The organism is Sphingobium agri, assembly GCF_023051225.1.
GTDB classification, from domain to species: Bacteria; Pseudomonadota; Alphaproteobacteria; order Sphingomonadales; family Sphingomonadaceae; genus Sphingobium; species Sphingobium agri.
In genome coordinates, this window is sequence record NZ_JALKHS010000011.1 from 170,208 (window position 1) to 267,570 (window position 97,363).

General features: G+C 62.5%; 85 protein-coding genes (1 of these 85 running past the window's edge). 47 read left to right on the forward strand and 38 right to left on the reverse strand.

Annotated elements, in window-relative coordinates; genetic code table 11:
• The 5 genes from MU848_RS14510 to MU848_RS14530 form a co-directional block, all read left to right on the forward strand.
• Nucleotides 1-1,242: the 3' portion of an aldehyde dehydrogenase gene (locus MU848_RS14510; RefSeq protein WP_247233671.1), read on the forward strand. The gene continues 222 nt to the left of window position 1, outside the view; the window shows 1,242 of its 1,464 coding nt (coding positions 223-1,464); its start codon lies off the left edge, out of view; the stop codon is at nucleotides 1,240-1,242.
• 115 nt (nucleotides 1,243-1,357) lie between these two features.
• A complete protein-coding gene (locus MU848_RS14515; RefSeq protein ID WP_247233673.1) occupies nucleotides 1,358-2,218 on the forward strand; it encodes a p-hydroxycinnamoyl CoA hydratase/lyase in 861 nt (286 codons plus the stop codon).
• A 67-nt stretch (nucleotides 2,219-2,285) separates the two neighbouring features.
• The gene (locus MU848_RS14520) at nucleotides 2,286-4,442 is read left to right on the forward strand and encodes an acetate--CoA ligase family protein (RefSeq protein WP_247233675.1); all 2,157 of its coding nucleotides are present in this window, start codon (nucleotides 2,286-2,288) and stop codon (nucleotides 4,440-4,442) included.
• 46 nt (nucleotides 4,443-4,488) lie between these two features.
• Nucleotides 4,489-5,814: an MFS transporter gene (locus MU848_RS14525; protein WP_201516068.1), complete on the forward strand. Its 1,326-nt coding sequence runs from the start codon at nucleotides 4,489-4,491 to the stop codon at nucleotides 5,812-5,814.
• A gap of 150 nt (nucleotides 5,815-5,964) precedes the next feature.
• Nucleotides 5,965-7,212, forward strand: coding sequence for a YceI family protein (locus MU848_RS14530; RefSeq protein ID WP_247233677.1), 1,248 nt, complete (start codon nucleotides 5,965-5,967; stop codon nucleotides 7,210-7,212).
• Nucleotides 7,213-7,308: 96 nt separating this feature from the next.
• Here the strand turns inward: MU848_RS14530 and MU848_RS14535 are convergent, their stop codons facing one another.
• The 3 genes from MU848_RS14535 to MU848_RS14545 form a co-directional block, all read right to left on the reverse strand.
• Complete coding sequence (locus tag MU848_RS14535) at nucleotides 7,309-7,665, reverse strand: cupin domain-containing protein (RefSeq protein ID WP_201516070.1); 357 nt, start codon at nucleotides 7,663-7,665, stop codon at nucleotides 7,309-7,311.
• A gap of 26 nt (nucleotides 7,666-7,691) precedes the next feature.
• Nucleotides 7,692-9,002, reverse strand: a complete 1,311-nt coding sequence (locus MU848_RS14540) for an NAD(P)/FAD-dependent oxidoreductase (protein ID WP_247233679.1) — start codon at nucleotides 9,000-9,002, stop codon at nucleotides 7,692-7,694.
• 112 nt (nucleotides 9,003-9,114) lie between these two features.
• The gene (locus MU848_RS14545) at nucleotides 9,115-10,155 is read right to left on the reverse strand and encodes an AraC family transcriptional regulator (protein WP_247233681.1); all 1,041 of its coding nucleotides are present in this window, start codon (nucleotides 10,153-10,155) and stop codon (nucleotides 9,115-9,117) included.
• Nucleotides 10,156-10,308: 153 nt separating this feature from the next.
• Between MU848_RS14545 and MU848_RS14550 the strand changes: the two genes are divergently transcribed.
• Genes MU848_RS14550 through MU848_RS14560 form a run of 3 tightly spaced genes read left to right on the forward strand, consistent with a single transcriptional unit; the run spans nucleotide 10,309 to nucleotide 14,673 of the window.
• Nucleotides 10,309-11,715 (forward strand): aldehyde dehydrogenase family protein, encoded by a 1,407-nt coding sequence (locus MU848_RS14550; RefSeq protein WP_247233683.1) that lies wholly within the window; start codon nucleotides 10,309-10,311, stop codon nucleotides 11,713-11,715.
• 28 nt (nucleotides 11,716-11,743) lie between these two features.
• Nucleotides 11,744-13,249 (forward strand): 5-carboxymethyl-2-hydroxymuconate semialdehyde dehydrogenase, encoded by a 1,506-nt coding sequence (hpaE, locus tag MU848_RS14555; protein WP_247233686.1) that lies wholly within the window; start codon nucleotides 11,744-11,746, stop codon nucleotides 13,247-13,249.
• Nucleotides 13,246-14,673: an NAD-dependent succinate-semialdehyde dehydrogenase gene (locus tag MU848_RS14560; RefSeq protein ID WP_380800923.1), complete on the forward strand. Its 1,428-nt coding sequence runs from the start codon at nucleotides 13,246-13,248 to the stop codon at nucleotides 14,671-14,673. The genes hpaE and MU848_RS14560 overlap by 4 nt, the downstream gene beginning before the upstream one ends.
• Before the next feature lie 11 nt (nucleotides 14,674-14,684).
• Here MU848_RS14560 and MU848_RS14565 read toward each other — a convergent pair whose 3' ends face one another.
• Nucleotides 14,685-15,146, reverse strand: a complete 462-nt coding sequence (locus MU848_RS14565; RefSeq protein ID WP_247233690.1) for a MarR family transcriptional regulator — start codon at nucleotides 15,144-15,146, stop codon at nucleotides 14,685-14,687.
• A gap of 83 nt (nucleotides 15,147-15,229) precedes the next feature.
• Between MU848_RS14565 and MU848_RS14570 the strand changes: the two genes are divergently transcribed.
• Genes MU848_RS14570 through hpaD form a run of 6 tightly spaced genes read left to right on the forward strand, consistent with a single transcriptional unit; the run spans nucleotide 15,230 to nucleotide 19,466 of the window.
• Entirely contained in the window at nucleotides 15,230-15,850 is a 621-nt protein-coding gene (locus MU848_RS14570; protein ID WP_247233692.1) for a fumarylacetoacetate hydrolase family protein, read from the forward strand.
• Nucleotides 15,847-16,599: a fumarylacetoacetate hydrolase family protein gene (locus MU848_RS14575; RefSeq protein ID WP_247233694.1), complete on the forward strand. Its 753-nt coding sequence runs from the start codon at nucleotides 15,847-15,849 to the stop codon at nucleotides 16,597-16,599. The genes MU848_RS14570 and MU848_RS14575 overlap by 4 nt, the downstream gene beginning before the upstream one ends.
• 11 nt (nucleotides 16,600-16,610) lie before the next feature.
• Entirely contained in the window at nucleotides 16,611-17,000 is a 390-nt protein-coding gene (locus tag MU848_RS14580; RefSeq protein WP_247233696.1) for a 5-carboxymethyl-2-hydroxymuconate Delta-isomerase, read from the forward strand.
• The gene (gene hpaH / locus MU848_RS14585) at nucleotides 17,000-17,806 is read left to right on the forward strand and encodes a 2-oxo-hept-4-ene-1,7-dioate hydratase (protein WP_247233698.1); all 807 of its coding nucleotides are present in this window, start codon (nucleotides 17,000-17,002) and stop codon (nucleotides 17,804-17,806) included. The genes MU848_RS14580 and hpaH overlap by 1 nt, the downstream gene beginning before the upstream one ends.
• On the forward strand, nucleotides 17,803-18,567 hold the full coding sequence (locus MU848_RS14590; RefSeq protein WP_247233700.1) for an HpcH/HpaI aldolase family protein: 765 nt from the start codon (nucleotides 17,803-17,805) through the stop codon (nucleotides 18,565-18,567). The genes hpaH and MU848_RS14590 overlap by 4 nt, the downstream gene beginning before the upstream one ends.
• A gap of 50 nt (nucleotides 18,568-18,617) precedes the next feature.
• Nucleotides 18,618-19,466, forward strand: a complete 849-nt coding sequence (gene hpaD, locus MU848_RS14595; protein ID WP_247233702.1) for a 3,4-dihydroxyphenylacetate 2,3-dioxygenase — start codon at nucleotides 18,618-18,620, stop codon at nucleotides 19,464-19,466.
• A 54-nt stretch (nucleotides 19,467-19,520) separates the two neighbouring features.
• On the opposite strand, the gene MU848_RS14600 is transcribed toward hpaD, so the two are convergent.
• Both MU848_RS14600 and MU848_RS14605 read right to left on the reverse strand, forming a co-directional pair.
• Nucleotides 19,521-20,726, reverse strand: coding sequence for an MFS transporter (locus MU848_RS14600; RefSeq protein WP_247233704.1), 1,206 nt, complete (start codon nucleotides 20,724-20,726; stop codon nucleotides 19,521-19,523).
• Nucleotides 20,727-20,769: 43 nt separating this feature from the next.
• Complete coding sequence (locus MU848_RS14605) at nucleotides 20,770-23,151, reverse strand: TonB-dependent receptor (protein ID WP_247233706.1); 2,382 nt, start codon at nucleotides 23,149-23,151, stop codon at nucleotides 20,770-20,772.
• 175 nt (nucleotides 23,152-23,326) lie between these two features.
• Between MU848_RS14605 and MU848_RS14610 the strand changes: the two genes are divergently transcribed.
• A complete protein-coding gene (locus MU848_RS14610; RefSeq protein WP_201516083.1) occupies nucleotides 23,327-24,112 on the forward strand; it encodes an SDR family NAD(P)-dependent oxidoreductase in 786 nt (261 codons plus the stop codon).
• Nucleotides 24,113-24,115: 3 nt separating this feature from the next.
• Here MU848_RS14610 and MU848_RS14615 read toward each other — a convergent pair whose 3' ends face one another.
• From MU848_RS14615 to MU848_RS14625, 3 genes are all read right to left on the reverse strand, one after another.
• Nucleotides 24,116-25,171, reverse strand: a complete 1,056-nt coding sequence (locus tag MU848_RS14615) for a phosphotransferase enzyme family protein (protein WP_247233708.1) — start codon at nucleotides 25,169-25,171, stop codon at nucleotides 24,116-24,118.
• The gene (locus MU848_RS14620; RefSeq protein ID WP_201516085.1) at nucleotides 25,171-26,460 is read right to left on the reverse strand and encodes an aspartate aminotransferase family protein; all 1,290 of its coding nucleotides are present in this window, start codon (nucleotides 26,458-26,460) and stop codon (nucleotides 25,171-25,173) included. The genes MU848_RS14615 and MU848_RS14620 overlap by 1 nt, the downstream gene beginning before the upstream one ends.
• An 81-nt stretch (nucleotides 26,461-26,541) precedes the next feature.
• Entirely contained in the window at nucleotides 26,542-27,444 is a 903-nt protein-coding gene (locus MU848_RS14625) for an AraC family transcriptional regulator (RefSeq protein WP_247233709.1), read from the reverse strand.
• Nucleotides 27,445-27,554: 110 nt separating this feature from the next.
• Between MU848_RS14625 and MU848_RS14630 the strand changes: the two genes are divergently transcribed.
• Both MU848_RS14630 and MU848_RS14635 read left to right on the forward strand, forming a co-directional pair.
• Entirely contained in the window at nucleotides 27,555-28,598 is a 1,044-nt protein-coding gene (locus MU848_RS14630; RefSeq protein ID WP_247233711.1) for an aromatic ring-hydroxylating dioxygenase subunit alpha, read from the forward strand.
• Nucleotides 28,591-28,845 (forward strand): hypothetical protein, encoded by a 255-nt coding sequence (locus MU848_RS14635; protein ID WP_247233713.1) that lies wholly within the window; start codon nucleotides 28,591-28,593, stop codon nucleotides 28,843-28,845. Before MU848_RS14630 ends, MU848_RS14635 begins: the two co-directional genes overlap by 8 nt.
• A 57-nt stretch (nucleotides 28,846-28,902) precedes the next feature.
• Here the strand turns inward: MU848_RS14635 and MU848_RS14640 are convergent, their stop codons facing one another.
• The 4 genes from MU848_RS14640 to MU848_RS14655 all read right to left on the reverse strand — a co-directional run bounded on the left by MU848_RS14640 (nucleotide 28,903) and on the right by MU848_RS14655 (nucleotide 36,576).
• The gene (locus MU848_RS14640) at nucleotides 28,903-31,338 is read right to left on the reverse strand and encodes a TonB-dependent receptor (protein WP_247233715.1); all 2,436 of its coding nucleotides are present in this window, start codon (nucleotides 31,336-31,338) and stop codon (nucleotides 28,903-28,905) included.
• A gap of 173 nt (nucleotides 31,339-31,511) precedes the next feature.
• Nucleotides 31,512-32,411 (reverse strand): TIGR03619 family F420-dependent LLM class oxidoreductase, encoded by a 900-nt coding sequence (locus MU848_RS14645; RefSeq protein WP_247233717.1) that lies wholly within the window; start codon nucleotides 32,409-32,411, stop codon nucleotides 31,512-31,514.
• A gap of 106 nt (nucleotides 32,412-32,517) precedes the next feature.
• Nucleotides 32,518-34,671 (reverse strand): TonB-dependent receptor, encoded by a 2,154-nt coding sequence (locus MU848_RS14650; RefSeq protein ID WP_247233719.1) that lies wholly within the window; start codon nucleotides 34,669-34,671, stop codon nucleotides 32,518-32,520.
• A 60-nt stretch (nucleotides 34,672-34,731) separates the two neighbouring features.
• Nucleotides 34,732-36,576, reverse strand: a complete 1,845-nt coding sequence (locus tag MU848_RS14655) for an alkyl sulfatase dimerization domain-containing protein (protein ID WP_247233721.1) — start codon at nucleotides 36,574-36,576, stop codon at nucleotides 34,732-34,734.
• Between the two features lie 144 nt (nucleotides 36,577-36,720).
• Between MU848_RS14655 and MU848_RS14660 the strand changes: the two genes are divergently transcribed.
• From MU848_RS14660 to MU848_RS19030, 4 genes are all read left to right on the forward strand, one after another.
• A complete protein-coding gene (locus tag MU848_RS14660; protein WP_247233723.1) occupies nucleotides 36,721-39,024 on the forward strand; it encodes an arylsulfatase in 2,304 nt (767 codons plus the stop codon).
• 106 nt (nucleotides 39,025-39,130) lie between these two features.
• Nucleotides 39,131-40,396 carry a TetR/AcrR family transcriptional regulator gene (locus MU848_RS14665; protein ID WP_247233725.1) on the forward strand — a complete coding sequence of 422 codons (1,266 nt, stop codon included), beginning with the start codon at nucleotides 39,131-39,133 and terminating at the stop codon, nucleotides 40,394-40,396.
• 195 nt (nucleotides 40,397-40,591) lie between these two features.
• Complete coding sequence (locus MU848_RS14670) at nucleotides 40,592-42,346, forward strand: glycosyltransferase family 2 protein (protein WP_247233727.1); 1,755 nt, start codon at nucleotides 40,592-40,594, stop codon at nucleotides 42,344-42,346.
• 41 nt (nucleotides 42,347-42,387) lie between these two features.
• Nucleotides 42,388-42,513: a hypothetical protein gene (locus tag MU848_RS19030; protein WP_281494484.1), complete on the forward strand. Its 126-nt coding sequence runs from the start codon at nucleotides 42,388-42,390 to the stop codon at nucleotides 42,511-42,513.
• A 69-nt stretch (nucleotides 42,514-42,582) separates the two neighbouring features.
• Here the strand turns inward: MU848_RS19030 and MU848_RS14675 are convergent, their stop codons facing one another.
• Genes MU848_RS14675 through MU848_RS14685 form a run of 3 tightly spaced genes read right to left on the reverse strand, consistent with a single transcriptional unit; the run spans nucleotide 42,583 to nucleotide 44,536 of the window.
• Nucleotides 42,583-42,996 (reverse strand): ATP-binding protein, encoded by a 414-nt coding sequence (locus MU848_RS14675; protein ID WP_247233729.1) that lies wholly within the window; start codon nucleotides 42,994-42,996, stop codon nucleotides 42,583-42,585.
• Entirely contained in the window at nucleotides 42,989-43,327 is a 339-nt protein-coding gene (locus MU848_RS14680) for an STAS domain-containing protein (protein WP_247233731.1), read from the reverse strand. The genes MU848_RS14675 and MU848_RS14680 overlap by 8 nt, the downstream gene beginning before the upstream one ends.
• A gap of 18 nt (nucleotides 43,328-43,345) precedes the next feature.
• Nucleotides 43,346-44,536: a PP2C family protein-serine/threonine phosphatase gene (locus tag MU848_RS14685; protein ID WP_247233733.1), complete on the reverse strand. Its 1,191-nt coding sequence runs from the start codon at nucleotides 44,534-44,536 to the stop codon at nucleotides 43,346-43,348.
• Nucleotides 44,537-44,734: 198 nt separating this feature from the next.
• On the opposite strand from MU848_RS14685, the gene bcsS reads away from it, so the two are divergent.
• The 4 genes from bcsS to MU848_RS14705 are packed head-to-tail and all read left to right on the forward strand — an operon-like array spanning nucleotide 44,735 to nucleotide 48,571.
• Nucleotides 44,735-45,424: a cellulose biosynthesis protein BcsS gene (bcsS, locus tag MU848_RS14690; protein ID WP_176502332.1), complete on the forward strand. Its 690-nt coding sequence runs from the start codon at nucleotides 44,735-44,737 to the stop codon at nucleotides 45,422-45,424.
• Between the two features lie 26 nt (nucleotides 45,425-45,450).
• Entirely contained in the window at nucleotides 45,451-47,922 is a 2,472-nt protein-coding gene (locus MU848_RS14695; protein WP_247233735.1) for an ATP-binding protein, read from the forward strand.
• Between the two features lie 2 nt (nucleotides 47,923-47,924).
• Complete coding sequence (locus MU848_RS14700; protein ID WP_236575169.1) at nucleotides 47,925-48,290, forward strand: response regulator; 366 nt, start codon at nucleotides 47,925-47,927, stop codon at nucleotides 48,288-48,290.
• Nucleotides 48,287-48,571 (forward strand): Hpt domain-containing protein, encoded by a 285-nt coding sequence (locus tag MU848_RS14705; RefSeq protein ID WP_247233737.1) that lies wholly within the window; start codon nucleotides 48,287-48,289, stop codon nucleotides 48,569-48,571. Before MU848_RS14700 ends, MU848_RS14705 begins: the two co-directional genes overlap by 4 nt.
• 6 nt (nucleotides 48,572-48,577) lie before the next feature.
• Here MU848_RS14705 and MU848_RS14710 read toward each other — a convergent pair whose 3' ends face one another.
• Nucleotides 48,578-48,850, reverse strand: coding sequence for a hypothetical protein (locus MU848_RS14710; RefSeq protein ID WP_247233739.1), 273 nt, complete (start codon nucleotides 48,848-48,850; stop codon nucleotides 48,578-48,580).
• 536 nt (nucleotides 48,851-49,386) lie between these two features.
• Nucleotides 49,387-51,210, reverse strand: a complete 1,824-nt coding sequence (locus MU848_RS14715; RefSeq protein ID WP_247233741.1) for an acyclic terpene utilization AtuA family protein — start codon at nucleotides 51,208-51,210, stop codon at nucleotides 49,387-49,389.
• 249 nt (nucleotides 51,211-51,459) lie between these two features.
• Here MU848_RS14715 and MU848_RS14720 point away from each other — a divergent pair, with 249 nt between their 5' ends.
• Nucleotides 51,460-51,975 (forward strand): Crp/Fnr family transcriptional regulator, encoded by a 516-nt coding sequence (locus MU848_RS14720; protein ID WP_247233743.1) that lies wholly within the window; start codon nucleotides 51,460-51,462, stop codon nucleotides 51,973-51,975.
• A 15-nt stretch (nucleotides 51,976-51,990) separates the two neighbouring features.
• Here MU848_RS14720 and MU848_RS14725 read toward each other — a convergent pair whose 3' ends face one another.
• Entirely contained in the window at nucleotides 51,991-52,623 is a 633-nt protein-coding gene (locus tag MU848_RS14725; RefSeq protein WP_247233745.1) for a TetR/AcrR family transcriptional regulator, read from the reverse strand.
• Nucleotides 52,624-52,796: 173 nt separating this feature from the next.
• Between MU848_RS14725 and MU848_RS14730 the strand changes: the two genes are divergently transcribed.
• The 5 genes from MU848_RS14730 (at nucleotide 52,797) to MU848_RS14750 (ending at nucleotide 58,909) form a co-directional block, all read left to right on the forward strand.
• Nucleotides 52,797-54,956 (forward strand): TonB-dependent receptor, encoded by a 2,160-nt coding sequence (locus MU848_RS14730; protein WP_247233747.1) that lies wholly within the window; start codon nucleotides 52,797-52,799, stop codon nucleotides 54,954-54,956.
• A gap of 13 nt (nucleotides 54,957-54,969) precedes the next feature.
• The gene (locus MU848_RS14735) at nucleotides 54,970-55,977 is read left to right on the forward strand and encodes a metallophosphoesterase family protein (protein ID WP_247233749.1); all 1,008 of its coding nucleotides are present in this window, start codon (nucleotides 54,970-54,972) and stop codon (nucleotides 55,975-55,977) included.
• Between the two features lie 14 nt (nucleotides 55,978-55,991).
• Nucleotides 55,992-56,768: an SDR family NAD(P)-dependent oxidoreductase gene (locus tag MU848_RS14740; protein WP_247233751.1), complete on the forward strand. Its 777-nt coding sequence runs from the start codon at nucleotides 55,992-55,994 to the stop codon at nucleotides 56,766-56,768.
• 7 nt (nucleotides 56,769-56,775) lie between these two features.
• On the forward strand, nucleotides 56,776-57,891 hold the full coding sequence (locus MU848_RS14745) for a tyrosine-protein phosphatase (RefSeq protein ID WP_247233754.1): 1,116 nt from the start codon (nucleotides 56,776-56,778) through the stop codon (nucleotides 57,889-57,891).
• Between the two features lie 139 nt (nucleotides 57,892-58,030).
• Nucleotides 58,031-58,909, forward strand: coding sequence for a VOC family protein (locus MU848_RS14750; protein ID WP_281494486.1), 879 nt, complete (start codon nucleotides 58,031-58,033; stop codon nucleotides 58,907-58,909).
• 1 nt (nucleotide 58,910) lies between these two features.
• Here the strand turns inward: MU848_RS14750 and MU848_RS14755 are convergent, their stop codons facing one another.
• Nucleotides 58,911-59,171: a hypothetical protein gene (locus MU848_RS14755; RefSeq protein ID WP_247233758.1), complete on the reverse strand. Its 261-nt coding sequence runs from the start codon at nucleotides 59,169-59,171 to the stop codon at nucleotides 58,911-58,913.
• Nucleotides 59,172-59,220: 49 nt separating this feature from the next.
• Here MU848_RS14755 and MU848_RS14760 point away from each other — a divergent pair, with 49 nt between their 5' ends.
• On the forward strand, nucleotides 59,221-59,658 hold the full coding sequence (locus MU848_RS14760) for a nuclear transport factor 2 family protein (protein WP_247233760.1): 438 nt from the start codon (nucleotides 59,221-59,223) through the stop codon (nucleotides 59,656-59,658).
• Nucleotides 59,659-59,709: 51 nt separating this feature from the next.
• Here the strand turns inward: MU848_RS14760 and MU848_RS14765 are convergent, their stop codons facing one another.
• Both MU848_RS14765 and MU848_RS14770 read right to left on the reverse strand, forming a co-directional pair.
• A complete protein-coding gene (locus tag MU848_RS14765) occupies nucleotides 59,710-60,798 on the reverse strand; it encodes a hypothetical protein (RefSeq protein ID WP_247233762.1) in 1,089 nt (362 codons plus the stop codon).
• Between the two features lie 261 nt (nucleotides 60,799-61,059).
• Nucleotides 61,060-61,545 carry a nuclear transport factor 2 family protein gene (locus MU848_RS14770; RefSeq protein ID WP_247233764.1) on the reverse strand — a complete coding sequence of 162 codons (486 nt, stop codon included), beginning with the start codon at nucleotides 61,543-61,545 and terminating at the stop codon, nucleotides 61,060-61,062.
• Nucleotides 61,546-61,954: 409 nt separating this feature from the next.
• Between MU848_RS14770 and MU848_RS14775 the strand changes: the two genes are divergently transcribed.
• A complete protein-coding gene (locus tag MU848_RS14775) occupies nucleotides 61,955-62,833 on the forward strand; it encodes an OmpA family protein (protein WP_247233766.1) in 879 nt (292 codons plus the stop codon).
• A gap of 33 nt (nucleotides 62,834-62,866) precedes the next feature.
• Here MU848_RS14775 and MU848_RS14780 read toward each other — a convergent pair whose 3' ends face one another.
• The 3 genes from MU848_RS14780 to MU848_RS14790 all read right to left on the reverse strand — a co-directional run bounded on the left by MU848_RS14780 (nucleotide 62,867) and on the right by MU848_RS14790 (nucleotide 68,829).
• Complete coding sequence (locus MU848_RS14780; protein WP_380800943.1) at nucleotides 62,867-64,312, reverse strand: efflux transporter outer membrane subunit; 1,446 nt, start codon at nucleotides 64,310-64,312, stop codon at nucleotides 62,867-62,869.
• Between the two features lie 5 nt (nucleotides 64,313-64,317).
• Nucleotides 64,318-67,500 (reverse strand): efflux RND transporter permease subunit, encoded by a 3,183-nt coding sequence (locus MU848_RS14785; RefSeq protein ID WP_247233770.1) that lies wholly within the window; start codon nucleotides 67,498-67,500, stop codon nucleotides 64,318-64,320.
• Nucleotides 67,501-67,581: 81 nt separating this feature from the next.
• A complete protein-coding gene (locus MU848_RS14790) occupies nucleotides 67,582-68,829 on the reverse strand; it encodes an efflux RND transporter periplasmic adaptor subunit (RefSeq protein ID WP_247233772.1) in 1,248 nt (415 codons plus the stop codon).
• A 111-nt stretch (nucleotides 68,830-68,940) separates the two neighbouring features.
• On the opposite strand from MU848_RS14790, the gene MU848_RS14795 reads away from it, so the two are divergent.
• Both MU848_RS14795 and MU848_RS14800 read left to right on the forward strand, forming a co-directional pair.
• Nucleotides 68,941-69,567, forward strand: a complete 627-nt coding sequence (locus MU848_RS14795) for a TetR/AcrR family transcriptional regulator (protein ID WP_097093684.1) — start codon at nucleotides 68,941-68,943, stop codon at nucleotides 69,565-69,567.
• 89 nt (nucleotides 69,568-69,656) lie between these two features.
• Nucleotides 69,657-70,394 (forward strand): dienelactone hydrolase family protein, encoded by a 738-nt coding sequence (locus MU848_RS14800; protein WP_247233774.1) that lies wholly within the window; start codon nucleotides 69,657-69,659, stop codon nucleotides 70,392-70,394.
• A gap of 19 nt (nucleotides 70,395-70,413) precedes the next feature.
• Here MU848_RS14800 and MU848_RS14805 read toward each other — a convergent pair whose 3' ends face one another.
• Nucleotides 70,414-70,614: a hypothetical protein gene (locus MU848_RS14805; RefSeq protein ID WP_141397896.1), complete on the reverse strand. Its 201-nt coding sequence runs from the start codon at nucleotides 70,612-70,614 to the stop codon at nucleotides 70,414-70,416.
• Between the two features lie 243 nt (nucleotides 70,615-70,857).
• On the opposite strand from MU848_RS14805, the gene MU848_RS14810 reads away from it, so the two are divergent.
• Nucleotides 70,858-72,471, forward strand: coding sequence for a GMC family oxidoreductase (locus tag MU848_RS14810; RefSeq protein WP_247233776.1), 1,614 nt, complete (start codon nucleotides 70,858-70,860; stop codon nucleotides 72,469-72,471).
• A gap of 24 nt (nucleotides 72,472-72,495) precedes the next feature.
• Here MU848_RS14810 and MU848_RS14815 read toward each other — a convergent pair whose 3' ends face one another.
• From MU848_RS14815 to MU848_RS14840, 6 genes are all read right to left on the reverse strand, one after another.
• Complete coding sequence (locus tag MU848_RS14815) at nucleotides 72,496-73,182, reverse strand: MgtC/SapB family protein (protein ID WP_247233778.1); 687 nt, start codon at nucleotides 73,180-73,182, stop codon at nucleotides 72,496-72,498.
• A gap of 66 nt (nucleotides 73,183-73,248) precedes the next feature.
• Entirely contained in the window at nucleotides 73,249-73,857 is a 609-nt protein-coding gene (locus MU848_RS14820; protein WP_247233779.1) for a DUF4142 domain-containing protein, read from the reverse strand.
• A 113-nt stretch (nucleotides 73,858-73,970) separates the two neighbouring features.
• Nucleotides 73,971-74,852 (reverse strand): helix-turn-helix transcriptional regulator, encoded by an 882-nt coding sequence (locus MU848_RS14825; RefSeq protein WP_247233781.1) that lies wholly within the window; start codon nucleotides 74,850-74,852, stop codon nucleotides 73,971-73,973.
• A 91-nt stretch (nucleotides 74,853-74,943) separates the two neighbouring features.
• On the reverse strand, nucleotides 74,944-77,007 hold the full coding sequence (locus MU848_RS14830) for a pyrroloquinoline quinone-dependent dehydrogenase (RefSeq protein ID WP_247233783.1): 2,064 nt from the start codon (nucleotides 77,005-77,007) through the stop codon (nucleotides 74,944-74,946).
• Between the two features lie 76 nt (nucleotides 77,008-77,083).
• Nucleotides 77,084-79,213 carry an oxidoreductase gene (locus MU848_RS14835; protein WP_247233785.1) on the reverse strand — a complete coding sequence of 710 codons (2,130 nt, stop codon included), beginning with the start codon at nucleotides 79,211-79,213 and terminating at the stop codon, nucleotides 77,084-77,086.
• 42 nt (nucleotides 79,214-79,255) lie between these two features.
• On the reverse strand, nucleotides 79,256-79,699 hold the full coding sequence (locus tag MU848_RS14840) for a hypothetical protein (protein ID WP_247233787.1): 444 nt from the start codon (nucleotides 79,697-79,699) through the stop codon (nucleotides 79,256-79,258).
• 203 nt (nucleotides 79,700-79,902) lie between these two features.
• Between MU848_RS14840 and MU848_RS14845 the strand changes: the two genes are divergently transcribed.
• Both MU848_RS14845 and MU848_RS14850 read left to right on the forward strand, forming a co-directional pair.
• Nucleotides 79,903-80,598: a hypothetical protein gene (locus MU848_RS14845; protein WP_247233789.1), complete on the forward strand. Its 696-nt coding sequence runs from the start codon at nucleotides 79,903-79,905 to the stop codon at nucleotides 80,596-80,598.
• A gap of 101 nt (nucleotides 80,599-80,699) precedes the next feature.
• Nucleotides 80,700-81,761, forward strand: a complete 1,062-nt coding sequence (locus tag MU848_RS14850; RefSeq protein ID WP_247233791.1) for a hypothetical protein — start codon at nucleotides 80,700-80,702, stop codon at nucleotides 81,759-81,761.
• A gap of 24 nt (nucleotides 81,762-81,785) precedes the next feature.
• Here MU848_RS14850 and MU848_RS14855 read toward each other — a convergent pair whose 3' ends face one another.
• A complete protein-coding gene (locus tag MU848_RS14855) occupies nucleotides 81,786-82,682 on the reverse strand; it encodes a LysR family transcriptional regulator (protein WP_097093617.1) in 897 nt (298 codons plus the stop codon).
• Nucleotides 82,683-82,785: 103 nt separating this feature from the next.
• Between MU848_RS14855 and MU848_RS14860 the strand changes: the two genes are divergently transcribed.
• From MU848_RS14860 to MU848_RS14880, 5 genes are all read left to right on the forward strand, one after another.
• Nucleotides 82,786-84,282: a CoA-acylating methylmalonate-semialdehyde dehydrogenase gene (locus MU848_RS14860; RefSeq protein WP_247233793.1), complete on the forward strand. Its 1,497-nt coding sequence runs from the start codon at nucleotides 82,786-82,788 to the stop codon at nucleotides 84,280-84,282.
• Between the two features lie 47 nt (nucleotides 84,283-84,329).
• Nucleotides 84,330-85,475, forward strand: coding sequence for an acyl-CoA dehydrogenase family protein (locus MU848_RS14865; RefSeq protein WP_247233821.1), 1,146 nt, complete (start codon nucleotides 84,330-84,332; stop codon nucleotides 85,473-85,475).
• Nucleotides 85,476-85,486: 11 nt separating this feature from the next.
• Complete coding sequence (locus MU848_RS14870; protein ID WP_247233795.1) at nucleotides 85,487-86,545, forward strand: enoyl-CoA hydratase/isomerase family protein; 1,059 nt, start codon at nucleotides 85,487-85,489, stop codon at nucleotides 86,543-86,545.
• A 33-nt stretch (nucleotides 86,546-86,578) separates the two neighbouring features.
• A complete protein-coding gene (gene mmsB / locus MU848_RS14875) occupies nucleotides 86,579-87,457 on the forward strand; it encodes a 3-hydroxyisobutyrate dehydrogenase (protein ID WP_247233797.1) in 879 nt (292 codons plus the stop codon).
• A gap of 112 nt (nucleotides 87,458-87,569) precedes the next feature.
• The gene (locus MU848_RS14880; protein ID WP_247233799.1) at nucleotides 87,570-87,821 is read left to right on the forward strand and encodes a hypothetical protein; all 252 of its coding nucleotides are present in this window, start codon (nucleotides 87,570-87,572) and stop codon (nucleotides 87,819-87,821) included.
• Nucleotides 87,822-88,067: 246 nt separating this feature from the next.
• On the opposite strand, the gene MU848_RS14885 is transcribed toward MU848_RS14880, so the two are convergent.
• Nucleotides 88,068-89,396, reverse strand: a complete 1,329-nt coding sequence (locus tag MU848_RS14885; RefSeq protein WP_247233801.1) for an MFS transporter — start codon at nucleotides 89,394-89,396, stop codon at nucleotides 88,068-88,070.
• A 157-nt stretch (nucleotides 89,397-89,553) separates the two neighbouring features.
• Here MU848_RS14885 and MU848_RS14890 point away from each other — a divergent pair, with 157 nt between their 5' ends.
• Entirely contained in the window at nucleotides 89,554-91,878 is a 2,325-nt protein-coding gene (locus MU848_RS14890) for an arylsulfatase (protein ID WP_247233803.1), read from the forward strand.
• 56 nt (nucleotides 91,879-91,934) lie between these two features.
• On the opposite strand, the gene MU848_RS14895 is transcribed toward MU848_RS14890, so the two are convergent.
• From MU848_RS14895 to MU848_RS14905, 3 genes are read right to left on the reverse strand one after another with little or no spacing between them, the layout of a single operon-like run.
• Nucleotides 91,935-92,348, reverse strand: coding sequence for a hypothetical protein (locus tag MU848_RS14895; protein ID WP_201516131.1), 414 nt, complete (start codon nucleotides 92,346-92,348; stop codon nucleotides 91,935-91,937).
• Nucleotides 92,348-92,701, reverse strand: coding sequence for a hypothetical protein (locus MU848_RS14900; RefSeq protein ID WP_247233805.1), 354 nt, complete (start codon nucleotides 92,699-92,701; stop codon nucleotides 92,348-92,350). Before MU848_RS14900 ends, MU848_RS14895 begins: the two co-directional genes overlap by 1 nt.
• A gap of 27 nt (nucleotides 92,702-92,728) precedes the next feature.
• Complete coding sequence (locus MU848_RS14905; RefSeq protein ID WP_097093625.1) at nucleotides 92,729-93,148, reverse strand: hypothetical protein; 420 nt, start codon at nucleotides 93,146-93,148, stop codon at nucleotides 92,729-92,731.
• Between the two features lie 280 nt (nucleotides 93,149-93,428).
• Between MU848_RS14905 and MU848_RS14910 the strand changes: the two genes are divergently transcribed.
• Nucleotides 93,429-93,722 (forward strand): hypothetical protein, encoded by a 294-nt coding sequence (locus tag MU848_RS14910; RefSeq protein ID WP_201516133.1) that lies wholly within the window; start codon nucleotides 93,429-93,431, stop codon nucleotides 93,720-93,722.
• A gap of 15 nt (nucleotides 93,723-93,737) precedes the next feature.
• Here MU848_RS14910 and MU848_RS14915 read toward each other — a convergent pair whose 3' ends face one another.
• Nucleotides 93,738-95,513 carry an FAD-binding protein gene (locus MU848_RS14915; protein ID WP_247233807.1) on the reverse strand — a complete coding sequence of 592 codons (1,776 nt, stop codon included), beginning with the start codon at nucleotides 95,511-95,513 and terminating at the stop codon, nucleotides 93,738-93,740.
• A 133-nt stretch (nucleotides 95,514-95,646) separates the two neighbouring features.
• Between MU848_RS14915 and MU848_RS14920 the strand changes: the two genes are divergently transcribed.
• Together MU848_RS14920 and MU848_RS14925 are read left to right on the forward strand one after the other, a co-directional pair.
• Complete coding sequence (locus MU848_RS14920) at nucleotides 95,647-96,288, forward strand: TetR/AcrR family transcriptional regulator (protein WP_247233809.1); 642 nt, start codon at nucleotides 95,647-95,649, stop codon at nucleotides 96,286-96,288.
• A gap of 96 nt (nucleotides 96,289-96,384) precedes the next feature.
• Nucleotides 96,385-97,302, forward strand: coding sequence for a formylglycine-generating enzyme family protein (locus tag MU848_RS14925; RefSeq protein ID WP_247233811.1), 918 nt, complete (start codon nucleotides 96,385-96,387; stop codon nucleotides 97,300-97,302).
• Nucleotides 97,303-97,363 lie beyond the last annotated feature (61 nt).

Below are 97,363 nucleotides of genomic sequence, written 5' to 3' on the forward strand. Positions count from 1 at the left end.
GCGCTCGACGCTCGCGTGGACGATTTCATCAATGCGATGATGGAGGAAATCGGCGCGACCGAAGGGTGGGCTCGTTTCAATCTGATGCTCTCAAGCTCCATGGTGCGCGAGGCAGCGGCGCTCACCACCCAGATCGGCGGCGAAGTGATTCCGTCCGACAAGCCCGGCTGCATCGCCATGGCGATCCGCGAACCGGCAGGCGTGGTACTGTCGATGGCGCCGTGGAATGCGCCGATCATCCTCGCGACCCGCGCCATCGCCGTGCCGCTCGCCTGCGGCAACAGCGTGGTGCTCAAGGCATCGGAACAATGCCCTCGCACCCATGGCCTGATCGTCCAGGCCTTTGTGGAAGCAGGCCTTACCGGCGGCATCGTCAACCTCGTCACCAACGCACCGCAGGATGCGGCCGATGTGGTCGGCGCTATGATCGACCATCCGGCGGTGCGCCGGGTGAACTTTACCGGATCGACGCCCGTTGGTCGGATCATCGCGAAGCGCTGCGCGGAACATCTGAAGCCCGTCGTGCTGGAACTGGGCGGCAAGGCGCCGCTGATCGTGCTGGAGGATGCTGACCTCGACGAGGCAGTGAAGGCAGCTGCGTTCGGCGCCTTCATGAACCAGGGCCAGATCTGCATGTCGACCGAACGGATCATCGTGGTCGACGCCATCGCCGACGCCTTTGCCGACAAGTTCCAGGCCAAGGTCGGCACCATGGCGGTGGGCGATCCGCGTGAGGGCAAGACGCCACTGGGCGCGGTGGTGGACAGCAGGACGGTATCCCATGTCCGTTCGCTCATCGATGATGCGCTGGCGGCGGGCGCGACCCAGTTGAACGGTGGCGATGTGTTGAACGAAGGGGGTGGCGTCCTGATGCCCGCCCATGTCATCGACCGCGTGACGCCACAGATGAAGCTGTTCCGCGATGAAAGTTTCGGGCCAGTTGTCGGTATCGTCCGCGCCCACGACGAAGCTCATGCGATCGAGCTCGCCAATGACACGGAATATGGCCTGTCCGCATCGGTCTTCACCCGCGACACGGCGCGCGGGCTCAGGGTCGCGCGGCAGATACAGTCCGGCATCTGCCATGTGAACGGCCCAACCGTCCATGACGAAGCGCAGATGCCTTTCGGCGGCGTCAAGGCGTCTGGCTATGGCAAGTTCGGCGGCCGCGCCGGGATCGACAGCTTCACCGAACTGCGCTGGATCACGATGGAGACCCAGCCCGGCCATTATCCGATTTGATATTCACTTCCCTCGTCATCCCAGCGGAAGCTGGGATCTCAGGCGGAGAGGCACGACTTAGCCGCACAAGATACCAGCTTTGGCTGGTGTGACGAACAACTTCTAAGGAACGATCATGACGAACTTCCTGCATGCCGACGGCGTCGAGCAGGCCGAAATCGAAACCGTCGCCTTCACGGTGGCCGAAGGGGTCGCCTGGGTCAGCCTCAACCGGCCGGACAAGCGCAATTGCATGTCGCCGCGCCTTAACCGCCAGATGATGCGCGTGCTCGATGAACTTGAGTTTCGCGAGGATGTCGGCGTCCTCGTCCTGACCGGTGAAGGCACGGCGTGGAGCGCTGGCATGGACCTTAAGGAATATTTCCGGGAGACCGAGGCGCAGGGCCTGAAGGGCACGCGGGGGGCACAACGGGAAAGCTATGGCTGGTGGCGCCGCCTTCGCTGGTATCAGAAACCGACTATCGCGATGGTCAACGGCTGGTGCTTTGGCGGCGGCTATGGTCCGCTCTTCGCCTGCGACCTCGCCTTCGCGGCGGAAGAGGCGCAGTTCGGCCTCAGCGAAATCAACTGGGGCATTCTGCCGGGCGGCGGCGCGGCCAAGGTGGCGACGGAACTGACCAGCTTCCGCAACGCGATGTATCATGCGCTGATGGGCGAGAATGTGGACGGCAGGACGGCGGCAGAATGGGGCTTCGTCAACGAAGCGCTGCCGGTTGGGGCGCTCAGGGACCGCGTGTCGCAGGTCGCGCAGACATTGCTGACGAAGAACCCCGTTGCGCTCAAGGCGACCAAGGACGCCATCCGGCGCGTGCGCGAAATGACCTATGACAATGCCGAGGATTATCTGATCCGCGCGCAGGAAGCGGCCAACAGCTTCGACAATGAGGGCCGCAAGGAAGGCATCAAACAGTTCATCGACGAAAAGAGCTACAAGCCGGGCCTTGGCGCTTACGACAAGTCGAAACAGCAGGCCTGAACCGCGACAGACTGGCAGGATCGCCCGAAAGGCGGCCTGCCCCCGAGAGTTTTGGAGAGACGGACCCATGACGGCCGACACCCTCAATCCGCCCGTCGCCACCGCTGCCCGCACCGGCAATGCGCTCGACCGGCTGCTCCGCCCGCGATCGGTGGCGATCGTCGGCGCATCGGACAAGCCGGGCGCACTGGGCGCATCCGTCCTGTCCAACCTGACACGCAACGGCTTTTCAGGCGACATCCACCTCATCAACCCCAAGCGCGCGGAAATCGGTGGACGGCCATGCCTGCCGTCGGTCGATGCGTTGCCCGACGGCGTGGATGCCGCCGTTCTCGCAATCCCGCGCGCCGCAGTGCTCGATACACTGAAGGCACTGGCCGCGCGCAATGCCGGCGCTGCCGTCATCTTTTCCGCAGGATTTGCCGAGGGCGGTGAAGAGGGCTTGGCGGAACAACGGGAGATCGGCCGGATCGCCGCTGAAACCGGGATGGTTGTCGAAGGGCCAAATTGCCTTGGCATGACCAACTTCATCGATCGCGTGCCGCTCACCTTCGTGGAAACCGACGCCAAGCCTCTGGGCGACCGTCCCGGCATCGGCGTCGTGTCGCAAAGCGGCGCGATGGCCTGCGTCCTGTGCACCACGCTCGCTTCGCGCGATCTGGGCCTGTCCTTCTCGATCTCGACCGGCAACGAAGCCGCATCGGGCGTCGAGGATTATGTCGACTACCTGCTGGAAGACAGCGCCACCCAGGTGATCGCGATGATCGTGGAGCAATTCCGCAAGCCGCAGCGCTTCCTCGCCGCCGCCCGCCGCGCCCGCGCGCTGGGCAAGACGATCGTCCTGCTGCACCCTGGCCGCTCAGCCGCCGCGCGTGAATCCGCCGCCACCCACACCGGCGCGATGGCGGGCGACTATCAGGTGATGCGCGTCAAGGTGGAGCGCGCGGGCGTCATCCTCGCCGAAACGCTTGAAGAATTGGGCGACATCGCCGAGATTGCTGTGCGCTGCCCCACCATTCCGGCTGGCGGTGTTGCAGTGCTGGGCGAAAGCGGCGCGTTCAAGGCGCTTACCCTCGACTTGTGTGAAGCCATCGGCCTCGACCTGCCGCAGGTCAATGATGGCAGCGCCCCTGCCCTGCGGGCGGCGCTGCCCGATTTCGTTCCCGTCTCCAATCCGCTGGACCTGACCGCGCAAGGGCTTGTCGATCCCGACCTCTATCGCCGGACGCTGGCTGCGTTGTTCACCGACGACCGGTTCGGCAGCATCGTCACGGGGATCATCCAGACCGATCCCGTGACGGTCGGCATCAAACTGCCGCCGATCCTGCGCGCCGTCAGCGAACTGACGCCGGACAAGCCGATCATCTTTGCCGGACTGGACGAAGGCGCACCGGTACCACCCCATCAGATCGATCAACTGCGCACGCTCGGCATTCCCTATTTCCCTTCGACCGAGCGCGCCTTTCGTGCGCTGAAGCGGCTCAACGACCATGCGCGTCGCGACTTCAGCGAGGGGTCCGCCGCTCCCCTGCCCGCCCCGGCGCTGGCCGGACGAAGCGGCGTCATCCCGGAATATCGTTCGAAGGCGATCCTCGCGCCCTTGGGCATCCCGTTCCCCAAGGGCGCATTTTGCACCAGCATCGACGAGGCGCTGAGCGCGGCCGAGGCGATCGGCTATCCGGTGGTGATAAAGGCGCAGGCCGCGAGCCTCAGCCACAAGAGCGATGCGGGTGGCGTCGTCCTCAACCTGTCGAACGCGGACGCACTGCGCGCGGGATGGGACCGGTTACATGCCAATGTCGCCGCCTATGACGCGGCCATCGCTCTGGACGGCGTCCTGATCGAAGGCATGGGCGAGCGCGGCGTCGAACTGATCATCGGCGCGAAAAACGATCCCGATTGGGGTCCGGTCATCCTGTGCGGATTTGGCGGGGTCACGGCGGAAATCCTGCAGGACGTCCGCCTGATCACCCCCGGCCTCACGGTGAGCGCCATCGCAGCTGAACTGGACAAGCTCAAGCAAGCGCCCCTGCTCCGCGGCTTTCGCGGGTCGCCAGCGCTGGATGTGGAGGCGGCGTCGCAGATTATCCACACGCTCGGCCGCATCCTGCTGGCCGAACCGTCGATCCGGGAAATCGATCTCAACCCGGTCATCGTCTATCCTCGGGGTCAAGGTGCCATCGCTCTCGACGCACTCATGCTGACAGCGCCGAAAGAGGGCTGACGCGGCCACGAATTTCCAGATCAATAATCATTCAGGGGAGGCAGGGATGGTGCAGAGTGGAACGGATATCCGGCGAATGCTGGATGAAGCTCCGATGGGGCGCCTGCAAATCATGGCGGTCGCCCTGTGTGTCATGCTGAACGCCCTGGACGGTTTCGACGTGTTGGCCATCAGCTTTGCGTCCCCGGGCATTGCCGCGGAATGGGGCATTGATCGCGGCGCGCTCGGCATCGTGCTGTCGATGGAACTGATCGGCATGGCCGTGGGATCAGTGCTGCTCGGCGGCCTGGCCGACCGCATAGGCCGCCGCCCGACCATCCTCCTCTGCCTTATGGTCATGGCCGCCGGTATGTTGGCGGCGACCTTCTCCTTCAGCGTCGTATCACTATCGGCAGTGCGGCTAGTCACCGGCCTGGGCATTGGCGGAATGCTGGCCTGCACCAATGCCATCGTTGCGGAACTTGCCAACGCCCGTTCCAGGAGCCTGGCCGTCGCCCTGATGGCGGCGGGCTATCCGATCGGCGCGATCCTTGGCGGTTCGGTCGCATCCATGCTGCTGGTTTCGGGAGGATGGCGCGACATCTTCCTGCTGGGAGGTGTCGTCACCGCGATCTTCCTGCCTTTGACGTTCATGCTGCTGCCTGAATCGATCGGCTTCCTGCTGCAAAGGCGTCCGGCCAACGCGCTGGAACGGATCAATAGATTGATGGCGCGGATGGGGCGCAATCCCCTTGCCGCTTTGCCCGCTCCGGACCCGGTGGCTCCCAAGGCGTCATTCGCAGCGCTGCTCAGTCCCGGCCTGGCGCGCACGACGGTGCTTCTGACGGCCGCCTATTTCTTCCACATCATGACATTCTACTTCATCCTGAAATGGGTGCCGAAGATCGTCGTGGACATGGGTTATGCGCCTTCGTCCGCTGGCGGCGTGCTGGTATGGGCCAATGTCGGCGGTCTGTTGGGCGCGCTTTCGCTCAGTGCGCTCAGCTGGCGCCTGGATGTTCGCGCACTGGTGATCGGCGCGCTGCTGTTCTCGACGGCCATGGTGACCGTTTTCGGTCAGGGTCAGGCCGGCCTTTCCGGCTTGGCGCTGGTGGCGGCGGCTGCAGGATTTTTCACCAACGCTGCTGTCGTCGGCCTCTATGCCATTATCGCCCACGCTTTCCCAACAGCGGTCCGGGCGGGGGGTACAGGCATAGTCATAGGCGTCGGCCGTGGAGGAGCCGCTTTGGGCCCGATAGTCGCGGGTTTTCTTTTCACGCTAGACTTCAAGTTGCAGGCCGTCGCGATCGTCATGGCATCAGGCTCGCTGATCGCCGCCTGTGCCTTGATACTGCTGCTGGCGCGGCGGAGTAGCATCCAGGTCACAACGTGAGCGCTGTCGGCTGTCAAAGGGTCTGATATACGATCCGATGATCGATCATCCGAGGCGGCGTCCGCGGAGATCATGGGAGCATGTGACCCAGTTGCAATTTGGTCATGGCGCCGCTTTTCTTCGACGTCTCCACAGGGAAAAACACGGACCATGTCACCCCAACGTTACTCCATTGCGGCGATCGCACTCCATTGGTCGATCGCCGCCGCCCTTGCCTTTCAACTGTCGCTGGGATGGCAGCTATCGGACATTTCACCAGGTGCGGGGCAGTTCGCCGCCTATCAGCTGCACAAGTCGGTCGGGATCGTCATCCTGCTGCTCACACTGGCGAGGGTGGCGATCCGTATTTTTCATCCGAGGCCTGACGCCCTGACGGACGACCGCTTGGCGGCATTCGCGGCCAAGGCGACGCATCGGCTTCTCTATGCCGTCATGCTGCTTGGTCCATTGAGCGGCTGGGCGCTGGTGTCCACCAGCAGGTTGCAGGTGCCGACATTGTTGTTCGGGACGATCCCCTGGCCGCACCTGCCGATCACGCGCAGCTTCAACGGGATCGCTTATGACGCGCATCTGTTGACGGCTTATCTGCTCGCCGGATTGATCGTGCTGCACGTCGCGGGCGCCATTCGTCATCCATTTTTCAAAGGTGAAAATCTGCTGACCCGTATGGCCCCGCGCCTGGCACCGGGCGTCGCGATGGCGGGCGCGCTTGCCATTATGACGCTTGCGGCTTCGGCCTCCTTCCTTCTGACCGGAAAGACCGCGACAGCCGTCCCGCAACAGCAGCTTGTTCCCCCGTCCATGAAGGCAGCAGACTCTCTGCCGCCCTCTTCGCCAGCGCAGCCATCTGCTGCGGCACCCGAAGCCCAGACGCCGGAGGTCAAGGCCGAGGCGGCTGCCATTCCCCTGTCGCAGTGGCGCCTGACCGGGCCGGGGAAACTCGGTTTCACAGCCATGTGGAACGGCGCGGCCGTGAACGGATCCTTCCGTCGCTGGACATCGGAGATCAGCTACAGTCCCGACGATTTGCCTGGCAGCGCGATCACGGTGATGATCGACTTGGCCTCTACCGTCACGGGCGACAGCCAGCGGGACGAAACGCTGCAAGGCCCCGATTATTTCGGCGTGTCAGCCCATCCCGAGGCCGTGTTCCGCGCCAAGGGTTTCCGGCCGAAGGGCGATGATCGTTACGAGACACGGGGCACGCTGGATCTGAACGGACGCAGCCACCCGGTGACGCTACGCTTTACCCTGCGGCAGAATGGCCACATCGCACGGGCGGAAGGCGGAGCGGAGATCGACCGTAATCTGTTCGGTGTCGGTTCGGCCACTGACGAAACGATCGCCGCAAAGGTCGCGGTAAGTTTCGCCCTGACCGCGCAAAGAGTGGATCAGTGATGAAGCGATGGGGCTCAATATCGGCAGCGGGCGCTCCACTGACTGTTTGGCGAACTTAGAACCCCTTCAATTGCCGGACATGCACGGCCATGACGATCAGGCTATGGCGACATAATTTTTGGTGAAGCGATCGCTGTGAATTTCCCACAGGACTGAAGTGCCCTTTTCGACGAACCAACCGTCTCCAGGGCCATAGGTCGTACTCTTACCGGTGCCCTCGTCAGTCAGCGTCACGCTGCCTTCGACCACGATGGAATGTTCGGAAAAAGGGTAAGTCATCCGGAACTTGCCCTTGACGGCCGCGAAATAACCGCATGACAGCGGCATGTCCGGGGAGCCATGGACGATCTTGCCGAAGCACAGTCCCTCTCCTTCCACTATCTCCGATCCCAGATCGGCGACGGTGCCCCAGCTATCGAGTTCAGGAATATGATTCTGATATATGGCGAACATTGACTAACCTCCTTTGACTTCACCGATCAGCGGCGGCCATTGAAAAAACCGGAAATCTGGTGCCAGGTCTTCGCAGCCGACAACATGCCACGGCGCAGCGAATCCTTGCCCAGCACCCGCATATGCGGGATCGAACTCATGAGGTCGTAGCGTGCCGAACCTTCGCTCATGCCCTCTGCCAACACCTTGCAGACGATATGCGACGGCGTGACGCCGAAGCCCGAATAACCCTGAACGTAAAAGGCGTTCGGACGGCCGGACAGCGTACCGATCTGGGGAAAGAGATTGGCGCTGCACGCCATCGGCCCGCCCCAGGCATAGTCTATCTTCACCTCTTTGAGATAAGGGAAGGTCTTCAGCATCAATGGCCGGGTCCAGGCCGCGATGTCGGACGGGAAATATTCGAGCATCTGCGTGGCAGAGCCATAAAGCAGCCTGTTGTCAGCCGTGACCCGATAATAATCGATCACCGGCCGGATGTCGCTGTAGGCGCCCCGGATCGGGCTGATACGCTGGATCAGTTCGTCGGATAGGGGTTCGGTCGCGATCTGATAGGCATAGGTGTTGATCGTCTTCCCATATATTTCCGGTTCCAGGCCCGCCAGAAAGCTGTCGCACGCCCAGAGCAGCTTGGATGCGCGAACGCTGCCTGCATTGGTGCGAACGGTGATGCGGCCGCCATATTCGACGCTGATCACGGGACTGTTTTCAAAGATCCGCGCTCCATGGCCGACGAGGGCCATGGCTTCGCCGAGCAACAAGTTCAGCGGATGAACATGGCCGCCGCCCATATGCCTGATCGCGCCTGCGAACACTTCCGATCCGATAACCTGTTGGACATCCTTGCCCACCAGCAACTCGATGTCCTCATCGGGACTGGCCGCGCGAAATTCATCGACCCAGGTTCGCAGCGTGTTGAGCTGCCGCTGATTATAGGCGAGATAGGCGTAGCCGCGCCGGACATCGGCATCGATGCCATATTTTTCCGCCCGGCCGCGCAGGATGCCGGCGCCCAGGCTCGCAATCTCGAACAGGGTTTCGAGGCCCTCCTTGCCGACATGTCGGGCCACCTTGTTGATATCGTGGCCGATCCCCGCCATCACTTGGCCACCGTTCCGGCCCGTGCCGCCATATCCCAGATGGCGTGCCTCCAGGACGGCGATATTGGTGATGCCCTTTTCCGCAAGTTCCAATGCTGTGTTGATGCCTGAAAAGCCGCCCCCGACGACGACTACATCTACGTCGATGTCCTGCGTCAGGCGGGGATATTGGACGTCATATCTTTTCGTGGCGGTATAATAATTGAGGGCGTCGATCCGCCGCATCACTTCCCGCATCGAGCCTCTCCCAAAATTCAGAGGCAAATCTGGCGGGGGAATCATCACAAGGATATGGCAGATCACGACAAGAAAGAGACAAAGTGCGCCACGATCTGGCGCGCTGCGGATGTCAGCTGGCGCGGACCGGCTTACGCCCACGGATCAACGAACGCCCGGTCCATCCCCGGTAAGCGCGGGACAGCACTGACCGTTCCGAATAGCCGAGCGCTTGCACCAACCCGGCCACATCGCCGCGCCCTTCGCCAAGCCGCGCATCGGCCAATCGCGTGCGGTGATCGCGCAGCAACTGGCGCAATGACGTCCCCTCCTCTGCAAGACGGCGTTGCAGGCTTCTTTGAGGAAGGCCAAGCGCGGCGGCCATGCCCTCCAGCGTGATCGGCCGTTTGTCGAGATACATGGCAATCAGCCATTCGACCCGCCCGGTAAAGCTATCCTCTGCCAGATGGACCTGGAGCAGTTCGGTAACGTGCCTTTCAAGGATATGCATGAGGTCGCGGTCTTCGACGCGGTTCACTCGCTCTACATCCTGCCTGGACAGCAGCAGTCCGTTCGTGGGCTGATCGAACAAGATCGGCGCACGGAACAAACGGCGCAGCGGACCCACATCCGCCGGTGCGGCATGTTCGAAATGCACCTCGACCGGCCACCATGGCGACGTCAAGCAGCTGCGGATCAATTCACAGGTTGCCATGACCGCATATTCCGCATCCTGCCGCCGAGGCCAGATTCGCGGATCGTGAATCCGGTACGCCCACAACATATGGTCGCCCGCATTCAGCAGACCGGAAGATGTCGAAGTCTGAAAGGCCGGCAAATAGCGGCCCATGCGCGCGAATGCGTCGCCAAGCGTGCCGGACAGGGAAAATAGCAGTCCGGTCGGGCCGATATCGGCGGGGCGGAAACAGCTGCCCATCTCCGCGCCAAGGTGCGGCGCGTCAAGCAGATCAGCGGCATCCTCAAGCAGCGCTATATAATGCGCGAGCGGCATGATCGCGTAAGGATCAATCAATCCTGCAAGGGCAACATCGTGCCGGGCGAGAAGCGCGGCGACCTTTTCGTCATCCTTGTCGATCCGCTCAAGCAGCCGTTGGACGCTGACCGCCCTGATGGTGGGGACCTGTGGTGCGCCTGCTCGCTTTCGCTGCGGCATTGTCGTGCCCTCGCCTTTCTGCGACGCGGCTCGCGTCTTTCGACCATGGAAATGACAGCAGTCGAAACAAAAGGCCAGACGCCGATCGACCGCTTGAACAATTTATCATGATAAGTTATATGGGGCGAAATCTGAGGAGAAGGATCGCCACGAATGACCTATGCTGGCGCTATCATAGGCGGATCGCCTGAATATGGCGAAACGCTGTCCATTATAGCCAATCCTGCGACAGGGGACGCTGCGGGAGAGATTGCCATCACCGACGCCGCAGCGTGCGAGCGAGCGATCGCGGCGGCGCGCGCCGCCTTTCCTGGCTGGGCGGCAAAGCCCGATGCGGAGCGGCAGGCCGCCGTCGCCCGGTGCGCCGACATCATCGAAGAGCATGCGGAAGAACTCGCCCGCCTGCTGACCGCCGAACAGGGTAAGCCGATGAACGGCACGGGATCGCGGTTCGAAGTAGGCGGCGCGGCGGCGTGGACGCGGCATACGGCGGGCCTGGTCCTGCCGGTCGAATATGTGCAGGATGACGATGCCGCGCATATCGCGATCCACCGCCGCCCACTGGGCGTGGTCGCGGCGATCACGCCGTGGAACTGGCCGCTGATGATCGCCATCTGGCAGATCATGCCCGCGATCCGCGCCGGGAACACAGTGGTGATCAAGCCGTCACCCTTCACCCCGCTGTCCACGCTGAAGCTTGTCGAACTGTTGCAGGCGGCGCTACCGCCCGGCGTGCTCAACGCCGTCGCCGGACCCGATGAGCTTGGCAGCCTGCTGACCAGCCATCCCGATATCGCCAAGGTCTGCTTCACGGGGTCCACCGCTACGGGGCGCAAGGTGATGGCGAGCGCCGCGCCGACGCTGAAGCGTCTGACGCTGGAACTGGGCGGCAACGATGCCGGTATCGTCCTGCCAGATGCCGACCCGCAAGCCATCGCCGAAGGCCTGTTCTGGGGCGCGTTCATCAACAATGGGCAGACATGTGCGGCGTTGAAGCGGTTGTTCGTCCATGACAGCATCTATGATGCCGTGTGCGACGCGCTTGTCGCTTATGCCGCGTCGGTCAAGACCGGTCCCGGAACCGAGGAGGACAGCGCTCTCGGCCCGCTGCAGAATGAGATGCAGTTCCGCAAGGTCGCCCGGTTGGTCGATGAAGCGCGGGCGGATGGCGCGCGCGTCCTGACCGGCGGCAGCCCGACGGCGGGCGCTGGCCTTTTCTATCCCGTCACTCTGGTCGCCGATGCAAAGCCCGGAATGGCGCTGGTGGACGAAGAGCAGTTCGGTCCCGCGCTGCCGATCATCCGCTATTCCGATGTCGGGGAAGCGATCGCCGCAGCCAATGCAGCGGATGTAGGCCTGGGCGGATCGGTGTGGTCCTCTGACATCGATCTCGCCCGAGACCTTGCATTGCAGCTGGAATGCGGGACCGCCTGGGTCAATAAACATGGCGCCATCCGGCCTGACACGCCCTTTGGCGGGGTCAAGGCATCCGGCTTCGGCGTCGAGTTCGGGCCGCACGGCCTGAGTGAATTTCTATCCCTTCAGGTGCTGCATGACTGATGCGGCCCTTTCATCCCGGAGTTTGCCGATGACCGACAAGCGCGCCCTTGCCATGGCGGCGATCGACCGTTTCACCGCTGCCCCATTGGGCCATTTCATCGGTGGCAAGCCGGTTGCAGGCGAGGGAACGCTGTTCGACGTGCTGGAACCGGGCACCGGCGATGTGCTGGGCCAATGCGCCGACGCTACCGAAGCGCAGCTGGAGGCGGCAGTCGCCGCCGCGAGCGAGGCCTTTCCCATCTGGGCGGCGACCCCGGCCGATGAACGGCGCAGGATACTCAACCGCATGGCGGACCTGATCGTCGCCCATGCGGACGAGATCGCGGCGGTCGAGTGCCTGGATGCCGGGCAATGTTGGCGCTTCATGTCCAAGGCGGCGCTGCGCGGGGCGGAAAATTTCCGCTTCTTCGCTGATCGTTCACCAGCCGCCGCCGATGGGCAGGCACTGTCGGCGCCCGATCATCTGAATTACACCACCCGCAAGCCGATTGGCCCGGTCGCGGTCATCACCCCGTGGAATACGCCCTTCATGCTGTCCACATGGAAGATCGCACCCGCGCTGGCCGCGGGATGCACGGTGGTGCACAAGCCTGCCGAATGGTCGCCCTATTCAGCGCGGCTGCTGGTGGAGATCGGGGCGGAAGCCGGGCTGCCCGCAGGCGTCTTCAATGCGGTCAACGGCCTGGGCGAAACCACCGGCCGCCGCCTGACCGAGCATCCGGGCATCAAGGCAATCGCCTTCGTCGGTGAATCCTCTACCGGCAGCGCGATCATGCGCCAGGGCGCGCAAAGCCTGAAGCGCGTGCATTTCGAACTCGGGGGCAAGAATCCCTGCATCGTGTTCGACGATGCCGATCTGGATGCGGCGCTGGATGCGGCGATATTCATGATCTATTCGCTGAATGGCCAGCGCTGCACGTCCTCGTCCCGCTTGCTCGTCCAGCGCAACATCTACGATGCCTTCGTGGCGAAGGCAGCCGAGCGGGTAAAGGCTCTCAAGGTTGGCGACCCCTTCGACCCGGCGACGGAAGTCGGTCCGCTGATCCACCCGCGCCATTTCGACAAGGTCGCAAGCTATGCCGGGATCGCTGCCGGGGAAGGCGCGGTCATCGCTGCCGGTGGGGCGCCCGTGGGCGGGACGAACGGCTTTTTCTTCCAGCCGACCTTGTTCACCCAGGCCGAACAGTCGATGCGGATCGCGCGCGAGGAAATATTTGGTCCTGTGCTGACGGCAATCCCGTTCGACGATGAAGCCGACGCGATCGCCAAGGCCAATGACGTCGATTACGGCTTGGCAGGCTATGTGTGGACCCGCGATCTCGCCCGGTCGCTGCGCGTGTCGGAGGCATTGGACGTCGGCATGGTGTGGGTGAACAGCGAAAATGTCCGCCACCTCCCCACCCCATTCGGCGGGGTAAAGGCAAGCGGCATTGGTCGCGACGGCGGCGATTGGAGCTTCGACTTCTACATGGAGACGAAGAATGTCGCCCTGGCGCGCGCCACGCACAAGACGCCGCGAATGGGGGTCCGGTGACATTGGACCTGAGGCCTGACGCCTGCCTGATCGGTGGGGAGTGGCGTAGCGGGAGCGAATGGCTGGAAGTCCGCAATCCCGCCGACGGCGGCCTGATCGCCCGCGTGCCCGCAATGGGCGCGCAGGAGACGCAGGATGCGATCGCGGCGGCGGCGGCGGCATTTCCCGGCTGGGCCGCTCTTCCCGCATCCGCGCGCGCCGATGCGCTTCGCCGTTACCATCAGCTGGTCATGGACCATCAGGAACAGCTGGCGCGCATCCTGACCGCAGAACAAGGAAAGCCGCTGGCCGAAGCGCGCGGCGAGATCGCCTATGCCGCAAGCTTTCTCAGCTGGTTCGCGGCCGAAGCCATGCGCGCCTATGGCGAAGTCATTCCGGCAACGCAGGCGGACCGCCGCATCATGGTGATCAAGCAGCCCGTGGGCGTGGCGGCCGCGATCACGCCCTGGAACTTCCCGGCGGCGATGATCACCCGCAAGCTCGCCCCCGCTCTGGCGGCCGGATGCTCCATCGTGATCAAGCCTGCCGAACAGACGCCGCTCACCGCCTTTGCGCTGGGCGTCCTGGCACAGGCGGCGGGCATTCCCCCGGGCGTGGTCAACATCGTCACCGGCGATCCTGTCGCGATCGGCGGAGCACTCACGGCCAGCCCTGTGGTGCGGAAGCTGAGCTTTACCGGATCGACGCGCACCGGCGCGCTTCTCTATGCGCAATGCGCTCCCACGGTGAAGAAGCTCAGCCTCGAACTGGGCGGCAACGCCCCGTTCCTGATATTCGACGATGCCGATATCGACGCGGCCGTGGAAGGGGCGATGATCGCCAAGTTCCGCAATGGCGGCCAGACCTGTGTCTGCGCCAATCGCTTCTACGTTCAGGACGGCATCTATGATCGCTTCGTCGAGGCCTTTGCCGCCGCCGCCGACGCGCTGACGGTCGGACCTGGCGATGCGCCCGGCACGGCGATCGGTCCGCTGGTCGATGATGCGGCGGTCGCAAAGGTGACGGCGCTGATCGCCGACGCGAAGGCGAAGGGCGCGATGCCGGTAGGGGCGGAAAGACCAGTCGAGGGCCGGTTCGTACCGCCTGTCATTCTGGCCAATGCTGCTCCCGGCATGCGCCTGCTCAAAGAAGAGATATTCGGCCCGGTCGCACCCGTCATCCGCTTTGCCGACGAGGCAGAGGCCATCCGTCTGGCGAATGCGGTGCCCGATGGCCTTGCCGCCTATGTCTATACCCGTGATCTGGCGCGCAGCTGGCGCGTGGGTGAAGCGCTGGAGGCCGGGATGGTGGGCGTCAATACCGGAGCAATCTCCACCGAGGTCGCGCCCTTTGGCGGCATCAAGATGTCAGGCCTGGGCCGCGAAGGATCGCGCCACGGGCTGGACGATTATCTGGAACTCAAGACCATGACGGTCGCGCTATGAGGGGGCGGCGGTCACCGGTCGGGGGAAAAGGGTTCGAGCGCTTTGGCGAGTTCGCGCGCTTCGGCGATGAAATCGCGCAGCCGCTGTTCGCCAAAGGCTTCGGCATAGGCAGACAGCATCGGCACCGTATAGGTCGCGGTCCCCTGCACCAGCCGCCGCCCTTCATCGGAAATGGAAATGACCGACCGGCGACCATCGTTGGGATCGGTGCTGCGCACGACCCACTGGCGCTCGGTCAGTTCCCGCAGGATGCGCGTGACGGTAGGCGCGTAGAGCAAGGCTTCCTTGGCGATGCTGCTCGCGTCCAGCTCATCAACCTCCGTCAGCACGCGCAGCACGCGCCATTGCTGTTCGGTCACATTCGCTTCCCGCAAGATCGGGCGGATCGGCGCCATCACCGCCTCGCGAGCCGCCAGCAAGGTTCCCGCCAGCGATTCGGAATATCTGGTCAGTCCGGCCTTTGCCTTCGCCATGCTCACCCCCTTCGGCGGCAGCCCCGGGTGATTCGGGTGCGACCGCTTACCCTGTTACCCTGTGCCAGCGAGAGGACAAGACGATGATTTGCAAAGGGCACATCTATGGGGTGATATTGAACGACCGGGAGGAACGTGTCCGGCTCGCCCAGGCTTTTCAGGAAAAGCCTTATCTCGCGCCGCCTGCTGCCCCGGTGGTCTACATGAAGCCTGCCGTGACTCTGTCGCGCAGCCCCGTGCGGCTGGAACCCGGGCGGAGCGCCGTGGCGGGCGCGACCGTCGCGCTGCTGATCGCGCGGGATACGACCGGCGTCAGCGCGCAGGAGGCGATGGAGTGCGTGGGCGCGGCCTCGCTCGCCATCGACATCGCCTATGAGCAGGCGGACTATTATCGGCCCGCAATTGCGCAGCGCAACGCTGACGGCTTTCTGGTGATGGGGCAGTGGCGCGCGCCCGCATTGCCCGAACAAATCAGGACCTTTGTAGACGGCAGGGTGGCGCATGACTGGCCGCTGGACCGGCTCGTCCGTACGCCTGGCCAGCTTATCGCGGACATATCCGCTTTTCTGACGTTGCGCGCGGGCGATGTGCTGCTGGCCGGGCTGCCGGGCGATGCTCCAGACGTCCAGCCGGGCGTGGATTTGCGCGTGGAGGCTGACGGGTTCGAACCCGCCATTGCCTTGATTGAGGAGTATGCGCAATGAAGAGGGCGCGCATCTATCATCGTGGCCGGGACATATGGGTCCGGGTGTCGCAGGACGAACAGAGCCTGATCCTGCCCAATGGATCGTCCATCCCCGCCACGGCCGCGCAGTGGCTGCCGCCGGTCGTCAACGGAGCGGCAGTCTACGCGCTGGGCCTCAACTTCGCCGATCACAATAAGGAACTGGGGTTCGCGCCAAAACTGGCCACGCCGCTGATCTTCATGAAGGGCGGCAATTGCTTTGTCGGGCATGAAGGCGACACGCCCCGGCCCGCCGACGGCAACCAGATGCACCCCGAATGCGAGCTGGTGGCGGTAATCGGTCGTCCCGCGCACAACGTGACGGAGGCAGAGGCGCTGGCCTGTGTCAGCGGCTATACCGTCGCTAACGACTATGCGATCCGCGAATATCTGGAAAATTACTACCGGCCCAATGCCCGCGTGAAGAACCGCGACGCGACGACGCCGATCGGCCCGTGGATCGTCGATGCCGCCGACGTGCCCGATCCGCAGGCGCTGAAGCTGAGGACCCATGTGAATGGCGAGTTGGTTCAGGACGGCACGACCGGCGACATGATCATGTCCGTGGCGGAACTGGTCGCCTATCTTTCCCGCCACACAAGATTGATGCCCGGCGACATGATTCTGACCGGCACACCGCAGGGCGTCCATTTCTGCGAGCCCGGCGACATAGTGGTGACGCAGGTGGAAGGCGTCGGCCGACTCGTCAATCATCTGGTTGCGGCCTGAAGGGGAAAGACATGGCGCATGCAACCGTAGAATATACCGCCAATATCGAGGGCGCATTCGAGCTTGACGCGCTGCTCGCCCTGATCGCGCGCCATATGCGTGAGGAGGCGGGCGGCGTGTTCCCGGTCGGCGGCATCCGCGTGCGCGCCATCAGGCTGGACCATTATGTCATCGCAGACGGGAAAGGGATGGACGACGCCTTCGTCAATATCGACGTCAAGATGGGCGCGGGACGCCCGGCCGAGTTCCGCCAGAACTATTTCGATGCCCTTTTCGCCTCCATTCACGGCTTTTTCGAGCCCCTCTTCACGCTCCGCCCTTTGGCGCTGTCGATGTATGTGGAGGAAGCGGAGGGCTGGAAGGCCAACACCATCCACCAACGACTGCAAAAAGCGGACTGATGCCACTTTCTCCCGAAATCGTCGAAACCCTGGCCGCACGCCTCGATGAGGCAGAACGGCAGTGCGTTCAGGTCAGCCAGTTCTCTTTGGAACATCCCGGCATGACGCTGGAGGATGGCTATGCCGTCAGCCGCGCCTGGGTTGCGAAGAAGCTGGCGGGCGGACGCAAGGTGATCGGCCACAAGATCGGGCTCACCAGCCGTGCGATGCAGCGGTCGTCCAATGTGACGGAGCCCGATTTCGGCACCCTATTGGACGACATGTTGTTCCTGGACGGCCATGACATCCCGATCGACCGCTTCATCGAACCGCGCGTGGAAGTCGAACTGGCCTTCATCCTGAAGCATCCTCTCAAAGGGCCCAGCGTCACGCTGTACGATGTGCTGAACGCCACCGATTACGTCACCCCGGCGATCGAGATCATCGATGCGCGCATCGAACGGATCGACCGGGCGACAGGCGTCACGCGCAAGGTGTTCGACACGATTTCCGACAATGCCGCCAACGCGGGCATCGTGCTGGGCGGGCGGCCGGTGAGGCCCGACGCCGTCGACCTGCGCTGGATTTCAGCCTTGCTCCACCGCAATGGGGTGATCGAGGAATCCGGCGTCGCGGCGGCGGTGCTTAATCATCCCGCCAATGGCCCCGCGTGGCTCGCCAACAAGATCGCGCCTCATGGCGAATGGCTGGAACCGGGCCAGATCATCCTGGGTGGAAGCTTCACAGCACCCGTTTTTGCACGGCCGGGGGACAGCTTCCATGTCGATTACGGCCCCTTGGGCAGCATATCGGTGAGGTTCGCATGATCCCCTTCAAGGAAAGGCTGGCACAAGGACGTCCGCTGATCGGGCTGTGGCAAGCGCTGGCGAACAATTATACCGCCGACATCTGCGCCCGGCTGGGCTTCGACTGGCTGTTGTTCGACGGGGAACATTCGCCCAACACCGCCCAGACGCTGCTTGGCCAGTTGCAGGCGGTCGAGCGGCACGGACCGGAGCCGATCGCGCGGGTGCCCGCGAACGATCCGGTGATCATCAAGCAATATCTCGACATCGGCTTTCGCACCCTGCTCGTCCCAATGGTCGACACGGCCGAGCAAGCAGCAGCAGCAGCAGCAGCCACCCGCTATCCGCCTGATGGCATCCGGGGTGTTGCGAGCGGGACCAGCCGCGCCGCCGGGTTCGGCCTTGATCCGGGCTATCTCAACAGGGCAGCTGAGGGGCTGACGGTCATCGTCCAGATCGAAAGCCGCGAAGCGCTGGCCAATGCCGGAGCGATCGCCGCCACGCCGGGGGTCGATGCCGTGTTCGTCGGCCCTGGCGACCTGGCCGCGTCGATGGATCATCTTGGCGATGCGGGACATGCGCAGGTGCAGGCCGCAGCCCGGCAGGCGCTGGAGGCTATCCGCGCTGCGGGCAAGCCTGCGGGCATATTCGCGCTGTCGCCGGACTATGCACGCCTGTGTTGCACGGAGGGCTATGCCTTCGTCGCGGCGGGAACGGACATCGGGCTGCTGGTCAAGGGCGGCAAGGCGCTGATCGATGCGGTCAGGGAAGAACAGCCGTAGCGCGGGCGACGCTCGCGGCGCATAGGTTTTGAGGAAAAAGGAGTGCCACGATGGGCAAGGTTTCACTGGTGGCGAAGATCACCCATGTGCCGTCCATGTATCTTTCGGAACTTGATGGCCCGCACAAGGGCTGTCGCGAGGCCGCGATAGAAGGGCATCGTATCATCAGCCGCCGATGCCGGGAGTTGGGCGTCGACACGCTAGTGGTATTCGACACGCACTGGCTGGTCAATTCCGGCTATCATGTGAACTGCGCCCCGCGATGGGAGGGTATCTACACATCCGGCGAGCTGCCGCATTTCATCAAGGACATGCCCTATGCCTGCGACGGCAATCCAGCTTTGGGCGAATTGCTGGCGGCCGCCGCGACACAGGCCGGAGTGCATACGCGCGCGCACCAGTTGGCATCGCTGGAGCCCGAATATGGCACGCTGGTGCCGCTGCGCTACATGAACCCGGACCAGCATTTTCGCGCCGTGTCCGTGTCCGCACTCTGCATGGTGCACCGCCTTGAAGATTCGATGACGCTCGGCCGCGCCATGCGGGAAGCTGTGGAGCGCGATTATGACGGCAATGTCGCCTTTCTCGCCAGCGGATCCCTGTCCCACCGCTTCGCGCAAAATGGCGAGTCCGAGGAATATAGGGACAAGATCTGGAGCCCTCTGCTGGAGGCCGTCGACCGCCGCGCGGTGGAAATGTGGGAGCAGGGCGAATGGCGCAGCTTTGCAGGGATGCTGCAGGACTATGCCAGCAAATGCCATGGCGAAGGCTTCATGCACGACACGGCGATGATGATGGGCGTGCTGGGCGGCGCGGACTATAGCGGCAAGGCGGAAGTGGTGACGCCTTATTTCCCATCGTCGGGCACGGGCCAGATCAACGCCATCTTCCCGGTGTGACGCGCTGAACCGTTCATGGGCTCCGGCGCAGGCAGGCGCCTATATTCGCTGAGATCAGCCAGCGTCGGCAAAGGCGCCATGGGGGTGGATCGCCGTGACGTGCCGCTTGCGCAGCGGCAGGATCAGCAGGACGAAGCTTAGCAGGAAGCAGCCGATGCACACCGCCTCCACAAGAGTGAAGTCCCCGCTGCCGATCAGGCGGCCGGACAGGATCGGCCCGCCGCCCAGACCGATCATCTGCACCGCGATGGCGGCGCGCATCATCAGGCCCTTGCCGTCCATCTCGTTGACGGCGCCCAGGATGAAGGGCTGAACCATGTTCCAGAGGAAGTTGAACCCGCACACCGCGATCAGGAACGTGGCGGAGCCGGGCTTACCGATGAGCATGCCGATGCAGGCGACACCCCCCCATATCCCCACCACGAACACGGACATCCGCCCGATCCTCTCGGCGAGGATGATCGCGGCCAGCGCGCCGCCGACGGCCACGACCTGAGAAATGAAGAGCGCGTCGGCGACCTTCTGCTCGCCAAGGCCGGCGGCAATGCCGATCAGGAACAGGTTTGCCCAGGCGATGCCCTGCGCCAGATTATAGACCAGAACCCCGGCCAGCGCGGCGATCATGATCGGGATCGCTGGACTGGAGGCCGCATGGCTTTCCTCGACATGCCGGTCGTCGGACGATCGCGGCAGGAAAGGCGCGCACATCATGGAGAGCAGCGTCGCTACGGCAAAGGCGAGAAATATGCCCTGAAGCCCAATCGTCGCGAACAGCATCGGCGCCTGCCATATTCCAATCGCACCATAGGTCAGCAGGACGACGAGATAATAAGCGAGGTTCCGGTCCGTGCGGCGGGTGAGGCCGACGAAGCTGAAGCTGAGGCTGATGATGCCGCCTTCGCCCAGCCCGGCCAAAAAGCGCGCGGCCCCGAACCATCCGCCACCCGCCGTGATCGCGGACGCGACATTGCCCGCCGCGGCGACCAGCAGGAACGCGACGGTCAGCTTGCGCCAGTCCAGCCGGTTGCCGAGGAACGCCAGCACCACCGTGATCAACGCGACGCCTGACATCTCTATGCCGGCCAAGTCGACCGCCTGAGTTTCCGTCAGGCGGAGCTGGGTGACGAACCCTTGTACCAAAGCTGGCTGGACGATGAAGGACAGGACGCCGATGGTTCCGAGCAGCACGAAGCTGGCGATGGCCAGCGGATGATCGGGATGCGACCTTGCCCGTGTCCTGTCCGCATGCTGCTGCATCATACCGAAGCCTCTCCCCCCGGATATATGTTGAGCATGCGGGTCATCACCAGGAAATCCGCGCCGTCGCGCCATAGGTGGCGGGCGGCGCGTAGTAGGATGTCGTGCCCAATATGCCGAGGTTCAGCGTGTAGGCGCGATATTCTTCGCCGAAAACATTCTTGCCCCACAGGGTGACGGCGAACGTATTGCTGGGATCGGTCCAGCTCAATGACAGGTTCGTCACATTATAGGCGGGTTGCACGGAGGATGGTGCGTTGGTGACTTCCAGAAACTGCTTGTCGTACCAGGCTCCGTCGACCTGCACCGCACCAGTCCCGCCGCCAAGGTCGAAATCATAGCGGGCAAGATAGTTCAGACTGAAACGCGGCGCGTTGGGAAATTCCGCGTTCTTGACGGTCGTTTCGGGAAAGACACACCGAAATGCGCCGCCGATATTGGTGCAATATTGCGCGTCGGGCGCACCGGGGAAGAGTTCAGGCCCGATCTGCTCGCCCGCTGCGCGCACGGTCTTCACCTTGGATGTTTCCCAGCTACCGCCCAGCATCACGTTCAGGTGCCGCACCGGCTGCCAGGTGAGCTCCAGTTCAGCACCGGTGGCGATGGCGTCGCTGTTCGACACTTGCGGCGTGCCGCCGATCATGGCGAAGGCCTGATGATCCTCGTAAATATAGTGGAACAGCGTACCGTTCACGCGAAGCTTCTGGTCCGGCGTCGACAGTTTCGCGCCCAGCTCGAAACTGTGCAGGGTTTCCGGCTTGTGCTGGAACAACTCCGCCGTGACGGTCGGGCTGAGCGTCCAGTTGCCGCCCTTTATGCCACGATTATAGGATGCGAAGATCAACGTGTCGCGATTGGGCTTGAAGTTCACCGACAGACGCGCTGCATAGTCACCTCGGCTGATACGATCCGCTCCGGGCCGCTGGCTGGCGAAGCTTTCGTCGGTCGCCAGGGTTCTGTCGGGAAAGCCAGTGTCACTCAGTGTCGATACATAATCCATGGACTTTGTATCCTTGGAATAGCGCAGCCCGGCGATCAGCGACAGGGAGGGCGTGAGCTGATATTCGCCCTGGCCAAAGACCGACCAGTTCTTCGAAACCAGGTCATAACGTTCCAGGACGCGCGGATCATTGGCGGAGCCGTTAAGGTCGATCGCGTTGCCGATGACGGGGGCGCCGATAGTGCTCATCGTGCCCTTGGTCCGCATGTCAAGATAATAGGCGCCGACCTGCCATTTCAAAGGTCCCGCATCGCCCGCGAGGCGCAGTTCCTGCGAGAATTGATCATATTTGGCAGTCGTGCCGAAGACGATGACTTCGACCGGAAGCCCGTCGCCATCTTCCAGATAATTTTTGTTGAGCGCAGTATAGTTGGTGATCGATGTCAGTTCGACGCCGCCCAGTTTCCAGCTGATATTGGCCTGTCCGATATGGACATGGCGATTGAGAAAGCCTGCCGTTCCGGAAAAATTGTCATAGGGCGACGCCTTGGCGCCCGTGATGCCATTGATGACGCCGCCGGGTCCGTTGGTAAGGCCCGCCGGATTGACGCGGCAATAGCTATTGGCTTCGAAGACGCAATTTTCGTATGTATAGGCGCCCGTCGGCACGTCATGATCGCGCGAATATTTATACCATAGTTCGACCATCAGGTCGGGCGTGACGTCGATCTGGGTCGTCGCCCGCAACGAAAAGGCGTTCTGGCCGCCGACATCCTGGCCTGAACTGACAAGGCCGCTGGCGGCGTCCGTATCCTTGGCCTTGATATAGTTGCCGCCAAGCGCCCGGCGCATCGACAGGCGCGCGCGCCAGCCTTCGACGATCTGGCCGCCCACAGCGCCCTCCAGTGATCGCTGGTCGAACCAGCCATAGCTGCCTTCGACATGGCCGTTGAAGTCGCGGTCGGTCGCGGCGCGGCTCAGATAATGGACGACGCCGCCCGTCGCATTACGGCCGAACAGCGTCCCCTGCGGTCCCCGCAGCACCTCCACCCGCTCGATATCGAACAATTGGCCGCTTATGCCATTGATCGATCCCATATAGGCATTGTCGGTATAGACCGCGACGGGTGCTTCCAGATAATCGGTGAAGTTGTTCTGCGAAATACCCCGCAGATTGAAGATCGTCACATTGGGTGACCAGGCATTGATGTGCATCGCCGGGATTTGCTGCGTGATGTCAGTCGTGTTGGTGATCCCGAGGCTTTTCAACTGATCGCCGGAATAGGCGGAGATCGATACCGGTACGTCGCGCAAGCTCTGTTCGCGTTTCTGGGCCGTGACCGTGATTTCGCCAAAGGGGCTGGAAGGCGCAGGCGCCGGATCGATCTGAGGCGTTGCGGGAGCATCCTGCGCGAAAGCAGGATGACTGCCCAGCGACACCGCCATCAAGGAAACCGCGCTTAACCATGGAGCAGACCAAGTCATCATCAATCTCCCCTTTTTGTCACCGCCGCGTCCATCATTGTCATGGATCGTGGCAGGGCCGTTCGGCGAACCGTCCGACGAGCTGCGAAGGCATCAGCCTCCATTGCCCTTGGATAACTTATCATGATAATTTATTCAATAGCGCAGTGGTGTTGCTTTATGAATGGGACAGATCGTCATGAGATTCGACGGGAAGGTCGCGTTGATAACCGGCGGCGGCAGTGGAATCGGCGCTGCGGCGGCGCGCCGCATCGTGAGCGACGGCGGCCGGGTGGTCTTGCTCGGGCGGCGGCGCGAGACACTGACGCAGGTTGCAATGCAGTGCGGCGGTCTGGCGATCGTGGGCGACACCACCAACCCGGACGACATCCAACGGGCCATCGACAAGGCAATTGAGGAACTGGGCGGCATCGACATTCTGGTGGTCAGTGCAGGCATCGAACAGCTGGGGTCGGTGGAAAGCATTTCCCTTCCGGACTGGCGCCATACGTTCGAGGTCAATCTGGACGGCGCGATGCTGGCCGCGCGCGCCGTCATTCCAGCGATGCGCACCCGCGGAGGCGGGGCCATCGTGCTGATATCCTCGGTTGCGGCGCTCGCGGGGGCGCCGTCCTACGCCGCCTACTGCGCATCAAAGGCAGGGGTCCTGGGGCTCAATCGATCCATCGCTTTCGACTATGGGCCGGAAAATATCCGCTGCAACGCGGTGTGCCCGGGCTGGACGCTAACCGAAATGGCGCGGCGAGAGATCGAGGATATGGCGCGCGAAAAGGGCATGGAGGCCGTGCAGCTTCAGGAGGAACTGACCCGCGCCTACCCTCTGCGCCGCATGGCAACGCCCGATGAGATTGCGGCCGTCGTGGCTTTCCTGGCGTCCAGCGACGCGTCCTTCATGACGGGAACGGCCATCAGCGTCGATGGCGGCGGCGGCATCGTCGACATCGGGACACTCCCCTTCTGCTGATCCTCAACTGCCCAGAGGATGTTTCCGCGCGTCCGCCAAATATCGATCGGCCAATTCACACGTCCGCTCGATGATCATGGGCCCTTGTGTCTGCGCCGTTTCGGTCTCGTAACGCGTCTGCGTCCATCCCATATAGGTGGTGCCGCGCAGGAAGAGAAAGAGCGGCAGCATCGCTTCATGCTCCCTCGGCAACGTCGCCTCATGCCGATAGCCGCGCAGCAACGCGTGGGTCAGCTGCGCATTGTCATTCTGGTGCTCCAGGAAGAACAGCGCAGTGGCAAGTTCGAACATATGCCAACCAAAGCCGCAATCGTCGAAATCGATCAGATTGATCCGCTCACCATCGAACAGCAAATTTTCGGGTACGAAATCAGCGTGGATAAGGCCATAGCGATCGCTGCCCTTGCCAAAGGCAGCTAGATCACGCGCGGCCCGCTCCCGCGCCTGCTGCAGCAGCGTAAGCTGTGCCGGGGTGAGCCCCGGCATGTTCCAGAACTGCCCCCAAAATGGCTCAGGCCCGATCAAGCCATGTTCGTCCCATGCATGGCGCACCATGGTCCCAGCACCCCTCCATGTCCGCGAATGGCCATGAACCCGCGCCGCAAGCGCCCCGACCTTCTCCATCGCCGCGATCGCGTCGGAGCCAGTCAGCGCAAGGCCTTCGTCAGCCGATCCGATCGGCGTTCCGGGCAACCACTCCAGGAAATCGACCTGGCGCGGCTCAGGGACGGCGGGATGGGTAATGCCGACAAGCGCATCACCGCCATGGCTGAGCGCGGACAAGGGTGCGCCCACGCCCGCATCGGACAATGATCGCATCCATGCCAGTTCCGAACGCAACGCATCGCTGCTGTGATAGCCATGTCGGTGGATGCGGACGGCAAAGCGGCGGCCATCGTCCCGAAACACGGAAAACACCGCATTCTCGCGATATTTCACGGGCGTCAGTCGGGTGAAGCGCCCCGGCCACTGCTTTAACGCCGCCTCGGCCAGCAACTGAAGCGCAGCGATCTGTTCGTCCGGCGTGCGCGAATAGAATGTATAGATCGGTGCAGGCATCAGCGGGCCGCCTCTTCCAGCGTTTCGTCAAGCGCAGCGAGCAGAATGTCTGCCTGCTCGAAGGTGAAGATCATCGACGGACGCATCTTGAGTATGTTGTCGAAGGGACCGATGCGGCTGAGCAGCACGCCCCTGTCCTTCATCCGGTTGACGATCCTGCCCGCAAGGGGAGAAGGGTTCTTGCTCACCCTGTCCGCAACCAGTTCGAGCCCGAAAAACATGCCGCGGCAGCGCACATTGCCGATGATCTCGTGGCGCGTCATCAACTCCGTCAGCCGGTTCTGGACATAAGCTCCAACCGTGGCGGCGTTTGCGATCAGATTTTCATTTTCGATCACTTCGAGAACGGCGGCGGCGGCGGCGGTGGCTACGGGATTTCCACCGAATGTATTGAAATAGTTCGCGCTCCGGCCGAACTCGTCGACCACATCGTAGGACGATATGACGCTGCCGATCGGAAAGCCGTTGCCCATCGGCTTGCCGGTAGTGATGATGTCGGGGGTGATGCCATGATATTGGTGGGCCCACATCGCGGCGCCGGTCCGGCCAAAGCCTGACTGCACCTCATCGGCAATGACTAGGCCGCCCGCCGCTCGAACCAATTCAACCAAGCCGGTGAGATAGCCCGGCACGAATTCGGGCAGGCCTTCATTGGCCAGGGAAGGATCGATCAGCAGCGCCGCCAGCTTGACGCCACTCTCCTCCAGCGACGCGATCGCCCCGCGTGCCTCATCCAGATAATGGCTCGCCAACTCCGCGTCGGACCGGCCCTGCCGGTGACGGTAAGGGTCGGGCACCTGCACCAGCCGGGCAAAGTCCGGAAAGGGCTCCGGCACTGGAAAGGCGGTGCAGAGTGACGCGAGCACAGCCGAATTTCCGTGATAATTGACGCTGCTGGCGATGATGCCCGTACCGCCAGTCACATGCCGGGCGATGCGTAACGCCAACTCGTTCGATTCGGTGCCGGTGCATGTGAAGAAGACACCCGCATGATCATAATCGGTGGTGGCGGCCAACCGTTCGGCATAATCGACGACATTGCCGTGCAGGTAACGTGTATTGATGTTGAGTGTCGCAAGCTGCCGCGACGCCGCCTTCACCACATGGGGATGGCAGTGGCCGACATGCGGCACATTGTTGTAAACGTCCAGATAGCGGCGGCCATCGGCATCGAACACCCACGCCCCTTCGCCACGGACAAGATGCAGGGGCTGCTCATAGAAAAGCGGTGCGCCCGTCCCCAGCACCTGCCTGCGTCTTTGCAACAGAGAATGGTCATCGTCATTCATTGCAGCGCATCTCCTTGCCCGCTCTCATTATATTTATCATGATAATTGATATTCGTCCATAGCGGAGCGGAATGAGCGGCTTCAGTTCCTATCCACCTCGGCCAGTGCGCGCTGTTGTGCCCGCCACCGGGCGGGGGACAGGCCGGTTTCCGCGCGGAATGCCCGGCCGAAATGCGCCGGATCGCTGAATCCCAATGCAAAGGCGACGTCGCCTGAACTGAGCGCGGTATAATGGAGCAGCCGCTTTGCCTCTAGAAGGATGCGGCCCCGGATCACTTCGGACGCGTTCCGCCCCGCTCCTTCGCGGCAGGCGCGGTTGAGGAGATAGGGCGTCGTTCCCAGCAGCGCGACATAGGCATCGACCGTGCGGCATTCCCGAAACCGCCGGTCGAGCAGGCTGAGGAAGCTGGAAAACAAGGCTGCCGCTTTTGGCGGGGAAACCTGTGCCAACCGGTCGGCCTCGAAAAGGCGTGCGAGCATGATCATGACGATCTGCACATGCGCGCTCACCACATGTTTAAGCGCCCAGGACGGGAATTGATGTTCCCGCTCCAGGTCCAGAAACGTCTCCCTTAACCGGTCAACCAGTTCCACTGGTATTTTCGCGACCAAGGGAGTTCGCGCCAACGTTTCGACGGGCGCGGCATCGACATGGGCCAGGACATTGGACAGAAAATCATGCGACAAGCTGAGCACGATGGCGTCGGCGGCCGCGTCGACCGTGAACCCATGAACGACGCTGGCGGGCATCCATGTCAAGGTGCCAGGCGCGAGGTCATGCTCCGCGCCATCGGCGGTGAAGCGCCCTTCCCCCTGCAACCAGTAGGAAAGCTGGTGCAGATGCGGATGCACATGCGGTTCGACATTGCCATGATGCAAAGTCCCGCGATCGCTGATCCGCTCGACATGGATGAAGCGTGGATCGAGATCGCGGATATGCTGTCCGTAGATAAAATAATAAGGGGGCACAGCCGCGGAACGCATCGCCGAAATGCTATCGACTTTTTGAGTAAATGGCCAAAGCTTTTCGCATGCCGCTAAAGCCATCCCTCTCCTTTACGGCCATGATGGGGCCAATGGAAAAGGAGAGGATGATGTTCATTCGCGATGCCTGGTATGTGGGCGCCTGGAGTCACGAACTTGACGCGACGCCCATGAAGGCGAGAAGGCTGCTCGGCGACAATATACTGTTCTTTCGCACCACCAGCGGCCAAGTGGCCGCCATTCGCGACCGATGTAGTCATCGGTTCGCGCCGCTGTCGATGGGACGGCGGGAAGGTGATTGCGTGCGCTGCATGTATCACGGACTGTTATTTGATGCGGATGGCAAGTGTATCGAAGAACCAGGCCGTAAAGGCGTCAGTCCCAAAACCAACGTTCGAAGCTATCCCACTGTCGAACGGTACAAGCAGGTCTGGATATGGATGGGCGACCCGGCGAAGGCCGATCCCAACCTCATTCCCGATTGTCATTATCAGGATGATCCTGCTTGGGCATCAATTCCCGCCTATATCCATTACAAAGCCGACTATCGTCTGATCCTCGACAATCTTCTCGACTTTTCTCATTTGACATACGTACATGAAAATACGCTGGGAGGCTCAGCAACCATCGCGCATATACGGCCAAAGGTAGAGCGGCTGGGCGACAAGGTACGGTTGACCCGATGGTATCTTGGTGAACCCTGCATTGCGCCTTATCTCAAGGGCTTCAACACATTCGAAGGCCCCGTCGACCGCTGGCACATTTACGAATTGCACATCCCAGGCAATGTGTTCCTGATGGATTCAGGCAGTGCTCCAGCGGGCAGCGGCGCGCCGGAAGGACAACGGGTTCCTGAAGCGATGCAGTTCCGCGCGACCCAGATCGTCACGCCCGAAGACGAGCAGAACAGCCATTTCTTTTGGAGCTATGCCCATAATTTCAACATCGGCGACCCGGATTTCACCGCAAAACTGGCCACGCGCATCGCGGAGGGCTTCGAAGAGGACCGGATCATGATCGAGGCGCAACAGGACGAGGTCAACCGTAGCACCCGGGATGAGATGGCCTTCATCATGGCCGACAATGGTTTAGCATTGGGGCGGCGCATCATCGAAGAGAAATTGGCGGCGGAGAATGCGCTGGCTGATGGGTAGGTTCCGGACCCGCGGCAGAACTGGCGGTGGACGTCCGCTGGTCGCGTCCTTCATCTACCATCATTTCAGCAGTGACCGGTTGTCGATCCATTATGGCGACGAATATAATGCCCAGCTTACGTTGAAGATCGACAAGCATCTCAGCGCACTCGTCAAATATGCAGATTATCAGAGGAAGGGGATCAGCAGCTTTGCCGGTGATGCTGACACCAGGAAGTTCTGGGCACAGCTGGATTATGCCCTCTGAACAGCTTGCATATGCAGGGCGGCCCGGTGAAATTCACCGGGCCGCCCATGGTCATGATCAGAAGCTGACCTTGACGTCACCGCCAAATGTGCGCGGCTTCTTGTAGGAGCCCGCGCCGAAGCCCAGCCCGCCGAAATCGATGCCGAAATCAAGGTTGCGTTGATTGGTCAGGTTTGCGCCCCAGAGACCAACATCGATCTTGGCGTTCCCGGCCTGAATATCGGACAGAGAGATGCGAGCGCTCAGATCATAGTCGGGCCGCGAGCTGACTTCGCGGTTGAAGGGATTGACCCGATCGAGCGCAAAGAAATAGATGCGGCTGCGATAGGCAAGGTCGCTGCGCAGCATCAGCGTGCCGATGCCCACATCTACCGAATATTGGCCGCCGATGCGCGCGTTCCACTTGGGCGTTTGCGACAAGTGCGCTTCATCCCCCACGTTGATCAGCTGGTTGAACGTCGGGGATGTGAAGTCCGGATCGCGGTACAGATATTCCTTGAAGTCCGGGTGGACATAGCCGACCGAACCGTCGATTTGCAGCCCGGCGAAGGGAATGGCCGTCGCTTCCGCCTCGAACCCGCGGAACCGCGCTGAACCAGCATTTGAAACGACCGATGTGGCGCCGCCGCTTCCGCTCTGGAACTGCTGAATCTGCAGGTTGGAATAATCGGTTTGGTAGACGGACAGGTTGAGCCTGAGATGACGGTCGAACAGTTCCGACTTCAGGCCAAGTTCGTAGGCCGTCACCTTTTCCGGCTTGTAGGTCGTCAACTGTCCTTGAGGGTTTTGCGGATCGATGCCGCCCGAACGATACCCGGTCGATACGCGCGCATAAGCCATGATATCCGGCGTGAAGCGATAGTTGACCGAACCCAGCCAGGAAATATTGTCATTGTTGACCACAGTGGCCGCGGTCAACGTAGGCAGGTCCGTGCGCTGCAACGTCTTGCGATCCTGCGTGTAGCGTGCGCCACCCGTGATTTCGAGCTTGCCGTCGAGCGCCGAGGGTTTCCAGCTCGCCTGACCGAATATGGCGGCGGACTCCGAGGTCGCCCGGAAGCCCAGGGTGGGCGTCAGGTTGATGCCGATGAGGCCGCCGGGCGTGAGTTGCGGGTTGGCCAGGATGTTGGCCGCCGTCGTCGCAGGAACACCGAAGGCTTCCAGGAAGGCCGTGGGCGCGACAAGCGTCAGTGCCTGGCGGTTGTTCTGCGACGCCTTTTCGTAGAAATAATAGACGCCTGCCACATAATTCAGGTCGCCCGATGAGCCGAGCGCCTGAAATTCCTGGCTGAATTGCCATTGTTTCTGCGGCGCGTTGTTGCCGTTGTAGAGGCCGACATCGGCCACGGTCACGCCGGTCGGCGAGGCAGGGTCGAAATCGACGACCGGCCCACGCAGATAGCCGTTGCCATCAAGCGTCAGGATGGTGTCCTGCCAGAAGCGGCGGTAACCGGTGATCGACTTCAGCGTCAGTTCGTCGATCGGTTCATAGGCTATGGTAAGCGAATGGCCGTAAATGCGCGACTTGGCACCATAGCGCAGATTGCCAAAGCGATCGACGAAGCCGTCCTGCAGCCCCGGATTGATCCGGTCCGGGCTGATGAGAAATGGATCGCCTCCGAAATTGGGGGACTGGCTGAAATAATTGAAGACGCTGGGCGTCGCGGCCAGCAATTGGAAATAGGGAGCGGTGCCGGACCGGTAGTTGAAGTCGAAGTTGTAATTTATCGTCACATTGCCGAGGTCGGCTTCGACGCCTGCATATATAGCATCGCTGCGCAGTGCGCCGGGATCACGGCTGTCCGGGGTGTAAAGATTGTCGATATAACCGTCACGTTCACGATGCATGGCTGCGAGCGAAATCTTGATCGGCGACCCGCCGATGAAGCCGGTATCAACACGGCCACGGACGAACCAGTCGTCATAGCTCGCATAGCCGGCCTTGGCTTCCAGATGCATCTCATCTGTTGGCTTTTTGGTGACAAGCTGGATAGCACCGCCGATGGTGTTGCGGCCGAACAATGTGCCCTGAGGGCCGCGCAACACTTCGATCCGCTCCAGATCGACAAGGTCGAAGATCGCGCCCGCGGCGCGCGCAATGTAGACGCCGTCCAGATAGACGCCCACCGCCTGGTCGGTCGCCGCATCAGGCTGCTGATTGCCGACGCCACGGATGAACAAAGAAACGGCCGTCAGGCTGGTTGATTGTTGCAGAAGCGAAAGGTTGGGCGTGAAGCGCGGGACGCTTGTGACGTCGAGCACATTCTGCTGCTCCAGGAATTCGCCGGATAGAGCTGTGACCGAAACCGGGACCGTTTGCAGTCTTTCCTGGGTGCGACGCGCCGTAACGATGATGTCGGAAAGCCCGGTCCCATTTGGCTGCGCCTGAGCTTCCGCGCCCTGATTACCAGGAACCGTTTCCTGGGCAAAAGCCGGTGAAGCCAGCACCATCGCCAGCACGCCGGATATAAATGATCGATTGATACCGCCCATTTCCTCATCCTCCCTGTCATGACACGCTATTTTATAGCTTTTTTGCCCTGCACATCGGCAGGCCATGTCTGATTATGGTTGCAGATTCGTACCAAATGCGGTTTTCGTCAACTATCTTCGTGGGTGATGCCGATTATTTCCCTGGGTGTGACAACTAGGCCAATCTGATCTCTTCAATGCCGTCTGTGGATAACGCGGTCGGCAAAGCGGCTGATCGCGTCCTTTTTCACGGAAAGCTGGCTGATGTCCGATCCTTCCGCGACATAGCTCTCCATTTCCCACGGCGTCGGCATCCACGGGATCACAACCATATCGTTGATCCCATGCCCGGCGAGCCGCTCTTCGCTACTTTCGAGCAGCGGTTCGATGAGGGATATGACAGGCGAAAAACCAGATGCCGGCAATCCCATCTCTGTCCGAAGCGCTTGGAGATGTTGGACAATGGCGATCGTGTCGTCCACCGTGGCGGGTAATCCCAACCAGCCGTCATTGGTCGCCGCTCGCCGCAGTGCGGGTGCCGACTTTCCTCCAACCCAGATAGGCACCGGGCCGGGAGGCAAGGGGCGGAGCAGCACAGCGTCGAACCGGAAGAATTCGCCGTCATGGCTGACCGTTTCGCCCACCCAAAGCCTGCGGCAAATCGTCAGTATTTCGTCCAGGCGCCGACCACGCGATTTGAAGTCGACACCCGCGGCGTCATATTCTTCCTTCAGCCAGCCGGCGGATACGCCGCAGATCACGCGGCCGGACGTGTAGGCGGACGCGGTGGCGACCGCACGGGCGACCGTGAACGGGTCACGTAAAGCGGCCAGGTAGATGTTCGTCGCCAGCCTCAACTCGCGCGTTTCAGCCCCCAGCAGCGTCAGCGTAATCCAGGGGTCGGGCCATGGCGCATCCATGGGCCAGAAGATCTCACCGGACTCGGTATAGGGATAGGGGGTCTTGATCGAGGCTGGCATGATCAGATGATCGGCATAGGTGACACCGTGAAATCCGCAACTTTCCGCGTGCTGCGCCAGTGCGATCATCTGATCAAGCTCAGGCACCGCCATCATCGATAGCCAGAAACGCATGCTTGCCTCCCCTCAAGTCAACAAAGCTTCGCCTGCCCTTGATGAACATAGGCGGTCAAAAGACCCTATACGCCATCTGGCGCATATTTTCGATTAGAAGCTTGGTTTAATATTCAAATGTGACTTCAAGACCATAGGTGCGGGGGTCGCCAAAGATCGCGCTTGGCAGCCCTCCATTGAAATGGGCGATATAATATTCCTTGTCGGTCAGGTTTTTGCCGAAAGCCGACAGGCGCCAGCTACCGAAGCCGACTGGTATGTCCGACAATGTAAGCCGGGCATTAAGCAGGCCATAGTCGCCGATGACATAGCGGCGATCGGCGGTTGACGTCGAAACCTTACTCTTGAGGAAATAGTCGATGTTGGCGGTGAGCACGCCAATTGGCGTGTCAGGGAAGCGATATTCAAGAGACGTGGTCAGCGTATGTTTTGGAGCCTCCACGAAGGTGTAGCGCGACGTGATGTCATTGCCAGCTTGATCGAGTATTTGCTGGAACTTGGCGTCCAGATAGGCATAGTTGACCGAAAGGGTGAGTGTATCGATCGGCTTGGCGATCAAATCCAGTTCAAAGCCCTGGATGCGCGCCTTACCCGCATTGAAGACATCGGTAATGGCGACGTTCGTCGGGTCCGACTGGATATTCGTTTGAATATCCTTGTAGTTCGACCGGAACAGGGCAAGGTTGGCCTGCAAGTGATTGTCGAGCCAGCTTGATTTGATACCCAGCTCGAAGGAGTCGAGTGTTTCAGGGCCGAATCCTTCGTTGAAGCGTGCGATGCTGCTTGCGCGGATATTGTAGCCGCCCGTCTTATATCCTCGCGCATATTTGGCGTAGATATTGAGACTTGCATTGGCGTTGTAGCCGATGACGAGGCTGGGGCTGATGTTCGAGAAATGATTGTCGCCTGCTCCGCGAGGCAGCACGGTGGGTAAACCCGTCGCAGGGACGATGGTCTGGTCGAGCGTCGCCTTGCGTTCGTCCCGAGACCAACGCAGGCCGCCGGTCAGATACAGCCCCTCCATGAAGGCCGGACGCAATGTGGCCTGGCCGTACAGCGCATAAGCCCGGTTGTGGATCGTTGCGACCCGATCCATGCGGGGACGGCCGGTGATCGCGGAATAATCCGAGCTTTCGCCGTCCTCATCGAAATAATAGGCGCCGAGGACATAGTCCAGGCGGCGGTCAAAGGTGGAGCCGACAAGTTGCAGTTCCTCGCTCCACTGATCCTGCTTTTGATCAAAACCAGTCAGGATCAAGGGAAATGGCCCCGCCACCCCGGTCAGATAATTCTGATTGGTGATGCTGGAGAGCTTCCGGTAGCCGGTCAGCGACCTGAGCGTCACATCGTCAGCGACTTCCCAGCTGATGGTCAGATTATGCCCCTGCGAGGTGGCATCATTAGGCATGAGGTTTCGGACGAGCGGTGACCCTGCTGTCGGCCGATCCGCCATGCGGGGGTAGAAGGGCGCGGCAACCATGAAGACGGGCGTGTCGTTGATGTCGGAACGATCATAGGTGTAGCGCAATTGCAGGGCGTCTGTCGGTTGCCACAGCACGGCCGCGCGATATGCGTCGAGGCGCTGATCGCCCCAGCGGTCGACGCCGGTGCCGGGGTTGTCGACGAACCCGTCTTTCTGGCTGTGCAGATAGCCCAGCTCCACCGCGAGCGTTTCTCCGACGGGAATATTGACGCGTGTGCGGGATCGGAACTGGTCGTAATTGCCGATGGCAAGAGTCTGCTTGGCAGAGAACTCCCCCAGCTCGGGCGCGCGCGTGATATAGTTGATGGCGCCGCCTGTAGCGTTGCGTCCGTAGAGCGATCCTTGCGGTCCGCGCAGCACTTCGATCCTTTCGACCTCGGCGACTTCTGCGGACAGTCCCTGGTTGCGGGCGATGTAGATGCCGTCGAGATAGACGGCGACGCTGGGATCGACGGTGATCTGGTCGTCATTGTTGCCGATCCCGCGAATGAATACGCGAGCCGTTGTCGCGCTGTTCGGATGGGGGGTGACGGCAAGGCTGGGGACAAGGGTCCGCAGGTCGGTGATGTCGGCAATGCCCTTCTTTTCAATGTCGGCGCCGGTCATTGCCATCATCGAGATGGGCGTTTTCTGGAGGGATTCAGATCGTTTCTGTGCAGTAACGACGATCTCCTCGATACCCCCGCTTTGGACGGAGGCATCGTCCTGCGCGAAGGCGGGTGACGTGGCTGCGGCGAGGCACATTGCCAAAGCGCCGTGTGAGATGAAGCTGTTCATGTTAATTACTCCCCTTTAACGCGTGAAAGCGCGTATTTGTACGAGGCTGTTTCGTACTATCTAGCGTATGACGAGATTGATCGGTTGGACGGTGAGGTCGAGAGAGCTGAAAATCTGCTTCAGCGCTGCCGAGCCCCGGCCCGTGATTGCGCCTGCCTTCACCAGTGCGTCCACCGTCTGGTTGCCGGAAACCAGTTCCCCCAACGCATTGCGATCGAGCCGGACGACCGGCGCGCCGTCCGCCTCACCGCGGCGGAATTTCAGCGTGCTGTTGCGCAGTTCAAGCAGCCATGGGTCGCTTTCCCCGGCGATGGTGAGGGCGACGGTATGAGCGGCAGCTCCGGCGCGCTTGGGATCAACCTTGTAGCGGATTTGCTCAAGCATCAGCGCGACTGGCATCTTGCGGATATTATCCGGGTTCATGTAGCGCGCGGTCAGGCCTGCCTGTTGCAGCTTTCCTTCCAGTTCCAGCGCGCCCATCAGGTAGAAGCCGCGCCGGTTGCTGTTATAAGTAGCGTAGCCGAGTTTGCGGAAAGCGGCGGCCTTCAGCCGTCGTGCCTCCATATCCTGATGATCAATGGCGATCAGCAGCGTCGCAAGCTCCGCCGCCCATTGCGCGTCCCCCTGTTCGAAAGCGCGGTTGGCGGCGGCGAGCACAGGTGTCCGCCCACCCATCAACGTGACCTCGCGCCGGGCCCGCTCCACGCGTGGCGTGGGCGCAAGGTCGGTCGCATCGCCGGAGAACCAACTGATATAGCCGACATAATAGCTGCGCGCCGCGTCGGCGGCAGTGCCATAATATTCGGTGGTATAGGGCTCCGAGCGCAGCCAGTCGGGCAACGGCCCAAGAGCGTCAGGCAAGTCGTCCTGCGTGAGGCCCTTGTTGATCAGACGGATCGTCTGGTCATGGGTATATTGGATCGCATCTTCATAACGGGTCAGGAGCGCCTTGATCTGCGGCGCACCTTCCACGACCGGGCCGTGCATCGGCACCATCCAGGCTGCGCCATAGCGTTCCATCCTGCGCAGCGCCTCGATCCAGCGGTTGGCGTCGCGCATCTTCGTACCGCGCATCGAATGGAGATTGGGAAATGTCGGTCCCTGCACCTCATCGCCCGAAATCAACACCTGATAGTCGGGGAGCCATGCCGCGATGTGCGACGCGGCCTCTCCCCCGGTGTGGAACAGGTGCAGCTTCACCCCGGCGATTTCAATGTCGCGCCCGCCATCCACATCGACGAACTGAGTGGGCGGGATGTAGGCGGACTCATTCTTCCCCGCCTTACCCAAAGCGCCGCAGCAGCCGACATGAAAATCCTCTGCTTCCTTTCCTGCAAGGCTGAAGCCGAACATGTAGGCCGAGCGCGCGGCGACGATGGGCAGCGTGGCGACTCCTTCGTCGGAAAGCTCCTTCAGGAAATTCGAGGCGGCGAAGATCGGCACCTTGCCTCTGGCGACATCGGCTGGCGGTACGAACACCCCTGCCCCGTTCACATGATCAGGATGATGGTGGGTGTAGATGATGGCCTTGATCGGCTTGGTGGAAATCTGCGTCCTGATCTTGGCGAGAGCGGCAGTCGCAACATCGCGGTTCATGCCGGTATCGAGCAGGACGAGCCCGTCGCTGCCCTCGACCACGACGAGGTTCATGCCCTGAAATTCGATTTGCCAGACCGGCGTCTTTCCTACGCGGGTGACGCGTTCCTGGAACAACCGGGCATGGGCGGTATAGTTGGATGGAGCGGAAAAGGGCACGTTGAGATCCGGCGCATGAGCGATCGCCGGTGCGGCCATGCCCGCCAGCACAAGCGCCGAGAGCCCGCGCATGAGAGCTGCGCCACCCATCAAATGCAGCCTGCGAGCGACGCGCAGACGCGCGCCGCGGTCAAGGACCTCCACGGTCATATCCTCTCCTACACAGATATTGTTCGCTATGCCCGCTTGTACTGTACGAAACTCATCCGTACAAGATACCAAAGCATAGGGAGTGGATGAAAGATGAGAAAGCGCTCAGGACTGAACTATAAAGCTGGATTTGTGGCCCTTATCATGGGAAGCGCGGCGCCGCTCACGGCGCAGAATGTGCTCCCGCGAGCAGCAGAACCCTTTGCGGGCAAGATCGGCGAAACCTATGCCGATTCGGTCCCGGCCTTTCCCAAAGCGGTCACCGCCCCTGCTGGCGCACCCAATGTGCTGCTGATCCTGACGGACGACGTCGGTTTCGGCGCGGCGTCTACGTTCGGCGGTCCGATACCCACGCCCAATCTGGACCGGCTGGCAGCGCGCGGGCTGGTCTACAACCGTTTCCACACGACGGCTATGTGTTCGCCGACCCGCGCCTCTCTGCTGACCGGGCGAAATCATCATGCGGTCGGCAACGGCATCGTCGCGAACCTGTCCACGGGCTTTCCCGGCTATACCAATATCCTGCCCAAGAGCGCGGCGACGGTAGCGGAAGTGTTGCGCCAGAGCGGCTACAATACGGCGATGGTGGGCAAGCATCATAATGCGCCCGAAGCCGATGTATCGCCGGCCGGTCCATTCGACATGTGGCCGACCGGACTGGGTTTCGAACATTTCTACGGCTTCATGGCGGCCGAAACCAACCAGTTCACCCCCGCCCTCTATCGCGGCACCACCGCCATTCCGACCCTCAAGGAAGGAGTGCTGGACAAGGCGCTGGCCGACGAGGCCATCCAGTGGATCCACAATCAGAAAGCAGCTGCGCCCGACAAACCCTTCTTCCTCTATTATGCGACCGGATCGGCGCATGCCCCGCTGCAGGCGCCCGCAGACTGGATCGCCAAGTTCAAGGGGCAGTTCGACAAGGGATGGGACGCTGTTCGCGCCGACACGGTGAAGCGGCAGAAGCGGCTGGGCATCATTCCTTCTGCCACCAGGGATTCAGCACGGCCCGAAGGCTTGACTGCCTGGAGCGCGCTCACCCCAGATCAGCGCCGGATCAATGCGCGCTTCATGGAAGTCTATGCAGCGATGCTCGCCTATCAGGACGCACAAATCGGCCGTGTCCTCGACGAACTCGACCGTATGGGCGAGAGCGGCAACACGTTGATCATGTTCATCGAAGGGGACAATGGCGCGGCGGCCGAGGGCGGAGAGAATGGCAGTTCGAACCCCATGTCATCCTTCGCCAATGCGATGCAGGAGGATGACAGGATGCTGCTCGCCAATCTTGACAAGATCGGCGGGCCCGATGCGGTGGGCAATTGGGGCTATGGATGGGCATGGGCGACCAACGCGCCCTTTCCCTGGTTCAAGCAATATGCCTCTCACCTGGGCGGGACGCGCAACGGGCTGGTCGTATCCTGGCCGGATCATATCAAGGAACGCGGCATCCGGTCACAATTTACCCATGTGGTCGATGTGATGCCGACCATATTGGAGGCTGCGGGCCTGCCAGCGCCCGACAGCGTCAATGGCGTCGCACAGCAGCGAATGGACGGCGTCAGCTTCGCATACAGCTTTGCCGCGCCCCGCGCGCCAGAGCGGCACGACACCCAATATTTCGAGATGATGGGGAATCATGCCATTTATCATCAAGGCTGGCTGGCAAGCACCACGCCAGTCAACCTGCCATGGAAGCGCGGCGACGGCTCTATCCTACCCAATCAGTATAAGTGGGAGCTATATGACCTGCGCAAGGACTTTTCCCAGTCGCGCGACCTGGCCGCCAGCCAAGGCGCGAAGCTGAAGGAGATGCAGGCCCTTTTCCGCAAGGAGGCCGAGCGGAACCAGGTGCTGCCGCTGGACGACCGCCTGACGCTTGCCCGGTTCCGTGCGGCCGAAGGGCAACGGCCCCATCGTTCGACCTACAGCTATTGGGGCGCAGGGATCAGCATACCGTCGGTCAGTGCCGCGCCACTGCTGGCGCGCAGTTTCCGCATCACCGCTGATGTCGACATGCCGAAGGAGCCCGCGACCGGCGCGCTCGTCGCGCTGGGCAGCAAGTTCGGGGGCTGGAGCTTCTATCTGAAGGATGGACGACCTGTTGCGATGATCGCGGCATCGCAACTGGCGGGCGACCAGTCACAGGTGGCGGCGACCCAGCCTCTCCCAGCGGGGAAGAACAGGCTGGTCTTTGATTTTCACTATGATGGCGGCGTGAATGCCGGGGGCGACATGATCATCAGCGCCAACGGCACCAAGGTGGCACAGGGCCGCATCGCGCGGACCATATCGAAACTGCCGGAAATGAGCGACACGCTGGATATCGGTTTCGACGCCGATACGCCGGTCACGTCCGATTATAAGGATGGCGGTCACTTCCCTGGTGGGATTGAGAAAGTCGACATTTCGGTGGGTAAGCCCGGCGCGCCCGGCAAGGCGCCCTGAACGGAACAATCCTGATGCCTGCGGACATGCGCCGCAGGCATCAGGAGACGCTTTTCGGCTTTGCCCGTTGACGGCGCGCCCCGTCCGGCGGTTAAGATAGGCCCAGATGGTCGAAATCACTTCTCAACCCGTGCATGCCGAGCGCGATAACCGGACCCAGGTCCTGAACGCCGCGGGCCAAGTATTCCTGGCCGATGGCTTTGAGCGAACGAGCGTCGATCGGATCGCCGCCGTCGCCCATATGAGCAAGCAGAGCATCTACGAGCTTTATCCAAGCAAGCTCGCTTTGTTCGAGGCCGCCGTCCGCAGCAAATTGAACGGTGCGTGGCTCAACCTCAGGGCCATCGATCGCGGGGCAAATGCGGAAGACACGCTGACGCGCTATGCCATGCGGCTGTTCGAGGGTTTTGCCGAGCCCGTGAATTTCGGCCTGTTCCGCGCCAATATCGCGGCTGCTAACCATGTTCCGGAATTGGCCGCGGAGCTGCACGAGAAGCGTCTGGCATCGTCGCAGCCACTCGCCGATCATCTCGACCAGCTTATCGCCGATGGCGTCATCATAGCCTGCGACACGATGGCCATGGCCATCCGCTTTGGCGGCATGGCGGTGGAAGGCGCGCGCTATTTTCTGGGCACCGAACTGCCCGGCAAGGCCGCGCAGAAACGCATCGTGGATTGTGCGGTGCATCTGTTCCTGGACGGCTATCGCAGCGTGACGGATGTTACGCGCGACGCTGTCCCTGCCCCCGCGATCGAGCCGCCTGCACGCGAGGGTGGTCCGGCGATGCGGCTTTCTGCGGACAAGTTGCTCGCGCTGCTGGACGCGGCGACGAGCGAATTTCTGGAACATGGCTATCGCCGGGCCAGCATCGACCGGATCGCCGCTGCGGTGCGGGTGAGCAAGGCTACGATCTACCGGCAGTTCGGCAACAAGGAAAATCTGCTGCGCTACATCGTCCAGCGCGACATTTTCGAGGCGAGCCAGCGCCCGTTTACGCAGATCCCCGTGGGTGACGAGCCCGAAGCGGCGCTTGCCGCGCTCGCGCGGGAGGCGCTGGACCGGCATCTTGAACCGGCGAACTTGCGGATGCACCGGCTGTTGGTGGTGGAGGCTGATTTCCTTCCCGATCTCGCCCAGCTATTCTATGAGGGCCGCGTGCGGCGGCTGGGCGACGCGCTGGAGACGCAGCTTCATGCCCTGGGGCTGCCGCGCCCGAGCCTTATGGCGACACGCATCTTCTACACTCTCGCGACATTCGCGGTCCGTTTCTTCACGGCGAGCACGCCGCCTGCGGAGAAGGATCGCGAGATCTACGCCCAGGAGTGTGCGCTCCTGTTTCTTGAAGGTGTGCGGGCGGACGGGCGCAGTTAGTTGCCCTATGAGGAGGCGCGAGCGCCAACCTCTTGTGTTGCAAGATTAATCTTGAAGACCTAGCCTTCCTCCCGCTCCATTGCGGCCAGCAAGGGGGCGTTGGAATCGACCCGAGAAGCCGGAAGGACGCCCGTGGATTTCTATTTCAATCGCTTTGAGGATCGACGACCGCCAGAGCCGCTGCCTCATTCGCGATTGATCGAGTTGATCTGGCAGACATTGGCGCTGCTGATGCTGTTGCTGGGCGCGCGCTATCTGTTGTGGCGCTGGACGGATTCGCTGAACTGGGACGCCTTGTGGTTCGCCATTCCCTTGGTCATCGCGGAGACTTGCGCCTATTTTGGGCTCATCCTCTTCACGCTCAACCTGTGGAAGGTGAAGGATTATCCGCTGCGCGCACCCCCGGCGCGGACCAGCGAATGCGTGGGATCGGCGGGCAGCGAGGATGATCGGCCCATCTCGGTCGATATCTTCATCGCCACCTATAATGAGGATGAGGAATTGGTGCGGCTGAGCATTCGCGACGCCAAGGCGGTGCGCTACCCTCATCCCATCGACGTGAAGGTGCATATACTCGACGATGGCCGCCGCGACACGATGCGACAGGTCGCGGACGAGGAAGGCGTCAATTATATCAGCCGCGACAATAATGTCGGCTTCAAGGCGGGCAATCTGCGCAACGCCATGGAGCAGACGAGCGGCGACTTCATTGTGATCTGCGATGCTGACACGCGGCCATTTCCAACGATGCTGGAGCGGACGCTCGGCTATTTCCGCGATCCCGACGTGGCTTTCGTCCAGACGCCGCACTGGTTTTATGATCTGCCCGAAGGCGAGCGGCTGAAGGACTGGATGGGCCGCAAACTCGGCGGACTGGGCAGCGCGATCGGGGGAGCGGTCGAACGGATCTTTGGCGAGATACGCATCGGCGAGGACCCGTTCGTCAATGACCCACAACTATTCTTCGACGTGATCCAGCGCCGCCGCAACGCCTATAGCGCCGCCTTCTGCTGCGGGGCGGGATCGATCCACCGGCGCGAGGCCGTGATGTTCGTCGCGCTGCGTGCCTATGCCGATGCCATCGCCCATGCTTCGGGCGATGCGAAATCGCGCATCGCCAAGCTCGTCCGCCGCCGCGCCGATCCGGCAGCGCAAGCGCTCGCCCGCTGGCAAGCCGCGCAGGCCGAGGAGCTGACCCCCTATAAATTCCATGTGTCGGAAGACATCTACACCACGATCGTGCTGCATCAGGACCGCGAACGGCGGTGGAAATCCGTGCTTCACCCACATGTGGAATCGAAGATGCTCTCGCCGCAGGACCTGCTCAGCTGGAGCATCCAGCGGTTCAAATATGCAGGCGGAAGCCTCGACATCTTCTTCCACGACAATCCGGTGACGGCCAAGGGTTTGTCGCTCGGCCAGCGGCTCATGTATTTGACGACATTCTGGTCCTATATGGGCGCGCTCTGGAACCTTGTCTTCCTGCTGGCGCCGATCGTCTATCTGATGACGTCGGTCGCGCCGGTTTCCGCCTATACAGGCGACTTTTTCGCCCGGGCGCTGCCGTTCCTGATTGTTACCGAACTGGCCATCATGTTCGGGACGTGGGGCATTTCCGGCTATAAGGGGAAGGTCAGCTATATGGCGTCCTTCCCGATCTCGCTCCAAGCACTCTGGGCGGTGGTGCGAAAGCAGAAGATCAAGTTCCCGGTCACGCCCAAGGATCGGCAGGACGGCCATTATCTGCACCTGGTCTGGCCGCAGCTGGCTTTGATGATCGGAACCTTTGCCGCCTTTTGCTGGGCGGCGGCAGCGCTATGGCTGGGCTTTGGCAATTACACGCTCGGCGGCCTGATCGCCAACGGCCTGTGGGGTCTCAACAACATTCTGGGCATGTCGATCATGGTCCGTGCGGCCCTGTGGCAACCCAACGAGGAAAAGGCAGGATGAACTGGAAAGAAGGTTTTAGAAGAGGGCGGAGCCATTTGCTGATGGCAGCCATTCTGGCCATCGCCGGGAGCATCGTCGTCAGGATGGAGGATGATGCGCTTCGCCAAGAGACCGGGAAAGCTCCGCCTCAATCCATGACGGACAAGTTGCCTGCCAGTTTGAAGTGACGGCGGGCGATTGCTGCGGTAGCCCTTCGAAAAGCTCATGGCGAACGGTGTTAGCGGATGGCGCGCCGGTCAGCCGCGCAGGCGCTTTGTGAGACGCAGTCGGTTCGTGCCGCCTTCGCTCCGATAATCGATCTGGTCGATGCACGACTGGATGATCCCAACACCGCGGCCGCTCTCCGCATCAGCGGAGATGGTGCGGCATCTGGAAAACAGTCCTTCGGGAACCGCTTCGCCCTGATCCTGGAGTTCGAGCGATACGGAGCCGGGCATAATTTGCACCCCGACGCCGATCATGCCGTCGTCCCGACCGCGATAGCCATGGATGATGATGTTGTTGGCGGCCTCTGCAAGCGCCAACTCGATGTCGATCATCACTTCGGGTGGAACAGCGGCGGCTTCGCAGAGGGCGCGGACATGCTCGCTCAATTGACCGACTTCTTCCAGCCGGGCGGGGTACAGGCGGACAGCCCCCTCGTCAGCCACGCACGAGCGCTCTTGCATCCGGGACCGTCTCGGCAAGCCGGAACACAGCGTCGAGGCGCGTCAGTTCGAACAGGCGGCGCACCGCAGGCTGCGCCCCCGCGATGGCGAGCGAGCCGTCCTTGCCCAGCATCTTGAGGAGCGACACCAGCGCGCCGAGCGCCGTGCTGTCCATGAAAGCGACGCGCGTGAGGTCCAGCACGACCTTGCGCGGACCACCATCGATGCCCTTGGCGAGGTCCGTCTTGAATGCCGGGGCTTCGGCGGCATCGAACCGCGTCGCCTGCACCTCTACCAGGGCCACATCCCCATCCATAGTGATGATCGCCGTCATTCCTTCACCCTTGTCTGTCTATGCCATTTCAATCGCGAGAAGCGAAATATCATCGTCAAAGCCGCGCGTGCCCCGCCGCATCGCGACGGCGGCCTTCACCCGTTCGACCATCAGTTCCAGCGGCTCGCCGGCTCCCTCGCGCAGCAACTCGCTGAGCCCCGCGACCTCCAACTGCGTGCCTTCGCGATCGGCGCATTCGGTAACGCCGTCGGAAAAGAGTATCAGGCGTGTCCGGGGTTCCAACGTGACTTCTTCGGGGATGAACGTAGCGTCACTGAACCAGCCGAGCGGAAAACCACCGTCCAGGCGCAGGGTGGACACGCCGCCTGACCCGACGATCAGCGGATCTGGATGGCCAGCACGGATGATCCACGCGCGCCCTTCATGCGGCGAGAGCAGGCCGCAGATCAGCGTCGCATAATTTTCATTGGGCTGCCCCTCGATCTCCCTATTGAGCTGCTCGATCGCGGACGCCAACGCCGCCGGATCGCCGGGAGCAAGCTGGACCAGCCGGTGATGCAGGTGAAAGGATGCGAGCGCGGCGGGCACGCCATGCCCCTGAACATCGGCGAGGAAAAAGAGAATCTTGTCGTCCTGCCGCGACACGCCCAGTGTATCGCCGCTCATGTTCATCGCTGGCTGATGCGCCCACGCGATGCGCACGCCGTTCATTTCCTTGTCATTGGGCAACAGCTTGTGATGCAGCGCAGCCGCCGCATCCAGGTCAGCCCGCACATGGCGATAGGCCGCCCGGATACGATCATGCGCCTGCGCCAAATGGCGGTTCCGCCGCTCCAGGCTGCGATGCAGGCGCACATTGCGCCGGGCCGAGGCGACCGTCAGTTCCAGTTGCAGCGGATCGAGCGGCTTGAACAGGAAATCGTCGACGCCCGCAAGCGTGGCAGCCCGGATCGTATTGCTGTCGCCGCGCGCGGTCATCATGACGATGTGGAGAAAGCGGTTCTGCACCGCCGCCGCCCTCACCTGCCGCACGAGCTCAAGACCATCCATGCCCGGCATCTGCCAATCGGTGATGAGGACATCGACCGGCGCCAATTGCACATGCGCGAGAGCGGCCGCCCCATCGCCTGCGACCTGCACCGAGCAGCCGAGCGCCTCCATCTCCAGCGCCAGCACCTCAAGAAACAGGTCATCGTCGTCGACGATGAGTATGTTGAGGCTGGTAATGGGGAGCGGCTCCGCGGTCATGAGATTCCTGCGTTTCTCCAAAAACAAGCCTGCCCCACCCTCCCCATCTAACGGCCAAGCCGCCGGACAGGAAGGCTTTGAATGGCAAAGATTTTCCGAAAATACGGTAAATCGAGCGTTAACGCCGTTTTTGGGCTGTCCCTTCCACCCCATCGCACGTTATGCAGCGGCAACAATCCGCCGTCGGGAAACAATCGAATGATTTCACTTCGCTTTCTGGCCCTCCTCGCCGTTTCAGCGCTTTCGGGGCAGGCGGCGCTGGCGCAGGACCGGGGCGTGATCTACGCGGGCGGTTCTGTCGGCGACGGCGCGGGAGGATATGGCGGCGGGTTGATCTCTCTTCCCGGCAACTCGCTCGGCCACGGCCTTGCCGTGCGCGCCGGGGTAAATGGCGGGACGTATCGCTATCGCACCACCGAACGGATCGAGGCCACCTATATCGGCGCGGAAGCTGCCCTCGTCTACCAAACGTCCGGGTCCTGGGGCTGGGCGAATATCGGTGCGGGGCCGCGCTTCACGAAAACCGATCTCGACCCCAATGATCCGGGCAACAAGCTGCAGGGTTCACGATGGGACGTGGGCGTCCAGACGGATGGCGTGTTGGGTGATCGCTTGCGCCTCGGCTGGTTCGGAAGCTGGGGCATCCGGAATGAAAGCTACATGGCGCAGCTCCGCCTCACCCAAGCGGTCAACCGGCAGAGCGATACGCGGCTGGGCCTGGAAGCGACTTTGCAGGGCGATCCCACCTATAAGCGCGGCGGTCTGGGCGCCTATATTTCGACCGCGATCGGCGGCGGCTGGACGGGGCAGCTTTCAGCCGGCGCGACCGAACAGAAGGGCCGCAATGCCCGGCCTTATCTATCCATAGGGCTCAGCCAGGTCTTTTAAGCGCTGTTTGCCGGAGAACGCCGCCGATGACCATGCCTGGTCTTCGACAAACCATGCTGTGGGTGGTGGCGGTCGCCATTCCGGTCATCATATTGGCTGTCGGCCTCATCCTTGTGGCACAGGCGGACAATGCGGCCCAGCTGCGCCTTGAGGTCATTCGCTCCTATGACCGCCGGTCGCTGATGCAGGACATGCTGTCCCAGCATCAGGATGCGGAGACAGGGCAGCGCGGCTATCTGATGACCAATCGGCGTGAGTTTCTCGAGCCCTACGAAACCGCACTCCGCGCAATTCCGGACAGCTTCAATCGGATGCAGGCGCTTTCGGCGTCGGCGGAGCAGCAGAAGGGCCTCCACACGCTCCGCACGCTGTCGCGTGAAAAGCTGGCCTTCGTGCAGGAGGCGATATCCTCCAACGCCCGTGGCGGCAGGGATCAGGCGCTGGCCATGGTGGTAAGCGGGCGCGGCAAGCTGCTGATGGATCGCCTTCGCGCCGAGATTGGTCGGCAGCAAGCGGTCGAGGCCAAGCAGCTGGCGCACACATCCGCATTGGCAGACAGGGCGCAGAAGCAGCTGCGTGGCCGTGCCTTTTCCCTCCTCAGCTTTCTGGCCATCCTGCTCTGTGCGGCAGGAATCGTTATTCTCCGGACGCTGAAAGCCAGGGGGGCCGCCCTCGCGCGCCTGGACGATGTGTCCCGCCGCCGCAAAGCCATTCTCGACGCGGCGATGGACGGCATCCTCATCCTCAATCCAAGCGGCAGCATCGAAGGCGTGAACCGGGCGGGTGCGAGGATTTTCGGCTATGAAGATAGCGACATGCTGCGGCGGGACGTCGGCATGCTGTTCGCCAACCAGCCTCCGCGAGGACAGGTCGCAGCCTATCTGCGCAGCATGAATCTGAGCGAAGGGCATCCGGGGCATATTCAGGAGATACCTGGCCGCCGCAAGGACGGCACGGTTTTCCCTTCCGACGTTGCGATAACCGCTGTCGAACTGAATGACGGCACCCATTATGTCGCCGTGGTTCGCGACATCAGCGAGCGCAAGCGGGTCGAGCGGATCAAGTCGGAATTTGTCGCGAGCGTCAGCCATGAATTGCGGACGCCGCTCACATCCATCGCAGGGTCCCTCAGCCTTCTGGCCGGGGGCGCGGGCGGGGAACTGGGGGACCGGGCGCAGCGGCTGATCACGATCGCGCACAGCAACGCCGAGCGGCTCGTCCGCCTGATCAATGACATATTGGACCTGGAGAAGATCGACAGCGGGCGGATGGTCTTCAAGAACCAGCTGATTGACCTGTCGGATTTCCTGAAGCAGGCGATCGAGGCCAATCGCGGCTTCGCCGACCGGTATCAGATCAGCCTGGAACTGAAGATCGACGGACCGCGCGCCTATGTCTGGGCTGATCCGGACCGGCTGATGCAGATCATCACCAACCTGATTTCCAACGCGGTCAAATTCTCTCCGGCGGGCGCGGCGGTAGAGGTCGTTCTGCAACCTTCAGGGGCGGCGCACAGGATCAGCATCTGCGATCATGGCCCCGGCATCGACGAAGGCTTCCGGGAACGGGTTTTCAGCCGTTTCGCGCAGGCCGACAGTTCAGACAGTCGGGCCAAGGGCGGCACCGGGCTGGGGCTCAGCATCGTTCGGGAGATGGTGACGCGGCTCGGCGGCAGCGTCAGCTTCGACACGGAGACGGGCGTTGGCACCCGCTTCCACATCGACCTGCCAGCGACGGCACCCGAAAAGGCAAAGGAAGAAGGCCGCATCCTGATCTGCGAAGGGGATCGGCAGACCTCCGCCGACATGCAGGAGATATTGGCGAATGCCGGATTCCCCTGCGACGTGGTGCATGACGGGTCCGCTGCATTGGCGGCGGCGCGCGCGCGCAGCTACCGGCTGATCCTCATCGACTCCGACCTGCCGCAGGGCGGCGGCATCTCGCTCGTCCGTTCGCTGCGGGCGTTGGAGGACGGGTCCCACCCGCCGATCCTGATGATCTCCGCCGACAGCCGGGCGGGCTCTGTAGAAGCAGAAGCGCTGCCGATCATCGATTGGCTGCAAAAGCCCTTGCCTACGGACCAGATGCTGGATGCGGTCAAGCACACGCTGTTCGGCGGGCAGCGCGACGGGAAGCCGCGCATCCTGCATGTCGATGATGATCCGGACGTCCTCCGCCTGATCGCCACGGCGCTGGAGGATCAGGTCGAACTGACATCGGTTGCGACCCTCCGCGAGGCGCGAGCGGCGCTCGGGCGCCAGCCATTCGACCTCGCGATATTGGACCTGGGCCTGACGGACGGGCCGGGATCGCTCCTGCTTCCCGACCTGAAGGCGGCGGGACAGATACCGGTCATCATCTTTTCCGCACAGGATGCCGACAATGAGGCTGCGGCCAGCGTGCAGGCCTTCCTCACCAAATCGCGGACGTCGATCGATCATCTGGTGGCGACGGTCGAGCGTTTGTGGCGGCAGACCAGCCCCGAAGGAGGGAAGTGACCATGGTCCGCATCCTTTATGTGGATGATGAAGAAGATATCCGCGAAGTCGTGGATATAGCGCTGAGCCTCGACCCTGAGCTGGAGGTGCGGCTGTGCGACGGCGGTCAGGCTGCCTTGGAAGCGGCGGCAAGCTGGCGCCCCGCGCTCATCCTGCTCGACTTCATGATGCCGGGCATGGACGGGCCAGCCACCTTGGCGCGGTTGCGGGAAGATCCCGAGACCGCCAATATTCCCGTGGTATTCGTCACGGCCCGGAGCGCGCGCGCGGACGTGGAGCATCTGATCTCGTTGGGCGCGGCGGGCGTGATCGCGAAGCCGTTCGATTCGATGGCGCTCAGCGCCACGGTTCGGGACTATCTGCCGTGACGGCGGACGCAGGCGCGCGGATGATGGCGGTGCGCGACAAGTTCGTGGCCCGCTGCCGCGAGGAACGCGCGCAGCTTCCGGCCCCTGAGAGCGTGCGCGAAAGCGATCTCGAACGGATCGGAGCGGCCGCCCACAAGATTGCGGGCTTGGCGGGCACCTTGGGCTTCAGCAGCCTGGGCGAAGCCGCCGCGCAAGTGGACCAACACATTGCGAGCCATGTGGAGATTGGGCCCGCCTATCAGCTCTACATCGAGGAATTGGACTGCCTTTTGGACATATAATGGTGATCAGCACCATTGCGCCGATGCGGTGGCGGTATCGGCCATTCGTACGCCCCTCACCCCCAGCTTTTCGCGGGCTTGATCCGGCGTCAGATCGAACACGTCTTCGTAGCGCATCATGTAAAGCGGATCGGAATCCCGGCCGACCTTCGCGCCCCTTTCCACCGCATCCTGAACCACCAGCCAGGTCTGGGGGTAATGGAGAACCGCGCGGGTGATGATGCGCGTGGAGCCGAGAATGGAGAAGGCGGAAAGCTCCCCCGCCAGTTCCGGGCTCATATGTACGAACAAAATTGGTGAGCCGCATATAATAGGGCACCAGCTCGCCGATGAAATCAAAGCCGCCGCCGCCCAGAATATGTTCAAGATCGTGCGTCTGCCCGGCGCGCAGCTGGAAATATTCGAAGTCGTTGCGCGGTGTGAATGGTGGGACAATGTCGACCTGTAGATCATTGCCGGTCAACTGCGCATAGAAGATGCCCCCAACCGTGTCCGGGCCATAATGTTTGAGGTCATCGCGTCCGAAGGTCGAGACGAAACCTTCGCGGAACCATGCATCGAGTGCCGGATTCTTCTGCCGTTCCGCGGCGAACAGGGCGTTGATATGATCGATGTCCTGAACCTCGCGAAGTATCTGCACGAGCTGGATCGAATCCGAAGGGGTGGGCACGTCAGGTCCGTTTCGCCGCAGCAAATGGGTCGCCACCCAATCGCGGACGCGCGCGTCATTCAGATAGCGGGAGGAACTGACGAGCACGCTGCTGTCGGTTTCCACCGTCTTGATGCCCCTCATCAGATAGGAATAATCGGCCATCTCAACGATCTCCATTAACAAGGTCATGCCCGCCGATCGTGGCAGCCAGATCGGGAGGAACAAGGACGGGAAAGCGAAGCAGCATTTGCGCCATCCCCTTGGCGGCGGGGTCGAGCCGGGTACTGGCATTGATGCCGCCAGCAAGCGCGTCGTGAACCACGAAATTGAGAGCGTGCAGCCCCGGCGCTTCATAGCGGTCGACCCGAGGAAGGCCGTCGCCCGACGCCAAATGGCGATACCAGTCCGCCACCGCTTGAGGGGTTAGAGACATGCGGAGCCAAGGCAGATATTGCGGCTGACGCGCGATGACGGCGACGTTGAACAAGTGCCCCTTGTCGCCGCTGCGCGCCCATGCGAGCCGGATCAGGTCGACGGCGACCGCTCCGGGTGGCGTATCGGGAACTGGTTGCGGTGCCCTCGGCAGGACAGTGGAAGGCTGGCCCACAGGCACTGGCACTGGCAAGGTCTCACCACGAACGGTCACCTGTGGCACGATACCGCTCTTGCTGACCAGGAACAGGAATATCTCGGTCTTGGGCAGTACCGTGGTGGCGAGGTTGATCGTGGTGCCGACCGCCATGCCGCTGATGCCAGCCCATTGTTCGCGGGCGAATATATCCGCCCCCCGGCGGTCGGGATGATCCACGACCATCTTGCAGATGACTTCCCGAGCGCCCGCCCCGCCGCCATGGGGTCCAAAGCTTGCATCTTCACCAATGATGACGGTGTCGGTTTCGGTGAAGTCGGCCAGATTATGGGCGCGCAGCAGCGCCCGGCTGCGCGCATAGAGCGCTTCGGACTGCCGCCTTGCTTTTTCTGCGGCCTGCTCGCCGATGATCGGCTGGTAGGCGACGGCGCGCCATCCGCCGTCCGAGGTGACGCAAACCTTGTAGCTTTCGGTCGGCGGGCGGCCCTTCGCGCCGGAAACCCTCACCCGGTCCTTGCCTTGCTGCTCCAGCCTGACCTCACTGAAGTCGCAGCAGACGTCGGCGACGATATAGTCCGCCGGATCGCTGACTTCGTAGAGCAGCTGTTCGGCAACAGTGCCGATCGAGACGAGGCCACCCGTCCCTTCGGGCTTGGTCAGGATCATGGTCCCGTCCGCATGACATTCCCCGATCGGAAAACCGATATTTGCCCAATCCGGCACATCGCGCCAGTCGGTGAAGGTGCCGCCCGTGACCTGAGCGCCGCACTCCAGCAAGTGACCCGCCAACGTCCCCGCCGCCAGCAAGTCGAAATCCCCTTCGCCCCAGCCAAATTCGTGGATCAGTGGCCCCAGGACGATGGCGCTATCCACCACCCGCCCGGTGACGACGATGTCCGCGCCCTTCTCCAGCGCCACCGCAATGGGAAAGGCGCCGAGATAGGCGTTGGCGCTGATGACATTGTCGGGGAAAGCGGCGCCCGTGAACATGTCGCGGTGGCCAGCGGCCCTCAGCTGCTCGACTTGCGAGCGCAGATCGTCGCCCTCGACATAAGCGACGGTAAGAGAGAGCCCCGCTTCCGCGATCATGCGCTCAAGGGCCGCCGCCAGTCCTGCCGGATTGACGCCGCCGGCATTGGCGACGACCTTCACGCCTTGAGCTGCGATCTGGCGCAGATGAGGTCCGACATGAACGGTGAGAAAATCGGTGCCATATCCCGCTGATGGATCAGCGGCCTGCATCCGCCCGAAGAGGCCCATGGATCCTTCGGCCAGATAATCGAAGACAAGATAATCAAGCCTGCCGCCGTCCAGCAGCTGCGGCACCGACAATGCCGTGTCGGAAAAGGATGCGGTAGCCCCACCGATCCTCACGACCTTCTCTGTTGCGGCGGTCATGGCACTCTCTCCATATTTTTGCCGCAGAGGCTAGAGAAGTTTTTGGCGGAAGAATGTCACCCCTGTTACATTCAATCGGGTGAAAATCAGTGAGCGCACATCGGCGCTGCGTCTCTTGCGCGGCACGGACTGGCTGCGGGATTATCCCGCTGCGCTGGCGGAAGACTCATCGCGCACGGGCGGCTGATCCATCTTGGAACGAGCCAATGGGCGCAGACGCAAGGGGATGAGCGGGGCGGGCTTTTCATCGTGATCGACGGCCTGTTCCATTCCTACTGCACCGCGCCGGGCGACAGGCAGGTGATGATCGGGCTTTCCGGCCCCGGATCGGTCTTGGGCCACGCAACGAAGTTCAGCGGCGGCCCCCGATTGGTGACGGCCATATCGGTGCGGCCGAGTATCCTGCTGGAGATCAGCGAGGCGGCGCTCGAACAGATTGCCGAGAACCGGCCGGAAATATGGCGAGCCATTGCCGACTTTGCCTACACGAACATGCGCAGAACCCTGCACATGCTGGCGGAACTGATGGCCCTGCCGCCACGGCAAAGGATCGCTGCACGATTACTGGCTTCGGCTACTTCGTCGGAGCGCGGGCTGATCGTCAGTCTAAGCCAGCAGACATTCGCGGAAATGATTGGCGTCAGCCGCAAGACCGTGAACCTGCACCTTACCGCATTTGAACGAGCGGGGCTGATCCGGCTTGGTTATGGCTGGATCGAACTTGCCGACAGCGGTCGTCTACGCGAGGTGGCGGATCGGGAGTGACGCGGGACGCCGCCGTCAGTCCTGCGGAGCCACTGCCACCCGGGCGAGGCGATGCATCATCGAGCGGAACTGCGCCAGTTGGGCGGGATCCGCCGGGTCATAGGAACGTGAGGGCCCAAGCTGATGCGCGTTGCAGACATAATGCAATGCGCTGCCCGCGACGCTGTTGAGTAGAACCATCGCCGAAACGGGATGAAATTGCCCGCTGGCGACGCCTGCCGCGACGACATCCTCCAGATCCTGGAGCGCGGATTCGGAGAAGCGCACCGGATTGTTGCCGTAGGCCGCCGAGTCCGCGATGAGGCGCTGGATGATGCGCGCGGCGGTGGGGCGGCTGACGAGGAAATCCAGCCAGGCGTCCAGCAGGGCGAGCAGTCGCTCCATCGGTTCGGTGACGTCTTCTGTCCGGTTGAGGACGAAGGCGTGCATCGACGCGAAGATGTCCGCTTCGACTTCGTCGTAAAGCTGCTGCTTGCCGGGGAAATAATAGAGGATCGACGGTCGGCGGATGCCGACGCTTTCCGCGACATGATCGAGGCGTGCGGCGGCGAAGCCGATTTCGGCGAAAATACGTTCGGCGGCGTCGAGTATCTGTTGCCGGGTGGCGTCGCCCTTGGCCTGGCGGACTGTCTGTCTGGTTGCTGTCATGATCATGTTCTTATGCGGTGGAGCGGGACGGTGGCAACGCGGATTGCATGAATGAAGTAGCGGCAAGAATGGAGTTGCACAACTATCTACGAACTAGTAGGTAGATTCGCACATGCTCGATGAGAATGCGGCCGGATGGCCCGCCGAAGCATGGAGTTTCCCGGGGAGGATATATGCCGAATCACCTGATTGCCCGTTCCGTAGTCACGCTGCTCATGAGTTCGACCGCCCTGCCCGCACTGGCACAGGATCAGGCAGGCAGCACGATCGAGGAGATCGTCGTCACCGCGCAGAAGCGCGAGGAATCGCTGCAGGATACGCCGATTTCGATCGCCGCATTCAGCGCGCAGGACCTGGAGAATAAGGGCATAAGCGGGCTGACCGACCTGCGCGCCCAAGTCCCCAACCTTCAGCTTACCCCCTTCCCCAACAATGCCGCGACGACGCAGATCTTCATGCGCGGCGTGGGCCTGTCCGATGACCAGATCACCCAGGATGGCGGCGTCGCGGTCTATATGGACGGCGTCTATGTCGCGCGCAGCCAGGGCCTGGCGATGGAAGTCGCGGATCTGGAGCGCATCGAAGTGCTGCGCGGCCCGCAAGGCACGCTTTATGGCCGCAATGCGACCGGCGGCGCGATCAACTTCATCACCCGCAAGCCCGACCTTGGCGACTTCGGCTTCAAGGGTCAGGTGACGATCGGCAATTATGACAACCGGCGCTTCAAGGCGGCGGTCAACATCCCGCTGGGCGAGACCTTCGCGGCCCGGCTGTCCTATGTGAACCAGCGGCAGGATGGCTTCATCCGCAATCCTGGCACGGGCATCGAACGGTGGGGCGACAAGGATCGGGAAGCGATGCGCGCTGACCTGCTGTGGCAGCCTTCGGACCAGTTCAGCCTGCGCTACAGCTATGATCGCACGGAGATCGGCGACACGCCCTATTATGTCGCGCTCTCGCCGCTTCATCCGCGGGTGCTCGAACGGCCCGAAGCGGGAAGCCCGCTGGTGCGCGACGTCCTGCCCAACGACATCACCGCGCAAGGCCACAGCCTGACGGCGGAATGGGAAGCCAGCGACGCGCTGACGCTGCGGTCGATCACCGGCTATCGCAAGCTCGATAATTTCCAGAACCAGGATTATCTGACCGGCGCCCTTGGCCCCAATCCGCTGCAAAAGAACAGCAGCCGCGCCAAGCAGGACCAGTGGAGCGAGGAAGTGCAGCTGATCGGCGACGCGCTGGACGGTGGGCTGCAATATGTCGCGGGCTTCTATTACTTCACCGAGAGCGGCGACAATTTCAGCAACAGCTACAGCCCGCCGACGCTGACGCGCAGCTTCACCACCGCGACCATAAAAAACCGTTCCTACGCGCTGTTCGGCCAGGCGACCTATACGCCGCAATGGCTGGACAACCGGCTGCACCTGACTGTCGGGCTGCGGCAAAGCTGGGACAAGCGCGAGGCGACGCTTTCCCGCCAGACCCAGGTGAATGGCGGCCCGATCACGACGGTGCCGGGCTTTGGCGATGGCAGCCAGACGTTCAAGGATTTCAGCCCCAGCTTCGTCGTCGCCTTCGACGCGTCGGAGGACGTCAATGTCTATGCCAAGGCGGTGAAGGGCTACAAGAGCGGCGGCTTCAACGTCCGCGCCAGTTCCATCGGGCGGTTCAACGAAGGCTTCGGGCCGGAGACGCTCTGGTCCTATGAGGCAGGCATCAAGAGCCAGTGGCTGGACAACCGGCTGCGCTTCAATGCAGCGGCGTTCATATCAAAATATTCCGACATTCAGGTCAATGTTCAGTCGGACCCGACCAACATTCGCCTGACCGACGTGCTGAATGCGGGCAAGGCAACCGTGAAGGGCGTGGAGGTCGACCTGACCCTGGCGCCGGTGCGCGACCTGCGCCTGTCGGTGAACTATGGGTATCTGGACGCGCGCTATGACGAAATCCTGGACGCGACCGGCACGAATATCGCGGATAACTACCGCTTCACCAACGCGCCCAAACATACGATCGCGCTGGACCTGACCTATGACCTGCCCCGCCTGCCGATCGGTCAGCTGAGCGCGAACGTCAACTATACCGCGCAAAGCGACAAGTTCACCAACAGCACGATCAGCAGCGGCAAATATATCATCGGCGACTATGGCCTGCTGAACGCCCGCCTGACGCTGGGCGACATTCCCGGTGTGAAGGGCGTCCGCGCGAGCCTGTGGGGCCGCAACCTGACGGACAAGATTTATTACATCATGCAGTTCAATGTCGGCCGCCCCGGCGCATTGTTCGGCGAACCGCGCACCTATGGCATCGACCTGAACGTCGAATTTTAAGGGGGGAGGGACAGTGAAGCTGATCCGCCTTGCTCTGCCAGTCCTGGCGCTTGCCTGTTCGGCGGCGGGTGTCGCTGCCGGAGATTATCAGCCGGGCGCGAAGGATGTCGCGCGGACAGCGCGCCCCTTTGCCGGGGCGGACAGCCTGCGCTTCGTCGTCATCGGCGATCGCACGGGACAGCACCGGCCCGGCATATTCGAGAAAGCGCTGGCGCAGGTGGATCGGCTTCACCCCGACTTCGTCATCAATATCGGCGACCTGATCGCGGGGAATACAGAAGACCAGACACAGATCGAGGCGGAGTGGAAGGAGGTCAACGGTGCGATCGATCAGCTCCACACCCCCTTCTTCTATGTGCCGGGCAATCACGACCTGACCAATGACGTGCAGCGGCAGATCTGGCGCGCGAAGCTGGGCGCGGACTATTATCATTTCCGCTACAAGGGTGCGTTGTTCATCATCCTCAACACCGAGGATCCACCACAGCCTAAGATAGCGCGCAAGAAATTGCTGGAAGCATATGGCGTTGAGGCGATGGGCAAAGTGATGGGCGCGTTGCAGGGCGACCCTGCACAGGCCGAGGCGCTGTTTGCCCGCGAGGCCAAGCTGGGCGAACTCGCCACCAAACTGCGCGCGTCCGAAAGTGTCGCGATCAGCACGGCGCAGATCGAGATGGTGCGCAAGGCGCTGGCGGACAACCCGCGCCCGCGCTGGACATTCGTGTTGATGCACCGGCCCGCGTGGAAGGTCGCGTCGCCAGCCTTCGAACGCATAGAGGCGATGCTGAAAGGCCGTCCCTATACCATGCTGGCGGGGCATTTTCACAAATATGCATATGAGCGTCGAAAGGAGCAGGATTATATCCAGCTGGGGGTCACCGGCGGAATGCCGGGAGCCAAGGCGGAAGATCCTGCGGCCCAGGATCATGTCATGTGGGTGTCGCTGGCCGATGGCGCACCGCAGATCAGCAACATCCGCCTCGACGGCTTTTTCGACAAACAAGGCCCATCGCCCAAGTGAAGGAACGGTTTCCCATGTCGCTCAATCCTGCTCTCGCATCGCCGTCTTCGCCCGTCATCATAACCGGGGGCGCGTCAGGCATAGGCCTGGCGTCCGCCCATGCGCTGGCCGCCGTGGGGCGCCCGGTCGCCCTATGGGACATCGATGACAGCAAGGGCGCTGAAGCGGCCCGCGCCATCACGGCGGAGCATGGCACGGCGGCGATGAACATAGCTATCGACCTGCGCGACCTGGGCGGCATCGAAGCGGCGCTTGCGGCAACGCGCGAGGCGATCGGCGCGCCGGGCGGGCTGGTCCATGCCGCAGGCGTCGTGGATACGGCGTCGATCGACGGGCTGACGGCCGAAAGCTGGGACAGCGGGATCGCGATCCATCTCCGATCGCTTGCCTTCATCGTGCAGGCGATCCGGCAGGACCTGGCCGCGCAGCCGGGTTCGGCCATCGTCGCGATCGCGTCGATCAATGCGACGCTCGGCAATGCGCTCAATCCGATCTACAGCGCCGCCAAGGGCGGGATATTGTCGCTGGTCCGGTCAATGGCCGACCGGCTGTCGGCAGATGGCATCCGCATCAATTCGGTATCGCCCGGCCAGATCCTGACACCCATGATGCGCCCGGCGGTCGAGGCCATGCCCGAAGGCTATTTCGAAAAGCGCATCCTGCTTGGCCGCCTGGGCGAGCCGGAAGAAGTGGGACGGGTCGTGCGCTTCCTCCTGTCCGATGAGGCAAGCTATATCACCGCGTCGGAAATCGTCGTAGATGGCGGCAATATTTCTTCCCAGAGAGGGTGATCGCAGGATGACCGCTTTGCTGCTCGACCGCCGTGCCTTCGTCACTGCTGCTCTGGCCGTTTCTGTTGCCGGATTGGCGGGTTGCGCCACCCCTGCTTCCGAAGCGCGCAGCGGGCCGATACCGTTCCTGACCGCGACGGCGGCGAAGGTTGGGACGAGCGACGACTATCAGATCGCGTGGGACGCAGCGGGGGTGGACCATGTCGTCATTTATGCGGGGTCAACGCCCTCCCCCGTGCTGACAGGCGAGCCAGTGGCCCGTGGGCGCGGGAAGGACAGCATCACGGTCAGCATGCCAGCGGTGGGCGCGCGGCCTTATTTCACTTTGGTGCCAGACCGTGGCGCGCCGCTGGTCATCGCAGATCGGGCGCTGCATTTGCCGAGCATCGCCAATCTGCGGGATATTGGCGGCTATCGCACCACCGATGGGCGGTGGGTGAAGATGGGCCTGCTGTTTCGGTCGGACCAACTCGACCGGGTGAGCGATGCCGACCTCAAGGCCATGGAAGGGCTGGGGCTGCGGCTGGTCGCGGACCTGCGCACCGAAAGCGAAAGGACGAGGGAGCCCGACCGGCTGCCGCGCGGAAGCCAGCCCCTGATCCTGGATGTTGCAGGGGACAGCGAGGGATCGCTGGGCGGTGACATGCGCAAGGCGATGGCGGCGATCGCGGCGGGCAAGGGCGCGGAGCTGCTGACGGCGGCGAACCGCGATTTCGTGTCGCTGGGAAGCGCGCGGCGGGCCTATGCCGGCTTGCTGGATGAGCTGAACGGCGCGCCTATCCTCTATCACTGCACGGCGGGGAAGGACAGGACCGGCTGGGCAAGCGCGGTCATATTGACGCTGCTCGGCGTGCCGCGCGAAACGGTGATGGCGGATTATCTGGCCAGCAATGTCTACCTCAAGGCGAAGAATGAGCGGGCGAAGGAAATGCTGGCCAAGTCGAACAGCCCGATCGATCCTGCCCATCTGGACCCAGTCATGACTGTGCGGGCCAGCTATCTGGAGGCGGCATTCGATGAAGTGGCGAAGCGCTATGGCAGCTTTGACGCCTATGTTCGCGAGGGGTTGGGCTTGGGAGATGCGGAGATGGAAGCGCTGAAGTCGACCTATCTTCAGGGATAATCCAGGCAAAAAGACTTTATCTGCGTAATTCTTTGTGGCCGCATCGGCCTTGCTCGTCTACGAGTGATTCATAAGCGAATTTTCGAAAGAAGGACCGGGCTGGGGCACCCAGACTGCGGCCTCTATCCAGGAGAGAGCTATGGTCACATTATCACATCGCGGGATTTGCGTGAGCGACATCAAAACCTCTGCGCGCTTCTATCAGGATGCGCTTGGTTTCGAACCCTATCAGGACCATGGCGTCATCGAAGGCGCCGACATGGAAAAGACCATGCAACTGCCCGGCGTGCGGTTGCGGGCGGTGATGCTGAAGCGGGCCGATGGGCCGGTGATCGAACTGCTCCAGTTTCTGGCACCTGCGGCGACTGGCCCACGGGAAAAGCGATCGACGCTGCAATATGGGCTGGTGCACATTTCCTTTTACGTGGACGACATCGATGCCTGGGCCGCGCGGATCCGTGAGGCGGGGGGCAAGGTCTATGAAGAAACGCGCGCTTATTTCGCCGGGAACGACACGACGATGCTTTATTGCACCGATCCCGATGGGGTGCGCGTCGAGTTGATGAAAGCGCCGGGCGAGGCGGAACGCTTCTCGCACAGCGGCATCTGCGTGCAGGATATCGACGTGTCGCTCCGCTATTATGAGGCGCTGGGCTTCACGGCGGCGGAGAATTATGTTCTGGATCAGGGGCTTGATTGGCTGGGCGTGATCAACGAGGTGCCCGGCATCAAGCTGCGCGCGCAGATGGTCCGTGATGCAAAGGGGAACACGGTCGAGCTTCTGAAAGTGTTCGAACCGGACAGCTTCGGATCGCGTGAGCGCCAGCCGCTCAATCGCTTTGGCCTGACGCATCTGGCTTTCTGGGACGATGAGCCGGAAAAGACATCGGCAGCGCTCAGCGAGCGAGGCGGCTATTTCGTCGAAGAGGCGCATGTGAAGACGCCGCAGATCGAATTGCTGCATGGCGCCGACCCCGATGGGGTGCGGATCGAGCTGATGCGGCCGGTATCGGGCTGAATTAGAGGGTTTCCGGGAAGCTGGTGTGGATCAGGTGAACCAGCTGCAACTGCCGGTTTATCCCGAGCTTGGAGAAGATCGAGCGCGGATGCGAACGGGCGGGATCGAGCGGGATCGTGCCGACGGCGAACTGCTCGACCGCCTCGATCATCACGGCCCGTTCCGACCTTGATTGTTCGAGCCGCTGATAGAGTTCCGGCGCCCGGACCAAGCCTTCGCTGGCGCATTGATCCGCGATTAGTCCAAATGGGGGAGGCGGCATGGCTCCCGTCCTGCTTTGGCTATCCGCCTGACACGACGGAGAACATGGGATGGCAGAACTGCCCAGCATCGCGAGTGACATGGCCCCGCAGGAGAGCAAAGGGCCGCCTGCCGACCATATAAGGTCCGTCTTTGCAGCCTATGCGGAACGGCAAAGCGCGGGCGATGTCGAGGGCATCCTTGCGCTGTTCGCGGAGGAGGCGGTAGTGCGTGATCCCGCCAATGCGCCTTCCCATCACGGCAAGGCTGCATTGCGGTCCTTTTTCGAGGCGGGCTTTGCCGCATCGGGCGGCGCGAATGACATGAAGCTGGAAGGCGCCGTGCGCATCGCGGGCAATCAGGCAGCGGCCGCCTTCATCGTCCGGACCCTTCGCAGCCGCCCTGTGTACCGTGTCGAAACGCTCGACGTCATGACCTTTGATGACGCGGGACTGATCACGGAAATGGTCGCCTATTGGGGGCCGGACAACTTCACGCGCGAAGATTGAAGCAACATATCGCCCCGCCTGCTGTGACGGGGTGATATGTTGGTCATGAAATCATCGCCTGATGTCGCTCAGCTTCACGACCTTTGCCGTCGGCAAGGGATGATCAGTCGCCCCTGCCCAGCGAAGCAGTGCCGTTCCTTCCTCATGACCGGCAGTGTCGAGCCAGTTGCCAAAGCCCGGGTCCGGAGCGGCGACAACCATGATGAGGCGTCCGCCCGGCTCCAGATGCGCGCTGCTCTGGTTCACCGTGACTTTGAGGAAACGATAGTCGAGCGATTCCATCCACCAATTGTCGATCTGGAAATTCCAGTAATAGCAGTCCGGCGGGGTGACTTCGATCACCCAGGCTTCATCGGGTGCCAGTTTCCAATATGCATGAGCATAAAAGATATCCTTGGCCCCGCCGCCCTTCTGGAACATCGACTGGTCGATGTCGGGAAACTGATTGGGCGTTTCGCGGAACAGCTTCGACCAGTCGATGAAGGTGCTGACAATGCCACGGATGAAGGCGGTCGTTTCCTTCAGCCCCGCGCCCAGTGCAGCAGCGTCGAGCGGCGTGGGCGTCGCGGGGCCATCGATGCGTTCGATCCTGAACTCGCCGGGCTTCTCGCTGGACCGATCGAGATAGCTTTGCCGGACGATGATCATGCTCGCATCAGGCTCCAGCCGCAGCCAGTTCTTCGGCTGGGGCGTCGTGCTGGCGATGATCTCGGCGACGCCATTCTCATCCCATATGATCTCGCTGTCGACGAGCGCGCCCGTCGCCTTGTTCGTGCCATCCTCATGATAGCGGAAGGCGTTGGCGACGATCGAAAGGTAAGCCATCGTGCCGCGCTTCACCGTCAGTCGATAGTCGAACCGGCCGTCGATCCGGGCATTCCAATAGACATTGTCGGGATTGTCCGCACCAATTTTCCCGGTCGTATGGCTGAGCTGGTAGAAGAAGGGAAAGCTGGTATCGCGCGCCTCCACATGCTGCTCCAGCCCTAGGCGCAGGAGGCGTGTGAGGTAGCGGTAGCCCTCCGCCCGGTCGAGCGGCGAGGCGGGATTGCCGGGATCGAGGACAAGGTCCCCCAGGTCCGCCAGTTCGTTACAAAAGGCGCGCCAGGCCTGACCGTTTGTCACCGGATCGTCGCTCATCATGTCTCTCCTTTTTATGGCGACGATTCTAGCAGCCGCCTTGGCGCTACCGCTTCCCAGATGGGAGGTTGGCCAAGAGTTTCTGCTGCATCTAGTCAATTTGTAGGTGCCGCGGATGCTCGCCGTGGCCGCACTCTCCAGAGCAAAGCAGAAGGAGAGCCAGGATGAATGTAGCCGACATGCCCGTGGCATCTTTAAGCACAGTCAGAGCACAAGCCGCGAGGTTGGCTGTTCTCCTTGGGAAGTGAAGGCGGCGCTGCGCTATTCTGACAGCGGCCGTGCGCCATTCGCGCGGGTCGGCTGGATGATGCCGAAGTCGCGCCCGTGACGGGACAGGTCGCCGATCAGGTCATTGCCCATGGTCCGTTCGACAATGCGCCACCGCCCGTCGATCCTTTCCAGCCGGTCGAGATAGTCGCCGCCGATGACCGGCTGAAGCGGGCCGCCATCCGCCTGTTGGAAGACCATGACGTAGGAACTGACTTTCGCCCTCCCCTCGCCTTCGGGCACGATCATCACATTGGCCAGCATGTGGCGCGTGCGCGGCGATCCGTCGGCATAGGTCAGCACCCAGTCGCGAAATGACTTTGCGACCGCGGCGGCATCGCGGTCCGCCATGATCGCGCCACCACTGCGCACCACGGCATCGCCCAGCAATTCACCCACCGCATCGAAATCACCGGCATCGAGCGCAAAGGGATAGCTGAACAGCACATTCTGAATGGCGAAATAATCGTCGGCGGTCATCGTCTCTCCTTAACGGCCGTTGAGAGGGCCCATACCCCCCCTTATGCGGGTGGCGAGCGGCATTATTCCCTGCCAGCTTCGTGGCGACCACCCACAAATGGACTAAGCCCGACATGATGAGTGCGCGAACGCCCTGAACGCATCAAGCGCATGTCGACGCGCATCCATCCGGCGCACGAGACGCTCCAATGGCCGAACATGTAAGGGCAAGAATAGGCTGTTCATGTAAGAGAAAGGTTGGCAAGAACAGGCAAGGCGCACGTGGCGCTATTTCTGGCGCCACGCGGCATATCTTGTGAAGTAATGGAGGGGGTTCTGACAGCTGAATACGCCATCACGCGATCGGCGGTCGGACGAAAAGCTGCAATGAAGCAGGCCCGACTGTCCGGATCTTAAAAGGAGTAGCGTGATGACTGTCTTTTCAAAGGGATATAATTGTCTCTTAATGCTGACCCTGCTTGGCGGGGTGTCTTCGGCCAGCCTGGCGCAGACGCAGGAGCAGACCCAAGAACAGCCTGCGGCGGATGTTTCGGCGACCGCCTATGTTCCTTCGGCCGAGGCCGTCAAGGGCCCCGAGGTCAAGGGAATCATCTCCGCGCGCAGCGGTGACCGGATGCAGGTGACGGCGGAAGACGGCACCAAGTCGGTGATCACCATCAACGACGCGACGAAGATCAGCGCTGTCAAGGGCTTCCTGGGCCTTGGCCGCGCGCGGCTGGCGTCGACCTCGCTGCTGAACGGCGTGCCGGTGACCGTCCAGACGCTTCAGTCGGGCGATGGCTTGGTGGCGAGCGCGATCAAGCTTCAGAACAAGGATCTGAAGACGGCGTCGATGATCTACAACGGCACGGACCAGCGCTTCGCCGAGCAGACGGCGGCGACCGATGCGCTGCGCGGACGCATGAGCGAGATCGACCAGTATAATGTCAAAGCCACGACCAACGTGAATTTCGACACTGGCAAGGCCGTGCTGTCGCCGCAGGCGAAGAGCGACCTGTGCGCAGCGGCGAGCACCGCCGAGGGCATGAACAACGCCCTGCTGCTGGTCGTGGGCTACACCGATTCCGTGGGTGACGAGGAATATAACCAGGAGCTTAGCGAGAAGCGCGCTGGCCGGGTCGTCAACTATCTGCAGCAGGCCTGCAAATGGAAGCCCTACCGCATGCTGACGCCGACCGGCATGTCCGAAGCCGATCCGGTCGCGAGCAACGATACGCCTGAAGGCAAGGCCCAGAACCGCCGCGTCGCGGTGAATATTCTGGTCAGCAAGGGCCTGGACGGCCTATAAGATGTGCGGGGTGGGCTGCGGCCCACCCCCTCATCACTGGACGCTGCTGGCCGCTTGAGCGACCGGAGCCGCGTCCGTCTGCCAACCGCCGCCGAGCGCCCGGAACAGGTCGATCTGGCTGGCGGCGACCTGCGCATCGGCATTGGCCAGGTCAGCCTCCGCGCCCGCCAATGTCCGCTCGGCATCGAGGACGGTGAGCGAGTCCGCCCGCCCTTCCCGAAGCTGCGCCCGGCTGATCCGCGCCGCGACGCGCGCCTGCTCTACTGCAGATTGCAGCGCCTGCCGCTGTTCCAGCCTGTGCGCATAGGCAGACAGCGCCGTTTCCGTTTCCTGAAGCGCCTTCAACACCGCCCCGTCGAATGTCGCGAGCGCCGATCGGGTGGACGCTTCCGCCTGCGCCACGCGCGCGCGGCCTCCTTCAATATTGGGGAAGGCCCAGCTGAGCAGTGGCCCGGCAAGCCAGCGCAGCGGTCCGGCCCCGAACATGTCGCTTATCGTGTTGCTGGTCGATCCGATCGATCCGCCCAGGGTGATGCGCGGATACAGATCAGCCGTTGCCACGCCGATCCGGGCGGTCTCAGCCGCAAGTCTGCGCTCCGCCTCCCGCACGTCCGGCCGCCGGGCAAGTAGCGCGCGGCCATCCCCGACCGGAATGGGGCGATCCAGTCTGAGGGTGACCGCGCGCTGGCCGACCTCGGGGGGGAGGTCAGCCGGCGCTCTTCCGGTGAGGAGGGCCAACCGGAACAGCGCTGCGTCGCGCTGGGCGCGAAGGGGTGGGATGGTCGCCTGCTGCTGGCTCCGCAGCGCAGTCACGCGCGCGACGTCGAGGCGGCTGGTGCGCCCGGCGGCGAAGCGCTTGGCGCTGAGATCGACGGTGCGATCGAGCAGGTCCAGCGTGCGCTCTGCCACCGCGATCCGCTCGGCCGCCGACGATGCGTCGGCATAGGCCCTGACCGTCTCGGCAACCACGGTGACGCGCACGGCATCGGCGGCGGCGACAGCGGCACCCACATCGGCGCGTGACGCTTCGAGCGCGCGGCGAACGCGGCCGAACAGATCGACCTCATAATTGACGTTCAGGCCCGCATCGATGCGCCAGTCTTCCGCTGGCAAGCCGGGCGCCCGCTGGAGCGCGGAGGTGCGGCCATAGGTAGGCTGTGCCGAAACGGTGGTCTGGGGCAGCAATTGCGTGCGGCTTTCCCTCAGCGACGCCTGCGCTCGTTCCAGATTGGCGATCGCGACCCGCAGGTCGGTATTGGCGGCCAGGGCGTTGCCGACAAGGCCGTCAAGCACCGGGTCCTGATACAGGCGCCACCAGCCGTCCTGCGGCGCATCAGGCGTGGTGATATCGGGCCGTGCCGCGACAAACTGGCCCTGCGCGCTGGCCCCCGGCTGCGGACGGACATAGTCTGGCCCCGCAGCACAGGCGGCGAGCGTCAGGGAGGCTGCGCCGATCAGCAGATATCGTGTCGTCATCATCTTTCTCATTCCGCTGGACCCAGCACGGGCGCTGCGCGAGGTGGCCCCTTCCGCTCCCGCCAACGCTGCATCCGTTCCGACAGCGCGCGAGTGACCACGTAGAAGGCTGGCGTGAAGACAAGGCCGAAGAAGGTGACGCCGAGCATACCGGAGAAGACCGCCGTTCCCAGCGCCTGCCGCAACTCCGCACCGGGACCACTTGCGATGACGAGCGGCACCACGCCCAGGATGAAGGCGAAGCTGGTCATCAGGATCGGCCGCAACCGGTTCTGCGCTGCGCGAACGACAGCGTCGATCGGGCCCATGCCTTCTTCTTCCGCCTGCTTGGCGAACTCCACAATCAGGATCGCATTTTTGGCGGCGAGGCCGATCAACACGACAAGCCCGATCTGCGTCAGGATATTATTGTCCATGCCGCGCAGATTGACCCCGATCATGGCAGCGAGCAGCGTCATCGGCACGATCAGGATGATCGCGAGCGGCAGCATCAGGCTTTCAAACTGCGCCGCCAGCACCAGGAAGACGAAGAGCGTCGCCGCAGCGAAGACCAATATGGCCGCATTGCCCGCCACCTTCTGAAGATAGGCGACCTCCGTCCATTCGGTGGTGACCCCGGTCGGAAGCTTCGCCGCCAGCCGCTCCATCGCCGCCATCGCCTGACCCGAGGAATGGCCGGGCGCGACATCGCCCTCAACATCGATCGCGGGATAGAGATTGTAGCGAACGGCGCGATAGGGCCCCGTCTTGTCATGCAGGGTGGCGACGGCGCCCACCGGCACCATCTCGCCCGAGGCCGAGCGCGTCTTCAGCTGCGCGACGTCGCCCGCATCATCCCGGAACGGCAGGTCGGCCTGCGCGATCACGCGGTAGGTGCGCCCCAGCAGGTTGAAGTCGTTCACATAAGCAGAACCCAGATAGACCTGCATCGCTTCGAACACGCGGGCGGGCGACACGCCGATCATGTCCGCCTTGGCACGATCGACATCGGCAAAGATGCGGGGAGCCGACGCCTCGAACTTCGTATGCACGAAGAAGAGGTTGGGGTCCTTGTTCGCCTCGGCGAGCAGCCCGCCGATGATCTTGTTCAGTTCCGCATAGCCGCGCCCCGATCGATCCTGGATCATCATCTTGAAGCCGCCGCCGGTGCTGATGCCACGGATCAGCGGCGGCGGGATGACGAATACCCGCCCTTCATTGACTTGCGCCGCGATCTTGCGCGCCTCGGCCATGATGGACTGTTCTGTCCAGCCATGCTTGCCGCGCTCTTCAAAGCTGTCGAAGACGAGGAAGGCCGCTGCGGCGTTGGGGGCGACGGTGCCGCTGGGCGCATGATAGCCGGTCAGCATGACGGTTCCCTTGACGCCGGGGATCTTGCCCATCTTGGCCGCTGTTTCGCGCAGCACCTTGTCGGTCTGGGCGAGCGACGTGCCGGACGGCGTGAACACCGCCGTCACGGCGTAGCCCTGGTCCTGCGCGGGCACGAACCCTGCCGGGGTGGACATGAACACCAGCGCGGTCAGGCCGACCAGCCCGACATAGATGAGCAGCACCAGCTTCAACCGCCCCAGTATCGCGCGGGTGACGGCGGCATACCAATGGCTTAGGCGATCGAAGGCGGCGTTGAACCGCTTGCCCCCGCGATAGGCCATGCGCTTCCACCGGCCTTCGGGCTCATCCTCCGCCTTCGGACGCAGCAGCAAGGCGGCGAGCGCAGGCGACAAGGTCAGCGACAGGATGAGCGAGATGATCGTCGCCGCCGAGATCGTGACGGCGAACTGGCGGTAGAATTCACCCGTCAGGCCCGTCAGGAACATCGTCGGGATGAACACCGCGCACAGCACAAGCACGATGGCGACCAGCGCGGTCGACACTTCGTCCATCGACCGATGTGACGCCTCGCGCGGGGTCATGCCATGTTCCAGATTGCGCTCGACATTTTCGACCACGACGATGGCGTCGTCGACCACGATGCCGATGGCGAGCACCAGCCCGAACAGCGACAGGTTGTTGAGCGAATAGCCAAGCCCCGCCAGCACCGCGAAGGTCCCGACCAGCGACACGGGGATTGCAAGCACGGGAATGATCGCCGCGCGCCAGCTCTGCAGGAAGACGAGGATGACGATGACGACCAGCACCACCGCCTCCAGCAGCGTGTGCTGGACCGCGCTCACCGATTCCCGGATGAAGTCGGTGGGATTGTAGATGACGCGATATTCCATGCCAGCCGGGAATTTGGCGGACATCGTCTTCAGCTCGGCAAGCACGGCGTCCGCCGAGGCCAGGGCATTGCTGCCCGGGCGCTGGAAGATGCCGATGCCGACCGAAGGCTGGCCGGACAAATAGGTATTGATGCCGTAATCCTCCGCGCCCAGCTCCACTCGGGCAACGTCGGACAGACGGGTCAGGCGGCCATCGCCATCGCTTTTGATGACGATGTTGGCGAACTGATCGGGCGCGGTGAAGCGGCCCTGCGTTTCCAGGTTCACCTCATAGGCGGGCGCGCTGCTTTCCGGCGGTTTGCCGATGGCGCCGGCGGCGACCTGTACATTCTGGGACCGAAGCGCCTCGACAATCTCGCCCGCCGTCATGTTGCGCGCAGCCGCCCGGCCGGGATCGATCCACACGCGCATCGCATAGTCACGCGCGCCGAAGATGCGAACCTCGCCCACGCCGTCGATGCGCGCGAGCCGGTCCTTCATCTGGGTCAGCGCATAGTTGGAAAGGTAAGCGCGATCGAGCGTGTTGCCGGGCGAAATCAAGTTCGCGACCAGCAGAAAGTCAGGCGTCGTCTTGCGTGTCACGACGCCCTGGCGCCGCACATCTTCGGGCAGCCGGGGTTCGGCGAGCGCGACCCGGTTCTGCACCAGCACCTGCGCTTCATCCAGGTCGGTGCCCTGCTTGAAGGTGACGGTGATGGTCAGCCGTCCGTCGCCGGTCGATTGGCTCGACATGTAGAGCATGTCGTCGACGCCATTGATTTCCTGCTCCAGCGGCGCGGCCACGGTGTCGGCGATCGTTTCGGACGACGCGCCCGGATAGTTGGCGCTGACCGTGACCGTGGGGGGCACGACGTCGGGATATTGCGCGACGGGCAAGCCGAAATAGGCAAGCGCGCCGACGATGGTGATGATCACTGCGATGACGCCGGCGAAGATCGGCCGTTTGATGAAGACGTGGCTGAGACGCATGATCTCTTCCCTTATTCCCTTTCCCGGGCAGGGGCCGCCGTGGCGCCGTCCGGCGCTGCGGCTCCCATGCCGGCCCTATGGTCAGTCGGCCAGCGTGGCCTGCGACGCGACCGGCGCGGAAACCGGTTCGCTGGTCGATGACGGTGCTGCTTCGATACGCCCCGCGACGGGTTTGACCTTCGCGCCGGGCTGGATGAACTGGCTGCCCTGGATGACCACCTGATCGGATGGCGACAGGCCCGACCGGATGACCCGCAGGCCATTGGCGAGCGCGCCGATCTGGACCGGCTTGGCCGTGGTGCTGCCATCCTTGTTGACGACATATACCAGCTTGCGCGCCTGATCGGTCATGACGGCCCCATCCGGGACCAGCAGCGCGCGATGCGGCGCGCCAGAGCCCAGGCGCATATTACCGAACATGCCGGGCACCAGGAAGGATTCAGGATTGGAAACGACCGCCCTGCCCCGGATGGTGCCCGACCCGCGATCGATCGCATTGTCGGTGAAGTCGACCCTGCCCTTCCACTTGTAGCCGGTTTCGTCCTGGAGCCGGATCTCCACCTGCTGGCTCGCATCCGCTTGGCGGCGATGCTTCAGGTAGAGCGCTTCGGAGCCGTTGAAGGAGAAGTAGATCGGGTCGAGCGCGTTGATCGTCGTCAACACCGTTGCCCCAGCGGCCGTATCGCCCGCCACCAGATTGCCGACATCCACCTGGCGGTCGGAAATCCGCCCGGTGATCGGCGCGCGAATATAGGCGAACTCGACATTGAGGCGGCGCGCCCGTACACCTGCCTGGGCGGCGGCAAGCTGCGCCTGCGCCGATCGCACCCGGGCGCGAAGGGAATCGACTTCCTCCGCGCTGACGGCTTCGTCAGCGATCAGCCGCGTGGCACGGCCAAGCTCAGCCCGCGCGAGCCCCAATGCGGTCGATGCACTGGCGACCTGTGCCTGCGATTCCTGCAACGCGGCTGTGAAGGGTCGCGGGTCAATGGTGAAGAGCAGTTGCCCCTTCTTCACCACATCGCCATCGCGGAAGTGGATGCCGACAAGCTGGCCTGACACGCGGGGCCGGACCTCCACTGCCTTGCTTGCCTCGAACCGGCCGACATAATCGTCCCAATCGACGACCATCCGGGACAGAGGCGTGGCCACGGTGACCACGGCCGGAGGCGGCGCGGCGGGTGCGGGCGCGCCGTTCCACCAGCTCATGCCCGCCCATATGGCGAGCACCCCTGCCGCCGGAAGCATAAGGTAGGCAGGCTTCCAACGCCGTCCTTCAGGCGCATCCTGTTGGATTTCCGAGTCGGCTTTGACTTTGGAAAGATACATCGTCTGCCCCACACTTATCTTACGGTTATGTTACTGACCGGTACGTCTCTTGCGCGGTACGTACCGATCTGTTACATGGCCGTCAAGCGAGAGGATGCGGAATTTTTGTTTATGGGCCTGACATTTGGTTCCGATTGCGGCTGCGCGGAAGGAACGCCAAAGAAAACAGCAGCTTCGAAGATATTCGAGACCGCCAAGGACCTCTTCTACAGGCGCGGAATCAGGGCCGTGGGGGTGGATGAGATCGTCTGCGAGGCAGGCGTCACCAAACCCAGCCTGTACCGCGCATACCGGTCAAAGGACGAACTTGTCGCCGCCTGCCTGCGGGAAGATGTGGAGGCGGGCCGGGCGAGTATTTACGCGGCGCTGGACGCGGCCGGTCCGGACCCGCGCGATCGGTTGGACGCCGTTATCCGGCACAAGGCGGAAAAGATGCGCCGGGCCGATTTTCGCGGCTGCCTGATCAGCAATGTCGCGGTCGAACTGCCCGAGCCCGGTCATCCGGGCCGCCTGATCGTGGAAAGCTGCAAGTCCGATTTCCGTGCGCTGTTTTGCGACCTTAGCCGGGATCTGGGCGTGGCCGAGCCGGAGAAGCTGGCTGACGGGCTGATCCTCGTCATCGAGGGCGCGATGGCGACGCATCATGTCTTCGGCAGCCAGGGTCCGGCACAGGCGCTGGAAGACACCTGCGCGGCGTTGATCGACTTCCATCTGGAACATGCGCGGGCCAAGGCCTGAAGGCCGCATTACACGCCATTGGGCTGCATTGAGGCGGGATCGATTTCCTACCCACAAGGTTGAGCCTGCAAACCGCTTGGGAGACGCGCATGAACTCGATCGCCGCTGGCCAACCGCATGTCTATCGCGACGGCGATGTCGAATTGATCGGCGAAATCTACTGCCCTTCGGGTCAGCCTAATGGCAGGGCGATGCTGGTCGTCCATGAAGCAGATGGAATCGGCGGCAATGTCCGGCGTCATTGCGCCATGCTCGCAGAGGACGGCTATTTCGTGCTGGCGGCGGACATGCATGGCGGCGGCCATGTGCTGCAAGGCGAGGCGATGTTCGCGGCTCTTCAGCGGTTCAAGGACGATCCTCCGCTGCTGCGGCAACGAGTGCGGTCGGGGTTTGACGAGCTGCTCGCGATCTCCGGCGTGGATGCTACGCAATGCGCGGCGATCGGCTTCTGCTTTGGCGGATTTACCGTGCTGGAACTGGCGCGGTCGGGTGCGCCGGTCGCCGCTGTCGGCAGCTTCCACGGCCTCTTGACGACGAACGCACCGGCACGCCCTGATCAGAAGATGGCGCGGATCGCTGTGTTCACCGGCGATCGTGACCCGCTCGTGCCGCCGGAAGATGTGGCCGCTTTCGAGGAAGAGATGCGGCATGCGGAGGCGGACTGGCAGCTGACCAATTACGGTACGGCCTTCCACAGCTTCACCAATGAAGATGTCGGTTCGCTCGGCGACCCCCGCATGCGCTATGATCGCGCCGCGCATATCCTGTCATGGAAGGCGCTGAAGGACTTTCTGGACGTCAGTCTCGCGCCTTCCTCGCCGGGATGAACGGCCCAAATCCTAGCGGTTATTGGTAGCCGCCTTCGTCCTTGCGCTTTTGAGCGGCATTCTCCTGCGCTTGCATCTGCTTGTCCTTGCCCTTCGAAGCGGACTGCGAGCCGCGCGCGTTGTTGCCGCCGCCGCGCCCCGTGCCCGTGCTTCCGCTGGCGCCATCGCCGCCCTTCTTCGTGATCGCCCCCGGATTACCGCCTGCACCTTTTTGAGCCATGAGAACCTCCTTGCCAGCGCGCATGATGCGCCAGGTCTACAAGCGACTCCTTTCATGGGGGCCGGGTTCCGCCGATCGAAACAGCCGCCATCTCAGGTTAGGAAATGGCGTCGTCTAAGAGGGCATGCATCCTCCTTTACGGCAACCGAACAGTTGAGTACCACTCGTTCGCAAGAGGCATGAGCATCGGGAGGAAGAGACGCTCCTCCGCTGCATCAATGCCCGGCAGGAGAGACGTGGCCAGTGGCGCGAAAGCATTTTGACATCATCATCGTCGGCGCCGGGTCAGCCGGTTGCGTTTTGGCCAATCGCCTGACGGATGGCACGGGATTGCACGTGCTGCTGCTGGAGGCTGGCCCTGTCGATCGCAGCCCCCTGATCCATATGCCCGGCTTCTTCACCGCCATGTACCGGCCCGGCAAGTTCGCCTGGGTCTATCCCACCGCCCCGCAGGCCCATGTCGATGGCCGGGTCATGCGCGATGTGCGCGGCAAGGTGCTGGGCGGGTCAAGCTCCACCAACGGCATGCTTTACTGCCGTGGCGCCGCGCAGGACTATGATGGTTGGGCCGCGATGGGGAATGATGGCTGGAGCTATCGGGAGGTGCTGCCCTACTTCAAGCGCGCGGAAGATCATGCATGCGGGGAGGACGCCTATCATGGCACGGGAGGACCTCTGCATGTGCAGCGGTCGCCAGTGAACAATCCGCTGGCAAAGGCCTTCATTCAGGCGGGGGTACAGGCGGGCTATCCCTATAATGAAGATATAAACGGGGCGCGCAGGGAAGGCTTCGGGCCTGCCGAGTCCACGATCTGGCGGGGGCGGCGCTGGAGTACGGCGTCGGCCTATCTCCGTCCTGCCCGCCATCGGCCGAACCTGACGGTGATGACGGGTGCGCACGTCACCCGCATCATATTGGAGAAGCAAAGGGCCACCGGCATCGAACTGCGGCAAGGCAGGAACCTGCATCGCTTCGCGGCGGGCGAAGTGATCCTGTCCGCCGGTGCGTTCCAGTCTCCACATCTGCTTCTGCTTTCCGGCATCGGCGATGGCGACCAACTGGCCTCCCACGGCATTGCCGCTCATGCGGACCTGAAGGGCGTGGGCCGCAATCTGCACGATCATGCCAGCATCACTGCCCACGCGACCTGCACCGCGCCCTTGTCGCAAGCTAGGCTGCTGAGCCCGCTTTATGCCGGAAAGGAGTTGATGCGCGGGGTCTTTGGCCGAAGTGGCTTCATGGCGGAATGTTCGATCGAGGCGGTGGGCATGATCCGATCGCTGCCGGAACAGGCGGTGCCGGACATCAAATATCAGTTCGTCCCCATCAGGCTCGACCATATGACGGGCAATCCCTTGCCCGAACATGGCATGGTCAACCGGATGGAGCTTACCGTGCCGGAAAGCCGGGGCGAGTTGCGCATCGCTTCCGCAGATCCGTCGGCCTTGCCGATCCTGGACGCCAATTATCTGGGGGAAGAGGGGGACCGGAAGCGCCTACGAGCGGCCTTGCGTACGGCGATCGAGATTTACCGCCAGCCAGCCTTCCAGGAATTTGGCGTGAAGGCAGACATTCCCGTTCGCGACTTGGACGATGATACGGCGCTCGACGCATATATCCGCGCGACCCTGACCAACGATCATCATGCTGCCGGGACGTGCAAGATGGGCAGCAGGGATGACGCGGTCGTGGACGCCAGCCTGCGGGTGCACGGGATCGAGCAACTGCGCGTCGTGGACGCTTCCATCATGCCGCAGGTGGTTTCCGGCAACACCAATGCGCCGACGATCATGATTGCTGAGAAGGCTTCCGACATGATCCTCGGGAGAGCCCCTTCGCCAGCCGCTCCAGTCTAGTTGACAGGATCGATAACCATTGGGTTATGTCCCATGGGGCACATAGTCGAAGCCCACGACATGCGCATCTTGCCTCAGCGCGCTGGTCAGGAGCTCCATCTTCTCCTCATTATCACCCGCGACCGTCGTGCTGAATTCCAGATAATCATCCTTCAGCTGCTGCCGTATCGAACTGGGATGCAGATGAGCGTCGGCGAGAAGAGAGCGGAACGCCGTCTGCGAAACCGGCGAACCACGATCATAGCGCACCTTGACGAGGGCATGGCGGCGCTGCGGCAGGAAGCGGTCGGATATGGTCACCGCCGTCAGGACGAGCAAAGTCGCCACCGTACCCCCGATGGCGAGGCTGTAAAAGCCGACACCAAACAGCACGCCTAGCGAGGATGTGGACCATAGCGATGCAGCGGTGGTGAGGCCCCGGACGTTGAACCCTTCGCGAAATATCACGCCGCCACACAGAAAGCCGATACCAGTCAGCACGCCATGCGCCATGCGCACGGGATCGATCCGGATGATATCGTCCGGCGTGTCGCTGAGCCACCGAACCTGGTGCACGGCCGCCAGCATCAACAGCGCGCAGGACAGGCTGACCAGAATATGCGTGCGAAAACCGGCAGGGCTGGCGCGATATTCCCGCTCGGCGCCAACGATACCACCGGCGACGATAGCGCCAAGGATTGGCAGAGCAAGGTCGAGGTCAAACAGGTTCATTTCATGCGTTCAGGACAAGGCAGAGACCGGAACAGCGGCTCCGTGCAGGCTGCCGCTGCCGGACCGTTATTTATCAGTCTTCGCCTCCAGATCACGCGCCATCTTCAAATGGCCTTCGACAACCGGCGCGATCTCGCCCGCTACCGCCTTCAACGCAGCATGCGTGCCGCCGGATGCGTAGGATCGCATCAGCGCCAGGGCATCCTCATGCGCATCCACCTGCCCATCGACATATTCCTCGTCAAAGGCCGCGCCCTTCTTTTGCCGCAGCTCGTCCAGCTCTTCTTTCTGATCAGCCGTCAGCGCCGGGTCGGGCGCCACGGTCGGGCGTGACTTGCCAGCAGCTGCCTTGATCTTCGCGGTGGATTCCGAATGCGCCTTGATCATCTGCTGCGCGAACGCCTTCACCTCGGGCGACGCGGCATTGGTGGCAGCCAGTTTCGCCGCGGCGATTTCGAACGCATCGCTCTTGGCGGCAAGGTTCACGAACTCCTGCGCGTTCGGTGCCGGTTTCAAGGAGTTAAGCGCATTGTCCGCCACATTTTCGATGCGGTCGCCCGCGCGCTCTGCTGTATTCGAAGCGGAGTCCAATGCGTCGGCGGTGCGTTGTTCACTCGCCTGATTACAGGCCGCGAGCGTGAGCCCGGCGCCGACGATCATCAATGTGATGCGCATTTTTTCATCTCCCTGTATTTCAAGACCGCAAACGCGCCTTTGATGAAGCCGTTCCTTGGTCTTGCTCGCCCGGCGTTCAGGCAGACCACACAAGCCCGGTCGGCACGGGAGTGTCAGGCGATAATCTGCTGCCGGTATTTGTTGGGGCTGGTCCCCGCCTCACGCCTGAACGCGGCGGAAAAGGCGCTTGCGTTGGCAAAGCCCAGACGGTGAGCAATCCCCTTCAGCGGCAGCGTCCGGTCGGCAAGCATTGCCTTTGCGCGTTCCAGCCGAATGCCTTCGACATAGGTGCTGACGGACGTGCCCATCGTTGCCCTGAACAGGCGGCGCAGATGGGGGGCGCTGATGCCGCATTCCTCGGCCAGCCGACACACGGTCAACGGACGCCCCTCAATGGTTTCCACAAGATCGCGGATGCGGCGCAGTTGCCATGCGGCAAGCTTGCCCTTCCCGCCTCCGCCTGCATCGGGACCCGCGCTGTCGAGTTGCCGCGCCAGTTCCACCAGAATCAACCGGCACAAGGAATCCACCTTCACGGCATGGGAAAAGCCTGGCGCACGAAGCTCATCCGCCAGCAACCTCAAAGCCTGTTGAGACACATCGCCATTCTCGCACGCCATCAACTGCTCAGTGCAATGATGCGGATCGATGCCGGTCGTCTCGTGAATATAGTCATTTTCAAAGTCGCAGAAGATCGCAGGCTTCAGCGGCCCTGACTCCTCGACTTCGGCGACCCAGTCGATTTCGGCGGGGACGAACGTCGCCTGCTTCATCTCATGATAATCGCGCTGGTTGGCATAGCGGAAACGCCCGCGTGGCCGGTGGATGCTGGACGTCCAAAGCCCTACCTGATGAGTTGCTACGCGTCCCGCCAAATGGTGCGGCAGATGCCCGCCATGAGGAAGGTTGAGCCGGACGAGCACACCGGGAAGGCGCGACGTCGCAAGCCGTTCCTCCGTCCAGCTGACATATTCGTGCACTGCCGCGCTCTCCATCCGCCGCGCCTTATGCGGGCTGAGTCTTTCCCCTCTCTTATTGGAAAGACGCGGCGGCGGCGACAAGATTGATCAGCCGCCGCCGGACAGGTCATTTGGGCAAGGCGTATGCGACCAGTGAGTCCCCAAGCTTGGTGCCAAGGAATTTGTGCCCGCCCGCAGCGATCACCACATATTGGCGGCCATCCTTTTTCAGGCGGTAGGTCATGGGCGTAGCCTGTCCCCCGGCAGGCAGCCGAACGCGCCACACGACCTTGCCGGAAGCGATGTCATAGGCCCGCAGATAATTGTCCGTAGTCGCGCCAAGGAACACGAGTCCCGAAGCCGTGGCGATACTGCCGCCAAGGTTCGGCACGCCAAGCTTCAACCACATGGGCGGTGGCGCCTGGTCGCGCGTGGTGCCAAGTGGTACATTCCAGAGCGTCTTGCCTGCTTTCAAATCGATCGCGGTCAAGCGGCCCCAGGGCGGACGGTTGCATGGCGCGCCGAATGGCGACAGCATCGGCTTCATCTGCAGACCGTAGGGCGCGCCCTTCGTGGGCAGGATGGCCTCGCCCGCGGCGGTGCGGGACGCGATCTCTGCCTGCGGGATCAGCTTCATGATCGCGCCCACCTGCGTCGTGTTGGCGATCAGGATGCCGCGTTGCGGATCGATCGTCACCCCGCCCCAGTTGGAAGCGCCTTCGAAGCTTGGCCATTGCAGCCACCCTTTTGTCGAGGGAGGGGTGAAGACGCCCTTATAGTTCACCGATCGGAACAGTTCCCGGCACTTATATTTGTCATAGGGGGTGAAGCCCCACATATCCTCTTCGCGCAAATCCGGGTCACGAATGATGAACGCGGGATTGGCGGGGAATGGCTGGGTGGGCGACAGCTTTTCGCCCGGCACCTTGCCCTCTTGCGGGACGGGCCGTTCGACGACGGGGAAGATCGGCTTGCCGGTGCGCCGATCGAGAATGAAGATATGCCCGACCTTCGTGGTCTGTGCGAGCGCGGGGATGGACCCCTTGCCCGTGGGCAAGTCGAACAGCACCGGCTGCGCGGGAAGATCATAGTCCCACACATCGTTATGGACCGTCTGGAACCGCCATTTGACCTCGCCAGTCGTTCCGTCAAGCGCCACGACCGAACTTGCATAATGGTCCAGGCCACGCCGGTTGGCGGCATAATGGTCGGGCGGTGCGTTGCCCATCGGCACATAGACGAGGTTAAGCTTCGGATCGACCGCCATCGGCGCCCAGCTATTGGGCGTGCGCCGGACGAACTGCTCACCCTTGGGCGCATCCTTGGCATCGCTCATCCCCGGCGGCAGGCCGTTCCATGACCATAAGGGCTTGCCGGAATGGATGTCGAAGGCACGGATTGCACCCGCGGGCATGTCGACCCGCATATTGTCGGTAAGCCGGCCATTCACGACAATGGCATTGCCGATGACGACGGGCGGCGAAGAGATGGACAGGTCGCCCCGCTCCATCTTGCCAAGGCCCGGTTTCAGATCGACCACGGCGTTGCGGCCGAAGGAGCGGCACTCGCGGCCCGTGGCGGAATCGAGCGCTACCAGCCGCCCGTCCAACGTCCCGGCGAAGATCCGCCCCGCGCATTCCGCACCCGCTGGCACGCTTTCGTCACGCGCATAGGTGACGCCACGGCAGTTCAGCAGATAGGTGCTGAAATTGTCCGAGCTTGGCTGCTTGGCCCAGATTTCCTTGCCCGTCTCCGGGTCCACCGCCGCGATGCGGCCGTTACCGGAGCAGAGATACAGCCGGTTTTCCGCGATGATCGGCGTCGCCTGGAATGTCGGGGAAAGCGGCTCAGGGGCCGTCACCATCCCGATATGATAGGTCCATGCAGGCTTTAGCGCCCAGACATTTTCAGGCGTAATCTGGGTTAGCGGTGAATAGCGCGTCCCGCCCGCATCCCCGCCATAATAGCTCCAGCCCGCCGTCGGCCCGCTATAGTCGATCGAGGGGACCGGCCGGAACAGGTTCTCCCTATAGGCCCAATATGCGCCGCCCAGGACGGCAATGGCGCCAGCACCGGTCAGGACAGCGCGGCGCCAGCCGCGGCGGCCCTTCTTCCCCCGCGTCCCATTGCCGCCGCCCGCCGCCGCAGGCTCCACATCCTGAAAGGAAAGGCGTGTATCAGTCCGGTTCATATGGCCTCGATCATCGACATTTCCGGACCGCAGCGCACATTCCCCCGCTGGTTCCGCATGAATATGGGCCGGGCATTCACCCGGCTATTGCGTCCACCGCTGCCGCCGCGCCGCGCATCGCCCCCTCGATATAACCAACCCCCTTGGCATCGCCGACGACATGAACGGCAAAGCCTTGCTCCTCCAATTGATTAGCGAGCGTCAGGTCCCCGGTTGCGCCCTTCGCGACAATCACATGATCGGCAGCGGCCGACTGCTCCACCTCATCCTTGTCCTTGAAGCGGACGGCATCCCGGTCGATCCGGATGGCGCTCGATCCGGGATGAAGCTGAACGCCATGCTCCTTCAGTTCCGCGAGCAACCGCATCCGGCGGACGATCGTCAGACCGGCGCCAAGGCGCGGGGCATCATCGACCACGATCACCTCGCGGCCACGTTCATTCAGGAACTCTGCCAGTTCAAGGCCGACCAGTTCTCCACCGATAATGACGACCCGCTTGCCCAGCGGCATCCATTGATGCGTCGCCTTGCGCACGAAATCGAGATTGGCGGTCATGCCGGTTATGGAGCCGAGCTTCGTCGCGGCCCGCGTCAGCAACCCGGTCTTGCGCTTGAGTTCGTCGGAACTTTGGCCAAGCACCATCCGGCGCATGTCATCGCCCGAGAACACATGGGCCAGGTCATTGCCCGGAATGTCCGGCATCCCACGCACCGCGCCCGTCGCGACCACGACCGCGTCAGGCTGAAGCGTACGCAGAAGCTCTGGCGTCGCGGGGGTGCGCAGCCGCACATCGACCTTCGAAGACGCGATCTGCCGTTGCAGCCAGTCAAGCAACCGCTCATTCGCCGGATAGGCAAGGGCCGCGAAGCGCAACGTGCCGCCCAGATATTCACCCTGTTCAAGCAGGATGACCTGATGCCCCAGGCCATCCAGCCTGCGCGCGGCTTCCATGCCGCCCGGTCCACCGCCAATGACCACTATCCGCTTGGTCGCCGACGATGGCGCTTCCGAACGCAGATATTCAAATCCCGTTTCCGGATTGACCGCGCAGCGCAGCGGATCGCAGACATAGATGGCGCTGATGCAGGTATAGCAATAGATGCAGGGCAAGACATCTGCCGCCCGCCCTTCCGTCAGCTTGCGCGGCAGGTGCGGATCAGCCAGCAGCTTGCGGCCCATTGAAACAAAGTCGATCTGCCGACTGGCAATCGCCTTGTCGCCGACATCAGGCTCGATCCGGCCGGATGCGATGACGGGAATGGAGACCGCAGCCTTGATCTGCGCCGCATAGGGAAGGTTCACGGCAGGTTCGTGCGGCGTGTGCGATCCCGAGTGCAGCTTTCCCTGCGCCGTGTCGTGATAGGCCGTCACCGTGATCGCGTCGGCGCCTGCGGCCTCAGCCATGCGGGCGACCTTCGCGGCGTCTTCGATCGTTAGGCCGCCTTTTTTCCCGACTTCGCGAGAGTCCAGCTTGCACCAGACGGGGAAGTCAGGACCTACAGCCTGCCGAACGGCCTGAATGACCTCGACCAGGATGCGGACGCGGTTCTCCAGCGGCCCGCCATAGGCATCCGTCCGCCGGTTCGATTTCGGCGAGATAAAGGACGACAGAAGATATCCATGCCCACCATGAATTTCCACGCCATCGAACCCGGCGCGCTTCGCCCGGTCTGCGGCGGCGGCGAACTGGCCGACGACCGTCCGGATGTCCTCAAGCGTCATTTCCTTGAAGCTGACAGCCTGGATCTTGCTGAACGGCGCGACGGCGAGTTCTTCGAGCAGGAACGCCTCTGTAAAGTCGCCTTCGGGTGCTTCGGGCAGCGACGGGCACCAGACTGGTCGGCCGCCCAGCATATCCCCCATCGCGACAAGGCCGCCATGATGGATTTGCGGCGCGATCTTCGCGCCATGCTTGTGGACCGCTTCCACGAGCGCCGTCAGGCCCGGCAGGAAGCGATCGTCCGAAATCGCGATCTGGTTGACCTGATTGCCTCCGACCGGCCACGCCACACCGGCAACGCCCGTGATGATGAGCCCGACGCCGCCCTTCGCCTGCTCCTCATGATAACGAATGATCCGCTCGCCGCACTGGCCATCGGCTTCGGCAAGGCTCGCCCCCATGGCCGTCACGGCGATCCGGTTGCGCAATTCCATGCCGCCGATCCGGCCGGGGGAAAGAAGATGTTGCAAAGAATTGGAGGCCATTGAAGTCGTCGCCTGTCTGGAGAAAGTCCTGATACACGTCGTTCATATCTGTTGAGGATCGGGCGAGATCGTCTCCATCTCATCCCAGATGGGGCCCGTCAGCGTCCGAAACAGCGCTTCATCCGAATACATGCGCTCTCCGGTCAGCCCCTGTTCTCCAAAGACCAGGATCGCCATGATGCGATGCCAGCTGAGCTCTGTTTCCCCGATCAACCTGATCTGGATATCATATTCCTGCACTACGCCCTGCGGGCCGACGGACTCACTGATCACATGGTAGTTCGCGATACGCGGCTGCACGTCATCGATGAAATGGCGGTAGAGGCGGCGCGTCTTTTCGTATCCCGTAAAGCTTCGCCCAACAGGGAAATATTGGTAGGTCGGCTCGCCCTCCATCGTCGCCATGATCGCATCGAGATCCTGCCCGCTTTCCGTCAGCGCATGCCGGCTCGCCACTCCAATGAGATGGACCAGGCTTGTCCCCACCGGATTTTCTCCCCTGCCTCTCCAACAGCCTTATACCATGCCCGCTCTCGGCCGCCGATGCCTACCGCATGCTCTGGCGCGTCATCAGCCCCAATTTATGTCGCGAAGCGCGCATAATCGTTCGGATCGATCATCCTTCGCCAGCTTCCTTGACCCATCGCATCGGATCGACGCCTGATGCTTCCATCGTTATGGGTCGGCCGATGAGCAGCGAAAATCTTGAATCTTCCCCTGTCGAGGCGGAAGGGCCGCCACCTGCTGCCCGCTCTGTCGGACGGCCGCGGCGATTGACCTTGGCGCAGATCCTGGACGCAGCGATCGAGATGGGGCTGGATGGCCTGAGGATCGCGGCGCTCGCCGATCGGCTCGGCGTTCGCCCGGCGGTGCTCTACACCTATGTCACCGGGCGGAAGGAACTAGTCCGGCTGGCGGCGCAGCGCGCTTCGGGGGCCGCCACCTTCCCGGAGGACGAAGGCCAATCCTGGCGCCAATATGCCACCCAATATGCACAAGCGCTCCACAAGCTGGTGGAGGAGGGGCAGCTTGTCTCCACCCTCGTCAGCGGCAATCTGGGACCTGCGGTCGAAATCGACAGTTCGGAACAATGGCTGCAAGTCATGCTGGCGCGCGGGTTCGACCTGCCGGAAGCGCTCGACCTGTTACGCTCCATCGACCTGATCGTGCTGGGCGGCGCGTTCCTTTCTTCCTACGCCCGCGCGGTGGCAGGCGGCGAAGCGGAATATCGCGACGCCGTGCGCGCTTCGATCGATCAGCGTTCGGCGGAAGATGTGCCGGTCATCGCCGCGCATCCCGACCGTTATGCCGATACTGCCCTCCCCCGCTGGCGCACCACATTGGCACTGGTGCTCGACGGAGTGGCCTCGCGGCGCGGCGAATAGTCGAACATATTTTCGGAAATTATTGCAGGCTGGGCGACGATGGGATATTCCACCTTCGACCCTGCCGTTCGCGCGGGGAAATCGATCGCTGGAGAGAGCATATGCCTGCCGATGTCGCTTCCACTTTTCTGCCCGTCGCGCCGCCCCGGATCGTCGACGATCTCTACACCGAAGACCAGCATCAGCGGCTATTGGACGTCATCCGCCGCGAAGGCCCCTGGTCCCTCATTCTCGCGCAATATTTCTCTTCGCCCGAAGAAGTGATCGCGACCTCCACCGGCTCCATTCCGGAAGGCTTCACGCCGACCTGGGACATGTTCATGAACCCGGTGTTTCGCGGCTACATCGCCGACAACGGCGTCAATCGCTTTCCGGAACTCGACGACTGCTTCTACAACAAGAAGTTCCTGGACATGGCGCGCAGCTATTGGAACACGCCCTATGTCGAATGCGACCAGCTGATGTTCAACATTCAGGGTCCAAGCTCGGCGGGCGGTTCGCCGCATGTCGATGGCACGCAGTTTCGCGGCCTGTACGAAGTCAACTGCCCGATCTGGTTGCTGAACATCATGGCCAAGTCCGGCCTCTTCAAACGCTGGCAGGCGAAGAAGGCGCAGGTCATCGCCTGGTATTATCAGGGTTCGATCGGCGGCGGCTTCCACTATTGGCCGAACGGGCCGCAAAATGATCCCGCCTGCCTGGAAGCGCCGATGTGGGGACGCGGCGTCATCGTGGAAAATGAGATGATGTTCCACACCGCGCAGGGCTGTGGCCCGGTTGATCAGCGCAAACCGGCGGGCTTAGCCATCAATTCGACCATGTCGGCTGATCCTGATGTGGCTGGCGGCTGGCGGATCATGACCGGCGACGATGTGGTGGCGAAGATCCCGGAGCAGGAGTTCCGTCTGCTCCTTCACTGGAACGCCCAGGTTTACACTGACCTTAACGACCTGCGGATTTCGCGCGACCATACAGACGACATCACGACAGACATGGCGTTCGAGATTTTCGTGAAGGACCTTCGGGCGCGCGGCGAAATCTTCGAGATGCCGAGCGATCCGCTGCATGACACCAATTTCATCGGCCTGCTGACCCGCGTCTATGATGTCGGCAAGCCCAAGGGCGTACCGCAGGACCCGGTCGAACCGCGTCTGGTCGCCTGACCTCGCTACCTCCGCCGGGGTGCTTCAACTGACTGAAGCGCCCCGGCCCAGCAGTGCTTCCGATCGTTCTCGCAGCATGTCGGACACCGCCAAGATGCGGGCGAGCTTCGCCATTTCCGGGTGCGTCACCAGCCAGAAGGAGCGTGCAATCTCCACCTCCTCCGGGAAAAGGCGCACCAGCGTCTCATCATCGGCCACGATGAAATCCGGCAGCACGCCGATGCCTGCGCCGTCCAGGATCAGTTGGCGCTGCATGCCGATGCTGCTGGACCTTAGCGAGGCTTCCAACCCCGCTTGCACCTCGTCCAGATAATCCAGTTCCGGCGAATAGAGGAACTCGGGGACATAGCCGATCAGCATATGCTCATGCAGCTGTTCCCGGGCTGCCGGAGCGCCGCGCGCCGCGAGATAGGCGGGCGAGGCATAGAGATGCAGCGTGTAATCAGCGAGCTTGCGCACCGCCAGATGCCCGCGCTGCGGCCGCGCCAGCATCACCGCCATGTCCGCCTCCCGCTTTGACGGATTAAGGAAACCGGAAGCGGTGATGACGTCCAGCCGGATGCCGGGATGACGCGCATGAAAGCCGGGAATCGCAGGCGCCAATATCCATCGGCCAAAGCCTTCCGCCACGGACAAGCGCACCTGTCCGTTCAGACTGTGCCGTTCCCCCTTCACATCGACGATGGCCGACATTGCCGCGCTCTCGATGCTTTCTGCATGGCGGAGCAAGGCCGCACCATGCTCCGTCAGCGCCCTTTCCGCCCCCGTCTGCTCGAACAATTGCGCATCGAGCGCCTGTGACAGGCGCGACAATCGGCGGGAAATCGTCGTCGCATCAATGCCGAGCATCCGCGCCGCCGGAGCCACTCGCTTCAACCGCGCGACCGTCAGGAATATCCGCAAATCGTCCCAATCGAACATCAACCGCACCCATGCAAAAATGCAGATCAACTCTGCAATAAAGGGGAATTGAATGCATTATCGCCTTTCGGCATGATAAGGCAAATCTCATCGAGAGGATGCCATGCGCGATATTTCCCACAAGCTCGCCTTTGCCCATGACGGCGAAGCTGCGCGTTACAGTGATGTGTTCAATCCCAATGACGGGCAGGTTCAGGCCCGCGTCGCCCTGGGCGACCGTGCGCTGCTCGACCGGGCGGTCGAAGCGGCGAAGGCGGCGCAGCCTGCCTGGGCAGCGGTCAATCCGCAGCGGCGCGCCCGCGTCATGTTCAACTTCAAGGCGCTGGTCGAGAAGAACATGGACGAACTCGCCCATCTGCTCTCGTCCGAACATGGCAAGGTGATCGCCGATTCCAGGGGCGACATTCAGCGCGGCCTGGAAGTCATCGAATTTTGCTGCGGCATCCCCCATGCGCTGAAGGGCGAATATACCCAGGGCGCGGGCCCCGGCATCGATGTCTATTCCATGCGCCAGCCGATCGGCATCGGCGCTGGCATCACGCCGTTCAACTTCCCGGCGATGATCCCGCTGTGGATGTCGGGCGTCGCGATCGCCACCGGCAACGCCTTCATCCTGAAGCCATCCGAGCGCGATCCGTCCGTCCCCGTGCGCCTTGGCGAACTCTTTCTGGAAGCTGGCCTGCCCGAGGGCATTTTCCAGGTCATCCAGGGGGACAAGGAAATGGTCGACGCCATCCTTGACCACCCGGATATCGGCGCGATCAGCTTCGTCGGATCGTCCGACATCGCCCACTATGTCTACAAGCGCGGCGTCGACAACGGCAAGCGCGTGCAGGCAATGGGCGGCGCGAAGAACCACGGCATCGTCATGCCGGACGCCGATCTCGACCAGGTCGTCAACGATCTGTCCGGTGCGGCCTTTGGTTCGGCTGGCGAACGCTGCATGGCGCTGCCCGTCGTCGTGCCGGTGGGTGAAAAGACCGCGCTCGCTCTGCGCGAAAAGCTGATCCCCGCGATCCAGGCGCTGCGCGTCGGCGTCTCGACCGATCCCGAAGCCCATTATGGTCCGGTGATCAACGCCGCGCACAAGGCGAAGATCGAAAACTATATTCAGATGGGCGTCGATGAAGGGGCTGAACTGGTCGTCGATGGCCGTGGCTTCACGCTGCAGGGGCATGAGCAGGGCTTCTTCGTCGGCCCGACGCTGTTCGACCAAGTAAAGCCCACGATGCGCACCTACCAAGAAGAAATCTTCGGCCCCGTGCTGCAAATGGTGCGCGCCGAAAGCTTCGAGGACGCGCTCGCCCTGCCCAGCCAGCATCAATATGGCAATGGCGTCGCCATCTTCACCCGCAACGGCCATGCCGCGCGCGAATTCGCCGCGCGGGTGAATGTCGGCATGGTCGGCATCAACGTGCCGATCCCGGTGCCGGTCGCCTATCACACATTCGGCGGCTGGAAGCGGTCGGCCTTTGGCGACACCAACCAGCATGGCATGGAAGGCGTCAAATTCTGGACCAAGGTGAAGACCATCACCCAGCGCTGGCCCGATGGCGGCGCGTCCGGCGACAGCGCCTTCGTCATCCCCACCATGGGGTGACAGCCGCGAGGGGAGAGCGCATGCTCTCCCATCACTCCACAGGATGCATGATGACCCAGTTCGACCTTACCGACGACCAACGCCAGATCCAGGACATGGCGCGGCGCTTCACCGCCGACGCGATCACGCCCCATGCGGCTGAATGGGATGAAAAGCATATCTTCCCGCGCGACACGATCCGCGCGGCGGCAGAGCTTGGCTTCGGCGGCATCTATGTGTCGGAAGAATCCGGCGGCATTGGCCTTGGACGGCTGGAATCCGCGCTCATCATGGAAGCCATGGCCTATGGCTGTCCATCGACCAGCGCGTTCATATCGATCCACAACATGGCCGCCTGGATGATCGACCGCTTCGGCGCGCAGCCGGTCAAAGACAAATATCTGCCCTCTATGGTGCCGATGGATCGGATGGGCAGCTATTGCCTGACCGAAGCGGGATCAGGTTCGGACGCGGCGGCGCTCAAGACGCGCGCCGTGAAGGACGGCAGCGACTATCTCGTCACCGGTTCCAAGCAATTCATTTCCGGCGGCGGTGAAAACGACATCTATGTCACCATGGTCCGCACGGGCGAGGACGGGCCCAAGGGCATCAGTTGCCTCGTCATCGAAAAGGACATGCCGGGCGTCGGCTTCGGCGCGCAGGAGCGCAAGCTTGGCTGGCATTCGCAGCCTACCGCGCAGGTCAATTTCGACAATGTCCGCGTGCCCGCGGAAAATCTCGTCGGCGCCGAAGGGGAAGGTTTCCGGATCGCGATGATGGGCCTTGATGGTGGACGGCTCAACATCGGTGCCTGCTCGCTGGGCGGGGCGCAGCGCTGCCTGGACGAAGCCATCGCCTACACCAAGGACCGCAAGCAGTTCGGGCAGGCCATCGCCGACTTCCAGAACACGCAATTCACCCTGGCCGACATGGAGACGGAACTTCAGGCGGCGCGCGCGCTGCTCTACATGGCGGCGGTCAAGGTGACGGAAAACGCGCCCGACAAGACCCGCTTCGCCGCGATGGCCAAGCGCCTTGCCACCGACGCCGGGTCAGCCATCGCCGACCGCGCGCTGCAACTGCATGGCGGCTACGGCTATCTGATGGACTATCCGGTCGAACGCTTTTGGCGCGACCTGCGGGTGCATTCGATCCTGGAAGGCACGAACCAGGTAATGCGCATGATCGTCGCGCGCGATCTGCTGCGTCAGTGAAGGGGCCGACCATGACCGACCAACTGCTGATATCGGCAAGCAACGGCGTCGGGCGCATCCGCCTCAATCGCCCCCGAGCCCTCCATGCGCTGACGCTGGAGATGTGCGATGCGATCAATGTCGCGCTTCTCGAATGGCGCAGCGATCCGGTCATCAAGGCGGTGATGATCGACCATGCCGAAGGACGCGGCTTCTGCGCGGGCGGCGACATCGCCCTCATCGCCAGCAGCGCCAAGGCTGACGGGGTCGAAGCGGAGCATTTCTTCCGTCACGAATATCGGATGAACCATCTGCTGTTCACCTATGAAAAGCCCATCGTCGCCTTCATCGACGGCATCGTGATGGGTGGGGGCGTCGGCCTGTCGCTCCCCTGCCGCTATCGCGTCGCGACCGAGCGGACGACCTTCGCCATGCCCGAAACCGGCATCGGCCTTTTCCCTGACGTGGGTGGCGGATGGTTCCTCCCCCGCCTTCCAGGCCGGATCGGCACGTGGCTCGCCGTCACAGGCGCGCGGATCAATGGAGCGGACTGCACCGCGATCGGCATCGCCACCCATTATATCGCTTCGGACAAGCTGGATGCGATCAAGGAAGCCATCCTCGACCGTCCAGATGATCTGGCCGCCATTCTCGACCAAGCGAACGAGACCGCGCCCGCATCCTCGCTGACGGAGCAACGGGCCGACATCGATCGCCTCTTCGCCGCCGATAGGATCGAAGACATCATGGCCGCCCTGCGCGCCGATAGGTCCGACTGGGCGCAGCAACAGCTGGCAACGATCGCCACCAAGTCGCCGCAAACCGTCAAGGTCGCCCTGCGCCAGTTGCGCGACGGCGCGGCCTTCACCGATTTCGCCGACAATATGCGCAATGAATATCGCGTCGCCTGCCGGGTTATCCGCCGCCCCGACTTCATCGAGGGCGTGCGCGCGGTGATCGTCGACAAGGACAATGCGCCCAAATGGAATCCGGCCACGGCGCAAGAGGTGGATGACGCCGTGATCGACAGCTTTTTCGCGCCCCTGCCCGCTGACAAGGAATGGACGCCGCTGCCCGAAACGCAACGGTGAGAGCGCTGTGCATCAAGATAAGGACGAAGCAGGATGACTGAAACGATCGCCTTCATTGGCCTGGGTAATATGGGCGGCGGAATGGCCGCCAATCTTGCCAAAAACGGCTTCACCGTCCGCGCCTTCGACCTGTCCGACGACGCGCTTGCCAAGGCGGAGGCAGCAGGCGCCATCCGCACGGGCAGCGCTGCCGAAGCAGTCACCGGCGCGGATGCCGTCGTCACCATGCTTCCGGCGGGCAAGCATGTGGAAGCCGTCTATACCGGCGAGGTGTTCGGCGCAGCCAAGCCCGGCGCGCTGTTCCTCGATTGCTCGACCATCGACGTGGCAACCGCCCGCCGCGTGATCGCCGCGGCGAAGGCGAAGGGCTTCCAGATGGCCGACGCGCCCGTTTCCGGGGGCATCGCGGCGGCCAGTGCCGGGTCGCTCACCTTCATGGTGGGCGGCAACGATGACGCGTTCGCCAAGGCAAAGCCCATCCTGTCCGCCATGGGCAAGGCGGTGATCCACGCCGGCAGCGACGGCAATGGCCAGGCGGCGAAAATCTGCAATAACATGCTGCTCGGCGCGACCATGGTGGCGACCTGCGAAGCCTTTGCCATGGCGGAAAAGATCGGGCTCGACGCGCAGACCTTCTATGATATCTCCAGCGTCTCGTCAGGGCAAAGCTGGTCCATGACCAGCTACTGCCCCGTCCCCGGCGTCGGCCCCCAATCACCCGCCGACAATGGCTATAACGGCGGTTTTGCCGTCGCCCTGATGCTGAAGGACCTCAAACTCGCACTCGAAGCAGCAGCGTCGGTCAACGCCAGCGTGCCCATGGGGGCGCAGGCGGAAAGCCTCTACCAACTGCTCGCGAACAAGGGGGAACCGGGTCAGGATTTCTCCTCGATCATCAAATTGCTGTCCTGAACCGGATCAACATACAGGCTGCTTAGCTGCATGATCTGCAGCAAGGCCCATGCAACTGAACGTCGCGCCTTCCGTTACATTGACAGGTCGTCAAAAAAAATGAGGCAAATCAATGCGGATGGAAAGCGCGACAGGCTGGTCGGCAACATATAGCTATTCCCCCCTCTATCGGGAAGATGAGCCAAACCATTGTCCCGGATGTGACCGGCAACAATGGATCATCGGGCGGATGACTGCCGAATGTACTTTTTGCGGCTCTGCCATGCCGCTTGAACATTTCAGCACCTACAGCGCTTCGCCCCGGATCGAGTGCCGCGATTATTCGGCCGACGATCTGCCTGACCATCTGCGGCCAGTGGCCTGAGCTGTTCCAGACACAAAGAGCCCCACCTCCTGATCAGAAGGCAGGGCAGTTTGGGTCGCACTGCAGGATAACCTGCGGGCAGCCAACCAGCATCTCGGCCCTCGGGTTCCGAGGTCGAAGTGAAGGCGACATCGCCGCCTCCATGGTTAATATGTTGAAACATCCCGGAAACCGGGGCCTTTGGCGCCAGCTATAACCAACGCTATAATCAACAATATCACCCGGCCATGCACGAAATCGGGCCACTCAGCCGCGCGCCACCGCCTCGCTCGTCACCGCATAGCTGCGCAGCCCGGACCATGCGGCCAGAGCAGCGAAAAGCGACGCACAGAAGCCCACCGTCGCCAGCGCCGGGCCGATCTGCCCCTCTCCGCCAAACAAGGCGCTGTCGATCAACGGCACGATGGCAGTACCCAGCGACAGCCCCACCAGACTGTTGGCAAGCAGGAACAGCGCAGCGCCCGTCGCCCGCATGCTCGGCGGCGTTGCAAGCTGGATCGCGGCCAGCGAGCAGCCGAAATAGCCGTTGAAGCAAAAGGTCAGCAGGGAAAAGAACAGCAACAACAGCGTCACCGAGGGCATGATCGGCGCAAGGGCGGCCGGGACCAGGCACAGGAAGGCGAGGATCATCGTCATCCGCAAATTGGCATCGCGAACGCCCTTCAGCGACAGCCTCTCCGCCGCGAACCCGCCAGCCAACGACCCTAGGCTCCCGAGGACGAGGTAGATCAAGCCCAGACGGAGCGAAGCCTGCCCCGGCGTCATGCCGAACGTGCGGATCAGCAGCGTCGGATACCAGGCCATCAGGCCATAACCCATGATCCCCAGCAATGTGGAATTGCCGTAGATCGCGGCGAACGTCCGCCAATGCGCGCGCAGATGCGACAGCGCGGCGCGCAACGGCATGCCCGCGCTTGCCCATCCCGCCCGGCGCGCCGGTTCACGCGCGAGGAAAACAAGCGCCGTCACCACCAGGCCGGGCAGCGCCACCAGAATGAAGGCCGCGCGCCATGTCGGCATCGGCCCCACTCCGGGAACCATCAAGGCCCCCTGCTCGGCGACCATGTCCACCACAGCGCCGCCCACCAGCAACGCAAGCCCGCCGCCGATCGTGATGCCGAGATTGTAGATCGCCATCGCCCGCGAAAGCTGCGCGGGAGGATAGGCATCGCTCAGCCAGCTATGGGCCGATGGAGAAAGCGACGCTTCGCCCAGGCCCACGCCCATCCGCGCGGCGAACAGATGGGCATAGCTTCCCGCAAAGCCGCAAAGGGCGGTGCAGGCGCTCCAGAATAATACGCCCACCGCGATGATCCGGCGGCGGCTGATCCTGTCGGCCAGCATGCCGATGGGGATGCCGACGACCGCGTACAGCATGGCGAAGGCCAGCCCCTGCAATAAGCCGACCTGCAAATCGCTGAGGCCCAGATCCTGTTTGATCGGCTCGACCATCAGGCTCAAAATTTGCCGGTCGACGAAGGATAATATGTAGGCAAGAAGGAATATGCCAAGCGCGACATGGGCCCGCCGCAAACTGGTCCTGCCGCCTGCTTCGACAGATTCTTCGCTGCTCACTCGCTCATCCCCTCGCGCCACGGCTTTTGATTCCGCCCTGAATTGTCGTGCGTCTCTGCAGATTTTAGTGGGGAGAGGTCAAGCTCGGACATCGACGCGCTTAGGCGTGACGCTAATCATTGCCATGGTCGCCTGTACTATATAGTACCGTACATAAATGATGGAAGAGGTTGGCGAGATGAAGAATGTGCGGCGGCTTTTAAGAACCCTGGCTCTCTCAGCGGCTGGAGTGGCCGCCATGGCCCATGCCCAGCCTCCCGCCACGACCTCAGCCCCTACGGCCACGCCTTCGTCACCTCAATATGTGCGCCAAGCGCCGAAGGGAGCGCCCAACATCGTTCTCGTGCTGCTCGATGATGTCGGCTTTGGCGCCACCTCGACGTTCGGCGGCCCGGCGCAAACGACGACGCTCGACCGGCTCGCTCGCGGTGGGCTGCGCTACAACCGCTTCCACACGACCGCGATCTGCTCGCCGACGCGCGCATCCCTGCTGACGGGCCGTAATCCGCACGCCACCGGAATCGGCTCCGTCATGAATTCCGCCGACGGGCGGCCAGGCTATAGCGGGTTCCAGGGCAAGGATACCGCAACGATCGCCCGTATCCTGCGTGAAAATGGCTATGCGACCGGGGCCTTTGGCAAATGGCACCAGACGCCCGATTGGGAACTGAGCCAGGCGGGCCCGTTCGACCGCTGGCCTACGGGAGAGGGCTTCGACACCTTCTACGGCTTTCAGGGTGGGGAGACCGATCAGTTCAACCCGACACTCTATCAGGGCACCACGCCCGTCATGCGGCCAGCGGGCGACAATTATCACCTGACGGAAGATCTCGCTGCCCGCGCGACGGATTGGGTTCACACCATCGGCTCCTCAGCGCCCGGTCGGCCCTTCTTCCTCTATTTTGCGCCGGGCGGCATCCATGCGCCGATCCAGGTGCCCAAGGAATGGATCGACAAATATCGCGGCAAGTTCGACCAGGGCTGGGACAAGATGCGCGAAGAGATTTTCGCGCGCCAAAAGAAGCTGGGCGTGATCCCCGCCAACACCAAATTGACGCCGCGCCCGGCCGAAATGCCCGCCTGGGACAGCCTGACCCCCGAACAGAAGCGCTTCTCCTCGCGCCTGATGGAAAGCTACGCCGCTTTTCTCGCGCACACCGACGCGCAAGTGGGCAAGCTGGTCGATGAACTCAAGGCGAACGGCCAGTTCGACAACACGCTCTTCATCTATGTCGTCGGCGACAATGGCGCGAGCGCGGAAGGCGGGCTGGAAGGCAGCCTCGACTATATGGGCAGGCTGACCGGCGTGTCGCCCTCGCCTGACGCAAAGTCATTCGCCCGCATCGATGAAATCGGCGGCCCTTCGACCTATGCCCATGTCAACTCCGCCTGGGCCTGGGCGTCGGATACACCCTTCCAATGGACGAAGACCGTCGCCTCCCATCTTGGCGGAACGCGTAACGGCATGGTGCTCAGCTGGCCCAACCGGATCGAGCAGAAGGGCGGCATCCGCAGCCAGTTTGGCCATGTGAACGACATCGTCCCCACCATATTGGAAGTCACCGGCATCCCGACACCAGCCGAAGTCGATGGTGTACGGCAAAAGCCGATGAACGGCGTCAGCCTCGCCTACAGCTTCAACGATCCCAAGGCGCGCGAGCGGCACACGACCCAATATTTCGAAGTCTTCGGCAATCGCTCCATCTATCATGATGGCTGGATGGCCTCGGCCTTCCATGGCCGCTATCCCTGGATGGCCTATGCCCCCAGGGAGCGCCCGCTGGAAGAAGACAAGTGGGAACTGTACGACCTTCGCACCGACTTCTCCCAGTCCAATGATCTTGCCGCGAAGAACCCTAAGAAGCTGGAAGAGTTGAAGGCGCTCTTCATGACGGAAGCCGCGGCCAATCAGCTCCTGCCGCTGGGCGGCCAGGTGCTCGACAAGAGCAAGCTTCCCGATCCAACCGGCGGCCGCCGCGCTGCGGACTATCGCCAGGGCGACATCGGCGTTCCAGAGGTATCGCTGCCTCGCCTGTTCAGCCGTTCCTGGACCATGCGGGCCACCATCGATGCGACCCCCGGCGCGCGCGGCGTCGTTGCTGCGCTCGGCGGCACGGACTCCGGCATGGCGCTCTATCTCGATGGCGAAGGACGGCCCAAATTCACTTATCGTCTCTACGATGTGAAGACCGTCGACCTCGTCGGCCCTGCTCCCCTGTCATCGGGCAAGCACAGCATCCAGGTGGATTTCGACTATGCGGGCGGCGGCTTTGGCAAGGGCGGCACGTTGAAGATGACGGTGGACGATCAGCCGATCGCTTCCGATACCATCCCGGCCAACCCCGTCTTCTTCAGCATTCACGAAACGTTCGGCGTGGGCCTCGACACGGGAGCGCCCGTGGGCAGCTATCCGGCCGACGCCCCGCTCGGCTACCCCATCAGCCGCGCGAAGGTCGACAAGGTGACCATCCGCACCCGGTAAGGGACCCTGCGCAGGGCGGCCCATCGAAGGGGCTCGCCCTGTGCAGCCATGGCCAGCTATTTGGACGTCGCCGTCTGACGATCGATCACGGGCTTTTCGCCACGTTCCTTGTAGATCGACATGGAGCGGGATCGAACCTGCCCATCCTTGCGCACATGGGTGTTGGTCATTGACCGCGCCCGCTCGTCATCATCGCGTGCCGTGGCAACGGAGCGCTGCCGCGCCATATTGTCATTGAACTTGGCGCGCGAGTCCGTGGTCGCCGTGCCGCCATCTGCGGCCGTGGCGGTGCCGCCACCCGATACGCCGACGCTGTTCGCGTCCGTGGTGCCGGAACCATAGGTGCCAGCGGACACGTCGCCTGTCGTCGGGGTGGAGGATTGGGAAGCCGCGCTGTTGGTCTGCGCGGAAACGCCGCCCGCGCCAGCCAGACAGGCCGACGCCAGGATTATAGCTATTGCTCGCTTCATCATTCGTTCCTTTCCGGTCGCTCGTCGATGATGATCCGGCATCCTTCCGGCCCGCGCGCCACTGTCATGGATCGCCCGGAACCATCGGACGAGCTGGACGCACTGGACGATGCCCTGGACCCGCCTGCCGATGAGGAAGATGCACTGACATGCGACGAAGCATGCGCGCCATGCGAACTGCTCGACGCAGCCGAAGCGCCTTGGCCATCATCCGCTATGACAGAGGTTTCGACACGGCCATCAGCGAAAATATGGGTGCGACGGCACGTTCCGTCCGACGACTGAACGCCTGCCGCCGCCGCGATCATCATGATGATGGGTCCCATGGTGACACCTTTCTTGGGGACAAGCATGCTTGTCCCCAAAAGGTGGGAGTAAAATCAGCGAGACGGGTTGGTGGAATTCGCCGTGGAATCACCGTAGACCTCGCCGGTCGAGCCATTGCGATCCGTCGATCCATAGGCGTCAATCGACGTCGAAGTGCTCTGCGATCCCGTGCCGCTGGCCGAACCGCCAGCCGTCACGCCGCCCGTCGCACGATCACGATCGGTATAGATGGTGCCCGAACCATAGGTGGACGCCGAATTGGATGTCGCGCCGTCGCGGCGGCTCTCACGATCATGGCGTTTTGCCTTGTGCTTGCCGTGGGCGCGGTCGTTGCTGCCTGCGGTCGCGCCGCCAGCCACCGAACCTTCAGGAGTGGACGCCGATACGCCACCGCCTGCCGTCGTTTGAGCGATCGCGCTCGTTCCAAGCAGGCCCGCGGCGGCCAGAGTAGCGATAATCATTCCGTTGCGCATAATGCTCTCCTTCCATGATTGTCCTGATGCAGCGCATGAGGTCAGTGCACAGCGCAAGGGGAATGAATTAGTTCAACGACTTGCCGCAGCTTTTCCGTCGCCCTGTCGTGTCTAAACACAGGATGAACAGAGATCATGCAGTGAAAGCGCGGCGATCCGGCAATCATGCTAAATTAAATGCACCCCTAGAACCAATGTCCTTCCCGCGCATTTCTACGAACAACAATGGACTTGTGCCCGGTGCCACCGGTCATATCCATGGCGGTTCCAGGAGAATGCAATGAGCACGAAGATAGAATATAGTTTTTCAACCCGCCGCGAGGCTGAACTGGCGGTGGAGCATCTGGTGCAGGAACATGGGTTCGAACGCACCGACATCTTCATCGAACCCCAGGGATCGAACAACAGTGTCGGCGAGGAGATCAGCGGAAGCGACGCCGCCGCTCCATTGGAAGAGGAACGGGACGACGCACCGCTGGAAACGCCCATCCTGGTATCGATAGACCTGAACGACGACAGCCGCGCCACTCTTGTCAATGACGTCTTCAGCGAAGCGGGCGGCAACAGGTCCTGACGACAGCGCCTGCAACTATTCCGAACCGGCGCGGCCCGCAATCGCGCGAGCAGCGCGTCGGCCGGAATAGATGCAGTCGGCATAGGAAAGGCCGCTGACATACAGGTTGGAACAGATGCCCACCGCGTTGCGCCCGGCGGCGTATAGCCCCGGAACCAACCCGCCATTGCGGCGCACCTGCCCCGTCCGCTCATCAACCGCCAGGCCGCCCACCGTCATGCAGGCGATGGGGAAAAGCTGCGCATCGACCGATGCATCGATGGCATAATAGGGTCCCTGTTCCAACGGCAGCATCTCATCCGCCGCCTTGTGGAACCGGTCCTTGACCTCTCCTTTTGCCGCACGATTGTAGGTGGCGACCTCCGCCGCGAATGTCGCGGGATCGAAACCCATCTTCCGCGCCAGATCTTCGGGCGTCCGTGCCTTCTTGGCGGCGAAGAAGCAGTTGACGATCGTGATGTCCCGCTGAAAGCCCAGTGTGCCACGGCGGAAAGCATCGCGCAGCGCTTTCCGGAACAATCTGCGGTCCAATATGATGTAGCCCCGCCCGCCATTGCGCTCGACCATCTCATCGCCGATCCGCGCGCCGTACCAGGTCTCGTTGACGAAGCGCCCGCCACGGCCATTGACCAGCATCCCCTGCCCCCATGCTTCGGGCGGAGAGAGGAAGCGCCATGCGGACACGCGCCCCATCAACTCGGTCGCGGCGCCAGCCGTCACGCCCAGCATGATCCCGCTGCCATTGTCGCCCAGCGTGCCATTGGGCAGTCCGGGCGCATATTCGGGTGCGAAATGTTGGACCATCGGCGGATTGCAGATGAAGCCTCCAGCGCTCAGCACCAATCCCTTGCGCGCCCGGATCCAACTGCTCTTGCGCACGCTGCTCTCCAGGCTCCGCGCCTTGGCGAGATAGCGATAGCCCACGGCAATGGTGATGCGTGATCCCGGAAAAGTGCCGGGCAGCATCGACATCCATTTGCTGGCAAGGGCGATGTAGCGCGAATGTTTGCGCCGCGTCTCGGGGTCGGCGAACTCCTCGATCCGCACGCCGATGACGCGGCCTTCGCTGTCCAGCGCCAGTTGCCGGGCTTCCGCCCCGGATCGGAACATCATGCCCTTGGCGAGGGCGCTCGCCCGCAAGGCATTGTACATGCCCGCACCCACGCCCCAGGGCTTGTTGCCATTGCGGAAATGAACCCGGTGGCCACGCGCGGCGGGCTGCGTCAGGTCGCGATAAGGCCCCGCCAGGCTGCTGTCAGGATGATAGAGGAATTTGTCGATGGGCGGATAAGAGGTCTTGCCGGGATGATAGCTTGCCTGGAACGGCGCGCCGTGGCTGCGCAGCCATTCGAACGTGCCTGCGCTGCTCTCGCAGAAATCGCGCAGCGTCTCGTCGGAAACGATGCCGCCCGTCTCCATCTTCAGATAGGCGAACATGCGCTCCGGATCATCCGTGATCCCCGCTTCGCGCTGGATCGACGTTCCGCCACCGGCATAATAGACGCCGCCATTGGCCGCCGACGATCCCCCGCCATCATATTGATCGACGGCAATGACGCTCAGGCCCTCTTCCAGTCCGTGCAAGGCAGCCGCGATCCCCGCGCCCCCCAGCCCCACGACCACCATATCCGCTTGCTCGTCCCACGAATGAGCGTCCGGATCAGCGACATGCAGCGGCGCTTCGATCGCGAGGCCCCAATCCTTTATCGCCTCCCCACCAGGCGGAACGGGTGCGTGATCCGGCTTCTTGCGCGGGTCATGATCCAGGGCAGCCATTGCGACGTCGGACATGCATCTCTCCCCCAGGCGAGAGTCGCCCGCCAGCTCTGATTCAATTTGACATGAAGTTGACGATAACTTGTCTATCCGTCAAGTTAAGCTGGGGCGAAAGACATCAACCTCCGGCCGGAAAGGAAAATTGCAGATGGGAACGGTCAGGCCAGCGAGGGACAAAGGCGGACGCCCGGACACTGCGACCGCGTTACGCCTCAGCCACGCGATCCTTGACGCCGCCGAACGGATTTTCCTCGCCCAGGGATTTACCGGAGCCAGCATCGAAGCGATCGCCACTGCGGCTGGCACGAGCAAGCAGACCATCTATGCGCGATTCGGCAGCAAGGAAAAACTGTTCCTGGCCGTCAGCGAAAGACTGCTCAAACCCAAATTCCCGGTACAGCCCTCGGGCGACGCCAGCCTCGCCGCCCGGCTCGGCACAGCGGCGCGCCAGATATTGGCAGCCATGCTCGACCCGAAGATGGTGCGGATGTACACCATCATCACCGCCGAGGCCCACCGCTTCCCCGAACTCGCTCACGCCGCCGATGACAACCAATCCTTCCCCGCCCGCCTCCTGGTCCTGCACATCATCGAGCAAGCTTTGGAAAGCGGCGAGATTTGCTGCGATGATCCCGCAAGCGCCATGCTGATGTTCCAGGACATGGTCCTCGCCGCCCCCCTCCGCTCCACCGCGCTCGGGATCAGAAAGTGGACCCCGCAAGATCTGGAACGTTGGGCCGACAGCGCCGTGGCGATTTTCCTAAACGGGGTGCGATCATCACCGCTTTAAGCCACGCGCAACCCTATGCTATGGGGCTCCCTCGAAAGCCATGAATGGCAGGCTATCACTTCGGGCAGAGGATCAAGCGGCACGATGAGGGCGGGCATGCGCCACCTTCCCGGCGGAACTTTCCGCATGGGATCGGACAATTTCTATCCCGAGGAAGCGCCCTCGCGCCAGGTGCGCGTCGATCCTTTCTGGATCGATGAAACGCCTGTCACCAACGCCGATTTCGCGCGCTTTGTCGAAGCGACCGGATATCGCACGCTGGCTGAGACAGCGCCCGATCCCCGTGACTATCCCGGCATGGACCCCGCCATGGCCAATGCAGGCTCCTTGCTGTTCCAGCGGACGCGCGGGCCGGTCGACCTCATGGATTACAGCCAGTGGTGGACGTTCAGCTTCGGCACCGATTGGCGGCATCCTCACGGGCCGGGCACCACCATAGTGGGGTTGGAGGACCATCCGGTCGTGCACGTCGCCTTCCCCGATGCGGAAGCCTACGCCAAATGGGCGGGGAAGCTTTTGCCGACCGAAGCGGAATGGGAATTTGCAGCCAGGGGCGGCCTTGATAACAGCGAATATGCCTGGGGTGACGAACTCGCGCCCGGTGGCAAGATGCTGGCCAATTATTGGCAGGGTGCCTTCCCCTATGGCAACACGCTTGAGGACGGCTATGAACGGACCTCGCCCGTCAAAAGCTATCCGGCGAACGGCTTCGATCTCTACGACATGATCGGCAATGTCTGGGAATGGACGACCGACTGGTACGCCCAGCCGCGTATCGAGCGCAAGGCGAAGGGAAGCTGCTGCGTCCCCGCCAACCCGAGGGGCGGGACGAAGCGGGAAAGCCTGGACCCCGCCATGCCCCACACGCCGATCCCGCGAAAGGTGCTGAAGGGCGGATCGCATCTGTGCGCCGCCAACTATTGCCAGCGCTACCGCCCCGCCGCCCGCCACGCGCAGGCGATCGACAGCTCGACCAGCCATATCGGCTTCCGCTGCATCGTCAGGGGCGACTAGAGTATCCGTGATGATCAAGCTGGAGATTGCGTCCAGCATCGATCGGCTTTGAGCAGGGCGT

Bases quoted from the DNA above. Each gene is read 5' to 3' on its own strand.
- MU848_RS14730 (WP_247233747.1), top strand. From the start codon at position 52,797: ATGCCGAATCACCTGATTGCCCGTTCCGTAGTCACGCTGCTCATGAGT.
- hpaE (WP_247233686.1), top strand. From the start codon at position 11,744: ATGACCGACAAGCGCGCCCTTGCCATGGCGGCGATCGACCGTTTCACC.
- MU848_RS14715 (WP_247233741.1), bottom strand. From the start codon at position 51,210: ATGACCGCCGCAACAGAGAAGGTCGTGAGGATCGGTGGGGCTACCGCA.
- MU848_RS14565 (WP_247233690.1), bottom strand. From the start codon at position 15,146: ATGGCGAAGGCAAAGGCCGGACTGACCAGATATTCCGAATCGCTGGCG.
- MU848_RS14780 (WP_380800943.1), bottom strand. From the start codon at position 64,312: ATGATGACGACACGATATCTGCTGATCGGCGCAGCCTCCCTGACGCTC.
- MU848_RS14750 (WP_281494486.1), top strand. From the start codon at position 58,031: ATGGTCACATTATCACATCGCGGGATTTGCGTGAGCGACATCAAAACC.
- MU848_RS14910 (WP_201516133.1), top strand. From the start codon at position 93,429: ATGAGCACGAAGATAGAATATAGTTTTTCAACCCGCCGCGAGGCTGAA.
- MU848_RS14550 (WP_247233683.1), top strand. From the start codon at position 10,309: ATGACCTATGCTGGCGCTATCATAGGCGGATCGCCTGAATATGGCGAA.
- MU848_RS14905 (WP_097093625.1), bottom strand. From the start codon at position 93,148: ATGCGCAACGGAATGATTATCGCTACTCTGGCCGCCGCGGGCCTGCTT.
- MU848_RS14805 (WP_141397896.1), bottom strand. From the start codon at position 70,614: ATGGCTCAAAAAGGTGCAGGCGGTAATCCGGGGGCGATCACGAAGAAG.
- MU848_RS14685 (WP_247233733.1), bottom strand. From the start codon at position 44,536: ATGACCGCGGAGCCGCTCCCCATTACCAGCCTCAACATACTCATCGTC.
- MU848_RS14645 (WP_247233717.1), bottom strand. From the start codon at position 32,411: ATGCGTTTCTGGCTATCGATGATGGCGGTGCCTGAGCTTGATCAGATG.
- MU848_RS14870 (WP_247233795.1), top strand. From the start codon at position 85,487: ATGACCGACCAACTGCTGATATCGGCAAGCAACGGCGTCGGGCGCATC.
- MU848_RS14525 (WP_201516068.1), top strand. From the start codon at position 4,489: ATGGTGCAGAGTGGAACGGATATCCGGCGAATGCTGGATGAAGCTCCG.
- MU848_RS14580 (WP_247233696.1), top strand. From the start codon at position 16,611: ATGGCGCATGCAACCGTAGAATATACCGCCAATATCGAGGGCGCATTC.
- MU848_RS14925 (WP_247233811.1), top strand. From the start codon at position 96,385: ATGCGCCACCTTCCCGGCGGAACTTTCCGCATGGGATCGGACAATTTC.
- MU848_RS14920 (WP_247233809.1), top strand. From the start codon at position 95,647: ATGGGAACGGTCAGGCCAGCGAGGGACAAAGGCGGACGCCCGGACACT.
- MU848_RS14620 (WP_201516085.1), bottom strand. From the start codon at position 26,460: ATGAATGACGATGACCATTCTCTGTTGCAAAGACGCAGGCAGGTGCTG.
- MU848_RS14745 (WP_247233754.1), top strand. From the start codon at position 56,776: ATGACCGCTTTGCTGCTCGACCGCCGTGCCTTCGTCACTGCTGCTCTG.
- MU848_RS14610 (WP_201516083.1), top strand. From the start codon at position 23,327: ATGAGATTCGACGGGAAGGTCGCGTTGATAACCGGCGGCGGCAGTGGA.
- MU848_RS14640 (WP_247233715.1), bottom strand. From the start codon at position 31,338: ATGGGCGGTATCAATCGATCATTTATATCCGGCGTGCTGGCGATGGTG.
- MU848_RS14530 (WP_247233677.1), top strand. From the start codon at position 5,965: ATGTCACCCCAACGTTACTCCATTGCGGCGATCGCACTCCATTGGTCG.
- MU848_RS14570 (WP_247233692.1), top strand. From the start codon at position 15,230: ATGATTTGCAAAGGGCACATCTATGGGGTGATATTGAACGACCGGGAG.
- MU848_RS14790 (WP_247233772.1), bottom strand. From the start codon at position 68,829: ATGTATCTTTCCAAAGTCAAAGCCGACTCGGAAATCCAACAGGATGCG.
- MU848_RS14665 (WP_247233725.1), top strand. From the start codon at position 39,131: ATGGTCGAAATCACTTCTCAACCCGTGCATGCCGAGCGCGATAACCGG.
- bcsS (WP_176502332.1), top strand. From the start codon at position 44,735: ATGATTTCACTTCGCTTTCTGGCCCTCCTCGCCGTTTCAGCGCTTTCG.
- MU848_RS14915 (WP_247233807.1), bottom strand. From the start codon at position 95,513: ATGTCCGACGTCGCAATGGCTGCCCTGGATCATGACCCGCGCAAGAAG.
- MU848_RS14695 (WP_247233735.1), top strand. From the start codon at position 45,451: ATGACCATGCCTGGTCTTCGACAAACCATGCTGTGGGTGGTGGCGGTC.
- MU848_RS14880 (WP_247233799.1), top strand. From the start codon at position 87,570: ATGCGGATGGAAAGCGCGACAGGCTGGTCGGCAACATATAGCTATTCC.
- MU848_RS14700 (WP_236575169.1), top strand. From the start codon at position 47,925: ATGGTCCGCATCCTTTATGTGGATGATGAAGAAGATATCCGCGAAGTC.
- MU848_RS14800 (WP_247233774.1), top strand. From the start codon at position 69,657: ATGAACTCGATCGCCGCTGGCCAACCGCATGTCTATCGCGACGGCGAT.
- MU848_RS14655 (WP_247233721.1), bottom strand. From the start codon at position 36,576: ATGACCGTGGAGGTCCTTGACCGCGGCGCGCGTCTGCGCGTCGCTCGC.
- MU848_RS14625 (WP_247233709.1), bottom strand. From the start codon at position 27,444: ATGCGTTCCGCGGCTGTGCCCCCTTATTATTTTATCTACGGACAGCAT.
- MU848_RS14765 (WP_247233762.1), bottom strand. From the start codon at position 60,798: ATGAGCGACGATCCGGTGACAAACGGTCAGGCCTGGCGCGCCTTTTGT.
- MU848_RS14775 (WP_247233766.1), top strand. From the start codon at position 61,955: ATGACTGTCTTTTCAAAGGGATATAATTGTCTCTTAATGCTGACCCTG.
- MU848_RS19030 (WP_281494484.1), top strand. From the start codon at position 42,388: ATGGCAGCCATTCTGGCCATCGCCGGGAGCATCGTCGTCAGGATGGAG.
- MU848_RS14520 (WP_247233675.1), top strand. From the start codon at position 2,286: ATGACGGCCGACACCCTCAATCCGCCCGTCGCCACCGCTGCCCGCACC.
- hpaH (WP_247233698.1), top strand. From the start codon at position 17,000: ATGCCACTTTCTCCCGAAATCGTCGAAACCCTGGCCGCACGCCTCGAT.
- MU848_RS14900 (WP_247233805.1), bottom strand. From the start codon at position 92,701: ATGCTTGTCCCCAAGAAAGGTGTCACCATGGGACCCATCATCATGATG.
- MU848_RS14815 (WP_247233778.1), bottom strand. From the start codon at position 73,182: ATGAACCTGTTTGACCTCGACCTTGCTCTGCCAATCCTTGGCGCTATC.
- MU848_RS14850 (WP_247233791.1), top strand. From the start codon at position 80,700: ATGCCTGCCGATGTCGCTTCCACTTTTCTGCCCGTCGCGCCGCCCCGG.
- MU848_RS14760 (WP_247233760.1), top strand. From the start codon at position 59,221: ATGGCAGAACTGCCCAGCATCGCGAGTGACATGGCCCCGCAGGAGAGC.
- MU848_RS14680 (WP_247233731.1), bottom strand. From the start codon at position 43,327: ATGACGGCGATCATCACTATGGATGGGGATGTGGCCCTGGTAGAGGTG.
- hpaD (WP_247233702.1), top strand. From the start codon at position 18,618: ATGGGCAAGGTTTCACTGGTGGCGAAGATCACCCATGTGCCGTCCATG.
- MU848_RS14710 (WP_247233739.1), bottom strand. From the start codon at position 48,850: ATGAGCCCGGAACTGGCGGGGGAGCTTTCCGCCTTCTCCATTCTCGGC.
- MU848_RS14830 (WP_247233783.1), bottom strand. From the start codon at position 77,007: ATGAACCGGACTGATACACGCCTTTCCTTTCAGGATGTGGAGCCTGCG.
- MU848_RS14660 (WP_247233723.1), top strand. From the start codon at position 36,721: ATGGGAAGCGCGGCGCCGCTCACGGCGCAGAATGTGCTCCCGCGAGCA.
- MU848_RS14785 (WP_247233770.1), bottom strand. From the start codon at position 67,500: ATGCGTCTCAGCCACGTCTTCATCAAACGGCCGATCTTCGCCGGCGTC.
- MU848_RS14545 (WP_247233681.1), bottom strand. From the start codon at position 10,155: ATGCCGCAGCGAAAGCGAGCAGGCGCACCACAGGTCCCCACCATCAGG.
- MU848_RS14895 (WP_201516131.1), bottom strand. From the start codon at position 92,348: ATGAAGCGAGCAATAGCTATAATCCTGGCGTCGGCCTGTCTGGCTGGC.
- MU848_RS14630 (WP_247233711.1), top strand. From the start codon at position 27,555: ATGTTCATTCGCGATGCCTGGTATGTGGGCGCCTGGAGTCACGAACTT.
- MU848_RS14590 (WP_247233700.1), top strand. From the start codon at position 17,803: ATGATCCCCTTCAAGGAAAGGCTGGCACAAGGACGTCCGCTGATCGGG.
- MU848_RS14515 (WP_247233673.1), top strand. From the start codon at position 1,358: ATGACGAACTTCCTGCATGCCGACGGCGTCGAGCAGGCCGAAATCGAA.
- MU848_RS14820 (WP_247233779.1), bottom strand. From the start codon at position 73,857: ATGCGCATCACATTGATGATCGTCGGCGCCGGGCTCACGCTCGCGGCC.
- MU848_RS14650 (WP_247233719.1), bottom strand. From the start codon at position 34,671: ATGAACAGCTTCATCTCACACGGCGCTTTGGCAATGTGCCTCGCCGCA.
- MU848_RS14890 (WP_247233803.1), top strand. From the start codon at position 89,554: ATGATGGAAGAGGTTGGCGAGATGAAGAATGTGCGGCGGCTTTTAAGA.
- MU848_RS14575 (WP_247233694.1), top strand. From the start codon at position 15,847: ATGAAGAGGGCGCGCATCTATCATCGTGGCCGGGACATATGGGTCCGG.
- MU848_RS14605 (WP_247233706.1), bottom strand. From the start codon at position 23,151: ATGATGACTTGGTCTGCTCCATGGTTAAGCGCGGTTTCCTTGATGGCG.
- MU848_RS14845 (WP_247233789.1), top strand. From the start codon at position 79,903: ATGAGCAGCGAAAATCTTGAATCTTCCCCTGTCGAGGCGGAAGGGCCG.
- MU848_RS14740 (WP_247233751.1), top strand. From the start codon at position 55,992: ATGTCGCTCAATCCTGCTCTCGCATCGCCGTCTTCGCCCGTCATCATA.
- MU848_RS14755 (WP_247233758.1), bottom strand. From the start codon at position 59,171: ATGCCGCCTCCCCCATTTGGACTAATCGCGGATCAATGCGCCAGCGAA.
- MU848_RS14825 (WP_247233781.1), bottom strand. From the start codon at position 74,852: ATGGAGAGCGCGGCAGTGCACGAATATGTCAGCTGGACGGAGGAACGG.
- MU848_RS14770 (WP_247233764.1), bottom strand. From the start codon at position 61,545: ATGACCGCCGACGATTATTTCGCCATTCAGAATGTGCTGTTCAGCTAT.
- MU848_RS14855 (WP_097093617.1), bottom strand. From the start codon at position 82,682: ATGTTCGATTGGGACGATTTGCGGATATTCCTGACGGTCGCGCGGTTG.
- mmsB (WP_247233797.1), top strand. From the start codon at position 86,579: ATGACTGAAACGATCGCCTTCATTGGCCTGGGTAATATGGGCGGCGGA.
- MU848_RS14615 (WP_247233708.1), bottom strand. From the start codon at position 25,171: ATGCCTGCACCGATCTATACATTCTATTCGCGCACGCCGGACGAACAG.
- MU848_RS14860 (WP_247233793.1), top strand. From the start codon at position 82,786: ATGCGCGATATTTCCCACAAGCTCGCCTTTGCCCATGACGGCGAAGCT.
- MU848_RS14540 (WP_247233679.1), bottom strand. From the start codon at position 9,002: ATGCGGGAAGTGATGCGGCGGATCGACGCCCTCAATTATTATACCGCC.
- MU848_RS14535 (WP_201516070.1), bottom strand. From the start codon at position 7,665: ATGTTCGCCATATATCAGAATCATATTCCTGAACTCGATAGCTGGGGC.
- MU848_RS14725 (WP_247233745.1), bottom strand. From the start codon at position 52,623: ATGACAGCAACCAGACAGACAGTCCGCCAGGCCAAGGGCGACGCCACC.
- MU848_RS14865 (WP_247233821.1), top strand. From the start codon at position 84,330: ATGATGACCCAGTTCGACCTTACCGACGACCAACGCCAGATCCAGGAC.
- MU848_RS14600 (WP_247233704.1), bottom strand. From the start codon at position 20,726: ATGATGCAGCAGCATGCGGACAGGACACGGGCAAGGTCGCATCCCGAT.
- MU848_RS14835 (WP_247233785.1), bottom strand. From the start codon at position 79,213: ATGGCCTCCAATTCTTTGCAACATCTTCTTTCCCCCGGCCGGATCGGC.
- MU848_RS14795 (WP_097093684.1), top strand. From the start codon at position 68,941: ATGGGCCTGACATTTGGTTCCGATTGCGGCTGCGCGGAAGGAACGCCA.
- MU848_RS14635 (WP_247233713.1), top strand. From the start codon at position 28,591: ATGGGTAGGTTCCGGACCCGCGGCAGAACTGGCGGTGGACGTCCGCTG.